93 protein-coding genes, 1 tRNA gene and 1 riboswitch (2 of these 95 cut by a window edge) are annotated in these 115343 nt (G+C 52.9%); of the genes, 65 read left to right on the top strand and 29 right to left on the bottom strand.

What is annotated here, in order from left to right; translation table 11 throughout:
- The 3 genes in view from glmM to lepB are tightly spaced (at most 21 nt apart) and all read left to right on the top strand, a layout consistent with a single transcriptional unit that may run on beyond the window.
- A protein-coding gene (gene glmM / locus BN6471_RS02335; protein WP_066645131.1) for a phosphoglucosamine mutase crosses the window boundary here: on the top strand, positions 1–23 show its final stretch. It extends 1324 nt beyond the left edge of the window; only the last 23 of its 1347 coding nucleotides appear in the window; its start codon lies beyond the left edge, outside the window; the stop codon is at positions 21–23.
- Positions 24–44: 21 nt separating this feature from the next.
- Entirely contained in the window at positions 45–1871 is a 1827-nt protein-coding gene (gene glmS / locus BN6471_RS02330; RefSeq protein ID WP_066645129.1) for a glutamine--fructose-6-phosphate transaminase (isomerizing), read from the top strand.
- Positions 1872–1881: 10 nt separating this feature from the next.
- A complete protein-coding gene (gene lepB / locus BN6471_RS02325) occupies positions 1882–2454 on the top strand; it encodes a signal peptidase I (protein WP_066645127.1) in 573 nt (190 codons plus the stop codon).
- 54 nt (positions 2455–2508) lie between these two features.
- On the opposite strand, the gene BN6471_RS02320 is transcribed toward lepB, so the two are convergent.
- Positions 2509–2997 carry a putative signal transducing protein gene (locus tag BN6471_RS02320; protein WP_066645125.1) on the bottom strand — a complete coding sequence of 163 codons (489 nt, stop codon included), beginning with the start codon at positions 2995–2997 and terminating at the stop codon, positions 2509–2511.
- Positions 2998–3000: 3 nt separating this feature from the next.
- On the bottom strand, positions 3001–5406 hold the full coding sequence (locus BN6471_RS02315) for an HAD-IC family P-type ATPase (RefSeq protein WP_066645123.1): 2406 nt from the start codon (positions 5404–5406) through the stop codon (positions 3001–3003).
- Between the two features lie 179 nt (positions 5407–5585).
- Between BN6471_RS02315 and gcvH the strand changes: the two genes are divergently transcribed.
- Positions 5586–5960: a glycine cleavage system protein GcvH gene (gene gcvH / locus BN6471_RS02310; RefSeq protein WP_066649683.1), complete on the top strand. Its 375-nt coding sequence runs from the start codon at positions 5586–5588 to the stop codon at positions 5958–5960.
- A gap of 93 nt (positions 5961–6053) precedes the next feature.
- Positions 6054–6130, top strand: a tRNA-Val gene (locus BN6471_RS02305).
- A gap of 136 nt (positions 6131–6266) precedes the next feature.
- Here BN6471_RS02305 and BN6471_RS02300 read toward each other — a convergent pair.
- Positions 6267–7907, bottom strand: coding sequence for a LuxR C-terminal-related transcriptional regulator (locus BN6471_RS02300; protein WP_242861824.1), 1641 nt, complete (start codon positions 7905–7907; stop codon positions 6267–6269).
- A gap of 147 nt (positions 7908–8054) precedes the next feature.
- Here BN6471_RS02300 and BN6471_RS02295 point away from each other — a divergent pair, with 147 nt between their 5' ends.
- Positions 8055–14375, top strand: a complete 6321-nt coding sequence (locus BN6471_RS02295; RefSeq protein ID WP_066645122.1) for an InlB B-repeat-containing protein — start codon at positions 8055–8057, stop codon at positions 14373–14375.
- Between the two features lie 122 nt (positions 14376–14497).
- Positions 14498–16534 carry an alkyl/aryl-sulfatase gene (locus BN6471_RS02290; RefSeq protein ID WP_074025746.1) on the top strand — a complete coding sequence of 679 codons (2037 nt, stop codon included), beginning with the start codon at positions 14498–14500 and terminating at the stop codon, positions 16532–16534.
- Between the two features lie 88 nt (positions 16535–16622).
- Here the strand turns inward: BN6471_RS02290 and BN6471_RS02285 are convergent, their stop codons facing one another.
- The 5 genes from BN6471_RS02285 to BN6471_RS02265 all read right to left on the bottom strand — a co-directional run bounded on the left by BN6471_RS02285 (position 16623) and on the right by BN6471_RS02265 (position 20553).
- Entirely contained in the window at positions 16623–17462 is an 840-nt protein-coding gene (locus BN6471_RS02285) for a DUF2182 domain-containing protein (protein ID WP_066645121.1), read from the bottom strand.
- Positions 17463–17489: 27 nt separating this feature from the next.
- A complete protein-coding gene (locus BN6471_RS02280; RefSeq protein ID WP_242861823.1) occupies positions 17490–18182 on the bottom strand; it encodes an ABC transporter ATP-binding protein in 693 nt (230 codons plus the stop codon).
- On the bottom strand, positions 18179–19384 hold the full coding sequence (locus BN6471_RS02275; RefSeq protein WP_066645115.1) for an ABC transporter permease: 1206 nt from the start codon (positions 19382–19384) through the stop codon (positions 18179–18181). Before BN6471_RS02275 ends, BN6471_RS02280 begins: the two co-directional genes overlap by 4 nt.
- Positions 19381–19803 carry a DUF4418 family protein gene (locus tag BN6471_RS02270; RefSeq protein ID WP_066645114.1) on the bottom strand — a complete coding sequence of 141 codons (423 nt, stop codon included), beginning with the start codon at positions 19801–19803 and terminating at the stop codon, positions 19381–19383. Before BN6471_RS02270 ends, BN6471_RS02275 begins: the two co-directional genes overlap by 4 nt.
- 72 nt (positions 19804–19875) lie before the next feature.
- Complete coding sequence (locus BN6471_RS02265; protein WP_066645113.1) at positions 19876–20553, bottom strand: DUF1326 domain-containing protein; 678 nt, start codon at positions 20551–20553, stop codon at positions 19876–19878.
- 796 nt (positions 20554–21349) lie between these two features.
- Between BN6471_RS02265 and BN6471_RS02260 the strand changes: the two genes are divergently transcribed.
- From BN6471_RS02260 to BN6471_RS02215, 10 genes are all read left to right on the top strand, one after another.
- On the top strand, positions 21350–22843 hold the full coding sequence (locus tag BN6471_RS02260; protein ID WP_330384442.1) for a sugar ABC transporter ATP-binding protein: 1494 nt from the start codon (positions 21350–21352) through the stop codon (positions 22841–22843).
- Positions 22844–22862: 19 nt separating this feature from the next.
- Positions 22863–23846 (top strand): ABC transporter permease, encoded by a 984-nt coding sequence (locus BN6471_RS02255; RefSeq protein ID WP_082903281.1) that lies wholly within the window; start codon positions 22863–22865, stop codon positions 23844–23846.
- Positions 23847–23939: 93 nt separating this feature from the next.
- The gene (locus BN6471_RS02250; protein ID WP_066645111.1) at positions 23940–24974 is read left to right on the top strand and encodes a substrate-binding domain-containing protein; all 1035 of its coding nucleotides are present in this window, start codon (positions 23940–23942) and stop codon (positions 24972–24974) included.
- A gap of 325 nt (positions 24975–25299) precedes the next feature.
- Positions 25300–26466 (top strand): Gfo/Idh/MocA family protein, encoded by a 1167-nt coding sequence (locus tag BN6471_RS02245; protein ID WP_066645109.1) that lies wholly within the window; start codon positions 25300–25302, stop codon positions 26464–26466.
- Between the two features lie 219 nt (positions 26467–26685).
- Positions 26686–29160, top strand: coding sequence for a glycyl radical protein (locus BN6471_RS02240; RefSeq protein ID WP_082903280.1), 2475 nt, complete (start codon positions 26686–26688; stop codon positions 29158–29160).
- A 150-nt stretch (positions 29161–29310) separates the two neighbouring features.
- A complete protein-coding gene (locus BN6471_RS02235; RefSeq protein WP_066645107.1) occupies positions 29311–30246 on the top strand; it encodes a glycyl-radical enzyme activating protein in 936 nt (311 codons plus the stop codon).
- Positions 30247–30263: 17 nt separating this feature from the next.
- The gene (locus BN6471_RS02230) at positions 30264–31811 is read left to right on the top strand and encodes an FGGY-family carbohydrate kinase (RefSeq protein WP_066645105.1); all 1548 of its coding nucleotides are present in this window, start codon (positions 30264–30266) and stop codon (positions 31809–31811) included.
- Positions 31812–31896: 85 nt separating this feature from the next.
- Entirely contained in the window at positions 31897–32868 is a 972-nt protein-coding gene (locus tag BN6471_RS02225) for a sugar-binding transcriptional regulator (RefSeq protein WP_066645103.1), read from the top strand.
- Positions 32869–32897: 29 nt separating this feature from the next.
- On the top strand, positions 32898–33551 hold the full coding sequence (locus tag BN6471_RS02220; RefSeq protein WP_147553968.1) for a ribulose-phosphate 3-epimerase: 654 nt from the start codon (positions 32898–32900) through the stop codon (positions 33549–33551).
- Positions 33552–33594: 43 nt separating this feature from the next.
- A complete protein-coding gene (locus BN6471_RS02215; protein WP_066645100.1) occupies positions 33595–34674 on the top strand; it encodes a zinc-dependent alcohol dehydrogenase in 1080 nt (359 codons plus the stop codon).
- 119 nt (positions 34675–34793) lie between these two features.
- Here BN6471_RS02215 and BN6471_RS02210 read toward each other — a convergent pair whose 3' ends face one another.
- A complete protein-coding gene (locus tag BN6471_RS02210; protein ID WP_066645099.1) occupies positions 34794–36275 on the bottom strand; it encodes an L-fucose/L-arabinose isomerase family protein in 1482 nt (493 codons plus the stop codon).
- A 20-nt stretch (positions 36276–36295) separates the two neighbouring features.
- Positions 36296–36919 carry a DUF4867 family protein gene (locus tag BN6471_RS02205; protein ID WP_066645098.1) on the bottom strand — a complete coding sequence of 208 codons (624 nt, stop codon included), beginning with the start codon at positions 36917–36919 and terminating at the stop codon, positions 36296–36298.
- Positions 36920–37214: 295 nt separating this feature from the next.
- On the opposite strand from BN6471_RS02205, the gene BN6471_RS02200 reads away from it, so the two are divergent.
- From BN6471_RS02200 to BN6471_RS02185, 4 genes are all read left to right on the top strand, one after another.
- Positions 37215–38237 (top strand): LacI family DNA-binding transcriptional regulator, encoded by a 1023-nt coding sequence (locus tag BN6471_RS02200; protein WP_066645097.1) that lies wholly within the window; start codon positions 37215–37217, stop codon positions 38235–38237.
- A gap of 236 nt (positions 38238–38473) precedes the next feature.
- Positions 38474–39526, top strand: a complete 1053-nt coding sequence (locus BN6471_RS02195) for a substrate-binding domain-containing protein (protein ID WP_082903279.1) — start codon at positions 38474–38476, stop codon at positions 39524–39526.
- A 179-nt stretch (positions 39527–39705) separates the two neighbouring features.
- Complete coding sequence (locus tag BN6471_RS02190; RefSeq protein ID WP_082903278.1) at positions 39706–42168, top strand: glycyl radical protein; 2463 nt, start codon at positions 39706–39708, stop codon at positions 42166–42168.
- A 63-nt stretch (positions 42169–42231) separates the two neighbouring features.
- Positions 42232–43122 (top strand): glycyl-radical enzyme activating protein, encoded by an 891-nt coding sequence (locus BN6471_RS02185; RefSeq protein ID WP_066645094.1) that lies wholly within the window; start codon positions 42232–42234, stop codon positions 43120–43122.
- Positions 43123–43140: 18 nt separating this feature from the next.
- Here the strand turns inward: BN6471_RS02185 and BN6471_RS02180 are convergent, their stop codons facing one another.
- On the bottom strand, positions 43141–44616 hold the full coding sequence (locus tag BN6471_RS02180) for a sugar ABC transporter ATP-binding protein (protein WP_066645093.1): 1476 nt from the start codon (positions 44614–44616) through the stop codon (positions 43141–43143).
- A complete protein-coding gene (locus tag BN6471_RS02175) occupies positions 44609–45415 on the bottom strand; it encodes a DeoR/GlpR family DNA-binding transcription regulator (RefSeq protein ID WP_066645091.1) in 807 nt (268 codons plus the stop codon). Before BN6471_RS02175 ends, BN6471_RS02180 begins: the two co-directional genes overlap by 8 nt.
- Positions 45416–45762: 347 nt before the next feature.
- Here BN6471_RS02175 and BN6471_RS02170 point away from each other — a divergent pair, with 347 nt between their 5' ends.
- The 12 genes from BN6471_RS02170 (at position 45763) to BN6471_RS02115 (ending at position 61052) form a co-directional block, all read left to right on the top strand.
- Positions 45763–47289 (top strand): sugar ABC transporter ATP-binding protein, encoded by a 1527-nt coding sequence (locus BN6471_RS02170; RefSeq protein WP_066645089.1) that lies wholly within the window; start codon positions 45763–45765, stop codon positions 47287–47289.
- Complete coding sequence (locus BN6471_RS02165) at positions 47286–48284, top strand: ABC transporter permease (RefSeq protein ID WP_066645087.1); 999 nt, start codon at positions 47286–47288, stop codon at positions 48282–48284. Before BN6471_RS02170 ends, BN6471_RS02165 begins: the two co-directional genes overlap by 4 nt.
- 44 nt (positions 48285–48328) lie before the next feature.
- Positions 48329–49396 carry a substrate-binding domain-containing protein gene (locus BN6471_RS02160; protein ID WP_066645084.1) on the top strand — a complete coding sequence of 356 codons (1068 nt, stop codon included), beginning with the start codon at positions 48329–48331 and terminating at the stop codon, positions 49394–49396.
- Between the two features lie 115 nt (positions 49397–49511).
- Complete coding sequence (locus tag BN6471_RS02155; RefSeq protein WP_066645082.1) at positions 49512–51911, top strand: glycyl radical protein; 2400 nt, start codon at positions 49512–49514, stop codon at positions 51909–51911.
- Positions 51912–51931: 20 nt separating this feature from the next.
- A complete protein-coding gene (locus BN6471_RS02150) occupies positions 51932–52849 on the top strand; it encodes a glycyl-radical enzyme activating protein (protein WP_066645080.1) in 918 nt (305 codons plus the stop codon).
- Between the two features lie 20 nt (positions 52850–52869).
- Positions 52870–54621, top strand: a complete 1752-nt coding sequence (locus BN6471_RS02145; protein WP_066645078.1) for an L-fucose isomerase — start codon at positions 52870–52872, stop codon at positions 54619–54621.
- 281 nt (positions 54622–54902) lie between these two features.
- Positions 54903–57395 carry a trypsin-like peptidase domain-containing protein gene (locus tag BN6471_RS02140; protein WP_162270163.1) on the top strand — a complete coding sequence of 831 codons (2493 nt, stop codon included), beginning with the start codon at positions 54903–54905 and terminating at the stop codon, positions 57393–57395.
- Positions 57396–57520: 125 nt separating this feature from the next.
- Positions 57521–58159 carry a TetR/AcrR family transcriptional regulator gene (locus BN6471_RS02135; RefSeq protein WP_066645074.1) on the top strand — a complete coding sequence of 213 codons (639 nt, stop codon included), beginning with the start codon at positions 57521–57523 and terminating at the stop codon, positions 58157–58159.
- Positions 58156–59235, top strand: a complete 1080-nt coding sequence (locus BN6471_RS02130; RefSeq protein ID WP_066645072.1) for a radical SAM/SPASM domain-containing protein — start codon at positions 58156–58158, stop codon at positions 59233–59235. The genes BN6471_RS02135 and BN6471_RS02130 overlap by 4 nt, the downstream gene beginning before the upstream one ends.
- 77 nt (positions 59236–59312) lie before the next feature.
- Positions 59313–59873: a nitroreductase family protein gene (locus BN6471_RS02125; RefSeq protein WP_066649666.1), complete on the top strand. Its 561-nt coding sequence runs from the start codon at positions 59313–59315 to the stop codon at positions 59871–59873.
- 208 nt (positions 59874–60081) lie between these two features.
- A complete protein-coding gene (locus BN6471_RS02120) occupies positions 60082–60294 on the top strand; it encodes a cold-shock protein (protein WP_066645070.1) in 213 nt (70 codons plus the stop codon).
- Between the two features lie 95 nt (positions 60295–60389).
- On the top strand, positions 60390–61052 hold the full coding sequence (locus tag BN6471_RS02115; protein WP_066645068.1) for an HAD family hydrolase: 663 nt from the start codon (positions 60390–60392) through the stop codon (positions 61050–61052).
- Here BN6471_RS02115 and BN6471_RS02110 read toward each other — a convergent pair.
- Positions 61049–61504: a hypothetical protein gene (locus tag BN6471_RS02110; RefSeq protein WP_066645066.1), complete on the bottom strand. Its 456-nt coding sequence runs from the start codon at positions 61502–61504 to the stop codon at positions 61049–61051. The genes BN6471_RS02115 and BN6471_RS02110 overlap by 4 nt on opposite strands.
- A gap of 146 nt (positions 61505–61650) precedes the next feature.
- On the opposite strand from BN6471_RS02110, the gene BN6471_RS02105 reads away from it, so the two are divergent.
- Positions 61651–62676, top strand: coding sequence for an alpha/beta hydrolase (locus BN6471_RS02105; RefSeq protein ID WP_162270162.1), 1026 nt, complete (start codon positions 61651–61653; stop codon positions 62674–62676).
- A gap of 28 nt (positions 62677–62704) precedes the next feature.
- On the opposite strand, the gene BN6471_RS12480 is transcribed toward BN6471_RS02105, so the two are convergent.
- The 4 genes from BN6471_RS12480 to BN6471_RS02090 form a co-directional block, all read right to left on the bottom strand.
- On the bottom strand, positions 62705–62848 hold the full coding sequence (locus BN6471_RS12480) for a FeoB-associated Cys-rich membrane protein (RefSeq protein ID WP_082903275.1): 144 nt from the start codon (positions 62846–62848) through the stop codon (positions 62705–62707).
- Between the two features lie 13 nt (positions 62849–62861).
- Complete coding sequence (feoB, locus tag BN6471_RS02100) at positions 62862–65012, bottom strand: ferrous iron transport protein B (protein WP_066645064.1); 2151 nt, start codon at positions 65010–65012, stop codon at positions 62862–62864.
- A gap of 86 nt (positions 65013–65098) precedes the next feature.
- Positions 65099–65335, bottom strand: coding sequence for a FeoA family protein (locus tag BN6471_RS02095; RefSeq protein WP_066645062.1), 237 nt, complete (start codon positions 65333–65335; stop codon positions 65099–65101).
- 14 nt (positions 65336–65349) lie between these two features.
- A complete protein-coding gene (locus BN6471_RS02090) occupies positions 65350–65574 on the bottom strand; it encodes a FeoA family protein (protein WP_066645060.1) in 225 nt (74 codons plus the stop codon).
- Positions 65575–65773: 199 nt separating this feature from the next.
- On the opposite strand from BN6471_RS02090, the gene BN6471_RS02085 reads away from it, so the two are divergent.
- From BN6471_RS02085 to BN6471_RS02065, 5 genes are all read left to right on the top strand, one after another.
- A complete protein-coding gene (locus tag BN6471_RS02085; protein WP_066645058.1) occupies positions 65774–66142 on the top strand; it encodes a metal-dependent transcriptional regulator in 369 nt (122 codons plus the stop codon).
- 221 nt (positions 66143–66363) lie between these two features.
- On the top strand, positions 66364–67110 hold the full coding sequence (locus tag BN6471_RS02080; protein ID WP_066645053.1) for an ABC transporter ATP-binding protein: 747 nt from the start codon (positions 66364–66366) through the stop codon (positions 67108–67110).
- A 1-nt stretch (position 67111) separates the two neighbouring features.
- Positions 67112–68818, top strand: coding sequence for a COG1361 S-layer family protein (locus tag BN6471_RS02075; RefSeq protein WP_066645051.1), 1707 nt, complete (start codon positions 67112–67114; stop codon positions 68816–68818).
- Positions 68784–70154, top strand: a complete 1371-nt coding sequence (locus BN6471_RS02070; RefSeq protein WP_147553967.1) for an ABC transporter permease — start codon at positions 68784–68786, stop codon at positions 70152–70154. The genes BN6471_RS02075 and BN6471_RS02070 overlap by 35 nt, the downstream gene beginning before the upstream one ends.
- A gap of 129 nt (positions 70155–70283) precedes the next feature.
- Positions 70284–71180, top strand: a complete 897-nt coding sequence (locus BN6471_RS02065; RefSeq protein ID WP_066645044.1) for a helix-turn-helix transcriptional regulator — start codon at positions 70284–70286, stop codon at positions 71178–71180.
- 43 nt (positions 71181–71223) lie between these two features.
- Here the strand turns inward: BN6471_RS02065 and BN6471_RS02060 are convergent, their stop codons facing one another.
- Complete coding sequence (locus BN6471_RS02060; RefSeq protein ID WP_066645043.1) at positions 71224–71742, bottom strand: SLOG family protein; 519 nt, start codon at positions 71740–71742, stop codon at positions 71224–71226.
- Positions 71743–71858: 116 nt separating this feature from the next.
- Here BN6471_RS02060 and BN6471_RS02055 point away from each other — a divergent pair, with 116 nt between their 5' ends.
- Together BN6471_RS02055 and BN6471_RS13285 are read left to right on the top strand one after the other, a co-directional pair.
- A complete protein-coding gene (locus BN6471_RS02055) occupies positions 71859–72065 on the top strand; it encodes a helix-turn-helix domain-containing protein (protein ID WP_066645041.1) in 207 nt (68 codons plus the stop codon).
- 14 nt (positions 72066–72079) lie between these two features.
- The gene (locus tag BN6471_RS13285) at positions 72080–72229 is read left to right on the top strand and encodes a DUF6364 family protein (protein WP_066645039.1); all 150 of its coding nucleotides are present in this window, start codon (positions 72080–72082) and stop codon (positions 72227–72229) included.
- Positions 72230–72262: 33 nt separating this feature from the next.
- Here the strand turns inward: BN6471_RS13285 and BN6471_RS02045 are convergent, their stop codons facing one another.
- The 3 genes from BN6471_RS02045 to mgtA all read right to left on the bottom strand — a co-directional run bounded on the left by BN6471_RS02045 (position 72263) and on the right by mgtA (position 78457).
- Positions 72263–75469, bottom strand: coding sequence for a UvrD-helicase domain-containing protein (locus BN6471_RS02045; protein ID WP_066645038.1), 3207 nt, complete (start codon positions 75467–75469; stop codon positions 72263–72265).
- 4 nt (positions 75470–75473) lie between these two features.
- The gene (locus tag BN6471_RS02040) at positions 75474–75680 is read right to left on the bottom strand and encodes a hypothetical protein (RefSeq protein WP_066645037.1); all 207 of its coding nucleotides are present in this window, start codon (positions 75678–75680) and stop codon (positions 75474–75476) included.
- An 89-nt stretch (positions 75681–75769) separates the two neighbouring features.
- The gene (gene mgtA, locus BN6471_RS02035) at positions 75770–78457 is read right to left on the bottom strand and encodes a magnesium-translocating P-type ATPase (RefSeq protein ID WP_066645036.1); all 2688 of its coding nucleotides are present in this window, start codon (positions 78455–78457) and stop codon (positions 75770–75772) included.
- A 211-nt stretch (positions 78458–78668) separates the two neighbouring features.
- Positions 78669–78825: riboswitch (M-box (ykoK) riboswitch) on the bottom strand.
- 132 nt (positions 78826–78957) lie between these two features.
- Between mgtA and BN6471_RS02030 the strand changes: the two genes are divergently transcribed.
- The 6 genes from BN6471_RS02030 to BN6471_RS02005 all read left to right on the top strand — a co-directional run bounded on the left by BN6471_RS02030 (position 78958) and on the right by BN6471_RS02005 (position 83343).
- The gene (locus BN6471_RS02030; RefSeq protein ID WP_066645035.1) at positions 78958–80121 is read left to right on the top strand and encodes an aminotransferase class I/II-fold pyridoxal phosphate-dependent enzyme; all 1164 of its coding nucleotides are present in this window, start codon (positions 78958–78960) and stop codon (positions 80119–80121) included.
- Positions 80118–80474, top strand: a complete 357-nt coding sequence (locus tag BN6471_RS02025) for an MmcQ/YjbR family DNA-binding protein (protein ID WP_066645034.1) — start codon at positions 80118–80120, stop codon at positions 80472–80474. Before BN6471_RS02030 ends, BN6471_RS02025 begins: the two co-directional genes overlap by 4 nt.
- Before the next feature lie 65 nt (positions 80475–80539).
- On the top strand, positions 80540–81007 hold the full coding sequence (locus tag BN6471_RS02020) for a LytTR family DNA-binding domain-containing protein (RefSeq protein WP_242861822.1): 468 nt from the start codon (positions 80540–80542) through the stop codon (positions 81005–81007).
- Positions 81000–81407, top strand: coding sequence for a DUF3021 family protein (locus BN6471_RS02015; protein ID WP_066645032.1), 408 nt, complete (start codon positions 81000–81002; stop codon positions 81405–81407). Before BN6471_RS02020 ends, BN6471_RS02015 begins: the two co-directional genes overlap by 8 nt.
- Positions 81408–81571: 164 nt before the next feature.
- The gene (locus tag BN6471_RS02010; RefSeq protein ID WP_066645030.1) at positions 81572–82489 is read left to right on the top strand and encodes an ABC transporter ATP-binding protein; all 918 of its coding nucleotides are present in this window, start codon (positions 81572–81574) and stop codon (positions 82487–82489) included.
- 8 nt (positions 82490–82497) lie between these two features.
- Positions 82498–83343, top strand: coding sequence for an ABC transporter permease (locus BN6471_RS02005; RefSeq protein WP_242861821.1), 846 nt, complete (start codon positions 82498–82500; stop codon positions 83341–83343).
- A 57-nt stretch (positions 83344–83400) separates the two neighbouring features.
- Here BN6471_RS02005 and BN6471_RS02000 read toward each other — a convergent pair whose 3' ends face one another.
- Together BN6471_RS02000 and BN6471_RS01995 are read right to left on the bottom strand one after the other, a co-directional pair.
- Positions 83401–83640 carry an acyl carrier protein gene (locus tag BN6471_RS02000; protein ID WP_066645028.1) on the bottom strand — a complete coding sequence of 80 codons (240 nt, stop codon included), beginning with the start codon at positions 83638–83640 and terminating at the stop codon, positions 83401–83403.
- 33 nt (positions 83641–83673) lie between these two features.
- Positions 83674–85137: a carboxylesterase/lipase family protein gene (locus tag BN6471_RS01995; RefSeq protein ID WP_242861865.1), complete on the bottom strand. Its 1464-nt coding sequence runs from the start codon at positions 85135–85137 to the stop codon at positions 83674–83676.
- A gap of 214 nt (positions 85138–85351) precedes the next feature.
- Between BN6471_RS01995 and BN6471_RS01990 the strand changes: the two genes are divergently transcribed.
- Positions 85352–86713: a DUF308 domain-containing protein gene (locus BN6471_RS01990; RefSeq protein ID WP_066645024.1), complete on the top strand. Its 1362-nt coding sequence runs from the start codon at positions 85352–85354 to the stop codon at positions 86711–86713.
- A gap of 52 nt (positions 86714–86765) precedes the next feature.
- On the opposite strand, the gene BN6471_RS01985 is transcribed toward BN6471_RS01990, so the two are convergent.
- Positions 86766–87134: a GntR family transcriptional regulator gene (locus tag BN6471_RS01985; RefSeq protein ID WP_066645022.1), complete on the bottom strand. Its 369-nt coding sequence runs from the start codon at positions 87132–87134 to the stop codon at positions 86766–86768.
- A gap of 242 nt (positions 87135–87376) precedes the next feature.
- Between BN6471_RS01985 and BN6471_RS01980 the strand changes: the two genes are divergently transcribed.
- Positions 87377–89449, top strand: coding sequence for a sodium-translocating pyrophosphatase (locus BN6471_RS01980; RefSeq protein WP_066645019.1), 2073 nt, complete (start codon positions 87377–87379; stop codon positions 89447–89449).
- Positions 89450–89801: 352 nt separating this feature from the next.
- A complete protein-coding gene (locus BN6471_RS01975; protein WP_242861864.1) occupies positions 89802–90254 on the top strand; it encodes a DUF1062 domain-containing protein in 453 nt (150 codons plus the stop codon).
- Between the two features lie 79 nt (positions 90255–90333).
- On the opposite strand, the gene BN6471_RS01970 is transcribed toward BN6471_RS01975, so the two are convergent.
- Positions 90334–91095 (bottom strand): DeoR/GlpR family DNA-binding transcription regulator, encoded by a 762-nt coding sequence (locus BN6471_RS01970; protein WP_066645015.1) that lies wholly within the window; start codon positions 91093–91095, stop codon positions 90334–90336.
- A gap of 386 nt (positions 91096–91481) precedes the next feature.
- Here BN6471_RS01970 and BN6471_RS01965 point away from each other — a divergent pair, with 386 nt between their 5' ends.
- From BN6471_RS01965 to BN6471_RS01935, 7 genes are all read left to right on the top strand, one after another.
- Complete coding sequence (locus BN6471_RS01965; protein WP_066649657.1) at positions 91482–92612, top strand: sugar ABC transporter substrate-binding protein; 1131 nt, start codon at positions 91482–91484, stop codon at positions 92610–92612.
- A 105-nt stretch (positions 92613–92717) separates the two neighbouring features.
- A complete protein-coding gene (locus BN6471_RS01960; protein WP_066645013.1) occupies positions 92718–94229 on the top strand; it encodes a sugar ABC transporter ATP-binding protein in 1512 nt (503 codons plus the stop codon).
- A complete protein-coding gene (locus BN6471_RS01955; protein ID WP_066645011.1) occupies positions 94216–95193 on the top strand; it encodes an ABC transporter permease in 978 nt (325 codons plus the stop codon). The genes BN6471_RS01960 and BN6471_RS01955 overlap by 14 nt, the downstream gene beginning before the upstream one ends.
- 12 nt (positions 95194–95205) lie before the next feature.
- Positions 95206–96153: a sugar phosphate isomerase/epimerase family protein gene (locus BN6471_RS01950; protein WP_066645009.1), complete on the top strand. Its 948-nt coding sequence runs from the start codon at positions 95206–95208 to the stop codon at positions 96151–96153.
- A gap of 212 nt (positions 96154–96365) precedes the next feature.
- Complete coding sequence (locus BN6471_RS01945; protein WP_066645008.1) at positions 96366–101084, top strand: EAL domain-containing protein; 4719 nt, start codon at positions 96366–96368, stop codon at positions 101082–101084.
- Positions 101085–101198: 114 nt separating this feature from the next.
- Positions 101199–102554: a sn-glycerol-1-phosphate dehydrogenase gene (locus tag BN6471_RS01940; protein ID WP_066645007.1), complete on the top strand. Its 1356-nt coding sequence runs from the start codon at positions 101199–101201 to the stop codon at positions 102552–102554.
- Positions 102551–103072, top strand: coding sequence for a nitroreductase family protein (locus BN6471_RS01935; RefSeq protein ID WP_066645005.1), 522 nt, complete (start codon positions 102551–102553; stop codon positions 103070–103072). The genes BN6471_RS01940 and BN6471_RS01935 overlap by 4 nt, the downstream gene beginning before the upstream one ends.
- Before the next feature lie 20 nt (positions 103073–103092).
- Here BN6471_RS01935 and BN6471_RS01930 read toward each other — a convergent pair whose 3' ends face one another.
- The gene (locus BN6471_RS01930) at positions 103093–104040 is read right to left on the bottom strand and encodes a DUF3089 domain-containing protein (protein WP_066645003.1); all 948 of its coding nucleotides are present in this window, start codon (positions 104038–104040) and stop codon (positions 103093–103095) included.
- A gap of 152 nt (positions 104041–104192) precedes the next feature.
- Between BN6471_RS01930 and BN6471_RS01925 the strand changes: the two genes are divergently transcribed.
- From BN6471_RS01925 to BN6471_RS01900, 6 genes are all read left to right on the top strand, one after another.
- Entirely contained in the window at positions 104193–104801 is a 609-nt protein-coding gene (locus BN6471_RS01925; protein ID WP_066645001.1) for a S24 family peptidase, read from the top strand.
- Positions 104802–104820: 19 nt separating this feature from the next.
- Positions 104821–106044 (top strand): DNA polymerase IV, encoded by a 1224-nt coding sequence (gene dinB / locus BN6471_RS01920; protein WP_066644999.1) that lies wholly within the window; start codon positions 104821–104823, stop codon positions 106042–106044.
- Entirely contained in the window at positions 106041–106289 is a 249-nt protein-coding gene (locus BN6471_RS01915; protein ID WP_066644998.1) for a hypothetical protein, read from the top strand. Before dinB ends, BN6471_RS01915 begins: the two co-directional genes overlap by 4 nt.
- A 48-nt stretch (positions 106290–106337) precedes the next feature.
- Positions 106338–108053, top strand: coding sequence for a polysaccharide deacetylase family protein (locus tag BN6471_RS01910; protein ID WP_066644997.1), 1716 nt, complete (start codon positions 106338–106340; stop codon positions 108051–108053).
- Between the two features lie 121 nt (positions 108054–108174).
- Positions 108175–109137, top strand: a complete 963-nt coding sequence (locus BN6471_RS01905) for a polysaccharide deacetylase family protein (RefSeq protein WP_066644995.1) — start codon at positions 108175–108177, stop codon at positions 109135–109137.
- Positions 109138–109224: 87 nt separating this feature from the next.
- Complete coding sequence (locus tag BN6471_RS01900; protein ID WP_066644993.1) at positions 109225–110190, top strand: polysaccharide deacetylase family protein; 966 nt, start codon at positions 109225–109227, stop codon at positions 110188–110190.
- 143 nt (positions 110191–110333) lie between these two features.
- Here the strand turns inward: BN6471_RS01900 and BN6471_RS01895 are convergent, their stop codons facing one another.
- The 3 genes from BN6471_RS01895 to BN6471_RS01885 form a co-directional block, all read right to left on the bottom strand.
- On the bottom strand, positions 110334–113315 hold the full coding sequence (locus tag BN6471_RS01895) for an InlB B-repeat-containing protein (protein ID WP_066644991.1): 2982 nt from the start codon (positions 113313–113315) through the stop codon (positions 110334–110336).
- Positions 113316–113403: 88 nt separating this feature from the next.
- The gene (locus tag BN6471_RS01890; RefSeq protein ID WP_066644989.1) at positions 113404–113631 is read right to left on the bottom strand and encodes a hypothetical protein; all 228 of its coding nucleotides are present in this window, start codon (positions 113629–113631) and stop codon (positions 113404–113406) included.
- Between the two features lie 29 nt (positions 113632–113660).
- Positions 113661–114113, bottom strand: coding sequence for an RrF2 family transcriptional regulator (locus BN6471_RS01885; RefSeq protein ID WP_066644987.1), 453 nt, complete (start codon positions 114111–114113; stop codon positions 113661–113663).
- A 260-nt stretch (positions 114114–114373) separates the two neighbouring features.
- Between BN6471_RS01885 and speD the strand changes: the two genes are divergently transcribed.
- Positions 114374–115126, top strand: a complete 753-nt coding sequence (gene speD, locus BN6471_RS01880) for an adenosylmethionine decarboxylase (RefSeq protein WP_066644985.1) — start codon at positions 114374–114376, stop codon at positions 115124–115126.
- Positions 115107–115343 carry the 5' portion of a polyamine aminopropyltransferase gene (speE, locus tag BN6471_RS01875; protein ID WP_066644983.1) on the top strand. It continues 630 nt past the right edge of the window, so the window shows 237 of its 867 coding nt (coding positions 1–237); it begins with the start codon at positions 115107–115109; its stop codon lies beyond the right edge, outside the window. Before speD ends, speE begins: the two co-directional genes overlap by 20 nt.

The following is a 115343-nucleotide window of genomic DNA, read 5'->3' as shown; positions in this document are numbered from 1 at the left end:
TGATTGAAGCACGCTTGAAATAGGAAAGTGAGAAGATAGGGTATATGTGTGGAATTGTTGGGTATGCAGGCGATAAAAATGTGATCCCGGTACTGATCGGCGGACTGCAAAAGCTGGAATACCGCGGCTATGACAGTGCGGGCGTTGCTTATCTTGATGGCGGGAAGATGAACGTCATCAAGGAAAAAGGTAAACTGGCCGGCCTGGAAAAGCTGGTGAAAGGAAAGTGTGCGGAGCATACGATCGGGATCGGGCATACGCGCTGGGCAACACATGGCGAGCCGAGCTGTGCAAATGCGCATCCGCACATCAATATGGTAGGCGATCTGGCGATCGTGCACAACGGCATCATCGAGAACTACCTGCAATTAAAAGAATCCCTGGAGAGAAAAGGGATACGCTTTGTTTCCCAAACGGACACGGAAGTGATCGTGCACCTGATCCACTATTATCTGAAAGACGACCTCAAAGAAGCGGTGTCTACAGCGATTTCCAAGCTGAAGGGCAGCTATGCGCTGGGCGTGATCAGCGAACGGTTCCCGGATGAGATCGTGGCGGTAAGAAAGGACAGCCCGCTCGTTGTGGGACTGGGGAAAGGCGAGAACCTGATCGCTTCGGATATCCCGGCGATCCTTGAGTATACGCGCGATGTGTATTTCCTCAACAATGGCGAAATCGCGGTCATCAAAAAAGACGGGGTGGAGCTGTTCGACGAGGTGCTGAACCCCATCGCATGCGAACCTTATACCGTGGAATGGGATGTTTCCCAGGCGGAAAAAGCGGGTTATCCGCATTTTATGATCAAGGAGATCGAGGAGCAGCCGCGCGTGCTTGCAGATACGTTGACACCGCGTTTAAAAGACGGGGAAGTGTGTTTTGATGAGGTAGGGCTCACAGACGATGCGCTGAAAAAGATCAAAAAAATCACCATCATCGCTTGCGGGACGGCTTATCATGCCTCCTACGTGGGTAAGTATATCATCGAGCGCTTTGCGCGCGTGCCGGTAGAAGTGGAGATTGCTTCGGAATTCCGCTATAAAAACCCGATTATGAATGGGGACAATTTTGTGATCGTCGTCAGCCAGTCGGGCGAAACGGCGGATACGATCGCCGCGCTGCGTGAAGCGAAAAAGCGCGGGGCATATGTGATGGCGATCGCCAATGTGGTAGGATCCACCGTTGCGCGCGAGGCGGACAGCGTGCTTTATACGCGTGCGGGCATGGAGATCGCGGTGGCGTCCACCAAGGCGTACACGACGCAGCTGATGTGCCTGTACCTCTTTTGCCTGAAGCTTGCTTATGCCAAAGGGAAAATGGCGCCGGAAGAATACCGCGCGAATGTGTCGGGGCTTGCCGCTATCCCGGATAAGGTGGCGGATATCCTGGGTCAAAAGGATTTGCTGCAAAAATTTGCTTATGAACATTTTACGGAAAAAAGTGTTTTTTATATCGGGCGCGGACTGGACTATGCGCTTGCAATGGAAGGGTCGCTCAAATTAAAGGAGATCAGCTATATCCATTCAGAAGCCTATGCCGCAGGCGAACTGAAGCACGGTACCATTGCGCTGATCGAAGAGGGAACGCTCGTCGTGGCGGTATTGACGCAGGGGGATTTGATTGAAAAAGCCCTGAGCAATGTCAAGGAGGTAACGGCACGCGGCGCGGTTGTGCTAGTGATCACGCAGGAAAAATATAAGGATATGGCAAAGGATGTAGCGGATAAGCTGATCGCGATCCCGGATGCGGCGGATTTTGCTGCGACAATGACGGCGATCATCCCCATGCAGATATTTGCCTATTATATGGCGGTGCAGAAGGGATGCGACGTGGACAAGCCGAGAAACCTGGCGAAGAGCGTCACAGTGGAATAAAAGAAAGAATATGGAAGAAAATCGGAGCCGGACACAGAGCCGTGTCAAACGAAATAGAAATGAAGCTAAAGTGAAGAAAAAGGCGATATGGGGCTGGGTGCTGGCGATCGTGATCGCGGTGGCGGCGGCATTTTTGATTCGTGCATTCCTGTTCGAGATCATTATGGTGGACGGCCCATCCATGCAGCCTACGCTGCACACGGACGAGCGTCTGGCGGTGGAGAAGGTGACGCGGTACGGAGGGCTTCCGCAGCGCGGGGAGATCATTATCGTGCATTACCCGGACGGGACGAACCGGAACTATGTGAAGCGTGTCATTGCTCTGCCGGGGGAAACGGTGGAAATCAAAGGCAGTACGGTCTATGTCGATGGACAGGCGCTTGAGGAAGCATACGTCAGCCCGGAGCCGTATCAGGATATGCCTGCCGCAGTCGTGCCGGAAGACAGCGTTTTCGTGATGGGGGATAACCGGGCGAATTCGATGGACAGCAGGATGGTCGGCGCGATCCCGCACGACCAGATCGTCGGGCACGCGATGGCGGTTATTTTTCCTTTCGACGAATGGCGTGGGCTGAATAATTGATCGAAAAGCAAAGAAAAAATGGGATTGCCTGCCGGCAGTCCCGTTTTTGTTTATTTAAACGAAAAACCGGGAAAGCAACCCGATGATCCAAATGACAAATGCACTTCCCAAAGGAATGCCAAAAAAGATAAGAAAAAGCGTCAGTGCCCGCTTGCGTAACCGGCGGGAAGACATATCCTCCTGCGATTCGTCTTCTGGCGTTTCGACAGCCAAAAAATTCTCCAGTATCTCCCGGGCGCGCGAAAGGTCTGCTTGATCCACATAAAGCTTCTTACCGTATACGGAATAACCGGAATAGATGCTGACATAATCCCCGGCAAGCGTTTTAGACCGAGCCAGGACAGGGATACCCTCCTGCTCTAAGATATTGGTGAGGATTTTACTATTAAGGTCGTCCGTGGAATACAGCAGCACCGGATGCATAGCGTGCGGCGTTGGTTCTTCGGGCGGGGCAGGAAGCTGATCTACAAGCCCGCAGCCGCAGTCAGAGCATACGGAATACCCCTCATCATATTCAGCACAGCACTTCGGACAAAAAGGCATGGTCTACACATCCTTTCTTTTGCCGGTTTCCCTTTCTTTCTTCTCCAGGCGATCCATGATTTTTTTCTGCTGTTTTTTCATGAGGACGGAAAACGCTCCCTTGGTGACGATATGCTCGATCCCTTTCATGATGAACGGCATCAGGATGACGTTTACAGCGATCACAACAGTCTGGGGCAGGCTCAGAGGCGAAATATCGAAGAAGCCGCGCAGGAAAATGAGGCAAAGCACAAAGACGCCGATGGAGCTGCCCAATATGATCTTGCGCGCCGTGGTGAACGGCTGGCTCACCTTGACGACGACCCACAGGCCCGCCGCCACCGCAAGCATCATGCACATGGTGGAAACGGAGTCGGGCGAATACTGGAAAACGCCCCCCAAAAGGTCGACCACTAAAATACTGATGACGACGCACAAACCACCGGGAAGTGATTTTTCCAGGATGCTGATGAGAAAATGCTTTTCGATGGGTGCGTAATTTGGCTCCAGGGCAAGGAAAAATGCCGGGAAACCGATATTGACAAAGCTGATCAGCGTAAGCTGGAGCGGCGTGAACGGATAGCTGCTGTCCACCAAAATGAGCGTCATAAGCGCGATCAGAACGGCGTAGACTGTTTTGGTAATGAAAAGCGTGGCTACGCGCTGGATATTGTTGATGACCTTGCGGCCCTCGTTGACGATGGAGGGCATGGTTGCAAAATTAGAATCCAGCAGCACGAGGTTGGAAATATTTTTGGCAGCGTCGCTGCCCGAAGCCATGGCAATACTACAGTCTGATTCCTTGAGAGCCAGTACGTCATTGACGCCGTCGCCCGTCATGGCAACGGTATGATCCTGCCTTTTGAGCGCGGCGATCAGTTCTTTCTTCTGGTTGGGCGTTACGCGCCCGAATACGCTGTATTTCTTAGCCGCCTCGTCGATTTTTTCCGGGGTATCGAGCGTGGTAGCGTCTACAGCATCCGGGTTTTTGACGCCCGCGCGCCGCGCGATGGCGCTTACCGTAACCGGGCTGTCGCCGGATATGATTTTGATATCTACTTTTTGCTGCTCGAAAAATGCCAGCGTTTCCGCCGCATCTGTCCGGATCCGGTCGGCGATCATAATAAAAGCAAGCGGATGCATGCCCTGTGGGACTGCGTTATCCTCTGCAAAATAGTCGCTGTGCGCGAGTACGAGCACCCGGTAACCGTCCTGTGCATACTGATCCGGATCGACGCCTTCAAAAGGTTCCGGAAAAATAAATTCATATGCGCCGAGAAGGTAAGTCCCGCGATCTTCAAAGGCCACGCCGCTGTATTTGCGTGCAGAGGAGAAGGGGATGATATGCTTGACGGCGTAATCAAAGCGCTTGCCGAATTTTTCGCGGATGGCATTCATGGTCGCATTGTCATCGGGCAGCGCCCCGGCCATATTGGCGAGAAGATTGGGAATATCGGCCTTGCGCAGCGGCACGATATCTTCTACCTGCATGCGGCCTTCGGTAATCGTGCCCGTTTTATCAAGGCACAACACGTCTACGCGCGCAAGCGTTTCAATGCAATATAAATCCTGTACCAGCGTGTGTTTGGTGGCCAGGATGACCGCGCTCGCTGCGAGGGAAATACTCGTCAGCAGGATGAGCCCCTCCGGGATCATACCGATCAGCGCACCCACGGTTTTGACGGTATTGTCCGCAATGGGAAGCCCGACGGCCAGCCACTGCTTTAAGAACAGCAAAATACCGATGGGGATGATAATAATGCTGATCACCTTCAGTATTTTATTCAGTGCGCTGCGAAGCTCCGAATGACGCTTTTTCGTGACCTTGGCGTCTGCGGAAATTTTGTTGGCGTAATTGTCCAGCCCAACGTGTTCCACGCGCGCATAGGCATTGCCTGAAACAACGAAGCTGCCCGAATAAAGAAAATCGCCGGGAGATTTGATGATGACGTCAGATTCTCCGGTGATCAGGGATTCGTTGACTTCAAGCGTACCTTCCAAAAGGATACTGTCTGCGCTGATCTGGTTGCCTGTCTTCAGCAGCATGATATCATCTAAGACAAGCTCTGTAACGTTTATGGTGCTTTCCTTGCAATCCCGCACGACCGTCACCTTGGCTGTGACGAGGACGGAGAGCTTATCAAGCGTTTTTTTGGTAGTGAGCTCCTGCACGAGCCCGATGATCAGGTTGCCGCCGACAACGAGAAGGAACACAAGTTCCTTGATGTAGCCGGTCATCACAATGAGTACGGTGAACACCGCGTTTAAAATATTGAAAAACGTCAGGAAGTTATCCTTGAAAATCTGCCGGTAAGTTTTTGTCGTATGCGTATTGTATGCGTTGGTGAGGCCCTGCTCGACACGCGAACGAACCTGCTCCTGGGTCAGCCCGGACTTGCACGGCGACTCGTAGCGCTGGATATCTGCCATAACGTCCCTTTCGATAACAATTATTGTAGTGTTATTATATCATATTTTATGGAGAGTGTATGAAGAAAGGCGAACGATTTCATGACGAAAACATAAAAAATTACGAAATTTGGATTGAAAAGTCGGTTAGTCGTTTATATAAGGGAACAAAGAAGCCCATAGCGGGGGAGATGAGAAAGATGCATGCACCGCAAAATTTAAAATATACGAAAACGCATGAGTGGATCGCTTTTTTAGAGGACGGAAAGGCAAAAATAGGGATCACGGATTATGCGCAGCAGGCGCTGGGCGATATTGTGTATGTGAGCCTGCCACATTCCGGGGAAGAGTATAAGAAAGGCGACATCTTCGCGGATGTAGAATCTGTAAAAATGGAAGCCGAGATATACATGCCGATGGACGGCAGGATCCTGACGGCGAACATGGGTCTTGTACAGCAGCCGCAAAAGGTAAACGAGGACGCATACGGCGCGTGGCTGGTGGAAGTGCGCGGTTTAAAGGACGAAGGCTGGATGAATGCTGACGAATATGGGAAATTTGTAGAAGGGCTTTAAAAAAACGGTTAAAATTAGGAGAGTGGAAATTATCCGCTCTTTTTTTATAAAAACTTTTGCAAGATATTAAAAATGTGATATAATATTTCTCACGGAGGCATAGCTCAGTTGGTCAGAGTACCTGCTTCACATGTAGGGGGTCGCTGGTTCGAGCCCAGCTGTCTCCACCACATCGGTCATATCCGAACCTCTTCCTCTTGAATGAAGTGTTCGGAATGACAATCAGTTTAAGGACAGGCGGTGAGCCTGTCCTTTTTGCGTAAACCCCAATATCAGCATCTTGGAAGAAAGCGTTTGTAAGCAATGCTATTCGATCAGGCCCAGCTCCCGTGCCTTTAAAACCGCGTCCATCGCGTTGTTGACGTCCAGCTTCTTGTAGGCAAGCGACGTGTGCGTTTTGATGGTGGGGATGGAAAGCCCGGTCATTTCGGAAATCTCCGCGTTTTTGTAGCCTTGGGATAAAAGCTCCAGCATATGCTTTTGCTGTCCCGAGAGCTTCACCGGCTTATCCTTTTTGCCAATCCCCGCAATGTAACCAACGTGGCTGCCCGCAAAGCTGTGCGCGGCAAGCATAACCTCGCTTAAGTACGCGCGGGTGAGCGGGCCTTTGTAACCGTTATCGCTCAATTTAGATAATATCCGTTTTAATATGGGAACGACGCCCGCCCCTTCGTCGGCAACCACACGTATGAAACCATACGGCTGTAATACCGCAAGCGTTTCTATAAGCTGGGTTTCGGCTTCCTTTTTGCGGCCAAGCGCCCAGTAAAGCGCCGCGAGGATGGCCCCTGCCTCGCACCTGTCCAGAGGGCGGCTTAAGTTTTCGCCAAACTTCTTCAGGAGCGACAGGTAATGCAACGCGCGCTCGGTATTGCCCGTCGCGATATATGCCCGCGCCGTGGTGAAGTGCTGGAAGGAACGGAAAAACTCGATGTGGTTCGTCTCCGTCACATAATAGCTATTCAGCCATTCGTGCGCGGCGGCTTTGTCGCCGTCCAGCAATTTCAGTTTGGTTTGATAGGCCGTCAGGTTGGGAATGAAGTATTGCGCGCAGGCATCCACAAATGCGCACAGTCCGTCCATCAGGCTCTCCGCTTCTTGCCTGCGCCCAAGCTGCCAGAGTGCGCTGTGCTGGAGTATCATTACGCAGATTCGGCCGTCCGCCTTGCTTTCCCTGGTGAGCAGGGCCATGACGCTTTCGTTTTCGCAAAGCGCCTCATTAAGGTGATTTCTCTCGTACGTAAAGCACGCGAGGATGCCCGGGCGCAGGTATTCCCACTCCGGGCCGAGCAGCGGCGCGAACGTGCCGTCTATTTTGGAAAGTATTTTAGGATCGAGCGCGATCTCCGAATAGTCCCTGTTACTGCGGTGCATATACGGAAGGTTGTGCGTAAAGGACGCGATATTCGTTGCAAGCCCCTCCTGCGTGAATTTTTTCAGCACTTTACCGAATACGGTATATAGCTGCACCTGCTTTTTCAGACTTTTGCGGTAGTCAACATGGAAGGCCAGCATGGCAATGCGCGGCAGGTTGCGCATGATTGCGTCCATGTGGAACGCATATTCTTCGTGGCGGCTGGTGAGGTAATAATACCATGCGTAAAGCACATGCAGCGATGAAGCGCTGGCTACGGTCACGCCCAAAGAGGGTGCGCCGGAAGAAGCAATTATAACAGGGATCGCCCCCGGAGCGGAGGTAGCGATCACCGCGCAGCTTCTTGACGAAACGGGCGCGTTCACCAATGAAATATCCAATACCGTAATCGAAATCACGGGAGAAGCGGCAGCGGACGCTTTCCATCCGTATTTCTGGATACTGATCGTCGTTATCATCGCGGTGGTGGTCATTGTGGTGGTCGTGCTCGTGACAAGGTCAAAGCGCGCCCGGGGCAGAAGAAAATAATTCCGCCGGACAAAGGCATACAAAAAGGGAAGAACAGGCCGCATACCGGAAGGAACTATCCCTTCCGGTATACCTGTTTTGCAGTTTCTTGCAGGCGGTTCCGGAAATATCCGTCTGCAAGAAATTACAGCAGGATAAAAGCAAGCCCCGCGCATGGCGGGGAAGCCGACGATAACATGGGAGGAAAAAGGATGAAAACACGTTTTGGAAAAAAGATCGTTGCGCTGGCAAGCGCGGTGGCGATGGCATTATCGCTGCTGCCTGCGGCGCTGCCCGCCATGGCGGAAAGCGGCGGGCAGGAGTCTGGGAATCAGGACGCGGCAAATGCGCCGCTCGTTGCGCAAAGCGGGACCGCAACGCCCGAAAATGCGCTTGATGATTGGAAGTACAAGGATTTCGGCATCCCGTATTTGCCGTCTTTGCCCGACCGGGAGGCGTTTACATCGGATGAGCAGCCGCTCAAAGGCTTTGAGGGGACGGCCATGTCCCGGCTTTTCGTGGGCTATATGAACAAAAGCAAAGCGCAGCAGGGCAGTTATGCCGTGTTTGACACCATGCCCGCCCGCAGCGCGCAGGGGGCGACCATCAGCGGCAGCGGCGCTGCGGGATACCTTGACGCTTCGCCCGTGAGCGCTCCCGCGGAATACGCCTCCCTCCGGGTGGACAACTCCAAATACCGTACGCTCAATACCGTTTCCCTCGATATGGGAACGAACGCGGACGGGTCGGGCGGCATCCCCCCGGTGATCTGCGAGGCTGTACTGCTGACGGGCAGGGAGAAGGGCGTCGCTAACGCCAAGAATACAAGCTGGCTGGGCGTGGTCACGCTGGTGAAAAAAGGAAACGGCTATGTTCCCCAAAGCACAAGTTATACAAAGCTGGCAAATTCAAATACCAGGATCGGCGAAATCGACGTACGCGCCGCGCAGGGGCTGAACGCCGTCTGCGCGGGCGATTACGACGGCGACGGGATAGACGAGCTGGCGGTGTATGTGCCGCGGTTTGATAATCCCTATATCCAGGTTTACGACATCGGGATAAACGGAGACATCGCAGAGGGCTCCCGCATTCCGCTTAACGATCTGCACACGGACAACGATTGGGCGCAATACAACTTTGCTTTTTCCGGCTGGAACCTGCCAATCGTAAACCTTGGCACCTCCGGCCTTGCGCGCGCAGACGGGGGCACCAGAGACCACCTTGTGGTGAGCGCGTGCCTTCCGCGCAGCGACGCGGAGTCTTATAAAGGGCACAGCCAGCTTCCCGCGCTCGCCGTTTACGAACAGGACGGAAGCGCCATGAAGCGCCTGTTCTTCGACCATCTCGATTACGGCGATTATTATATGCGCTTTCCCGCAACCGTGGAGGCGGATGTGAACGGCAACGGAACCGGCGAGCTTGTGGTCGCCGGATACGCGGATACATGGACGGATACGAAAAAACAAAAGCTAAAAGACCATCCGTTCCAGAAGTACTGCGTCAACCTGCTTACCTGGGACAAAGACGCGGATGCCTACCGCATGGCCTATACCAAACCCATGGAATACACGCCCACGGGCAGCGTAAAAAAGGCAATGGCAGCGGACAGCGCTTATGCCATGAGCGAGCCGGTCGCGCTTACGGCAGCCGCTTTAAGCGAGGAGACGGATAACGACTACCTGCTGCTCGAGGGCGCGGTGCTGTCGTTTTCCGCGACTAACAACGCACAGAAAGCAGACGGCGAGCAGATGCAGCTTGCGGGCGGAAAACTGACAGGGACATTTGAGATGAGGATGAATCCCCAGACGGTCACGGTGAGTCACGCGGTTTCCGGCCGTTTTGCCGCAGACCACGCGGGCAGCGAGCAGATCGCGCTTGTGTGGAACGACAATTATTCCCGGCCCGGCGCTGTCGTGGACGGCAGCATCACCTGGCTGTGGATGGAAAACAACGTCGTGACGCAGCACGATACCAACACCCAATACCTGAAAACACGCTCCGCAAGCAGGAACGGCACATTCCTTTCCCTTGCGCGGGTGGAGGATACGGAGCACCGCGCCAACTACAAATATATGGAAAAAAGCTATGGCTGGAGCGCGCCGGACGCGCTCATGGCCCTGCCCGCAGCCCCTTACTGGAAGGAACTTCCCTACGAGAACGGCGTGGGAGACGTTACGTTCTCGGTCAGCAATACCTACGAGCTCCCGCCCCCGGCAGGAGAAAGCATGAACTATTCGGTGGGCTCAACGGGCTCGCTCACCGCCATGGCGGGTGCGGGCGCGTTGGGCAGCGAGGCCCTGGCGGGCTTTTCGACCGACCTGAACGGCACGCTGGCAGCCAGCGGCGAGCTGCGGGACAGGCTCTCCAACCGCAACACCCAGACCTTCAGAGTACCGGTGGATGAAAACCATGTGCTGGTGTATGCCACGCCCATCGTGACCTATAAGTACAAGGTATGGCTCCCAGCTTTCCGGGTGACGGAGGAGACCGCTAAAAAATACAAGGAGCTGGCAAACAGCGACACGCTGAAAAACGAGAACGGAACCGTCTACGATGTCGGCGACACCGTGCCCGCGGGCTGGTACAGCTACAACATCCACGTGCCCTATTCGCCCACGTATTCGCTCATCCCCATGGATCAATACAACGAGGCGTACAAAAGGCACAACCTGGGCACGGACAAGCTCGATATGAGCGCCTACGACTTTACCGTGGGCGACCCAAGTACCTATCAGCGCGGTTTTTCCGATATCGCGCATTATGACAGCGCGGAAAACATGGTTTCCTCCCCCAAAAACATCGCCACGGGCGGCGCGGACAGCCAAATCGATTTCCCAGGCGCCGCGGGGATCGAATGGGACGGAACGGTGGGCATCCAGGTCTCCGACTCCGTACAGGCTGGGATAACCGGGCAGGTACAGTTTCTCGGCAGCGAAAAAACAGGGTTGTCCGGTGGATTCGCCGAAAGCCGGGGTGCAAACATAAATATGCGCGCAGGCTTTAACTTTTCCATTGGCACGGGCGCGTCCATTAACCCCCTGCCCACGGGTTACGGCGATTACGGCTACCAGACCACAATGGGCGTGTGGCCGTGCGTGGGGCAGGGCGCGCTGCTCACCACCGGCTTTATCGTAGCGCCCAAAGCGGACGCTCCGCCCAAACCGCCGGAAAACCCGTACGTATACGAAACGGGGATGCAAACTAACGGCAAGGCGTTCCTGGTGCTGGCGTGGAATGAGCCCACCGCCTCCGATACCCGCCTTGCGAGCGAGTACGAAGTGTTTTATAAAAACACGGGTGCGTCGCCCAGTGACTACCAGACGGTCGGCAAGGTAGAAGCCATGAAGCAGAACTTTATGACCGTCACCGGCCTCATGCCGGGCACGACCTACGATTTCGCGTTCAAGGCCCTGCCCCTTAACGGGCAAAACGGCGGGCTTTCTAGCCCGCTGACCGCCACCACGGCCAAGGCCGCCACGCTGCACGTCGATCCCACAACGCCGGCGGATTATTATGCAACACCGAACCCCCAGGGGACTATTGACTGCAACCTTACTGTGAAAGCATCAGAATCGGATGGGGGCAATTTGATTGAATACAGGTGGCAAAAATACGAGGTAAGCGAAGGCTACATTGGCGAATGGGTAGACTTGGGCATAGACACAGATACCTGCTACGAAAGGCTATCGTCTGGGGACGACGGAGCCAAATACCGCTGCGTGGTTTCCTCGCGTGTCGACAAACATTTTCAGTACAGCGCCGAGACACAAACAGTGATCTCTCGCGTGGCAACCGTGCATGTGGGGGCCGACCCACGCTTCTCCGTGGCCCTTTCGGCGAAGTCGGCGGACGGTGCCGAGCTGCCACGGGAACGCGGCGGTGCGTACTTCCTGCGCTCCGGCGGGAAGGTGACGCTTAAAGCGGAAGTGACCAAGAAGAACGTAACAGACATCAGCGACGGAACCTTATCCCTGTTCTGCCGCAAGGACGGGGGTGCGGAAACGTTGATCGCAAGCGGCCTAACGCCTGCGAACGGCATTGTGACGCACGAATGGACGCCCTCGGAGTCCGGCGGGTACGATCTGGTTGCGGTCTATACAGGAACAGGCAGCTCTTTTATAAGCGGCGCACCGGAAAATACGCCCGCCGAGCCGACGGCTGGGCCTACCACTTCGCCCACGCAAACGCCGGATGAAACACCCACGCCAACTGCGACGCCGACGGAGCAGCCGACGCTGACGCCTGACCCGCCAGTTGAGCCTGCGGACGAAAACACCGCAGGCCCTGCCAGCCTTCATGAACCGGGGATAGAGCCGCTGGCGCTGACCGCTGCGGAGGACGCGGCTGAACCAACAACGGCGGCCACATTGGCTGAGCCATCGGCAACCGCAACACCGGAGGCTACGGCAGCACCGGCGGAGGCTCCTGCGCCCACCCAAACGAGAACGGCGTCGCCTCAACCAACAGAGACTACTTCTACCGTCCCAACGCCAACCGCAGCGGTTGGACCTGCACAGCTCACCGAAGCGGCAGGCAGTGCCCGCAGCGCAGCGAACATCGCTGTGTCGGCTCCCATCGCCATACATGTGGGCCTGATCAGAGACGAGGGGTATCTCGTTCGCTACGAGCTGAACGGCGGCACGAACAGCGCGGCCAACCCGAACGCCATCGGCAGGAATGCCGCCCCGACTGCGCTTGCGGATCCCACGCGGGTGGGCGCGACGTTTGACGGCTGGTATGACGACGCGGCATTTAAGCAAAAAATTGAGTACGTCGATCCCATGCGCATCGCGCAAAAGCTGGCAGGCGGCAGCGGGCCGTATGTGCTGTACGCAAAGTGGACGGCGACGGAGTATGATATTACGTATGACCTGGACGGCGGGACCAACCACCCGGATAACCCGGACAAGTACACGCTGCTGGACGGCGCTATCCTGCGCGAGCCGGAGAAAGCGGGCTACCGCTTCATGGGCTGGTATTTTGAGAGCAGTAGTCCCAGCGCCGATGTGGACAAGACAAAATCCGTCTATTCCCTGCCGCTCCTTGACAAAAAGGGCGACTGGGTGGACGCGGATGTGACCCTGCGCGCAAAGTGGGAGGCCATAGAATACCCCATCACCTATCACACGCCTTTCGCGGACGGCAAGGGCAGCAACCCCGACACCTATACCGTAGAGGATACTGTGATGCTGAATAATGTGGATTACACGGGCAAGCCGATCGAATTCAAAGGCTGGTATACGGACGCGGAATATACGACCCAAATTACGCAGATCGCGGCGGGAACCACCGGTCCCCTCTCCCTGTACGCCAAGCCCGGATTTAAGAACGCTATGCTCCATTTCCAGCCGCTCGGCGGCGAATACAGCGGCGACAACCCGTATATCGCAGCTAAGGATACGGATGTCCCCTTGAGCTCCGCAACCCGCCAGGGGTTTGACTTCTCCCTTTGGTGCGGGCAGGCAAAGACCGTGAACGGCGAGGTGGTGGCGGACGATAGCGACGTGAGCCAAAACTACGCCGCGGGCGAATCCTATCATCTCAATCCGGCGAAGTCGCTGCACACACTGTACGCTGCGTGGACGCCCGCAGCCGGGCAGGTGGAGCTCCATTGGCTCGACCCGTTGGACGATGAGGAGGTCTACCAGAACTACGGCGTCAAGGGGCAAAAGATCGCCGATCCGGGCGTTACGCCCGATCACTACGGCTATGCGTTCGACGGTAAGTGGTACAGGGATAAAGCGCTCACCCAGCAATGGAATTTTGGGAGCGATACGGTTCCCACAAACCTCACAGGCGGCGGCTTTACGCTGTACGCGGGGCTGCGGGAGATGTATTACAATGTCTCCTTTGAGCCGAACGGCGGTACCGCCGTCCCTGCGCAGCGGGTGCAGGAAGGCAAAACGGTGGCAAAACCTGCCGATCCGGCGCTGCAAGACAAAATGTTCCTCGGCTGGTACGAGGACGATGCGCTGACCATCCCCTATGATTTTGCCAGCGAGGTGCAGTCGGACCTTACATTGTACGCCAAATGGCGCCCACGCGGGCCGGTGAAGCCCGCTCCCGGCGACAGCAAAATCCTCGGCATCGAAGACGGCAAAACGTACGCCCACGGCAGTACGTTTGAATTCACGGCGGTTGGTGCGGGTATGGACAACGACCATCCCATCGAGGGCGACGAAAGGCATGTACCCAAAAGCTGGTCGGTCAACCCGTCCGGCACGTGGAGCGGGCCGCCCTACACCGCCTCGTTTGAAACGAAAGATATGGCGATGGGCGCGCATACCCTCACTGTGACCTTTGCACTGGAGCGGTATGAAAGCGGCGCATGGAAGGATACGAACGACACGGTACAGGCGCAGGTCACATTCACGCTTGCCGAGAATGCGTCGGAATCAACGCATACCCCCACACCCGGCGGTGGTGCGAAGACGGGCGACGAGACCCTGCCTGTTTGGATTTGGCTCGCAATCGCGGCGGCTGCCGCGGTATGCCTTGTTTTCCTGGGAAGAAAGCTGTTGAAAAGACAGTAAGACTCTTTACCGGACGGGAAAGAGCGCCGCGCGAGCCTGTGAAACCCGCCTGCCGTCTTGACAAGTGCGGATGTGCTTGCAATACTGAAAGTGAAGAAAAGAGAAAGCGTGGAAAAAGCCATATGAAAAAAACCTGTTTTGTGTTGATTACCGCATTGCTTTTGTTCGGCATAACGGCCTGCGGGGCGCAGCCTCAGCAGGGAGAAATCGCGAATGAAACGTCCGTTCCGCCTGTGCAGCCGTCGCAGGCGGAACAGGAAAGCGTGAAGGTATCGGACGTGTCCGCCAAACAGCCGACCGAACAGACGGTTGCCGCAAACGAAGAGGTTTACGCCCTGCTCGATTTTTCCGACGAACGGGAAAAGGAGTGTGCGCAGAAAGGGCTTCTTGCCGCGCCGGACGCACTGGAAATCAAGGATGAAAACGGCAAAATCGTGTGGAGCCAGACGGCGTACGCATTCCTCGAGGGAGACGCGCCGGACACGGCGAACCCCAGCCTGTGGCGCAACGCGCAGTTAAACCACATCTACGGCTTGTTTGAGGTAACGGACGGCGTCTACCAGGTGCGCGGGTACGACATGACCAACATCACGTTTATCAAAGGCGACACCGGCTGGATCGTGTTCGACCCGCTGATGAGCACAGAATGTTCTGCTGCGGCGCTTGCCTTGGTAAACGAAACGCTGGGCAAACGGCCTGTTACCGGCATCGTCATGAGCCATCCGCATGTGGATCACTACGGCGGGATCAAGGGAATCGTGTCGGAGGAAGATGTTGTGGAACGCAACATTCCCATCATCGTGCCGGAGGGCTTTCACGAGCACGCGGTGAGCGAGAATGTATACGCGGGCAACGCCATGGGCAGGCGCGCGGGCTATCAGTACGGCACCATCCTGGAGCCGGGGGAAGCGGGCTCCCTTTCCATCGGCATCGGCATGGGGCAATCAAAGGGCACAGTCTCCTATATCGTGCCCAACGACGAGATCACCAAAACGGGCGAGACGCGCACAGTGGACGGGGTGAAGATGGAATTTCAGATGACCCCGGGCACCGAGGCTCCGGCGGAAATGAACACGTGGTTCCCGCAGAAAAATGCGCTGTGGCTGGCGGAAAACTGCACGGGTACGCTGCACAACCTGTATACGCTGCGGGGGGCACAGGTGCGCGACGGCAGCGCCTGGGCCGGGTACATCATGGAGGCGGCTGCGCGCTACGGCGATGAGGTGCAGGTGGTGTTCCAGTCGCACAACTGGCCGCACTGGGGCAACGATATCATCGGCGAATACATGGAAAATACGGCAGCCATGTACAAGTTCATCAACGACCAGACGTTGCTGTATATCAACCAGGGCTATACCTCGGATGAGATTTCAAACATGATTGAATTGCCGGCGGCGCTGGAACAGAATTGGTATACGCGGCAGTATTACGGAACGGTGGCGCATAACGCGAAAGCGGTCTACCAGAAATACATGGGCTGGTACGACGCGAATCCCGTGAATTTAAATCCGCTTTCGCCTTCGGACAGCGCCAAAAAATACGTGGAGTACATGGGAGACACAAACGAGGTGCTGAAAAAAGCCAAAGAGGATTTTGCAAGCGGCGAATACCAGTGGGTGGCGGAAATCACGAACGTGCTGGTGTTTGCCGATCCGGGAAACGAGCAGGCGCGGTATTTGTGCGCGGACGCGCTCGAGCAGCTTGCCTACCGGGCGGAATCGGGCACATGGCGCAACGTCTATCTTTCGGGCGCAAAGGAGCTGCGCGAGGGTACGACAAACGACCTGGCCAAAAAAGCAACGGGCAGCGCCGACCTGCAGATGGCCATGACGCCGGAAATGATGCTGGCCCAGATGGGGATATTGCTTGACGCGAACGCTGCTCAAGATTTGAACCTTACCATCAACTTTGATATCACGGACGGGGAGCCGTATCTCGTGACGGTCAAAAACGGCGTGCTGCTCTACCAAAAAGGCACACGGGCGGACGACGCGGACGCGACGCTCACGCTGCCGCGGTCGGCGATGTTTTCGATCCTCGCCAAAGACGAAACAAAACAAAAACAGAATATCACGGTCGAAGGAGACGGGGATATTCTGCAAAAGCTGACGGAACATATGGTGTCCTACGAGTTCTTCTTCAATATCGTGGAGCCGTAATGCGGTAAGAAATTGACGATTTGCCTATGTCCGGTACAGGCAGGCGTCTCCTAACCGGCGATTGCGCGATAAGAGAATGGCCAAATTTTTATAATGCAAGTAAGAAGCCGCCCATAATACAGAGGATCGCACCTGCCACAATCAGGAGCCAACCGACGATTTTGCTTAGTAAGGTTCCGAATTTTGCATTTTTTTCAAAGAACATGATCAGCGTAAACAGCCCCATCCAAAAGAGGTTCATCATCCCCAGGGGGAAGAGCACGACCATAAGCGCCCAGCAGCAGCCGATGCATTCCATGCCGTGTTTCATGCCCATCAGAAGCGCGCCGGAGCCGCCTGCTTTCCAGTTATGCAGTACAAAGGCGAGCGGATGCTGGCACCCGCGCATACAGGCGTTTTTGAGCGGGCTTAGCTGGTAAACGCCCGCGACCAGGAAAATGACGGCTACGCCGATGAGCGTGTGCGTCCAACTGGTAAAGCAGCCGCCGATCAAGGCGATGATTCCTTCCCCGACCAGCCAGCAGACTACGCCGAACAGCGCCCACAAAAGGACGTAGCCGAGGATGAACAGGTAAGTAGGGGAGTTGCCGAAGCCTTGCGCGCGGCGGCGTTTACTGATCGTATCGAAAGCGAAGATCATCGGTACCGCCGTGGGCAGCATCATGCCGATACACATGACGATCCACATCGGCACAAACATCGAAAAAGGCGGCATTGTGGGAGAATAGGCGGCTGCAGCCAGCCGCTCTGCCATTTGCGCATCCATTTCCGGATCGGCCGCGCCCGTCATGTCCATAGACATACCGTCCATACCGCTTGAGCTGGCATTGACGGCAGTATAGATCCATGCGCATACCGTTAAGGCAATGATAACGATGAGCACGATGGCCTGCTGTTTGTTGAGATGAAATTTTTTTGCCTGTTCCATGAAAATCCCTTTTTATCCTTTGATTGCTTATTTCTGATAGTCCTGTATCGAAGCTTCGGAAAGATTCCCGCCGGACATGCGGAACACGCGGTTGCCGTAGCCCACGTTATCAAGCTCGTGCGTAGCCATTAATATGGTGCTGCCTTCGGCACGGATTTCCGTGAAAAGCTCCATCACCTCGCGCGTGGTATCCTCGTCGATATCCGCCGTGGGTTCGTCCGCGAGCAGCAAAAGAGGTTCATTTATCAGCGCGCGCGCAATGGCGACGCGTTTCATTTCACCGCCGGAAAGCTGGGATGGATAGCTGCCTCCCCGTCCCTTAAGGCCGACTTTCCCGAGCAGCATTTCCGCCCGCGCCGCGCCGTCGCCCTCGCGTTTGTGTAAGAAATAAGGCAGGCGGACATTATCAAGGGCGGTCAAATTTGCAAGAAGGCTCAGGCCCTGCGGGATATACCCGAGGCTGGTGTTGCGGACATACGCCATTTGCTTTTCATCCTCTGTCCAGAATTCTTTTCCATTCAATAGGATGCGGCCGGACGTGGGGTGCAAAAGTCCGGCGATCATATTGAGGAGCGTGGATTTTCCACTGCCGGATTTTCCGATGATACTGACAAAGTCGCCCGCCTCAACGGAAAAGCCGGCTTTGTTTACGGCTGTAAAAAAATTTTTTTCGCCCCGGCTGTATTTTCTGGTGACCTGCTCACATTTCAGTAACATCATTCATTCTCCCTTATCGTGAAATATGTATCCGTCTTGCTTAGGCGGACTGCCGAATAGAGGCAGGAAAGCGGCCCGATGAGAACGGAGATGCCCGCGCTTATAAGCAGGTTTACCAGGACGGAGCCTGCGCCGGGCGTCAGGTAAGGAAGGCCCATGGACGTCGCGATGAGCGTTTGGAACGGAAACAGGATGAGGCACGCTGCAAGCAGGCCGCATGCCGTTCCGATCGCTGCGGTAATGAGCGACTCACAGAGGATGACGCCTGCGATCTTGCCCCGGGTGGCGCCTAGCGCGCCCAAAAGGGCAAATTCTTTTTTGCGTTCGTTGAAGGTAATGGAGAACACGAACAACAACACGAGTACAGCGACCACCCACAGGAGGATCGTGATGGCGAGTGTAAGGCTACTGGTATCTAAAAGCTCGCCTGCGATATTACGCATGAAATCGTCGGATATCACCACATCTGTGTGAGGGAAACGGTCGATGATTTCGTCTGCGACCTGCGTGGCGTCCGCATCCGCGTCAAGGCGGATCAAAATGGACGATACCAGTCCCTCGCCGCTGCCGGCGGGGTGCACAGCCTTTTCGCCGGACAGGTCGATCATATGCTGCGCCGTATCTGTGGTCATAAAGATGGAAGAGTCAAAGCCCATACCTGTCTCCGCCAGCTTCGCGGCTACCTGAAACGGCTGGCCGTAGAAATACACCTCGTCTCCCGGCTCGGCGAGCACAAGGCTGCCGACTACCACCTGGCCGCTGCCAAGGGGCTCGGACAGGGTATTGGTCATCCAGGGCGCGATCGTGAAATCGGTAGCCGGGTCATAGCCGATCAGCTGTACGGGTACCGTGCAGCAGGCGGCGTTCAGGGAAGCGATAAAAAGCTGGGGAGAGGTCTGCGCCACACCGTCGATTGAGGAAAGGCCGTCTATTATACCGTCTTCCAGATAAAAGGTACTGGGTTCGCTGCGTAAAAGGGAATTTTGCAGGTCTGTGCCGCTGCCTCGCGGTACGACCATCAGGTCGGCGCCGATCCGTCCGGACATGCTTTCGATCCCGCTTTTCAGGCTTTGTGTCAGTATACTGCCGCAAAAAAGGGCAAAAGCAAAGACGGCGACAATGATTGCGAGCCCCATGGTACGCATGGGTTTGCGCCGGACATTTGCAAAAGCCAGCGCAGCGCCGGTCAGCCGTTTTACTTTCATTGACCGGTACCCGCCTTTTTGATCCCGGCGAACACCTGCGCTACGCCGCACACGATGATCAATACACAAACCACGATGATTCCGGGCTGCGTGCCCATATGGCAAGGCATGGTCGCGTTTTTACAGACGCCGATAAAGCTGGTTGACATTAAGACTGTTACCAGCGCGAGCGCGAGGGATTGCAAGCCTAAAACAATACAAGCCTGTGCCTTGCGGAAGAAAAGGGAAAGTACGCCTGAGAAAATAATCAGGACTCCGGCCGCCGTGGTAAAAAGCCCCGTATAGTGGCAGGCCATGGGTACGGCGTTACCGTTTGCAAGCTCCAACGTTTTATCGCATACGGGCAGGATGAACTGTACGGTCAATATGAGCAATATACCCAAAACAAGCGTAATGATTCCAAATACGTTTTTTTTCATGGAGAACACCTCTGGTTTGATTTCAGCAGGATGGTAAGCCCCGCCGATCCGAGGCTTACCGTCCTTCACGCTTTATTTTTCGCAGCGGTCATATTTGATGCCGATCGGGGACTCGGGAACCCATACATACCGGCCGTAAAAAGCGTTGCGGCCCGTATTGTTCATGACCTTCATGTTGTCTGTATAGCGCACGTCCGTACCATAAGACTGCGTGATCACATAAGCGATGTCGCTGGCATTTTCGTATACGATCGGCATATTGTCGTGCTGGCCGATCTTTGCCTTGATCTTGACCTTCATGATCCCGGGGATTTCCGCTTCACGTCCGTAAATGTCCGGGCGCTCATAGCTGATGTCCACCAGCTTGACGCCATAACCTTCTTCCGTATGCTCTGCCATCCCGGCAGTAGGGCCGCCGGCCTGCCCGGTTACGATCGTCGTCAGCGCCGCCTGCTGCTCGGGCGTTTTCGCGTCGATGTAATAGGCGGTCGTCCAGTTTTTCAGGCACATTTCACGTGGGGTGGAAAAGGCAACGACAAATTTGCATCCGTCCAGGATAACGTCCTCATAATGCCCCTTATCGATAATGAAGCTCAAAAGGACGTCGCAGGGAAGATAGTCGGGCAGGATCGTGTTGTGCGCCTGCGCGCTGATGAGGCACGGACAGCTCACATCGCAGCTGCAGCTCTCGATGTACTCGCCGTCCAGCTTCCAGTCCGGCCATTGTGTTTTGTTTTTTTCTTTACTCATTTCTGGTTCTCCTTTCGGTAGTTCAAGATAAATTTAAAGGTATCGATCCCCGCCCGCAGCAAGCGGAAGGCGTATCGCGATGTATTGAAAAAGATTTCATTTTAATTTTTTATTGCAATTGTATGCGTTCTCTGGTAGAATACTTCTAAACACGTGTAAAATAATTTTTAACACGTGTGCAGCAATGGGCTGGAAAAACGCCTTTTTTCCCGGTAACACATGGATCCTTACGTGCTACCAGCAGTCAGTGTGATCGGGATTTCCAAGATAAGGGATGTAAAAGGCCATGATACCTTTGCTGCAAAACATAAGACCGGCCGTTGATGACCGCGCTTTACCTCCTATACTAGCATCGCGGCAAACCTCTGTCAACGGGTAAGCGGAACAACCAGTGATTATCAAGAATATGGAAACTTGGTGAAATGCCCATGAATAAAGGGTTTTTGAAGAAATGTAGCCGAAAAGAAAAAATGACAAATGACATTTTTAATCAAAATATTGACAAATGCCTTATTCGGCGTTATGATAGCTGTAAAGTTGACGGAACCAAGACATCCATTTTTTGAGAACTTAACCTAATCGAAAAAGCCAGGAGAGAAATTTAAGACGACTTGATCTTTTCAGATGAAAATGCATGTGATCGATCTGTTATTGAAAAATAAGTACACGTGTTAAATTATGTAATATGGCGAATTGTTACATCTGTTAAAACAAAAGATTTGAGAAAAAACAATTCGTAACAGATAAAGATTTCCAAGAAACAGGGTACCAAAAAAACAGAAAAGGAGTGTTATGAGTGAGCAGTCAAGGGCATTTACTGGAGATGAAAAATATCTGCAAAACTTTTCCGGGCGTCAAAGCGCTTGATCGTGTTTCCTTTGAATTGGAGGAAGGCGAAGTGCACGCGCTGATGGGGGAGAATGGCGCAGGGAAATCCACACTGATGAAGATCCTGACGGGAACCTATAAACAGGACGTCGGCGACGTCGTTTATAAGGGCGAGGTGCTTGAAAAACGCGATGAAAGGCTAACGCTTTCCAAGGGGATCGCGATCATTCATCAGGAGCTCTCTTACGTCCCCTACCTGACCATTGCCGAAAATATGTTTCTCGGCAGGGAAATCGTAAGACACGGCGTCCTGCAGCAAAAGGAAATGAATGTAAAAGCAGCGGAATGGCTCAAAAATGTGGGCGTCGGCCTAAACCCCAAGCGTACGATGAACAGCCTGATGGTGTCTGAACAGCAGATGGTGGAAATCGCGAAGGCGGTTTCTTACGATGCGAGCGTGATCGTCATGGATGAACCGACTTCGGCAATTACGGATCGGGAAGTGGAAAACCTGTTCCGTGTGATCAATGAGCTTAAGGCAAAGGGAGTCGCGATCATCTACATATCGCATAAGATGGATGAGATCCTTAAAATCAGCGACCGCGTGACCGTGTTCCGCGACGGATGCCTCGTAGATACGTTCAATGCGTGCGACGTGGATATCGACCAGATCGTCGTAGCTATGGTCGGCCGTAAGCTGACGGACGTATTTCCAAAACGTGATACGCAGGCGGGTGAGGAAATGCTGCGCGTGGAAGGACTGACGAGAAAGGGTGTGTTTGAAAACGTTTCGTTTTCTGTGCGGCGCGGTGAAGTGGTCGGCTTTGCGGGACTGATGGGTGCGGGCAGGACGGAAACGATGCGCTGTATTTATGGACTCGATAAGCTCGATAGCGGCAAGGTATTCATAAAGGGGAAGGAAACCACCATCCGTACCCCAAAAGACGCGATCGCAAGCGGGATCGGACTTGTAAACGAAGACCGCAAGGGCGTGGGCCTCGTGCTTCCGCTTTCTGTCAAGCACAACCTGACGCTTTCCAACGTCAATAAGTATTTTAAGTCGCCTATCATCAATCAAAAAAAGGAGAATGAACTGGCGGATAAGCAAATCGAAGACCTTACCATTAAAACGCCGACGAGGAACCAGGCTGTGGGAAACCTCTCCGGCGGGAACCAGCAAAAGGTTGTTTTGGGAAAGATCCTGCTGGACGAATCGGATATCCTCATCATGGACGAACCGACAAGGGGTATCGATATCGGCGCGAAGGCAGAAATATACCAGCTTATTAATGGTCTTGCCCAGCAGGGAAAAGCGGTGATCGTCGTCTCGTCGGAAATGCCGGAGCTAATCGGGCTTTCCGATCGTGTGATCGTCATGCATGAAGGTAAAATCAGAGGCGAGATCAACCAAAGAGAAGAAATAAAACAGGAAAAAATTATGGAGTATGTATTAGCTCAATAAACTGGGGGAGGAAAAAAAGATGGTTAGTAAAAGTAATTCGCTGGAATCAGGCAGGGGGATGACGGCGGGAGAAATTTTCAGAAAGTATGGTATTGTATTGGCGCTTATTATTTTGATTATCGCCCTTACGATCGCGACAAATAAATTTTTCACGCCCAACAATCTCATTACGATCCTGACGCAGACGTCCATCAATGCGTTGCTGGCGATCGGCGTAACGTTTGTTATCCTGACAGGCGGTATCGATCTTTCGGTTGGCTCGGTACTGGCGGTGTCCGGCGTGGTGTTCGCCATGTTTGCGCAGGTGGACGATAATGGCGTCATGATGTACCCGGCTTTGGTCGCGGTCATTATGGGGATTCTGGTAGGGCTTGCTTTCGGCGTGTTCAATGGCGTTATCGTGGCAAAAGCAAAGGTTGCCCCGTTTATCGTGACGCTAGGAACGCTTACGATCGCGCGCGGCACGGCACTGCTCTTATCAAACGGCCGGCCGGTATCGAATATGGCGCCGACCTTTAAAGCGTTCGGCAGCGGCACGCTGGGCGGAATTCCATATCTCGTTATTGTAATGATTATCGTAGCGGTTATCGCCATGTTTGTCCTTTCAAAGACCAAGTTTGGCCGTTACGTGTATGCGGTTGGCGGCAACGAGGAAGCGGCGCGCGCTTCCGGTATCCCTGCTTCCAACATCAAAATGACAACTTATATCATTTCCGGCCTGATCTGCGGTATCGCAGGCGTGCTGCAATCCTGTCGTATCGTTGTCGGCCAGCCAAACATCGGACAAGGATATGAACTGGACGCGATCTCCGCTGTTGTGATCGGCGGTACGGCGCTTTCGGGCGGCGTTGGCAAAATGTGGGGAACAATCGTCGGCGCGTTTATCATCGGCGTCTTAAACAACGGCCTTGACCTTTTGGGCGTATCCTCTTATTGGCAGCAGGTAATCAGCGGCGCGATCATTATTGCTGCAGTTCTGCTTGACCGCACTGATAAAAAATAAAGGCGTAACCACTGTTTATAAAGTTGCGGGGCGTAAACGTTTCGCGATGTTAATGAATAAGTAATAAAAAACAAGGGTATTTAGGAGGAAAACATGAAAAAAGTATTAGTAGTTGTACTGGCACTCGTGCTTGTGGTAACAGCGTTTGCAGGTTGCTCGCAGGCGCCGGCAGAATCTTCGGCACCGGCAGAGTCTTCGGCGCCGGCGGAATCCGCAAGCGCGGAAGCTTCGCAGGCGGTGGAATCCGCAAGCGCGGCGGCAGGCAAAGACCCGAGCGAGATGTCGTTTGGATATCTTGTTCAGACACAGACGACGGAGTTCATGCTTAGCATTGCTGAAGGCATTCAGACCCGTTGTGACGAACTGGGAATTTCGCTGACGGTAAACGATGCGGACGGCGACCCGTCCACGCAGATTTCACAGTGCGAATCCATGATCGCTCAACAGATGGATGCGATCATTGTAACGCCGGTCGACGCGCAGGCTTGTGTACCGATCATTGAAAAGTGCAATGCTGCCGGCATCCCGGTTATCGGCGTTTGCACAACGTTCGAGGGAGACCTCCAGCCTGATGCATTCGTTGGTTCCGACGATAACCAGTCTGCCGAGCTCGCGGTAACGGCCCTTGCAGACGCGATCGGCGGCAAAGGCAAAATCGGTATGATCCGCGGTATCGCAGGCCAGTCTTCCGAAGTGATCCGCGGCGACGCGGCGAAGAAGCTGCTCGAAGAAAAATATCCGGACATCGAGATCATTGTTGAGGATATCGGAAACTGGTCACGTGACGAAGCGATGACGATCATGGAAAACTGGCTCAATACCTATGGGGAAGAATTGGCAGGCGTATTTGCCCAGAATGACGAGATGGCCATCGGCGCTTGCAACGCAATCGAGAACGCCGGCATGACAGGCAAGATCCAGGTAACGGGTATCGACCTTGTAGATGATGCAAAAGAATATCTGGCTGACGGCAGGCTGGCTGCGGACGTATTCCAGGATGGCTATGGCCAGGGCTACCAGTCCGTTGATGTTGCCCTTGCACTGATCAACGGCGAGCAGGTTGAAAAAGAGACATGGATTCCCTTTGAACTCGTGACAAAGGATAACATGGACGAATACTTCAACTGAGAAAAAGTAGTAGAATAAGAATTTAAGAAACTGGAAAAACTGTTTTATTACTTAGAATTAACATGAAAGAAGATAATCTCTTAGTATAACCTTATATTAAGAAAGGCTTTTGATTGTGTTTGTACCGGCCGCTGAAAAGCGGCCGGGTACAATAATTGATCAGGGACTTTGAAGTCCGGCATAACTCTCTTACATCCAATATGAAAAAAAGAATAACCGGTAAAAGGAAGCAGCCGCAGTGGAGCAAGCTTGTGTTTTTGTACACAAAAATACCGGAATGAATAGAAAAGTTTTCAATAACCAGCAAATAAAAAGGAGAAATGAAATGGAAACAGTAAAAGTAGGAGTCGTAGGTTGCGGCAATATTTCGGACATTTATTTCGAGAACATTGCCAAATTTGAAAATATCGAGGTATATGCATGTGCAGACCTGATGATCGACCGGGCAAAAGAGCGCGGCGAGCAGTATGGATGCAAGGCGATGAGCGTAGAAGAGATCATGGCAGACCCGCAGGTAGAGGTCATCCTCAATTTGACGATCCCGGCTGCGCATTACGATGTGGATATGCAGGCTCTTATGGCAGGAAAGCACGTATACAGCGAAAAGCCCCTGGCGATTACGCGGGAGCAAGGCAAGGAAATCCTGGAGACAGCGAAGAAAAGGGGGCTGCTCGTAGGTTGTGCGCCGGATACGTTTTTAGGCGGACGCCTGCAGACCATGAGCAAGCTTTTAGACGACGGCTGGATCGGTAAACCGATTGCCGCAACGGCGTTCATGACGACATTCGGCCATGAAACATGGCATCCGAGCCCTGAATTTTATTACAAGGAAGGCGCAGGCCCGCTTTTTGATATGGGGCCGTATTACCTGACGGCGCTGGTTGCCCTTTTGGGGCCGGCAAAACGTATCAGCGGCGCTACGGCAACGACGTATAAACAGAGAATGATCACCAGCCAGCCGCTGGCAGGCAAGGTTATCGACGTGGAGGTACCTACGCATGTGAGCGGAACCATTGAGTTTGAAAACGGTGCGATCGCCACCATGATCATGAGCTTTGATATGTGGGACAACAACCTGCCGCGCTTCGAGATCTATGGTACGGAAGGCACGATGAGCCAGACGGATCCCGATCCGCTTGCCGGGCCGGACATTTTCCATGGCGAAACCAAGCTGCGCAGGAAAGACGCTTCCGACTGGGTAGATACGCCTGTGCCGCTCCCGAGGCTCGAGGAGGCGACGCCGTGGTCGGTCATCCCGCCCTGTTTTGATTACATGGAAAACAGCCGCGGCCTCGGCCTTTCCGACATGGCCCGCGCGATCCGCAAGGGCGGGGATTTCCGTGCGAATGGGGAAATGGCATACCATGTGCTGGAAATGATGCACGGTTTCTATGATTCTGCGGAATCCGGAACGTATTACGAGATGAAGAGCACGTGCAAGCGGCCGTCGACGATGCCTGTAAACCTGCCAAAATGGTCGATGGGAGATTGACCGGCCCGCAGGATATGGATATTTGGCAAAAAACGATAAAGAGAAATTGCCATATGACAATAAAAATTTAAAAAATAGCAATTGACATAATGGATATTCGATGTTATGATAAGCGCAGAAACATAGCAGTATGCATTTCTATATTTTAGGTACACGTGTTAAATAAATTGCCGGGCGAGAGACCGGCCGTGTATTCAAGGATTACAGGAGGAATGGATCATGAAATATTATGAGGAGCAAGGACAGACAGACACCAAACATGAATTTTTGGGACGTCCTGTTGTGCGCAGCAAAAGGATAAACGACCTGCGCGACCTGCTGATCGATGCAACGCCGCAGATATGCTCGGATAGGGCAAAGCTTTTGACGCAGGCATACCAGACATACCAATCTGAACCGACTGTCTTAAAGCGTGCAAAGGCCTTCAGGCATATTCTCGAAAACATGCGGATCAGCATACTTCCGGGGGAGCTTATCGTAGGCAGCCTCGGCGTTAAACTGAGGTGCGCGCCGATCTTTCCTGAATTCGGGATGGACTGGGTCATCGAAGAACTGGACGGCAATCCGGTACGGCCGGAGCAGCGTCCGGGCGACCGTTACCTGATCGACGAAGAGGATGAAAAGGTACTGCGGGAAATCCACAGCTTCTGGCATGGGAACGACCATGAATCGCGGTGCAAGGCGATGCTGCCAAAGGAAACGGAGATCGGCAAGAAGATCGGCGTTACGGATTCCTACTGGCTGATGATCGGCGGCGACGGACACCTGACGGTAGACCTCAAAAGCGTTGCCGATAAGGGGCTTAAGGACGTGATCGCCCGTGCGCAAAAGCGCCTTGCACAGCTCGACCTTTCCGAGCCGGATGCGATCGAACAAAAACCGTTTTTGGAATCCGTCGTCATCACCTGCGAAGCGGTCATAGCTTTTGCTCACCGTTATGCACAGCTGGCGGTGGAAATGGCAAAAACGGAAAAGGACGCGCAGCGTAAAAAAGAACTGATGAAGATCGCGGAAGTATGCCAGAACGTACCGGAAAACCCGGCGAGGGATTTCCACGAGGCGGCGCAGTCGCTGTGGTTCATCAATTTGACGATGCAGATCGAGAACAACGGCCACTCCATCTCGTTCGGCCGTTACGACCAGACGATGATCGATATCTACAAAAAGGACGTGGAAGCGGGCAATATCGAATACGACGACGCGCTCGAAATCATCGAATGCGTATTCCTGAAGATGTTCCAGCTCCAGAAAATCACTTGCTGGGACAATACAAAGGCTTTCAGCGGATACCAGCTGTTCCAGAACTTTACGGTGGGCGGACAGGATATCAACGGAAAGGACAGCGCCAACGAAGTATCGTTCCTCGTGCTCAATGCACAGGCGGCGATCGCGCTCAATACGCCGTCCATCTCCCTGCGTTACCACAACCGCATCAATGAGAGGCTGCTGTACGCGTCTTTCGACGTGGTTCGGATCGGCGGCGGACAGCCGGCCATGTACAGCGATGAAGTTTATATTCCGGCGCTTGTTAACAGGGGAATCCCGTGGGAGGACGCCGTCAACTATTCCATCGTAGGCTGCGTGGAAGCGATCGTCGAAGGAAAGCAGACAGGCCGCCCAAACGGCGCAGGCTTCATCAACCTCGGCAAAATCCTCGAACTTTCGCTTTACAACGGGAAAGACCCGAATACGGACATCTGCATGTGCGAAGGCACGGGAACGCTGTCTGATTTCAAAAATTATGAAGAACTGTACGAAGCGTTCAAGACGCAGGCAAGATATTATTTCAAGCAGCAGATCATGACGGATAACATCATCGACCAGTGCACGGAGCTGGGGATCGCCGATCCGTACGTTTCTTCGCTGGTGCACGATTGCATCGAGCGCGGCAAGGTCATGAAAGCCGGCGGCGCGATCTACGATTACTGCGGGCCGCTTTATGTAGGCGTTGCCAATGTCGGAAACTCACTCGCGGCGATCAAGAAGGTCGTTTTCGACGACAAGAAGATTACGGCAGAGCAGCTTATGCACGCGCTGGAAACAAACTACGAAGATATGACGACAAAGCCCACGGGCGCGGAAATCCAGAAAATGATGCTGGATGCCCCTAAATACGGGAACGACGACGATTATGTAGACGATATCATGGTGGATTATTTCCGCTTCATCTGCGAGGAGACGGCGAAATACCACACGACAAGATATGGCCGCGGCCCCATCGGCGGCACATGGCAGCCGTCCACCAGCTCGGTTTCTTCCAACGTACCGTTCGGCTCCTTTGTGGGCGCGACGCCGGACGGAAGAAAAGCGGGCGACGCGCTTGCGGATACTTCTTCGCCGATGCACGGCACGGATACCAACGGGATCACGTCGTCCTTAAAATCGGTAGGCAAGCTGCCGACAGTTCTCGTATCCGGCGGACAGCTTCTGAACGTAAAGGTTATGCCGGCGTCCTTAGAGCCCGGACCGAACCTCAAGAAGCTGGTAGACGTTGTACGCACATATTTCAGCGACTATAAGGGAATGCATGTACAGATCAACTGCGTATCGGCGGATACGCTCAAGGCGGCGCAGGACAATCCGTCCGAATACAAAGACCTGATGGTGCGTGTGGCAGGATACAGCGCATTGTTTACGCCGCTTGACAAGGCGTTGCAGGACGACATCATCGAACGTACGGAGCACGCGGTCTGACTGAGGACAACAATATAAAAATAAAAGCAGGAATGTGCGATTTGACGCCGATGCTTTGCGAACGAAAGAGCAGGCTCGGCGTGCAAATCGGCAGCCCTGTGGATCATACGAAGAATTGCAGCAAAAATTTTCAGGTCAGAGGTATGCATCATGTTTTGGAGCGATAAGGTAGAACAGGAAACAAAAGGGAACGTTTTTAACGTGGAACATTATCATGTCCATGATGGTGAAGGGATTCGGACGAATGTATTTTTAAAGGGTTGCAACCTTTGGTGCCCCTGGTGTTGCAACCCCGAATCCCAGGTTTGCACGCCGCAGCTGGTCATTCACAATAACCTTTGCACAAAATGCGGTTACTGCTGCGTTACATTGTGTCCGCAGGATGCGATCACGCAAAAAGAAGACGGAACCATCGCCATCGACAAGGAAAAATGTACATTATGCGGGAAATGCGTAGAGATGTGCCCTAATTCCGCGCGCGAGCTGTATGGCAAGGAAATGAGCGTAGCGGAAGTAATCAAGGAAGTGGAAAAGGACAGCGCGTATTATAAAAATTCCGGCGGCGGCATGACGATCTCCGGCGGGGAACCGTGTATGCAGCCGGTCTTTGCAAGCGAACTGGCACAAGCTGCCCGCAGGCGGTATATCGATGTCGCTATGGAAACGGCAGGCGCCGTATCGTTTGAAACGTTGTGGCAAATCGCGCAGTATGTGGACGAGATCCTGATGGACGTAAAATTCACAAATGAGGAGCAGTTCAAGACCATCTCGAACGTACCGCTTTCCGTGATCAAGGAAAACTTAAGGAAGCTGCGCGAGCATGGGAAATATGTGAAAATGCGCTGCCCGATTATACCGACGCTCAACGACAACGACGAGCATATCGGCAATTTGATTAAGTGGGCGAAAGAGCTCGATATCAAGGACGTAGACTTGCTGCCCTTCCACCAGCTTGGAAAATATAAATATGATTCGCTTGATTATGACTATGCATTGGGCGAATTCAAGGATATGGATAAAAAGATCGTGGAAAAGATGAAAGACCGCATGGTTAAGGCGGGCATCAACGCCTGCATTGGCGGCTGATGCGCCGGGGAAGACAGATGAGCAGGACGGAATGTGTACTCGGAATCGATATGGGAACAAGCAGCGTCAAAGTAGGTCTCTTTGACTTGCAGGGACAGCCGGTTGCTTTTGCGGATGCTTCTTATCCGCTCTATACGCCAAAATCCGGTTGGGCCGAGCAAAAGACGGACGAATGGTGGAGCGCGATTTGTACTGCTACCAGGGCGGTCATGGAAAAAAGCGGTATAACGCCGGACAGTATTCGTGGCATGAGCGTCGATACGACATGCTGCACCGTGCTCATGGCAGATGGGCACATGAACATCCTGGGCCCTGCGATTATGTGGATGGATGTGCGCGCGTCGGCGCAGGCAAAGAGAATAACGGCAACAGGAAACGACGCGCTCAAATATAACGGCTATGGCAATGTATCGGCGGAATCCATGCCGGCAAAGGCGCTGTGGCTGAAGGAAAATGAAAACGAGCTGTATGCAAAGGCGGAGCACGTTTTTGAATGCGTGGACTGGCTGATGTATAAGCTCACCGGCGAGCTTGTGGCAAGCATCGACACAACATCCCCGCGCTGGTACTACAACAGGGCGGAAGGCGGCTGGCCGGTTTCCCTTTACGAAGAGATCGGGCTTGCGGACGTACTGGGGAAGTTTCCGGATGCTGTCCTTGATCTGGGCGTCAAGGTCGGCGCCCTGCAAAAACAGGCGGCGCAGGAGCTGGGGCTTGCAGAAGGAATCCCCGTCGGCGAAGGCGGTGCGGATGCGTTTGTCGGCATGCTGGGATTAAACGTCGTATCTCCCGGCAGTATTGCGATGATCACCGGCACCTCGCACCTGCACCTCGGACTTACGGATAAGGAAATGCACGCGCAGGGCATGTGGGGCTCGTATCCGGACGCAGTAGTTCCCGGGCTGCAGCTCATCGAAGGCGGGCAAACATCCACCGGCGCCATCGTAAACTGGTTTCAATCAGGTTACTGCGGCGATATTGCAAGGGCGGCGAAGGAGCAGGGAAAAAGCGTTTACGATCTCTTAAACGAAGGAGCGTCCAAACTGCCGGCCGGTGCGGAGGGCCTGCTTGCCCTCGATTACTTCCAGGGCAACCGCACGCCGCATGCAGACCCGGATGTCCGCGGTATGTTTTATGGCCTGTCCTTAAGGCACACGCCGTATCACCTGTACCGGGCGATTCTGGAATCTATCTGCTATGGGACGGAACTGATTATGGACGTGTTCCGCAAAGGCGGCATGCAGCCGGAGGGAATCTATATTTCCGGCGGCGCAGTCAAAAGCGAACTATGGACGCAGATGCACGCGGACGTATGCAATTTGCCGATCTATATTCCGAAGGTGACGGAAGGCCCGTGTCTCGGATCGGCGATCCTCGGCGCGGTTGCGGCCGGCGTATACGATAAGATCGAAACGGCGGCAAACAGCATGGTAACGATCGAAAGAAAGATCAAGCCGGATCAAACGAGGCATGAGGAATACCTGTTTTACTACAATAAATATGCAGAGTTCTATGAATTAGCGAAGGGATGGATGCATAGCTTGACAATGCACGGTTGCCCCTGACATATTCCATGGAGGAATTTTTGCAAAATTTCTATGGAACCGCTGTCATGTACCGCAGATGCAAAACAAGTTATGAACGCAGACTATGGTAAAAGCACAGAAATTGACTGCGCAGCGCAGGCTGATGGTACGCATCGCCAAGATGTATTATTACGACAATATGTCCCAGCAGGCGATCGCCGACGTACTGGAAGTATCGAGGTCTAATGTGTCACGCCTGCTGCGCATGTCCCGGGAAATGGACATCGTGGATATCAGGATCAACGACGCTTCCCTGAAATCGATTGAGATCAGTGAAAAGCTCAAGGACATGTTTGCCCTCAAGCAAATGATCGTTGTGCCGTCGAACCACGACCCAAATATCAATCTTTCCAACATCGGCGTGACGGCGGCGCGGTATTTGGAAAAGCAATTAAAGGACGATATGAAGGTCGGAGTATCGTGGGGCCTGAGCGTATACCAAACGATATTCCGCTTTACACCGGTCGTCCGCGCCAATATTGACGTTGTGCAGCTTATGGGCGGGACTGCCTGGGATGATTCGTATATGTACGGCGTACAGCTGATCTTAAGCTTTGCGGACAAGGTCGGAGGCAGCGCCAAAATGCTGCATTCCCCGCTGACGGTGAAGACAAGGCAGGTACACGACCTGTTGATGCAGGAGGACGATATCCTGCGCCATTTTGAAATGGCCAGGAAGCTTGATATCGCGGTGATCGGTATTGGGAGCAACTTTGCGGATGTAAGCTCTATGGTACATTCCAATTACATCACCAAGAAGGAATCGGAGCAGCTTTGGAACAGCGGCATCAAATGCCATATCTGCGGCAGGCATATCGATATGGACGGCAGGAGGGCAGGAATCGAATATAACGACAGGGTCATCGGTATCGAGCTTAATGATTTAAGGAAGATCGGGAACGTCATTGCGATTGCAGGCGGAAAACATAAGGTCGCCCCGATAGCGGCCGCCTTGCGCGGCGGATATATCGATACGCTGGTCACGGATGAAGAAACGGCGATCCTTGTTGAACGGGAGGTGACGGGACGGCGATAGAAAGACCAAAGCGAAAGGAGAGGACAGCTTTGTCAATACTGTCTGCATCGATTTTAGGTTGTAATGCAATGTTTTTGGGGGAAAGTATAGAAGAGGCCGAAGAGGCCGGCGCCGATTTTGTCCATGTGGATATCATGGATGGGGTATATGTCAAAAATATCGCATTTGGCCCAAAAACAGTGAGCGATATCAAAAGTTTTTCCGATACGAAGGTGGAAGTGCATTTAGAGCTCCACAACCCGGAAAACTACGTGGAAATGTTTGACCAGGCCGGGGCGGACGCGCTCGTATTCCAGTTGGGGACAACGGCAAATCCGATCCGCCTGTTAAAGGAAATACGAACAAGGGGAATGATGGCCGGGATAGCGCTTAATCCGGCAGACCCATGGGAAAATTTGAAGCACCTTACAGATTATGCGGATTATATCATCATGATGGGCGTCGAACCCGGCTTTGGCAACCAGGTCTTTGAGGAAAGCGTTTACCAAAAGGTCGGGGAGTTAAAAGAATTTTTCGTTTCAACCAGAAGGGATATCCCAATAGGGGCGGACGGCTCGGTGGATTTGGAACGTGCACATAAGCTCAAAGCCCTTGGCGCAGATTGGTTTATCGTAGGTTCCGCAATATTCAGTGCGGGCAGCCGCAAAGACCAGATTGCAAAATTCAGAACGATTATAGGTTAAAAAATATTCAAAAAAAGTAAATCAAAGCAAAGGAAAGGTGAAAATGATGAGTAAAATGAAAGCCAGTGTATTTTATGAACCCTTTAAGATGCAAATGGAGGAAGTGGACATCCCTGAAATCGCGGCCAATGAAGTCCTTGTAAAGGTAAAAGCGGTGGGAATCTGCGGCTCAGACCTCGAGTATTATTACGGCGGCAGTCCGCTAACCACGCCGGACGGCAAAGGGCCGCTGATCCTGGGGCACGAGACGGCTGGGATCGTGGAAGACCCGGGCGAAATCGGCGCTTCCATGGGCCTGAAAAAAGGCGACGAGGTCGTTGTGAACCCGGTGGCTCCGTGCTTTGCCTGCAAACCGTGCCTGCACGGGCATTACAACGAGTGCGACAACGTCAAGGTTTATGGCGTAGGCGAGAATGGCGCGTTTGCAGAATATGTGAAGGCTGCGGCGACCAACGTTTATAAGATCCCGGAAGGCATGTCGCTTGAGATGGGCGCGCTTGCAGAGCCCATGGCCTGCGCAAGCTACGGCATCAAAAAGCTCGATATCCAGCAGGGCGATACGGCTATCGTATTCGGCTGCGGCACAATCGGCCTCATCGACGTACAGCTTGCGCACATGAACGGGGCAGGGCAGGTGATCGCGGTCGACGTAGTGGATTATAACCTCGAAAAAGCGCTTGAGATGGGCGCGCTGCATGCGTTCAATACGCTTGATCAGGATTCCAAATATTACACGGCGGATTTGGCGCAAAGTATCCGCGATATCAACAACGGCCGCCTTGCGGACAGGGCGATCCTGCCCACGGGCGCAATGAGCGCATGGCAGCAGGCGCTGGAAGTGACGGCCCCGTGCTCCACGATCGTATACTTCGGACTGCCGTCCAAGGCGGACGCAGTGTTGCAGGTTCCGGCGTTGGACGCGATCTATAACGACAGGAACATCAAGTTCTCGTGGCTGGCTCCGCTCGTTTGGGACAACGTATTCACCGCGCTTGCAAACGGCCGTGTCAAGCTGGATTCGCTGATTACGCACCGTTTTGCGCTTGACGATATCGAAGAAGGCATCAAATTCATGCGGGAATCCAAGGAAAAGAAGATTAAGGGCATCATGGTAATCGACTAAAATATACAATGCAAAAACACCGTCTTTCTTTCGGAGACGGTGTTTTTGCGTGTGTTTCAGGAGAGAGCATTGCGCTGGTCATGAGGCCAGTCCCATATAATAAGGAAGGAAGGTTACCATCAATCAAAGGGGTTTTCAGTGGGGTAGAGCATGCCCTGCGGCTGGTTAAAGGCAATATCTTTAACGCCAAGGTATCTGAAAATCGTGTGCAGCGCCCGCCCACAGTGGGCAAAAGCAACCGCGCCATGATGGGGATAATGCTTTTCGATCAGCACATGGCGGTAAAACCGTCCCATCTGGGGGATGGCGAAAATACCGATCCCGCCAAAGCTGCGCGTCGCTACAGGCAAGACCTCGCCCTGCGCGATGTAAGAAGTAAGCTGGGCGTCCGCCGTGCTCTGCAGGCGGAAAAACGTGATCTTGCCGGGGGCAATATCGCCTTCCAGCGTGCCGCGCGTAAAGTCAGGCTCGCCGCCGTCTTCCAACAGGCGGTTTTGGATAAGCTGGTATTTGACCGCGCCCTGCGAAAGCTTGCACATCGGCGTGTTGCCACAGTGGAAGCCCATGAACGTGTCATGTAATGTATAATCATATTTGCCTTTGATTTCCGCTTCATAAAGGTCGGCAGGCACGCTGTTGTTGATGTCGAGCAGCGTTACCGCGTCTTGTGTTACGCATGCGCCGATATATTCGGAAAGCGCGCCGTAAATATCTACTTCACAGGCCACCGGGTATCCCTGCGAAGCAAGGCGGCTGTTGACGTAGCACGGTTCAAAACCGAATTCCTCAGGGAATGCGGGCCAGCATTTATTGGCAAACACGATATAATCGCGCGCGCCCTTGTTTTGCTCCGCCCAGTCCTTGAGCGTGAGCTCGTACTGAGCCATGCGGGGCAGCAGGTCGGGATAGGTATTGCCCATACCAAGTTCGGCGGCCATATCTGCGGCAACCTCGGCGATCCGCGGGTCGCCTTTGTGCGCGTGGTAGGCGACGAGCAGGTCAAGTTCGGAATTTTCCTGTATTTCCACGCCAATATCATACAAGGGCTTGATCGGCGCGTTGCATGCAAAAAAGTCCTGCGGACGCGGCCCAAAGGTGATGATTTTCAAATGGGAAAGCCCGATGAGCGTGCGCGCAACGGGGACAAAGTCCGCGATCATTTGCGCGACCTCCTGCGCTGTGCCGACAGGGTAAGAGGGGATAACCGCCGGAATCTTACGCAGCGCCAGGTTGTAAGAGCAGTTGAGCATACCGCAGTAAGCGTCTCCGCGCCCGCCTAACAGGTCGTTCCCCGATTCTTCGGCTGCGGCGGCGTACATGACCGGCCCGTCGAAACGCTGTGCGATCAGCGTTTCCGGCGTCTCCGGCCCGAAATTCCCTAAAAATACGACGAGGGCGTTGCAGCCAGCAGCCTTTACTTCCTCGACCGCCTTTAGCATATCGGTTTCGTTCTCTACGGTCGTTTTCGCTTCATAGATGTGCATGCCTTTCTCTTCGCATGCCTGCCGTACGGCAGCGCGCCGGCGCTCGGAAAGCGAAATGACAAAGCAGTCGCGGCTTACGGCGATCAGGCCAAGCTTTACTTCCGGGATATTGTTCATTTTGGGATCCTCCATTTTTTTTATATAGTAAGGTTGCGGCCAATTAGCCCCAAAAAAGCGCCGTCTTTGTCAAGACCGCTTTGCGGATGGGCGATCAGCCATTTGTTTTGCGCGAATAAGAGTCGATCTTCTCCCTGCGTGCCCGCCGGGCTTTCGAGCGGCAGGTTGGTGCCTGCGGGGAGCACGACGATACAGCGGAATTTTTGCCCGCCCTGCGCGCAGGGGGCGTAATGCAGCGTAGTGGCATAAAGCTCTACCGCCGTTCCCTGCGGAACGAGAAACGCTTCCATGCGGGCGGTATCATAGGTATTGTCTGGCCGGTTGAGGTCCTGCTCCATACCCAGCAGGAGGACAAGGTCGCTGCACGCGATATTGATTTCACTGCTCCGGTGGTATTCCACGGCGTTCAGCGTATCGTTTTTGCCGTTACAGTAACCGATCTGTATCGGCATCCCGCCAAAAACGGAATTTTGAAGCTGCTGCCCTTCTGTGGATGCATCCGGCCCGAAAGCGCTTGGTTCATAGACGACGCCGTCAGGAAGGGGCGTTTCTTCCATCGCGCGCATAAGTTGCGGATAGGCGCAGGCGCTTAAGACCCTGCCGTACTTTCCAAAAGACGGCGAAGAAACCGATTGGATATCCATATCATTTTACTCCCGTAATACCAGCCTTGGCAGGTGCGCATTTTAAACTATGTGCACGAGCACATTTATAAATTAAACATAACACCGTTTTGATGCTTTGTCAAATAATTTGCAACAAAAAATACAAGAAAAAATAGCAGCGTTGAAAAATGCTATTTAATCGCGTAATCATAGAAAAATATGCACATTTGGCCAGATGGCGGTGGAAAATGGATTGACGAAAAAGGGGGATGGCAGTATGATGGGAAGAAAGCAATGTGCATGGGCACAAAAAAAACCACGAGAAAGGATACCTATGTCGGCAACGATCAAGCAAATAGCGGAATTGGCCGGTGTTTCGCGGGGAACCGTGGACAGGGTTCTCAATAACAGGGGAAAGGTAAAGTCGGCGACAGAGGAGAAGGTACGCGCTGTTGCACGGCAGCTCGGCTACAAACCGAATCTGGCGGGAAAAGCGCTTGCCGTGCGTAAAAAAGCGCCGGTGATCGGCGTAATCGTTTCTTCGGAGGAGAACCCTTTTTTTGACGAAGTCCTGCGCGGGGTCGCAAGGGCGGAAGAGGAGCTTAAGGATTACGGCGTGCGCGTGTTGCTCATACAAATGAAGGGCTACGACGTCGTGCGGCAGCTTGAACTGATCATGGAAATAAAGGATCGGGTCAGCGCGCTTATCCTAAACCCGATCAACGATCGTAGGATCGCAAAGCTTTTAAGCGAAATGCAGGAAAGCGGGATCGGCATCGTCGCCATGAACAACGATATTGAAAATTGCGAGCGGCTGTGTTATGTGGGGTGCGATTATGTGCGCGGCGGAAATGCCGCCTGCGGCATGATGGGGCTTCTGACCGGCGGGCAGGCCAGGGTGGGCGTCTTGCTCGGCTCCAAAAAGATACTGGGACATAACCAGCGCGTAGAGGGTTTTCGCGCGGTGATGCGGGAGAGGTATCCGCAGATGGAAATAGTAGATATGGCGGAAACGAACGACGACGACGTGGTCGCGTTTGAGGCCGCGCGGCAGATGCTATGTGCGCATCCGCAAATAACGGCGCTGTTCGTGGCGGCAGCCGGAACGTACGGCGTATGCAGCGCGGTGGAATCGCTGGGGAAGGCTGGAGAAATTACCATTGTGTGTGTTGACGCAATCCCGTCCACCGTCGAAATGATGAAAAAGGGATTGATCAAAGCGACGATCTGCCAGCAGCCGTTTACACAGGGAAATAAATCCGTACATATTGCGTTTGACTATGTGGTGAGCGGCATGAAGCCGTACAAAGAGCGGTTTATTGTCAAAAACGAAATCAAAATCCTGGAAAACCTGTGATTTGGATTATGTGACAAAGTAAAGATAGTTTGCCTGTTTACGCCCGCGAGAATCCGGGCGCTTTTTTATTTGAAAATTCTGGGAATTTTTCATGAAAAAGCGGGCAAATTAAAGCATTTTAATCTATAATATATCTATTGACAAATAAAACAAAATATAATACAGTATAAACAGAGCGTGTTTAACACGTGTTAACAAGCGGCGCGTTCTTTGTATGCTGTAGGAAAAGGGGAAACATGAGGAAGACGCAACGGATGTCTCTGGAAGAGATATCGAAAAAAATCAATATTTCCAGGACCACATTATACAAAGTCATCAATAATAAAGGATATGTGAAGGATTCCACAAAAAAAATCGTGGAAGACGCCTTGAAAAAATATAAATACATCCCAAATCTGAATGCGAGGGACCTTGCGCGGCATCGCCGCCATACGATCGGCTATGTCGGCATGGACTACAGCGCCTCATACTTTTTCACGATGATGAAATGGGGGCTCAAGCGGGCGACGGATGAATTCGGGGACAACGGCCTTGATATTGTGATTGCGGAATCCAGCCACCGGAACCCGGAAAAGCAGGTCGAGGATATTGACAGGATGCTCAAGGAAGGGATCCGGGATTTTATTATCTCGGTTGCCGACGCGGATGTGATACATGAAAAGATACAGGAATTGCGGGAAATGGGGTGTAACATCGTCTACCTAAGCCGCTATGCGGATGAAGAAAACCGCGTCTTTGTGGGGGTGGATTATTACCAGAGCGGCGTTTTGGCTGCGGAAATGATGGGTAAGATGTTGCCGGACGGCGGCAAGGTGCAGATCATGGTCAGCAATACGCTCGAGCATGATATTTATGTCAGAATGCGCTGCGATGGGTTTACAGACGAGATCAAAAAGTATAAAAATATCGAAGTTCTTCCGGTCAAGCAGGAAGTGAATACGGAGCAGGAAGCCACGGAATATACCAGGTACCTATTGGAACAGTATAAAGATTTGAAAGGGATATTCGATATCACCTATAAGACCGATACTGTGGCGGACACGTTGATCAAAAGCGGCAAGCAGGACAAGATCAGGCTGGTGGGGTTCGACCTGTATGAGAAGATCGCGCCATACATCAGGAATTCGGCAGTGGATGTGATGATATCGCAGGATTTGCCCGGACAGGCTTATCTGGCGGCAAAGCTGCTGTTCAACCACATATGCTACAACCGGGCGTTTGAAAAAAACAACTATTACTCCAGGCTGGACGTCATTGTTGCCTCAAACCTCGAATATTTTGAGTATTAAAACAACTGTATAAAAAAGAGATTTGGGCACTGATGTTAAAATAGATATGTTGTCGGCACTTTTTATTTAACACGTGATAAAAACGTGGAGAGGCGGCCGGCGGCTATCTGTGTTTTGTATACGGTTTTTTAAGCGCAGTCAACACAAAGACGATAGAATAACATAAAAGGAGAAAAATCATGAAGGATGTAATGCAGCAGTGCCTTGCGCTGCTCGATGACAAGATTAAGCTCACGCCACGCGTAAAAGACTTAAGGGAGATATTTTTCTCGCGCGATTTATCGGTATGTCCGGAGCGGGCTGTACTGATTACAAAGTCCTACCAGGAGACGGAAGGACAGCCGATGGTTGTCAGGCGCGCAAAGGCGCTCGATAAGATCCTGTCCGAAATGACGATCTATGTCAAGGACGGCGATCTGTTGGTGGGAAACATGGCGTCCGTACCCCGCGGCGCGCCCGTATTTCCGGAGTTTGCGGTGGACTGGGGGGAAAACGAGCTGAACGGGGATCCGTATTTCTTTGACAAACGCCCGGGCGACGCCTACCAGATCACGGAAGAAGCCAAGGAGATATTGCTGCGCGACGTAATTCCCTACTGGAAGGGAAAGACGCATGAAGACAGGGTGAAATCCCTGCTGCCGGAAGATACCAGGGTAGCTTGTAAGGAAGTCAAGGCAATCGACGAGGACTGGGTCATGGTGAGTGGGGACGGCCATACCATTCCCGACTACCAGAAGGTCATTCGCATAGGGCTTGAGGGCGTGATCGCGCAGGCGCAGCAGAAATTGGATTCCCTCGACATTTCGGATCCGGACGACCTGCAAAAGCGGCCGTTCCTTGAAGCGGTCATCATTGCGAATAAAGCGGTGCTTAAGTTTGCGGCGCGGTATGCCGCCAAGCTGAAGGAAATGGCAGCAAATGAAAAAGACGTACAGCGCAAGGCGGAGCTTAATGAGATGGCGCGTATTTGTGGGACGGTTCCGGCGGAACCGGCGACCACCTTCTACGAAGCGGTGCAGTCCATGTTTTTTGTGAATATTCCGGTGCAGGTGGAAAGCAACGGCCATTCGATCTCTTTTGGACGTGTAGACCAATACTTGTATCCGTTTTTCAAGAAGGATATCGGGGAAGGGCGGCTGACGGTCGAAAAGGCTTATGAAATTATGTGCTGCATGTGGCTGAAGGTAACCGAATTTTCCAAGCTGCGCCCGTGGGCGGACACAGTCGCTTTCGTGGGCAATCCGCTGTTCCAGAACCTGACCATCGGCGGACAGACATTTAACGGACAAGACGCGGTGAACGAGCTTTCCTACCTCGCGCTCGCATGTACAAAAAAACTGTCCATGATCCAGCCTTCCCTGACGGTACGCGTATTCAATGGTACGCCTGACCGCTTTATCCGCGAGGCGGTGAAGGTGGTACGCAAGGTGGGAAGCCTGCCTGCATTCTTTAACGACGAGGTCATCATTCCATCCATGCTCAACATCGGATATTCGTATGAGGACGCCGTGGACTACGGTATGGTGGGGTGTGTGGAGCAGGCGCCGCAAGGCAAGATCGGCGGGCGCTTCGGCGCGGGTTTCCCGAATTTTGCCAAGTGGGTGGAACTGGCATTAAACGGCGGCAAGGATCCGCGCAGCGGTATCACCTGCTGCGCGCAGGACAAGGATCTCACAACCTTTGAATCGTTCGATGAAGTAATGGAGGCATTTTATGCGCAGCTCCGGTATTTCCTGAAGCACCATGTAACGGCGGGCAACGTAGTCGACCTTTCATGGGGAGAGATGACGCCCAATCCGTTCCTGTCGTCCATGATCGAGGGCTGCATCGAGCGCGGCAAGGAGATCAAGGAAGGCGGCGCAAAATACGATTTCACGGGCGGACAGAACGTAGGTATGATCTCCGCTGCCAACGCGCTCGCAACCGTGAAGAAGATGGTGTTCGATGAGAAGCTTCTTAGCGCGCAGCAATTAAAGCACGCGCTGGATACGAACTTCGAGGACCAGGCGACGCAGCCGTCTGGTGAAGTGATCCGCCAGATGCTGCTCAATGCGGACAGCAAGTTCGGCAATGACAACGACGAACCGGATCGGATCGCAGCTGACATCATGCGGTATTTCTCGGAGCACGAGATGCAATACAAAAATACGCGTTATGGGAAGGGGCCGATCGGCGGGTTCTTTATCCCGTCCACCGCGACCGTATCGGCGCACGTGGGCGCAGGCGAATTCGTGGGCGCGACGGCAGACGGCCGCAAAGCGGGCGAACCGGTCACGGAAGGTACGTCGGCGTACCGCTCGACAGACCGCAAAGGTCCGACGGCGCTGATGAACTCGTATTCCAAGCTTCCCAGCGTGCTGATGCCCGGCGGACAGCTGTTTAACCTGAAAATTACGCCTACCTCGGTACAGACGGAGGAAGGTCTCGATCATTGGGTGGCGCTCATCCGTACGTTGTTTGAAAAGAAAGGGATGCAGATCCAGTTTAATATCGTCTCGGCGGCGACGTTACATCAGGCGCAGGACGCACCCGATAACTACCGCGACCTGATTGTGCGCGTGGCTGGCTTCAGCAGTTATTTTGTAAGCTTGTGCCCGCAGGTGCAGGAAGACATTATTGCAAGGACGGAGCACGTCCTGTAAAAAATAAGGGGAGGAAAAGCGGCGCTGCGGAAAAAGCCTCGGCGCCGCTTTTTTCAAAATGGTATGAGTGATCGAGCAAAAGTATTCAATATACAGCGTTTCAGTACCCACGATGGACCGGGCATCCGCACGGTCGTATTTTTAAAAGGGTGTCCTTTGCGCTGTGAGTGGTGCTCCAATCCGGAATCACAGCCGCTTACAGCAAGTATCTTTTTCCATGAGGAAAAATGTATCGGCTGTGGGATGTGTGCCGCGGTATGTCCCCAAAAAATCGGCGTAGGCATGCAGGGCCGCGATAAACGGTGCGTTCATTGCGGCCTGTGCGCAAAAGCGTGCCCGGCGCAGGCGCTGGAGCTGATGGGGGAAGAGATGAGCATTCCAGAGATTATGGCGGAAATCGACAGCGACGCAAGTTATTACCGCAATTCGGGCGGCGGCGTTACCATTTCCGGCGGGGAAGCGTTGATGCATCCGGACTTTGTATGCGAGCTGGCGGACGCGGTAAAGGGAGCGGGCTATCACCTGGCGCTGGAAACGACGGGCTTTGCCAACTGGTTTATCGCCAACCGGGTATTCCGGAAGTTTGATTTACTGCTCTATGACATCAAGCACATGGACGATGAAAAGCATAAAAAATATACGGGCGTATCTAATAAACTGATTTTGGAGAACGCACGGAAAGCGGCAAAGGCCGGATACCCGATGATTTTCCGGGTGCCGCTTTTGGGCGGGGTCAACGCCGGCGAGGAGAATATCACGGAGCTGCGGGATTTTGCGCAGGAGTGCGGCGTCAAAGAAGTCCATTTCCTTCCGTACCACGCGCTGGGGGAATCCAAGTACCGGCAGCTGGGCGGGGAATATACCTGCACGGCTTACAGGCCGGAGCAGGAGGACATCGACAGGCTTGCCGGGATACTGGAAGCCGGCGGGATATCCGTAAAAGTCGGCGGCTGAATGAAAAAGGCGGGCATGTTATAATGCGCGGAAAACCTCTTCGTAATCCGTATGGGATGTATCCTGGTCTGAAATGAACGTCCCGTCTTTGAGTATCATGATCCGGTCGCACATGCCGATTAATTCTTCAATGTCTGAACTGATGAGGATGATTCCGGCCTTTTTACGGAGGGCGTCACCGATGATATTGTAAAGGTCGGTTTTGGATGGGATATCGACGTTACGCATCGGGTCATCCAGGATCAATACCCTGCAATCGGATAAGAACCAGCGGAGCAGCAGCAATTTCTGCTGGTTGCCGCCGCTTAAAACCTTTGGAGTAAGGCAGCCCTGGCCGGGGAAAAGATGGAATTCCCTGGCGTGGGAACAGAACTGCTTGTTCCGGGCGGCGTCGTCGATCCAGAAGTGTTTTTGGTTCCGGAAGAGATACGCGTTGTTCAACAAGGATAAATTATCAAACAAGCCGTCCTCCATACGGTCTTCCGTAATGTATGCAATGCCCATTTCTATCGCGCGCTGGGGAGAGGTGATGCTGGCCGGCAGACGGTCGACGAATATCTGGCCGGAGCTGATTTTCTGCATACCGAAAAGACTGCGCGCAAGCGTGGTCTTCCCGGAACCGGTAAGGCCGGCGATCCCAATGATTTCACCCTCCTGCAGGGAGAAATTGATATCGTGGAGCAAATTTTCCACCGACAGGTCTTCTACGGCAAGCAATTCTTTTCCTTTTTGTATCGAAAATTTAGGATAGCGGTTGATGTAATGCTTTCCGGACATGAGATGCAAAAGCTGCAGGTAGTTGATGGTATCGGAATTCAACTGCCCTGTTAAAGTACCGTCTTTGATGATCAGGATCTCGTCAGCGATTTGCAGGACATCATTGATTTTTTGCGAAATGAAAAGGATGGAAGTCCCCAGCCGCTTGATCTCTTTGATCACCTGGAAAAAATTCTCCTGTTCCGTAACCGTCATAGAGGCAGTGGGCTCGTCTAACACAAGAAGCGACGGGCGCTGCGAGATTGCTTTGGCAATCTGTACAATGCGCTTTTGCGCCAGGTTCAACTGGGCAACGAGGGTTTGCGGACAAATGTCCGAACAGAGGGAGGAAAGCAATGCCCGGGCCCTTTGCATCTGCTCCGTATGGCTGATCCAAAAACGCTTGCCCATGCCAAGCGCAGTTTCTACGCAAAAAATATTTTCCGCAACGGAAAAATTGTCGAACAAATGCACATCCTGTTCGACGACGGCAATGCCGTGGCGCAGTGCCTGCGAGGGGGATTTAAAACGGACTGGCTTTCCGTTTACGCAAATAACGCCCGCATACTCGTCATCGCATCCGGATAATAGATTGGCGATCGTTGATTTGCCGGCGCCGTTTTCCCCGACCAATGCCAGCACCATCCCCGAAGGGAGCTCAAAGCTTACGTTGCTTAAGATCTGCTGTGCACCGATCGATTTGGAAATGCGTTCCAGCTTGATGATGGCTTCACTCACCTACAAGCGCTCCTTTATAGATATCGAACGTCGTATAAAGCTTAATATCGTGGTCAAAATAATATTTTTTATAATTTTCGGGAACATTCTGGCTGGAAACAATACAGCGGAATTGGTCGATGGGACCAAGCGCGGAAAAGGACATGCAATTGAATTTTGAACCGTCGCATACTGCGACCGTACGGGAAGAAGCAGAAAAAATGCTTTGTGTGATGGTCGCTTTATTTGTGTTGGAAACACTGTAGCCATTTTCCATGGAAACGCCGTCTACCTCGACAAAGGCGGTGTTCACATGGAAATCGCGCAGGTTATCCAAGGTGACCTGCCCCATGGTCTGAAGGTTGGCGAAATCGATATTGCCGCCGAGGAAAATAACCTCTTTGTCGTAGCCGATCCGCGAAAACTGGAGGACAACGCCGATATCATTGGTAAGCACCTGGATATTGCGTTTTTTTTCCAAATGGCGGGCGATGAAACGCCCGGTCACCCCCGGCCCGATAAAAAGGGTATCGTTGTCCTTTACAAGGAAGGAACAAATCTTACCGATTGTATCCAGCTCTTCATAGTTATCAAAAGAGGAAAGCATGGGGATCTCAAAGTCTGCTTCCTCTTCCGCCGTTTCGTTTAAAATGGCGCCGCCGTGCGAACGGACGAGGTAGCCTTCGTTTTCCAGCTTTTCCAAATCGCGGCGGATCGTTACCTCGGATACACCCAGCAGGCTGCTGAGTGTAGAAACATCAGCGCGTTTCTTTTCTGATAATATTTTTTTGATTCTGTTAATTCTTTCTGCGCCGAACACAGGGTATCCTCCAAAAGGGCAAATTTTTAATCTTTATTTGCCTCTTATTATAGCGCTTACACCGTTAAAATTGCAAGAAGTATTCGGAAAACAAATCATACAAAAAGAAAACATGTTGCTTTTATGAACGAATTTGTGCGAATTAAAGTTAAAATGAAAATAAACATGCAAAATAATTCATAAAAGTATTGACATGCATAAAAAAACGATCTAGAATTGATTTAACTTAAAAAATTCGTTTCCAAGATCGTAACAAATCAATGCTTTTCATTAAAAAACGAAAATAATCAATCTAAAACGATCAAATCGAATAGGATATTACTTTTCAGAATAGCGAGGTGGGATGAGTGAAAGAGGATGTCATTTTGAGCGTGAAAGGGATAACCAAACTTTTTCCTGGAACAAAGGCATTATCCGGTGTCGACCTGGAAGTGCACGAAGGCGAGATCTGTGCGCTGATGGGAGAAAACGGCGCCGGGAAATCTACCCTGATGAACATTATTACCGGTTTGTTTGAACCCAATGAAGGGGAAATGTATTTCCGCGGCAGGAAGGTACGATACAAAAGTACGATGGAAGCGCAGAAGGACGGGATCGGGATCGTCCACCAGGAATTGTCGCTGTGCCAGCATATTACCGTGGCCGAAAATATTTTTATGGGCAGGCTGCCGGTAGGGAAAAGGACACGCCTTGTCGATTTCAAGCAGCTTAACAGGATGGCCGCAGAGAAACTGGAAATGTTTGGCGGAGGGATCAACCCGGCGGCGGTCACCAGTTCCTTAAATATCGCCCAGCAGCAGCTCGTGGAGATCAGCAAAGCGCTGGCCTTTGACTGCCGCCTGCTCATTTTGGACGAACCGACATCGTCCCTTACGGAAAAAGAGATCGAGTCCCTGTTCCATATTATACGGGGTCTGAAAAAGCAGGGGATCAGCATCATATATATCAGCCACCGTATCAGCGAGGTGTTTGAGATCTGCGACAGCATCACCGTTTTGCGGGACGGCCACCGCGTTAAAACTTGTATGGTCGCCGATACGACGCAAAAGGACGTGATCACCAGCATGGTGGGAAGGGAAATATCCAGCCTTTATCCGCCCAAAGCGAAAACGGCGGGAGAGCCTGTCCTCGAAGTGAAGGGGCTCAACCGGGCAGGGGCCTTTGTGGATATCTCTTTTGAGGTGCGCAGGGGGGAAGTGCTGGGGTTCGCGGGCTTGATCGGCTCCGGCAGGACGGAAGTAGCACGGGCGGTGTGCGGCGTAGATAAAAAAGACAGCGGCGAGATCCTGTTTGAAGGGAAGCCGTTCTCAGCCAATACCTATGGAGATGCCATCAAGCAGGGCATCTGTTATATGACGGAGGATCGCAAAGAGCAGGGGTTGTTCCTTGATATGGATATCCAGAACAATATTTCATCAACGGGGATACAGCAAGTCTCGGATGGTATTTTTATCCAGAGCCAAAAACAAAAAGCCCTTGCAGACCAATATATCGATACGCTCAATATCAAGACGTACGGGGCAAAGCAAGTGGTCAACAATTTGAGCGGCGGCAACCAGCAAAAAGTCATGATCGGAAAATGGCTTGCGATTGCCCCCAAGGTTATTTTCATGGATGAGCCGACCCGCGGCGTCGATGTGGGGGCCAAGTCGGAGATCCATGGGATCCTGCGCAACCTTGCAAGCCAAGGGGTAGCTGTGGTGGTGATATCGTCGGAGCTGCCGGAGATCGTAGGGATGTGCGACAGGGTGCTGGTGATGAAGGAAGGCGTCATCACCGGGGAAGTCACCGAAAAGAGCATCAATGAAAAAGATATTATTATGCTGGCTTCCAATGAACAAACACAGCAAAAAGCAGAGGTGGTAGAAAGATGAAAGAGGTAGCAAAAGGAAAAAAGAGGAACTGGTTTTTAAGGCTGCTGGACATCAGGGAAACGATGGTATTATTGATCATCATCATCATATCGGTACTGCTCTCCCTGGCCAGTCCGTTTTTCTTAACGGCAGACAACCTGCGCACAACCGCTATTGGGTTATCGGCGGACGGCATCATTGTCATCGGCATGACGATCGCCCTGATATCAGGCGGATTCGATTTATCGGTCGGCTCCATGGTCGGGCTTTCGGGCGCTATTGTGGCGGCAATGTTTGTTTCGGGCATCAATATTTGGATGGGAGTCATTGTAGCCATCGTTATCTGCGGGGCGCTGGGGCTTGTCAGCGGACTGTTTATCGGAAAAGTGGGGATCAACCCTTTTATTATCACACTGGCCATGATGAGCATCGCGCGCGGATGCGCCTATGTGATCACCTCGGGTTCCCCGATCTCATTAAAAAACGCCTCGGAAAGCTTTCTTTCGCTGGGACGCGGGGAAGTGCTCGGGATCCCGGTCATGGTCATTATTTTTATTGCCTTTGTTGTGGTAGGGGATATCCTGCTTCGCAAATCTTCCCCGCTCCGTAAAGTCTTTTATACCGGAAGCAATGAAAAGGCGGCGATCCTCTCCGGCATCAATACAAAAAGGGTAAAGGTGCTCGTATACTTTTCCAGCGCACTTTTAGCAGCGTTTGCCGGCGTTCTTTCGCTGGCACGGTTTGGGGTCGCGACACCGACCTCGGGGGATGGCACGGAGATGCGCGTGATTTCGGCAGCGATCATCGGCGGAACCAGCTTGAACGGTGGGGAAGGATCGGTCTTTGGCGCTGTACTGGGCATCATATTGCTGAATATCATCAGCAACGCGTTGGTACTTCTCAAAATCTCGGTCTATTGGCAGGAGCTGATCAGCGGGCTGATCCTGCTGCTGGCAGTGACGATAGATTTCATCAACCATAAACGGAAAGCGAGCCACCTGGTGGTGGCGGAATAAGAGAATTTGAAGTTTTCTATGCCCTGGAAAAGAAGGAGGAAGTTATGAAAAAGAATTGGATGAAGATGTTGGGTGTTGTACTTACGGTATGCCTGTGCGCATGTATGCTGCTGGCCGGCTGCCAGAGCACGCCCGCGGCAGCGGGTGCGGAAGGAAGTGCGGCAGGAGGGGACGCAGGCGGGAGCGTGCTGCAGGCCGACCCGCAAAAGGAATATTATATGGTCACGTTCGTTTCGGGCATCGATTTCTGGAAACAGTGTTATGCGGGGTTTGAAGACGGGGCCGCGCTTTACGGCGCGACAACGGTATATGACGGCGCGCCGGAATATGATATCAATAAAGCGATCACTGTTTTAGAGCAGGTCATTGCCAAAAAGCCGGCCGGGATCGCAGTTACCTGTATGAACCCCGACGCCTATATCGAACCGATCAACAAGGCGATCGAGGCAGGTATCCCCGTCGTCACATTTGATTCGGACGCACCCGACAGCGGGCGCTACACCAATTTATCGACCAAGAATTATGAAGGCGGCGTAGCGGCAGCGGAATATATGGCGGAACTGTTGGGTGGAAAGGGCGAGGTCGCCATTGTCGCGACGGTAGGACAGCTCAATATCGAAGAACGTGCGAACGGGTTCCGCGAAACAATCGAATCCAAATATCCTGATATCAAGATCGTACAGGAAGTGGACGGGGAAACACAGGAAGAGGTAGCGGCACAGGTCACGGCCTCCCTGATCCAGTCCAACCCGAATGTAAACGGGATCTATACTGCGAATGCAAACATGGGCGTAGGCGCCGCGACGGCGATCAAGGAAAGCGGCAAAGCGGGCGACATCAAGCTGATCAGCTTTGACGTGGATCAATCGCTGCTCGACCTGATGGAAGAGGGCTCGATCAACGGGCTGATCGCACAGAGCAGTTGGAACATGGGTTTTTGGGCATTCCAGTTCCTGTATATGGCGGATAACGCACCGCTCAATCCGACCCCCGGCTGGCAGGAGAGCGGGGCAAGCCCGCTGCCGGCATATGTAGATACGGGCGTCAGCGTGGTAACGCCGGAAAATATGCAGCCTTATCTGGATGAATACGCAAAGGCGGCAGAGGGCTAAACAAAGCAGGGTGGCGCGGGCCGGGGTATCCCGGCCCGCCAAAAAAACAGCCGGCGTACATGCGCCGGCCTGGGGCATAGAACGATTTGGTAAAACACCGGTTTGAGGTAATGATATGAAAACGTTGGATGAAAAGGAAGTAGCGCTGGAACGGGAATATGGATGCACGGACAGGATCGGAAGGATGCGGGAAAAAATTGCTTCCGTCACGCCGTATGTCAGCGCACAGCGCGCATTGATCGTAACGCAGGCTTACCAGGAATTCGAGAGCGAGCCGATCTGTATCAAGCGGGCAAAAACACTCAAACGGATATTGGAGAACCTCCATGTATGGATCGCGGATGACGAGCTGATCGTGGGGCAGATGGCAGAGCATTTACGCAGCGCGCAGGTTTTTCCTGAAATGGGAATATTCTGGCTGGAAGAGGAAATGGATGAATTTGAAACGAGGGCGCAGGATAAATTCATCGTGCCGGATCCGGTGAAAAAAGACTTGCAGGGGATCTTTGGGTATTGGCGCGGAAAAACATTATATGATTACATGCTGAAACGCGTGCCCAAGGAAACGCTGAACCTGAACTATATGCCGCATTCGGTATTGAACGGAAGATACCATTTGTACAATGGCCTGGGGCATATTGCGCAGGATTTTGCAAAAGTCCTCCGCATCGGTTTTAGCGGGATCAAGGAAGAGGCGCAGGATGTGCTAGGCAGTATGGATCTTGCACAGCCGGGCGCGAATAAAAAAAGGCTGTTCATGGAATCTGTGATAATATCGTGTGATGCGGCGGTCTTGTTTGCACACCGTTACGCGGACGAAGCCTTCCGTATGGCGGGCAGGGAACAGGATCCGAAACGCAGGAAGGAATTGCTGCGTATTTCGGAAATATGCCGTAAGGTACCGCAGCATCCGGCTGAAACCTTCTGGGAAGCGCTCCAGGCGATCTGGTTTGTACAGCTGATCACACAGATCGAGACGGAGGGCGTGTCCATTTCCCCGGGCAGGCTGGACCAGTATGTCTATCCTTATTACTTATGTTCGCGGGATAATGGGCTGGATGGAAACCTGCAGGAGGTACTGGAAGCCTTCTGGCTGAAGTTTACGGAAATGGTCAAGCTTTACGATAAGCATACTGCGGCGACGAATGCGTCGTTCCCCATGGGGCAGAACATGGTAGCGGGCGGCGTCAACAAATATGGACGGGATGTGACCAACGAGCTTTCTTACATGATGCTGGATGCACAGCTCCACCTGCGCCTGCCGCAGCCAAATTTCGGTGTGCGCATCCATTCGGCTACGCCGCCAAAATTCCTGCGTGCCGTGGCACGGACGATACGCGACGCAAATACGATGCCGCAGCTCGACAATGACGAAGTCTATATCCCGTCGCTTATGGAACGGGGCGTTCCGCTTGAAGTGGCGCGGGAGTACTGCATTGAGGGGTGCAATGAGCCCGGCCTTCCCGGCAAGCTGCACGGCAGGGGCTTTGGCGGGTTTATCAACCAAACCAAATGCCTGGAGCTCGCACTCAACGATGGGAAATGTATGATCACAGGCATGCAGATGGGCCCGCAGACCGGAGAGATGACGGAAACGACAGGCTTTGCGGACATTATGGAGGCCTATACAAAGCAGGTGCAATATTTTGTACACCAGAATGCCATTATGCAGAATGTGGCGGACGCCGGCCATGCAGAACTCATGCCCGTGCCTTTCCTTTCGGCGACTATGGATGTGCTTAAGACAGCGAAGGATATCACGGACGGAGGATGTGAATTCAATTTTACCGGGCCCAATGTCGTGGGGATCGGGACTACCGGGAATTCGCTGGCTGCCATCAAACAGGCGGTCTATGAAAAACACACGGTTACACTGCCGGAACTGCTGAAGGCCATGAAAGAAAACTTTAAGGGCTATGAAGCGCTGCGCAAAGAGCTTTTAGCCGCGCCGAAATGGTGTAACGACGAAGATTATGTGGACGAACTGACGAGCGACGCGCTCAATGTGGTAGCCGACGCTTTGCGTACCGTAAAAAATGAACGCGGCGGCCCCTATCTTTTGTCCTGCATCCCGATGTCCTCTGTTTTGCCTATGGGAAAAGATGTGGGGGCCACGGCAGACGGCAGGCAGGCGTACGCGTCGCTTTCGGATTCTGTGGGGTCACAGCCGGGGACAGACCTGGAGGGGCCTACGGCAGCCATCAAATCGGTGGGGAAATTGAACAATATCGAGATGGGAAACGGCCTGATCTTCAATATGCGTATCGATCCGTATGCCATCCAAAAGGAACGGATCGCGGCTTTCGAGGGCCTGATCCGGACGTTTGTCAGAATGAAATGCATGCAGATACAATTCAATATCGTCAGCAGCCAGGTACTGCGCAAGGCGCAGGAGCAACCGGATAAATACCGGGGCCTCGCCGTGCGGGTGACAGGCTACAGCGCTTTCTTCGTGGATCTTTCACACGAAGTACAGGAAGAGATCATCAAACGCAACGAACACGTTTTTTCCTGACCGGCCGGAGGGAAGCGCGCATGGAACAGGTATATGTCAGGGAAATACGGCGGTTTTCCACTTATGACGGGCCGGGAGCCAGGAGCGTGATCCATCTGAAAGGGTGCTTCATGCGGTGCAAATGGTGTTCCAGCCCGGCGACTTGGCAAAGGGATCCGGAAATATTGATCCATACGGCGAAGTGCATCCGGTGCGGCGCCTGTGCAGATACCTGCCGGACGGGCGCCCTTACCATACAAGGCGACGGCGCCCGATACGACCGCAAAAAGTGTGAGCGGTGCTGGGCGTGTGTGAAGGTATGCCGGCAGGCCGCGGTGGAAAAAACAGGGAAGATCATGACGGCAGAAGAGGCCGCGGGGCAGCTATTGAAAGACCAGATGTTTTATGAAGAAACAGGCGGCGGGATCACGGTATCGGGCGGGGAACCGCTTATGCATCCGCAGTTTGTGTGTGCATTGCTGGAGATCCTGGGGGAAAACGGGGTGCATACAGCTATTGAAACGACCGCGAACTTAAGCTGGGAGAAGATAAAACCGGCGGTGGGAATGGCCGGCCTGCTGATGGTGGATATCAAGCACATGGACAGCGATATCCACGAAAGACTGACGGGGAGCCCCAACCGGCTCGTGCTCGAAAACCTTGGGAAAATCAAGGATATGGAAAAAGATATATGGATCGGTTACCCATGTATACCAGGGATGAATGACGAACAGGCGAACAGGGAAGCGATGGCCTGTTTTATGAATAGGCTCGGCCTTAAAAAGCTGCGGGTATTCCCTTACCACAGGCTGGGAATAGCGGAATACCGGGGGATGGGGCTGCTTGAGCACATCGCGCCGCTTGAGAGCATACCTTATTGCAGCGAAGAAATGCTCGCAGAAATCAGGAAGGATTTTCGGGGCTGCGGGATCGAGGCGGAGATCATAGGAATGGAATAACGGAAACAAGAGGTGAGAAAATGGTGAAAATTGGAATCAGGCCGGTAAATGACGGCCGTGAACAGGGCGTAAGGGAAAGTACGGATCAACAGGCGATGGAAATGGCGCAAGCGGTTGCGAAGCTGCTGTCCTCACAGGTGAAAGACCGGCATGGCAAGGCTGTGGAATGTGTGATCGCCGACTGGACGATCGGCGGGTTTGCGGAAGCGGCCGCTTGCCGCAAAAAATTTGAACTGGCAGGAGTGGAAGCCTCGATCACGGTCGCTCCGTGCTGGTGCTATCCGGGGGAAACGATGGATCTGCAAAGGGATATCCCCAAAGCCGTATGGGGCTTTAACGGAAGCGAAGGCCCGGGAGCCGCATATGCCGCGGCGTTATGCGGCGGACATATGCAAAAAGGGGATCCGATCTTCAATATTTACGGGCATCATATCCAGGACATGGCAGACCGTGCGATCCCTGCGGATGTACAGGAAAAACTGATCCGCTTTGCACGGTGCGCCTGTGCCGTGGCGCAAATGAAGGGCAAGGCGTATTTATCGGTCGGCACTGTGAGTATGGGGACGGCGGGCAGTGTGGCAGATGAGGATTTTTTTGAAAAGTTTCTCGGGATGCACTGTGAATATAAGGATATGTCGGAAGTGATCCGCCGTATCGAACATGATGTGCTGGACACAGGAGAATGTGCCCGGGCCTTTGAATGGGTCAAGAAAAATTGCCGGGAAGGCGAGGATGTCAACGAACACCCGCGTACATCCGGGCAAAAGGATGAAAATTGGCTTGATGGGATCAAAATGTCGATGATCCTGCGGGATATGATGGAGGGGAGCGAATACTTAAGGCAAAACGGTTTCAATGAAGAAGGGCTGGGAAACAACGCGATCATGGCTTCTTTCCAGGGGCAGCGGCAATGGACGGATTTTCGCACAAGCGCAAATTTTATGGAAACGATCTTAAATGGGAGCTTTGACTGGAACGGTATCCGCCATCCGTATGTAGTGGCGACGGAAGGGGATTGCATGAATGGGACGGCGATGCTCTTCGGGCATCTGCTGTCACAGACGGCTCCCATGTTCAGCGATGTGCGGACTTATTGGAGCCCGGAATCTGTCAAACGGGTAACGGGCAAGGAGCTGACCGGGCACGCGGCAAACGGCTTGATCCACCTGATCAACTCAGGCACGACCGCACTGGATGCTACAGGGGAGCAACAAAAGGATGGGAAGCCGGCAATGAAGCCGTTTTGGGAAATTACGGAAGAAGAAGCGCAGAAATGCCTTGATGCTACGACCTGGCACGCCGACATGCTGGGATTTTTCCGCGGGGGAGGATTTTCTTCCCACTTTGTTTCACGCGGCGGCATGCCCCTTACCATGATACGCTTAAACCGCGTAGCGGGGCTGGGGCCTGTGTTGCAGTTTGTGGAGGGGTATTCGTGCGAGCTGGAACCGGATGTGCACCGGATCCTGGACCAGCGGACCTGCCCGACCTGGCCGACGACCTGGTTTGCTCCCATTGTTGCAGACCAATATGCATGCAAGAGCGTGTACGACGTGATGGCGAACTGGGGAGCCAATCACGGCGCGATCGTTTATGGACATATCGGTGCGGAGCTCATTACGCTGGCTTCCATGCTGCGTATCCCTGTCAATATGCATAATGTGGATGAACGCAGGCTGCAGAGGCCGAGCGCATGGGCGTTTTTCGGCATGAATGACCCGGAAGGCGCGGATTTCCGGGCATGCCGGAATTTTGGGCCGCGATATCGTTAACCAGGAACGGCACGGTCAATCATACCAAAGAAAAGAACAAGGTTGGCCTCCTCCTTGTTCTTTTCTTTGCGGTTCTTTTTGCCTATCCGCTTGCAAAGTGAATTTCCATATGCTACCATATTTATAACAAGATAAATCCTTTTTCGTTATGTATTATATATCCTCGAGGTATCCTTATGAAGCAAAAACGTATGTACAGAAAAATATGTGGTTTTGTCTGTTTCCTTGTCGTTTTGGCCATAGCGTCAACGGCTTTTGCCGCAGGAGCCCCGCAGGAGGTTTTGGATGCAAGGACAGGCGTAGCCAAGGTCGTTTGCGAATATCTGGGCGATGATGGCGGCGTGGCCGTTGGTTCCGGGTTTGCGGTGGGAGACAGCGATTATGTTGATTTTATCGTGACGAACTATCATGTTGTGGAAGGGGAACCTTACGAGATCACTGTCGTAACGGACAGTAATTTGAAAACAAAGGCTACTGTATACGCGACGCGCCCTTCCTCTGATTTGGCGATTTTGCAATTGGAGCGGCCGATCGATGAAATGAAGCCGCTTCGTCTTTACACGGGCGATATGGAAAACAATATTGGTACGGAAGTGTATGCGCTTGGTTTTCCGGCAGCCGCGGATTATGTCTTTGACGAAGCGGATACGTTCAGTGAGCAGGTCAGCATTACCTCGGGCATTGTCAGTTCCGTCAAGCCGGTTTCATGGATCACGGATTCGTCCAAAAGCGTACAAACTTATCAAATCGATGTTCCGATCAGCGGCGGCAATTCCGGCGGCCCTCTTTTGAACGCCAACGGAGAGGTGATCGGTATCACTTCGTTTGGGATAGGACTGGAAGCAAAGATCCTGATGGCTGCCGAAAATATCAATGGGGCGATCAGTAGCTTGGAGTTGAAATATTTTCTGGATGATCAGGAAATTGGATATTTTCATGACGAAGCTTTTCCTGTCTGGATCCCCGTTGTAATGGTTGTTGCAGCGGCGGCATTGATCGTGGTTGTATTTTTATGGATAAAGAGGAAAAAGAGGGGTATGGGGACAATGAAGAAAAAGGGTAAGGGAAATGAATTGACTTTAAAGAGCTATCTGGAGACGGCGTATACGCCGTTTGACTTTGATCACGCAATGCGCTTATTGGCTCCGGTGGCTTATCAGTTGGCCCAGTCGCATGCCCAAATGCAATGGTATGGGAGCGTTTCGCCTGAAAATATTTTGATCGACCCGGGTACCGGATCGACACAACTGAAAGAATTGCCCGCTGCCTCCTCCGGCAGTAGCAATGTCGTAATCAGCCCGGGCTATTCACCGCTGGAAAAATATCGCAGCGATATAACGGATGGCGGATATACCGATGTCTTCGGCTTTGCTGCCGTGTTGTACCGTCTTTTGTTCCGTGCAGACCCGCCGGAAATATTTTCCCGTATGCAAAATGACCAAACGGTGGTCAATAATATCAATTCGCTGCCGGTCTATGACCAATACAAACAGGCGTTTATAAAGAGTTTGAATCCAGACCCGCGCGAACGGTTCCAGAACATGGGGGAAATGATCAACGCGTTGTCGATTGCGCCGCCGGTCGCCCAACAGCCGGCAGCGGCAGGGCAGGAAGCGGCTGCCGGGGCGGAAAAACCCAAAAAGGGCGGAAAAAAACTTTTGTGGCTGATCCCCGTAGGGGCAGTCGCTGCCGTGGCGATCCTATGCGGTGTCCTGTTTACCCAAAATGCGAACGTGATCAAGGCTGCTGAAAAATTGCTGGAACAGGAGCGCTATGCGCAGGCGACGCAGAAATATGATACGGCATACTTCCTTTCCGAAGCGGATCAGGCAAATTATACACTGGGGCAGGCCGGAGCGGCATTCCAAAACGAGGAATACGAAAAAGCGCTGGAATACATGGAGACAGCAGCGCAAGGCGAGCAGGCGGATAAGCTGAAAAAAGATATTGTGATCGCATACAGCGATGAATTATATTTGGACGAAAAAACGGAAGAAGCGATCGATATCTTAACGCCCTATGCGGGTGATGAAGATGTTGACGAAGAGATTGCTTATTTAACATATGGAGAAGCAGGATGGCAATTTGAAAATGATAGGGATGAGGAAGGCTATGCATGGCTTAAGCGGGTGCCTGACACCCAAATAGCCAGGGACAGAGGCAAGAATTGGGTAGAGGAATGGACGGACACTTGGTATACGCAGGCGGGAGATTACGAGAAAACGATAGGGATATTGCAGCATATGCCTTTCCAGGAAGAAAAATACGTGATTACCGCTATCGATAAAGTTGTGCTGAGCGAAGCCGCTTATGCAATGGACAACTTGGATTATGCACGTGCATCTGAATTATATGCTTTGCTGTCGGATGATGAAGAATATGCGGGATTTTCGGAAAGCGCAATGGTTTTGGAACTTTTTAAAAAGGGCGAATTTGGCGAAATGAGACCGATCCTTCAACAATTGACCGAGCAAGGGATCGATGAAGCTAAAGATATGCTACGGATGATTAACTCCGAAGATTATTTGTTTCCGCTGATGTTGGGAAATTGGAACAACGATACATATTATTATAATTCGACAGAGGACGGATGGACGACAAATCTGCCGCAGGGATCAGATGCTTCCTATATAGAAATAAAGGATGGGAAGCTGCGGTTCATGAGTAGTAATAACGAGCTGGTCATTGCTTATGAAGTGTGGAAACTCACGCAATATGAGCTTGTATTGAAAAATAATGAATCAGGAGAAACCTACGAGTTGGAACTGGATTAAATGTTGTTTTTTCAAAAGATCCTTGAAAGGGTTTATTCTTTCAAGGATCTTTTTATTGGTTTGGCTTGACAGGCTAGCGTTCGCTAGCTATACTAAAGCTAGTGAACGCTAGCTTCGGAGGGAAAATGGAAAAACGGAATACAAAACAAGCCATTTTGGAAGAAGCCCTTAATTTATTTTCGGTCAACGGATACGACGGCGTGTCGGTCAGGGACATTGCCAATGCCGTAGGGATCAAGGACAGCTCGCTCTACAAACACTATAAGAGCAAGCAGGAGATATTCAAAACGCTTCTCGACGGTATGAACCAGCGCTTTGAAGAAACGGTGGCCTTCTATCAATTGCCGCAGGGAGAGATCGAGCAGGTCTATCAGCAGTATGGGGAGAACAACCTGGTATGGCTGAAAAAGGCGGTAGAGGCAATGTTCCTGTTTTTTATGGATGACGCGTATGCAAAGAAATTCATCCACCTCCTGATGATCGAGCAGTATAAGAACAACGAAGCGGCAAAGCTGTTCGAGGAATGGCTCATCAGTGGGGCGATAACCTTCCAGTCGTCCTTGTTTGAACGGTTGATGGAGGAAGGTTACTTCCGTAAAGCAGACCCGGTCGCCACGGCAACACAGTTTTATGGGCCGATCTTGCTGCTTTTGTTGATGTACGATTCCAAGCCGGAAAAGCATGACGAGGCATTGCGGCTGCTTGACTGCCACATAGAAGAATTCGCCTCACACTACCATATTTCACACGGAGAGAATATATGAATTTAAACCAATATATGAACGAAGGCATCTCCCAGCTTGTCAAAACGGCAGGCAGGTTTTATCTCAACAACCCCAAAGGCCTTGCCTTTTTGATGAAAACCGCTCCGGAGATCAAACGGAGTGCAAAACAGCGCGAAAGGAAGGAACGGGCAGGACTGCACGTCCCGCCGTTTTTGATCGCGAGCGTGACTTCGCAGTGTAACCTGCACTGTACGGGCTGTTATTCCCGCGCGTCCGGCGCGTGTACGGATGCGGTAAACGGCAATGTCGATTTGAGCGGACAGGAATGGGAAAACCTTTTTATGCAGGCGTCGGAGCTGGGCGTATCGTTCATCATACTCGCGGGGGGAGAGCCGCTGATGCGCAGGGACGTGATACGGGCGGCCGCGGGTTTTCCAAATATGGTGTTTCCGGTCTTTACCAATGGTATGCTCATCGACGAAACGTACCTTGCGCTTTTTGAGCGCCATCGCAACTTGATCCCTGTATTCAGTATCGAAGGGGACGAAAAGGCAACGGATCAAAGGCGGGGGCCGGGCGCTTACAGGACGGTGGCAGGCGTTATGCGTCATTTGCAGAAAAGGAAAATGCTATTTGGCACCTCCGTCACAGTGACGAAGGAAAATATGGAAAAGGTGACGCAGGATAGCTTTGTGGAAGGTTTGCGCAACAGAGGGTGCGGCGTGCTTTTTTATGTGGAATACGTGCCGGTACAGCCGGGAACAGAGCGCCTGATGCTGGATGAGGGAGATGTCAAAAAAATGCAGGAGATGACCCGGACACTGCGGGGACAGTTTGCGGATATGGTCGTGGTATCGTTTCCGGGCGATGAAGAGGAGACGGGCGGATGCCTTGCATCCGGACACGGCTTTTTCCATATCAACGCCGCGGGCGGAGCGGAGCCGTGCCCGTTTGCGCCCTATTCGCTGATCGATTTGAAAGAAGGTCGCCTGGAAGACGCGCTGCGTTCAGGATTTTTTATGGAACTGCGGGACCTTACGGCCCGCGTGGGACACAATGGAGGCTGTACGCTCTTTGCCCATAATGAAGAGGTGGCGGCGCTGGCGGGAAGGTGAAGCGGGAGGATTCCGTTTCAAAAAACATAGGATTTGGTATAATTAAGAAGAAAAATTATTTTGGAAAGGACACGGATATGGAATTTTTTGAACTCATAAAGGTAAGGGAAAGCTGCCGCAAGTATGCAGACAAGGCGGTGGAGCGGGAGAAGATCACAAAAATATTGGAGGCGGCAAGGCTTGCGCCCAGCGGATGCAACAGCCAGCCGTGGCATTTTACGGTGCTGGATGAGCCGCAGGAAATGGATGCGCTGCGCGATATGGTCATCAACGGCGCGGAAGACGGGACGTCAAAGCTGAACACCTTTGTCAAATCAGCCCGGGCGTTCATTGTGATCAGCGAGGAAAAGGCCAAGCTTTTTCCCATGCCGGAAAAGAAATACGGCTCGCAGCATTTTGCGCAAATGGACGTAGGGCAGGCGGCCGCGTACTTGACGCTCGCTGCTGCCGACCTGGGTCTCGGCGCCTGCCTGATCGGTATGTTCCAGGACAGTGAGGTGGCAAGGCTGGTTGGGGCGCCGCAGGAGAGCACGGTACGGTTGGTCGTCGCGATCGGATATCCGGCGGAAGAAGGCAAGCCGCCGCGTAAAAAAGACAGGAAGGATTTTAGCGAGATCGTAACCGAACACCACCGCTAGAAAAAACAGGCGGAATTTGGTACGATTTTATCTATATCTAGCACTGGACAAGCGATTTTAAACATGTTAAAATAAAAAGGTAATTTAGAGCACGAATTGATTTTACATATTTGAGAATCATTTGTTCCTTTAAATGATCATCAGGTATGTATTTTTTCATTCTGAGATCTCTGTTACACATATTTTTATTTTTTTGGGAGGTACCGGAATGAATAATGGTACAGTAAAATGGTTCAATGCAGAAAAAGGGTTTGGATTTATCACGAATGACGAGAGCGGCGAAGATGTATTCGTACATTTCTCTGCGATTCAGGCAGATGGCTATAAGTCCTTGCAGGAAGGCCAGAAGGTTACTTTCGACATGGAGCAGGATACGCGTGACAGCAGCAAGATGAGAGCAGTCAACGTTTGCCCTATGTAACCGACCTGATCTGACATGAAACGAAAAGAAGCATCCGGGAGTCCGGATGCTTTTTTTGTGGTATAATAAAGGAAACGGGCAAAAGGAGTTTGGCAGTGATAAAAGCGGTTATTTTTGATTTGGACGGCACGTTGCTCGACACGCTCGCCTCCCTTGTAAAAACGGGAAACCAGATGCTTTCCGACCTCGGGCTCGAGGAGCAGGCAAGCGATCAATACCGGTACTTTGTGGGCGATGGGATGATCACGCTGGTCAAACGGGCGCTGATCGCGGCCGGAGATAAACAGCTGGCGCATTTTGAAGAAGGCGCGCGGCTGTTTCGGGCATATTTTGAGAAATGGTGCAGCTTCGATGTAAAACCGTATGACGGGATCGTGGATTTGCTCGCCGGACTGCGGGAAAGGCACATCAAGACGGCGGTGCTTTCCAATAAACCGCATGCGCAGACGCTGGAGGTGATCGGCGGGTATTTTGGCGATACGATGTTCGATGTCGTACGCGGCCAGATGGACAGCGTACCCAAAAAGCCGGATCCGGCAGGCGCGGATATCATTGTACGGGAGTTTGGCGTGGCGCCGGAAGAATGTCTTTATGTTGGTGATACGGATGTGGACATGAAGACGGGACGCGCGGCGGGGCTTTATACGGTAGGCGTGCTGTGGGGCTTTCGCACGGAAGGCGAGCTGCGGGAGAATGGGGCCATGGCCATCGCATCGCAGCCGGCAGAGATCTTAAAACTGGCGGCGGAGGTGCGCTAAAGCTCCTCGATATTGAACGGATCGAAGGACAGCGTATAATTCTTATATTGGGTACGCTGGCCATAGATGCTGGAATAGACGTCGAGGCCGCGCCGGAAAAACGGCTCGGATATTTCCAGGAAGTCGCAGAATTCGTCCCGCAGGCGGATGCCGCGGCGAAAGGCGGAGACGAGCTTTTCCAAAGGCATGACCTTCAGGGTAGCCCAGCGGTCGGCAAGGTACTCGAATCGGCGCTGCAGCTCGGGTTCCAGCTCCAAAAGGTTGACAGGGCAGGTGTACTGGTGTCCCAGCTCATGTGCCTTAACGGAATTCCTTTCTGCGGTGTCCTTAAGTTTATTGCTCAAGATGATGGTATCGTCCACTGTGAGTGCGTTGAAATCGTTTTTGAAAGCGCAGGTTTTCAATGTGACCCCAATATTCTTGATTTCTTCATCCAATAAATCGTTCAGCATATGTTTATCCCCTCGACTATGATTATAGCACCCGGGGCTGTCGAATCTTGTCGCTCTTTGTAGGCATTTTGAAGAATTTGAAAATTATTCCAGTGTGTGTAATGCCTGATGGGATAGAGGTAATACAGCGGAAGGAAAGCGGTAGAATGGAACATAACAGCGCCGTGAAATTTCTGAGATGGCTTGGTAAAATGATCTTTATGGGCACAGGCTTTGTGATATTGTTTGTGTACTATTATTTTGCATCGCCCGAAAGGGCGGCGTGGTATGTTAAGGCGATGTTTTCCGACAGCGGTTACAGCAATCCCAAGGATTTTGATCGTTATGTGGAACATGCGGAAATTTTTACGGATATCGATTACGAGTCGGCTTTTTTGGGCGGCAAGCTGGATATCATACGGCCGAAGGCAAGGCGGGAAAAGCTGCCGGTTGTCTTTTGGATGCACGGCGGGGCATACGTGGGCGGCGATAAGAAGGACACGGAACCTTTTTGCATCTGTCTGGCAGACAGGGGATATGTGGTGGTGAACCTGAATTATGCCCTGGCCCCGGAGGAGCACTATCCCGCGCCGCTGCTGCAAATCGGCGAGGCCTACCGCTATATTGAAAAGCATGCACAGGACTACCTGATCGACATGGACAATGTATATTTTGGCGGCGATTCAGCCGGGGCGCAGATCATGTCCGTGTTTTTAAACGCGGAGACATGCGGGCCGTATGCCGAAAAGGTAGGGATCCCGCAGGTGGTGGAAAGAAAAGAATCGATACGCGGGGCGCTCCTGTTTTGCGGGCCGTACGATATGCAAAAGCTGGCGGACATCGATGCGCCTGTCATTGGCTTTATGCTGCGGCGCGCGGCGTGTTCTTACATGAATGATAAAAAATGGCACGACTCTGAGGCGGGCCGGTTGAACTCCTTGACAGACAAGGTCACTTCGCATTTCCCGCCCACGTTTTTGACGGATGGAAACACGGGCTCCTTTGAGGGGGACGCGAGGAGCATGGAGAACGCACTGCGCAGCGCGGGCGTAGAAGTGGAAAGCGCATTTTATCCGCGCAAAGAAAAGATTTTGATGCATGAGTACCAGTTCAACCTGTCGGAAAAACATGCGCAGCAGACCTTTGACGCAGCGGTCGCGTTTCTTGAAAGGACAACAAAAAAGGCCCGGTAAAATAAATACCGTGCCTTTTTTCTTAGCGTTATTTGGAGCAATGGCGCGCGCCGGGACAGCTGCCGCATGAGCCGCAAAAGCTGCATCCGCCGCGCTTGCGGCTGCAAAACGCCCGTACAACTACGAAAATAATAGCTGCGGCGATCAGGCCGCCGATGATAATATCTGCCATAAGATCACTTCCTTTAATTTCTGGCTTCTACAGAGAACGCCCTCTCATTTTTTATTTTGGGCTGGTAGCCCTTGCGCGCCATGAGCCAAATGATGAGCGCAATAAGCGCAATCGCTATTATGGTGCCGACGTTGAAAGCGGTACCGAGGAACATGACGCTTCCCAACTGGAAGATGATGAACGCGATCACATAGGCGAGCAGTGTCTGGTAGCAGACCGCTGCCCATGTCCATTTTGCGCTGTTCATTTCGCGGCTGATCGCACCGATCGCTGCGAAGCACGGAGCACACAGCAGGTTGAACGCCATGAACGAGAATGCGCTGACTGTGGTGAAGGTCGCGGCAACGCTTGTAAGGAGCGCCCCGGTTTCTTCTGTCGCCTCCATCAGGCCGTGCAGGACGCCCATCGTGCCGACCACGTTTTCCTTGGCCACAAGTCCGGTGATGGTAGCCACCGAGGACTGCCAGTCGCCAAAGCCGAGCGGTGCGAAGACCGGGGCGATGAAAGTACCGATGGCGGCAAGCATACTGTCACCCGTATCCACCATCTCAAAGCTGGTGTTGAAGTTGCTCAGCAGCCAGATTACGACTGCCGAAACGAAGATGATGGTACCCGCCTTGATGATAAACGATTTTGCGCGTTCCCACATGTGCATGAGCACGCCTTTGGCCGCGGGGACACGGTATTGCGGAAGTTCCATGACAAAGGGAGCGGGTTCGCCTGCGAACGGTTTGAGTTTCTTCAAGATAATGCCCGAGACGACCACCATGCCGATCCCCAGGAAATAGGCGCAGGGCGCGAGCCACCACGAATTTTCGGGGAACAGCGCGCCCGCGATGAGCGCGATGATGGGGAGCTTGGCGCTGCAAGGGACGAACGTTGTCGTCATGATCGTCATGCGCCGGTCGCTCTCGTTTTCGATGGTGCGGCTGGCCATGATGCCGGGTACGCCGCAGCCCGAAGCAACGAGCAGCGGGATGAACGATTTACCCGAAAGGCCGAATTTACGAAAGATACGATCCATGATGAACGCGACACGCGCCATGTAACCGCAATCTTCCAGCAGTGCAAGCAATAAAAACAGTATGAGCATCTGCGGGACAAAGCCGATGACGGCTCCCACGCCGCCGATGATACCGTCCACGACAAGGCTCAAGACCCAGTCGGAAGCACCGATAGCCGTAAGGCCGCTTGTAGCCCAGTCCGTGATGTAGGTACCGAACAGCGTATCGTTCGTCCAGTCGGTAACGAGTGTACCGACCGTACTCACAGCGATGAAGTAAACAAGGAACATCACGCCGATAAAGATCGGGATCGCTGCCACACGGTTGGTGACCACGCGGTCGATCTTATCGGAGATCGTCAATGTATTTGCACGCTTCCTGACACATTCACGTATCAGTTTTTGGATGTACGCATAGCGCTCGCCGGTGATGATGCTTTCGCTGTCATCGTCAAACTCATTCTCGCACTGTGTGACGATATCTTCGATGTACTGCCGTGTTTCCGGGGGCAGGCGAAAAGATTCCCATACTTTTTCATCCCGCTCGAACAGCTTTACGCTGTACCAGCGAAGCGTTTCAGGCGCGACCATCCCTTCGATGGTATGCCCGATGGAGGAGAGGGCGTCCTCGACTGCCGAAGTAAATTTATGCAGGACAGGCTGCGTTTTTACCGTGCCGGATACGCTGGCTGCCGTCCTGATCAGCTCGTTTAGCCCCGTCGCCTTGAGGGCGGAAGTTTCCACCACCGGGCAGCCGAGTTTTTCGCTTAGCTTTTTAATGTCGATCTTATCGCCCGTTTTTTTGACGACGTCCATCATGTTGAGGGCGATCACAACGGGGATGCCCGTTTCTAAAAGCTGCGTGGTCAGGTATAAGTTGCGTTCGATGTTGGTTGCGTCTACGATATCGACGATGACGTCCGGATGTTCCTTGAGCAGATAATTGCGCGCAACGACCTCTTCCAGGGTATAAGGAGATAATGAATAAATACCGGGCAGGTCTGTTATGATGATATCCTTATGGCCCTTGAGTTTTCCTTCCTTCTTTTCCACTGTTACACCCGGCCAGTTGCCCACATATTGTGAGGCGCCGGTCAGTTCGTTGAACATTGTGGTTTTCCCGCAGTTGGGATTGCCTGCGAGAGCAAATTTGATTCCCATTTTCCGCTTCCTCCGATCAGCAGTTAGTTGTAGCTAACTAATTTTCATAAAATATGCAGGGCGCATATGTACGCTGCCCTGCTGGCTTAGTCTACGAATATAGTTTCCGCATCCGCTTTGCGGATGGAAAGCTCGTAGCCCCGGACTGTGATTTCTACAGGGTCGCCGAGAGGGGCGACTTTGCGGACAAAGACAGGGGTACCCTTCGTGATGCCCATGTCCATGATGCGGCGTTTGACCGCGCCGCCGCCGGTGAGCTTTTTGACAGTCACTGTCTCACCGCATTTGGTGTTTCGCAATGTCTTTGCATACGCTTCGTTCATTTCGGACTCCTTTCTTAGGATGCCTGCTGCTCGATCATGATCCGATTGGCCATGCTTTTGCTGATGGCAATGCGCGCATCCTTCACGCTGACGATCATGTTGCCGCCCATTTCCGAGATCACAGTTACGTTCTCCCCTTCAACAAATCCGAGGTTGCCAAGAAAGCGGCGGACGTCGTCTTTGCCGTTGATCTTGCAGATAAAACTCTTGACGCCTGTGCGTGCCATTGTGAGAGGCATAATAAACAGTCACTCCTTTCTATTGTTAGCAAAAGCTAACATGTGTACAAATATATAGGTTAGCGAGAGCTAACCAAATAACACTTTTGAGTTTACTACCGCTAACTGGATTTGTCAATGACTTTTGGGAAATTTATGTTATAATCAATGCAAAAGGGTTTACCTTCGATATACGAAACGGTTACGGAAAGGGTTTGGCATGGATTTAAGGGAATCGGGCGAAAATTATCTGGAAGCAATTTTGGTACTGCAGCAAAAAACCGGCGTAGTACATTCGATAGATGTGGCAAATTATCTTAATGTGACCAAGCCCAGTGTCAGCCGTGCGATGGGCATTTTAAAGGACGCGGATTATATCTGGGTGGAAAAAGGCGGCCAGCTCCACCTGACGGAGGCCGGAAAAAAAATTGCCGAGAGCATTTACGAGCGCCACCGCCTGTTGACCGAATATCTGGTGCATTTGGGCGTGGACGAACAGACGGCGGCCAGCGATGCATGCCGGATCGAGCACGTGATCAGCGAGCAGAGTTTCCAGAAAATCAAGGAGCATGCGGGCGGGAAAAAATAATTTTGCCGCGCTTCTTTGTACGATACAATTGCGATACAATCCCCCTATATTATTTTCCATGAAGTATTCATCATATCGCAGGTGCTTTTGTGATATAATGAAAAAGATGATATGTGGGGATAGCCATAACTTTTTAAACACAGGGTTCCCGTGTATCTTCGGGGCTCTTTTTTTATCCACTTCAAAAATATCTGAATATATGATCCGTATGGAGGTAAGGCGTGGAGCCGATCATCGCAGCAAGAAACCTGAAAAAAATTTACCGGATGGGAAATGCAAAGATCCATGCGCTCGACGGCGTGGATATCAACATCATGCCCGGCGAGATTTGTGCGATCGTGGGTACTTCGGGAAGCGGCAAATCGACGCTTCTTTCGCTGCTCGCGGGGCTGGAGCATCCGACCTCCGGTAAGATATTCATCAAAAAGAAACCAACCTATAAAATGAATGAAAAGGAACTGGTGGACTTCAGGTTGCAGCACATCGGCTTTGTTTTCCAGTCCTTTAACCTGATGCCCACCATGAGTGCAGCGGAAAATGTGGCGCTGCCGCTGATGTTCCGCGGCGTCAGCCGTCAAAAGAGGCTCAAAGCGGCCAAAAAGCTGTTGGTCGAAATGGGGCTGAAACAGCAGCTCAATAATTTGCCCAACCAGTTGTCGGGAGGGCAGCAGCAGCGCGTTTCCATCGCGCGTGCGATCATCGCACAACCGGAGATCATTTTCGCGGATGAGCCGACAGGCAACCTCGACTCCGTGACCGCGACGCAGATCATGGACATCATGTGCGATGCGGCAAAAAAGCGCGGCGCAACGCTGCTTTTCGTGACGCACGATCCGGAAAAGGCGGAATATGCGGACCAGATCATCCACATCATCGACGGAAAAGTGGCGAAGCGGGAAGTCCGCAGCGAACAAATAGACGCAAAAACCATCATAGAGGCAGAATTAGGAACGCAAGGAGAGAATTGAGATGAAGAAACGGATTGTAGTATTTGCAGTTGTGATCATGCTTGCGCTGGGGTGCGCGGCCGCGCCGGCGATGGCGGCGGTGCCCGAGAGCGACAGGGGAACTGCGCTGCGCATCGACAACCAGACGCAGTATATGGGGATGGATTCGACCTATCAGGGCGGGTACAGCCCGACGGTCGAGGATAACAAGGCGCACATCATCCTGCCCCTTATTGCAAGCAGCGGCTCACAGCAGGTGAAGGCAGGGGAACCGGTCAATGTGTCGGTCAACCTGGGCGATCCGCAAAAAGCGCCCTTTGTGTTCAACAACTATAATGAAAAGGTTACGCTGCAAAACAACAAGTTGGCGGATGGGACGACAAATACGGCGCAATCGTATCTGGTGAACCTGAACCTGCCGCTTACGGAAAACCGCGTCAACGGGAATTATCCGGTGGTGATTACCGCGAAATACCCCATCGCGGACGGAACGATCAAGATGCAGGAATTCACTGTGTTTGTAAAGATCACGGACGGGCAGGATCCTGCCGGCCCGGGCACCGAGCCGACGACCGAGCCGACGGAGCCTGTCGCGCCTGAAGAGCCGGGCGGCGGCGGAGGCACAGGCGGAGGCGGCGGCACGGGAGGCCCGACCTCGCAGCCCAAAGTCATCATCAGCAATTACCAGATCAGCCCCGACCCGGTGAACGCAGGAGAAAAGTTCAATGTAACGGTAACGCTGGAAAACACCAGCAAATCGGTGACAGTGAAAAATATCACGGTGACCTTCAAGAGCCAGACGACAGACCTGATGCCGGGAGACAACACCAACACGGCTTATATTGAAAAGATCGCGCCTAAAAAAACGGCGGACTTTACGTTCAGCATGTCTGCGCGCGCGGACGCCAAGGCAGGCCCGCAGAAGATCGATATCGCGATCGCCTATGAGGACAACCAGGCGGCGCAGCTGACCGCGGCGGATGAGATCAGCGTAGAGGTGCACCAGAAGATCCGCCTCGAATATGACCCGCCGAAGTTCCCGTCGCAGGTGTATATGGGAGATACGACCTCCGCGAGCCTGAACCTTTATAACAAAGGGAAAAATACGTTATATAATGTAACGGTGACGCTCGACGTTCCGGGCCTCACGCCTGAATCCAGCGCTTTCCTGGGCAATATGGAATCCGGGACGGCAAAGACGGCGGATATCTATGCTTCCGTTGCGGCAGACCCGGGCGCGGGGATGGACGGGATGGATGGAGCCATGGAAGGCCCGGCAGACGGCGGCGCTGCGGCCTATGACGAAAAAGTGGCTGCGGAAGGCATGGCTGTAATCGGCGGTGCGGATGCGCCCACGGATATTGTTGTATCGGAAGAAGGCGAACAGATCGGCGGCGGGCTTTCGCCTGAGGTAGGCGGCAGCGATGCCGGAATGGTGCAGGCAGGCCCGGTGGAAGGAAATTTCGTCGTTACCTATGAGGACGAATACGGCGAAGAATATGAGATCAAAGTACCCGTCTCGACGGAGCTGGTGCCCATGCCCGATTATGGCGGCGGCATGGAGCCGGGTGAGGAAGTGCCGGAAGAGTCTGCGGGTTTCCCGTGGTGGGGATGGCTGGCCATTGCGGGCGGTGCGGCTGCGGTGGTGATCGTGGTCGTCGTAAATAAGAAAAAGAAGAAACGCGCGCGGGAGCTTGAGGAGGAAATGGACGACGATGACGTTCTTTGATATTGTCTTGCTTGCGGCCTCCAACCTGTGGCGGCGCAAGATGCGAACCATATTGACGGTTCTCGGCGTGATCATCGGTACGGCATGTATCGTGATTATGGTGGCGCTGGGGCTGGGCAATCTGGAACAATTTAACGAGAGCATCATGCAGAGTACCGACCTGACGCAGATCGAGATATCGCCGATGGGGTCTTCTGACAACGCCAAGCTGACGGATGCGAAGCTAAACCAGATACGCGCGATCCCCGGGGTGAAAAGTGCGACAGGCGTGATGTATATCCCGTCGTATATGGCGATCGGCAAGTACCGGGCGGATACGAGCGTGATGGCGGTCGACCCCAAGAGCATGGATTTCAAATTCATGGAAGGAAGCGTGTTTGGGGAAAACACGAACATCGAGCTGGTGGTCGGCGCGAACGCGTGCCAGTATTTTTCCGACCCGAACGACCAGGGCGGGATGTACGGCGGCATGGTGATGATGGGCGGCGGCGTAGCGATGGCCAGTTCTGAGATGGACATGCAAATCCCGCAGGGGCCGGACATCGACTGGCTTGCTTCGGGTGTGAAATATTACCCGGGCAGCGGTTACTTGATCGAAAACCCCGACCCGACGACGCCCGACCAGCCAAAGCCCAAGGAATACCGCGCAAAGATCACCGGAATCCTTGAGCAGGCGGACAACCAGGAAAGCTACAATATCTATATGAGCATCCCGGCGGCAAACAAGCTCATCCGTGAGAACCGTAAGCTGATGGACCAGCAGGGCGTAAAAGAGGGACAGTACACGCAAGGGTATGTGAACGCAGTGGATGTGGACTCTGTCGCGGAGGTGCTGCAGGCCGTAAAGGACATGGGATTCCAGGCGTACAGCCCGACGGAATGGATCACGCAGATGCAGGAAGAACAGGCGCGCCAGCAGTCGCAGTTGATCGCCATCGGCCTCATATCGCTGCTCGTTTCCGCAATCGGTATCGCGAACACCATGCTGGCAAGCATTCTGGAACGCAGCCGCGAAATCGGCGTGATGAAGGTTTTGGGACTGGGTATCAGCAAGATCAACCTGATGTTTTTGGTGGAAGCGGCGATGATCGGGCTTTTGGGCGGCCTCATTGGCCTTGGGATCAGCTATGTATTTGGGGCCATCGCCAATTTCGGCGGCGGGGAGATCAGCTTCCTCGGCATGTATTTCCAAAACGGCGTACAGCTTTCCATCCCCTGGTGGCTCGCACTGGGCGCGGTGGCGATCGCTGTAGGCGTTGGGATCGTATCGGGCATTTATCCGGCGCGCAAAGCGACAAAGATGAGTCCATTGGAAGCGATCAGGAGCTCGAATTAAGGGAAGGCAGATCCTAAGGAAGCATGGCTAAGCGCCCGGTAAAATGTGCCGGGCGCTTGTTTTTTGTAAGTGATATCAAAACAAGGGCGGCTTTCCTGTAGTATCCTGAAACAGGAAGGAGGAGGCAGCATGTACGAATGGGATGAAGCGGTGCAAAAAATGATAAACTGGGTGGAAGAAAACCTGACGCAGCAGCCGGCGCTGCTGAAGATGTCGCGCGAGGTCGGCTATTCGCCGGGGTATTGCTCCAGCCAGTTCCACGCGGTCACGGGCAGGACTCTGAAAAATTATATTGCGGCAAGAAGGCTGTGCCGTGCGGCCTTTGACGTAAGGGACACGGACAAGCGTATCCTTGATATCGCACTGGAATACGGCTTTTCCTCGCAGCAGGCTTTTACGCGGGCGTTTGCATGCGCATATGGATGTACGCCAGCTGCCTACCGCAGAGCGCCGAGGCCCATCCCCATCGCGGTCAAAAAAGAAGTCCTCTTTCCGGAATATTACGAAGGACAAGGAGAAAAGGCAATGAATCAAACTGTTTTAACGAAACCGGGCGTGAGCGTCGAGTATATCCCGCCGCACAAATACATTGGGATTTGGGACGACAGCGTGCAGGAGTATTGCGATTTTTGGGAAAAGCACGATTGCGACGAGGTGTGCGGGATCATCGAGAGCATGTCGCACGTGATGCACCCGGCATGCCCGGCGCACACGGCGGGCTGGTACCAAAAGGACGGCAAGCGGGGCTATTTTTATGGACTGGGCGTGAAGGACGATTACGACGGGGAAGTACCGGACGGGTTTGAAATAAAATCCTTTCCGGGCAGCTATTACCTGGTGTTTTCGCATCCGCCGTTCGACTTTATGAAGGATTGCGGCGAAGTCGTAAACCGTGTCGACGAGCTGGCGTGGAACTTCGATCCTGCACAAAAGGGTTTTATGTGGAATGAACGGGATTGCCAGGCATACCAGAGGATGCTCCCGGAAACGGCAGGATACCAGATTCTGCGCCCGGTAAAAAAGTAACAGGAGATAGGAAAAGCCCCCGGCCGCAGACAGCCGGGGGCTTTTAGGCCTGCAAGGCTAAGGCGGGGTCAATGCATGTGACGGACAGCCCTTGCTCTTTGGCATATTTTACGGTATATCCCGTTCCGCCGCCGGATGTACCGTCGTACAAAGCAAGCAGGAAAGAGGAATGGTCTACCATGAAGCGGTTACGTTTCAGATAACAGCCGTCCGTATAATTGTCCTGTAACAAGATTTTTTGATTGGCACAGAAAAGAATTTTTTCGTATTGCAAGCATGCGGATGAAGACCAGCCTTTTGTCTGGAATTTGTGCGGTAATACGCATACCAGCCGCAAAGGAAGCTGGACGACTTCGCGCATCTCAAGCAACAGGGAAGCGAACAGCATGTCCGCGCCGAGCGCCATACCGCATAGGAAGGTATCGCATTTATCCTGCAAGGATTTTTGAAGGACCTCATGCATGAAGTGCCTTTTCAGGCGAGTGCATGCAGCCTCGTCCTGCAGGAGGGGCAGCTTGTGCGTACGGGGGCCGGTAAAACAGCAGGTAGTTTCCTTGTTCATAGTGATCTCCTACAATTTCTCAACAATATCATGTGATCATTATATAATGCATTAGTCTATATGTAAACATAAGTTATCCAATAAGATATAACAAAGTCTTATTGGAGGAAATAGAAATGCTGAAATTAAGAGTGCTGGAGTTGCTTGATCAAAACCAGATGACGAAATATGCGCTTTACAAACAACTGGGAATGAGCTATCAAAATTTTAGTAGGATGGTAAACAACCAGACGAAATCAATTCGATATGAAATGATCGAAACGCTGTGCGTCATATTCAAGTGTACGCCCAATGAGCTTTTTGAATATGATTTTAATAAATAAAACGAGGGCAGGTTATGGGTGTCGAAAAGAAAGTATTAAGTATTCGATTAGATGAAGAAATGATTGAGGAGTTGCGCGTTAGCGCAAAAAAGGAAAATCGTACTTTGTCGAATTTGATCGAGACGATACTAAAGGATTATCTTAAGCGAAAGTCGAGTCAATAAAACCCTGTTTGTGGTGGCAAGCAGGGTTATTTTTTAGAAAAATCCGAGCTGTTTTGCGGTGTTTTTTTTGTGCGCGAAGGCCGGCGCCTCGACCATGCTTTGCCTGGGAAGTCCGTTTAAAAATGGCGACGGCTCCTGTTTATCCGCCAGCAGGATGAGCTCATCCTGGGCACGCGTCAAACCAACGTAAAACAGCCTGCGTTCTTCCTCTAAATCACTTTCATGCTTTTCGGTGCGCAAAGGGATGCTGCCCTCGTTTAAACCGCATAAAAACACCGCCGGGAATTCAAGCCCTTTGGATGCGTGCAGCGTCATCAGCGTGACCGCGTCTGACGTATAGGCATGATGGCCGCTGCGGCGCACGTCGCCTTCCTTGCCCAGCGTGAGGTTTTTAAGGAATTCATCCATGCGTTCGTGCAGCACGGCCATACCCAGCAGCCGCTCCATGGGTTGGGGCAGCTCGCCCGGCATATACTGGCTGATCCACATGGAAACTAATTTTTCTGGCGTTTCCTTCTTGACGAGAGGAGCAAAGGCCTCGATGGCATCCGCCGTTTGGGCTTCACCCAATTCGCGCAGTAAACCGGCGAGGATGGCAACGGATTGTTTTCCCGCTTCGTATTTTTCCAAGACAGCTTGCATGGATGCGGGCGGGACGCTTGCCGATTTGAGATATGTCGCCAGCGAAACGCAATCCTTTGGGTTGCACAAAAAACGGAAAAACGCTAAAGCGCCCATCACCCGGCGGTCGGAAAGGCTTAAATCCCTGCCGGCCACCACATAGGGAACGCCCTCCTTTTTCAGGCATTCCTCGATGATCTCCGACTGGCGGTGCGTGCGGTACAAGACCGCGATATCGCCAAGGCCGTATTGCGCGTCCGTATGCTTTTTGGATTTGGCATGCGCAGCCAGCATATCCACCCCGCCTACCATGCGGTTGATCTCTTTTGCGAGGAACAGCGCCTCGGAAAAAGGGGAGTCCGCCGTGAGCAGCCGCACGGCAGCGCCGCTTTCCCGCTTTGCCTCTAAAATTTTTTCGTTGCGCCCTATAGCGTGGAGCGCACAATCGACGATTTGGGGCGTGGAGCGGTAATTATCCTTTAAACGGATTTCGCATACAGGGTCAAGATCGTCTTGCAGGCGCGAAAAACAGTGCGCGTCGCTGCCGCGAAAACCGTAAATGGACTGGTCGGGATCGCCGATCACAAAAAGGTTCCCCCGGGCGTTCCATGCGCGGATCAGGCGGTATTGCACAGGGTTAATGTCCTGGAATTCGTCCACCAACAACTGGGAAAAGCGGGGCAGGAAAGCCTGCGCTTTCGTGTCGCCGCCCTCAAATTTAGCGAGCGTATCCAATAAAATGTCATCGAAATCCACAACGTTCAGCTGCTTGAGCCGGGCGCAATACGCGTCGTATACTACGGGCGGCACGTCGCCGTTCCCGCCGTTTTTGGTCAGCGAAATCCCAAAGAGCGCCTCGCGCGGGCGCATGCTGCAGTTACATGCCTTCAGGACGTCGGAAAGCACACTTTGCGCTTCTTCCTGCCCCAGGACGGTAACGTTTTTCTGCCATGCGGACAGCATATCGAGACAGATGGAATGGAAGGTGCCGATATGCATGGCTTTCACGATCTTTTTGTCGTGGAAATATTCGCCCAAGCGCTCGCGCATTTCCGCGGCGGCTTTGTTGGTGAAGGTCACGGCAGTGATTGCCGATGGATCGACGCCACATTCCTCGATGAGGTAAGCGATACGGCATATGAGCGTGCGCGTTTTTCCTGTCCCCGGGCCTGCAAGCACGGCGACCACAGGCCTTGCGGAGGAAGCCGCCAGCCACTGTTCGTCGTTCAAACCATATGGGTGGGAAGGCGCAGCTGCATCTATCCGGCCGTCAACGGGTACGCCGCCAGCCGTTTTAAGCGCTGCGGGTACGGAAGAACCGTCCTGCTTGACAGGCTTTTCCTGTGCGCCGAACAGGCTCAGTTGCCCCGCGAATAAGCTGCGCTCGTCTTTATTCATCACCAGGATTTTGCCGTATTCGCCGTCATAGCCGGGATGGATCTCCACTTCGCCGCTCCGAAGCCGCCGGATCCCTTCGGCGATGAACGGATCGGACGCCGTTTTAATATCCTCGATCGGCGCTTCGCGCAGGATATACAATTCCGGGCCGAGCTTGTGCAGGATATCCATATATTGCGCTTTGACTTTTTTGCTGGCGGTCGTCATGCCCATGGAAGCTGCGATGACCTCGGGCAAAGGAACGATGCTCTCGAAATGCCGGGCCTTTTCCGGTTGGAACCCGGCCTCCCGGTCGGCCAGCTCGACGACACGGTGGTAAACGCCTACCGTGATCCTGCGTCCGCACACGGGGCATTTTCCCCCTGCGGCGATCGTTTCCTCGGGCGTTAAACACACCTTACAGTTGCGGTGGCCGTCGTTATGGTATTTTCCTTCTTCGGGAAAAAATTCGAGCGTGCCGTAAAATTCGTCCGTACCCGGGTCTGCGAGGGCGCGGGCAACCGCAGGATAAGCAAGCTCCGTATTGAAAAGGTTTGCTTCGCGCGCGAGGTTCGCGGGGGAGTGTGCGTCGGAATTGGACACCATCGTGAAGCGGTCGAGCGCGGACAGCCGCCAGTTCATGGGCGGGTCGGAAGAAAGTCCCGTTTCCAGCGCGTGGATGTACGGCGTCAAATCTTCAAAACATTCCTCGATCGTATCGAAGCCGGAATAAGCGCCGAACAGCGAAAAATGCGGCGTCCAGATGTGCGCCGGGATGAAAACCGCCTCCGGGCAGGTATCGAGCGTGATCTCCAGAAGGTCGCGGCTGTCAAGGCCTAAAATAGGCCGCCCGTCCGAATGGAGGTTGCCGACCAGCTCTAAGCGGTGCGCAAGGGCTTCTCCTGCTTCCAGCGAGGGAAGGAGGATCACATTATGTACCTTACGGACTTTGCCGTTCTTTTTATAGATCGAACTGATCTCGCCGGAGATGACAAAACGGGGCGCGGCGGCGCCGCCCACTGCCTCCACAATGCGGAAATCGTCCTTTAAGCGATAAAGGCCGTCCTCCGCAGGAATCAATTTTTCGTTGAGCTCCCCGCGCCAGGCAGGGTGCGTAAAGTCGCCCGTGCCGAGGAGGTCGATCCCCTTGCGGCGCGCCCACAAATCGAGGTATTCGGGCATACATTCCTTGCTGGTCGCCCGCGAATATTTTGAGTGGATATGCAGGTCTGCAATGAACATAAGGCTACTCCTGTTCCCCTTCTTCCCGCGGAACAAAATGATCGCATTTGTGCTTCTCGCCTGTGAGCATGTCCGGGTCGATATCGCCGTAAACTTGGCACGAACGCATTTCCGGCATGCCCGGCGCGAACGTCAGCACGCCGTAGTGGATGCAGTTGAAGCAAAGCACGTTTTCCTCATTGATATAATTTTGTTTGATGACCAGTCCCATATTTGTGTGCGCTCCTTGATTGATTTACTTCCATTATACCGCGTTTTACTTAGAACACAAGAAACGGGATGTAAACAATTGCGCCGTATTTAGAGCAATTCACCATAGCGCCGTACGAACTTCTTTTTGAGCAGGGTGACCAGAAGCATATAGGCGGCGATGGTTACGGCAAGCATCAGGAAATAAACGCCGGGAAGCGCTGCCATGCCCAGCTCGCGCCCGACGATGGTATAGGGGATCACCGTACCGAAGGCGATGCCGATGCTGGTTAAAAGGGAGACCTGCCACGACGCGCGGCTTCTTAAAAACGGCGTATGCGGCGTACGGATCATGTGGATGACGAGCGTTTGCGTCCACAGGGATTCCACGAACCAGCCCGCGTGGAATAATGCCACAAAGCTTTCCTGTGCGCCCTCGCCAAGCGTATGGTATGCCCCGCCGATGACGAGCGGGCAGATGACGAAATACATCAGCAGGTAGGTCGTAATATCGAAAACCGAGCTCGTCGGCCCGATCCAGACCATGAACTTACTGACGGACGACGCATCCCATTTGCGCGGCGCTTTGAGGTAATCTGCGTCCACATTATCCCACGGCATGGCAAGGCAAGAGATGTCGTAAATCAGGTTCAAAAGCAATATTTGCACGGGCGTCATGGGCAAAAAGGGCAGAAACGCACTGGCCGCAAGGACGGAAAACATGTTGCCGAAATTGGAGCTGGCCGTCATCTTGATGTATTTGATGATGTTGGCATAGGTCTTGCGTCCCTCGACCACGCCTTCCTCCAGCACCATCAGGTCTTTTTCCATCAGGATGATGTTGGCGGATTCTTTGGCGATGTCCACTGCCGTATCGACAGAGATGCCTACGTCCGCCTCCTTCATGGCGGCGGCGTCGTTGATCCCGTCGCCTAAAAAACCCACGGTATGGCCCTTTGTACGCAGGGCAGACACGATACGCGCCTTTTGGCCGGGAGAAAGCTTCGCGAACACATGCGTACCCTCCACAACCTTAAGAAGGGCATGCTCGTCCATCGCTTCCACATCCGCGCCGAGCAAGATATGCTCTGCAGGAATACCGACCTTGCGGCAGATGTATTTTGTCACCGCGTCATTGTCGCCGGTCAATACCTTTACGTCCACGCCGTATTCCAGCAAGGCTTTGAGCGCCTTTTGCGTGCTTTCTTTGGGGGGATCGAGAAACGCAAGGTAACCGATCAGTACCATGCCTGATTCGTCGGCGACGGAAAACGCGCCCGCCGGTGACGGGTTGGTTTTGTGCGCGATGCCAAGGACGCGCATCCCGTTGGCGTTGTACGTTTCCACGGTCTTTAGGATTTCCTCCCTGACTTCGTCCGTGATGATTTCCACCTTGCCCTGGTATTCCGCATATGTGCTCACGGCGAGCATTTCCTCGACCGCCCCTTTGGTAATGAGCTGTGTTTTCCCGTTTTTGTCCGCTACGACCACGCTCATGCGCCGGCGGTTGAAGTCAAAGGGGATCTCGTCTACCTTCCGGTAGTTTTGGATGAGCTCCGACATACCCTGTTCCTGCGCATGATCCATGACGGCGACATCCATCAGGTTGCGAAGGCCGGTCTGGTGGTAGCTGTTCAAAAACGCATGCCGCAGGACGCGCTCGTCCTCGTTGCCGTGGATATCCAGCGAATATTCCAGTACGACCTTATCCTGTGTGAGCGTACCTGTTTTGTCCGTGCAAAGCACATCCATGGCGCCGAAGTTCTGGATGGCGTGCAAATCCTTAACGATTACCTTTTTTTTCGACATCGCCACCGCGCCCTTGGCAAGGTTGGCGGAGACGATCATGGGCAGCATTTCGGGCGTCAGTCCCACCGCCACGGAAATGGCGAACAAAAAGGCCTGCATCCAGTCGCCTTTGGTAAAACCATTCAAAAACAGTACGACGGGAACCATGACCAGCATAAAGCGGATGAGGATCCACGAAACGGAATTCACTCCTTTTTCAAAGCTGGTTTTGGGCTTTTTTTCCGTGATCTGGCGCGCTAAGGAGCCGAACAGGGTATCGTCGCCCACAGCGATCACAATGGCGGTGGCGCTGCCGCTTACCACGTTGCTGCCCATGAAGGCGAGGTTGTTTTTATCGAGCACGCTCGGGTCGTCGTTTTTGACCGCGCGGCCGAATTTTTCGACCGGCTCGCTTTCGCCCGTGAGGGAGGACTGGCTGACGAACAGGTCTTTGACCTGCAGGATACGCACGTCGGCAGGGATCATGTCGCCCGCCGCAAGGCGGATGACGTCGCCGGTGACGACCTCGTCCAAGGGGATCTCCATCTCCTTTCCCCCGCGGATGACGGCGGTGGTGGTCTCCACCATTTCGGACAGCTTTTCGGCCGACCTTTCCGAACGCGTTTCCTGTACGAATTGGAGCGTACCGCTGACGATGACCATGGAAAGCACGATCACAACGGACAGGATGTCCTGGTCGCCCGGCTCCGCAAACATGAAATCCGTAAGGAAAGAGATCACGGCAAGCACGATGAGCACGAGGGTGAATGGGTTGATAAATGCGCGGACGAGCCGCTTTGGCAGGGAATCGCCCTTGCCGTAGGTAATACGGTTCTCACCAAACTGGTCGCGCATTTTTTTTACGTCGCTGCCTGCGTAACCTTCGTATGTGTTGTGGTAAATGTCAAGGACGCTGTCCTGGCTTTTCCTGGATGCCTGGAGCAGCCTGCTGTTGGCCCTTGATGCTGCAGCAGTTTCTGAAACAGCGTTGTTTTTTAAAATCTTGTTCATTGGCCTTACCTCCTTGCTGGAGCATATTCCCCATTAGAGTTTCAGACCCGGAGAAACGGGAAACAGCCCGCACCGGGTTTACGCTGCATACTTCGATCTGTTTCCACGTTCCTCACCTCCCTTGCGCAGGACGTTGCCCGCAAGTCCCAAATAAAAAACCCCATTCAAACTTGAACGGGGAATATACCTCAAAACAAAACACGCAATAAATTTTGCATTACCGTTCAAGCTTCAGCATCGCAGGGCGATGAAATTGCATTAGTTTATGCCTTGGTTTCGACATAAACTGCTGACCCTCTCATAGTGTCTCCACTACTTTGCGGCAGCAATCCGTATCCCTGCGGTAACCTCACCTACCGAAATATTCTTTTACGGGATTCAGTATAAGGGATGATCCACGATCCGTCAACCCTGAAATCCTGAGTTGTTTGTTGTAAACAAACCCCGTTTGCGGTAAGATATCTATATATTATATCTAAACACAAAGGCAGGAGCGGAACATGAAATTTGCAAACAAAATGAAGGTTTTCGATATGAATATCTTTTCCAAGCTGGAGGAAAAGAAGGCCGAGCTTATGCAGGCGGGCAGGGAGGTTATCAACCTTTCCGTGGGTACGCCGGATTTCAAGCCGGACGACCACGTGATCGAGGCGTTAAAAGAGGCGGCGGGCGTGGCGGACAATTTTAAGTATTCACTGGCCGACCTGCCGGAGCTGATCGACGCGGTGACCGCGTGGTACAAAAGGCGCTACGGGGTGGCGCTTCAGGCGGAGCAGGTGATGTCCGTTTACGGTACGCAGGAGGGCATGGCGCATGTGGCGCTGCCGATCTGCAACCCGGGCGACCTTGTGATCGCGCCCGACCCGTGTTACCCGGTGTTCATGTTCGGGCCGCGCATGGCGGAGGCGGAAATCTATTATACGCCGCTCAAAAAAGAAAATAATTTCCTGGTGGACTTTGACAGCATTCCGCAGGACGTGGCGCGGCGCGCGAAAATGATCGTCGTTTCGTACCCCAACAACCCGGTGACCGTGAAAGCGGATTATGCGTTTTATGAAAGGCTGGTCGCGTGGGCAAAAAAGTACGACGTGATCGTGGTACACGACAACGCCTATTCCGAGCTCGTGATGGACGGGGAGCCGGGCATGTCATTTTTGGCGGTGCCCGGGGCGATGGATGTGGGCATTGAGTTCAATTCGCTTTCCAAGTCCTACAACCTGACGGGGCTGCGTATTTCGTTTGCCATGGGCAACCATGAGATCATCCGCAACTTCCGATGCCTGCGTTCGCAGATCGATTATGGGATTTCCTTTCCCGTGCAAAAGGCGGCGATCGCTGCCTTAAACGGCCCGCAGGATATATTGGAACGCAACCGCAGGGGGTACCGCGAGCGCAGGGATGCGCTGTGCGGCGGACTGAGGGCGATTGGATGGGACGTGCCGGATTCGCCGGGGACGATGTTCGTATGGGCGCCGCTGCCCAAGGGCTATACGAAATCGTGGGACTTTGTACTGGAGCTGATGGATAAGACGGGCGTGATTTGCGTGCCGGGGGAAAGCTTTGGCCCGGCGGGCGAGGGGTTTGTGCGCTTTGCGCTGGTGGCGGATGTGCCTACCATGCAAAAAGCCGTCGCGCTGATCAAGGAAAGCGGGATCATCCAATGAAATACGAATGGATGGACGCTTATTGCCTGGAAAAGAAAGGCGTAACGAAAGACTACCAGCCCGCGTGGGAAGCAACACGGTATTTTGTGGGCGGGAAAATGTTCGCCATGCAGGGCGGCGACAAAACAGGTCGTCCCATTTTCACGATGAAACTGGAACCGTCGTTCAACGACTTGTTAAGACAGCAATATGAAGAGGTCGTTCCGGGATATTATTCCAACAAGATGCACTGGAGCTCGCTGTATCTCGACGGGAATGTGCCGGACGAGGCGGTGAGGGAGATGCTCGACCGTTCTTACCTGGCGGGGATCGCCGCACTGCCCAAAAAATTGCAAAGGGAGATCGTGGAATAAGCAAACAGGGCCTTGCAGTGCTTTGCGGGGCATGCTGCGCTTCATGTGGAAATGATCGGGAGGGAGTGGAAGCGTTGAAGCTTTTGATCGACCAGTCGCCGGAAAATGAAGAGGTGGAGATCACCATTAAATGCGGAATGATCGATCCTGCGCTGGAAGCGCTCATCGCACAGATCAGGCTGTATTCTTTTTCTGTCGCTGCGAAAAAGGACGGCCGGATTTATACCATCGGCCTAAGCGATATCTACTATTTTGAATCCATCGACAACCGCACCTTTTTGTATACGGAGCACGAAGTATATGAATGTGAACTAAAGCTCTATGAGCTGGAACGGCAGCTGACGAAAACGGATTTTGTCCGCGTGAGCAAATCGTGTATTTTAAACGTCAGGGTGTTAAAAAGCGTGCGCGCGCTGCTGAACGGGAAAATGGAAGCGGAGCTTGACAATGGGGAAAAGGTGATCATCAACCGCCACTATGTAGAAGACCTCAAGCGGAAATTGGGGCTTGCCGGAGGTAAGCAGGATGTCTAAATTGAAATTCTATATCACTATGAATTGCGTATCGTTTACAATCCTGGTACTCATTTATACGGTGCTGTGCGTTTTTGGCATGTCGGCCGTCAACGAGGCGGCGATCCTGATTTTGTTTTTGATGACGACGTGTATCGCGGCAGCTATCTTTTTTACGGATAAGATTCCTGTCAATTCCGCCGCGCTTCGGATCGTCATAGACCTTGCGGTCATTATGGCGGTTGTATTTGGTATAGGCGGACCGATGGGCTTTATTCCCCTGGAGCCGGGTTATGTGCTGGTCGTGCTGGCGATGATCTTAGCTGTGTATTTTGCAACATTCGCTGTGCTGGTCATTAAAAACAAGGCGGATGCGGAGGACATCAACCAAAAGATCCACGAGTTGAAGAAGGAAAAGTAAACAATAATAAAAGAATGGGAGCGCGGAGGAAAAGAACGCCCGGCGGGCGTTCTTTTTGCATTTCACTATACGAAAAATGCACCTTGCCGAAAAACGCTTGCAAGGGCTTTTCTCAGATGATATTTTAAAACGGCAATCAAAAGAAAGGGCAAAAATATAATTATATGGATAAAATCATTGAGGTGAAAGGGCTTAAAAAATCATTTGGCGACCTGTGTGCGGTAGATGGGATCGGTTTCTATGTGGAAAAAGGTTCGTTATTTGCTTTTCTGGGGCCGAATGGTGCGGGAAAATCGACGACCATCGATATGATTTCCACGCAGTTGAAGCCGGACGGCGGCAGCGCTGTGTTGAACGGATATGCGCTCGGCAAGGACGACGAGCAGATCCGCAGGAAGATCGGTATCGTATTTCAGGACAGCGTATTAGACCCGCTGTTGACGGTAAAGGAAAACCTGTTTTTGCGCGGCAGCCTGTACGGCATGCCGAAGGAAACATTGAAAAACGCGGTATTTACCGCGGCGCATACGGCGGACGTGATGGACTTTTATGACAGGCCTTATGGGAAGCTGTCCGGCGGCCAGCGGCGGCGGGCGGATATTGCGCGGGCGCTCGTCAATACGCCGGAGATATTGTTTTTGGACGAACCGACGACCGGGCTCGACCCGCAGACGCGGCATAAGGTTTGGGATACGATCTCCAGGCTGCAAAAGGAACGCAGCATGACGATCTTTTTGACCACGCATTATATGGAAGAAGCGGCGCGCGCGGATTATATCACGATCATGGATCATGGGAAGATACTCGCGAAGGGTACGCCGGCAGAACTGAAAGAACAATACACAAAGGATGTGCTCAAAATGACGCCCAAGGACGAAGAGGCGCTCGTGCAATGCCTGCAAGGCAGCGGGATCGCTTTTGAAAAGACAGGCGGCGACTTTATCGTGCGCTTAGGGCATACCATTGACGCCGTGGACATCGTGAACCGGTGCCGCGCATCGATATCCGGCCTGGAGGTGCGGCGGGGGACAATGGATGATGTTTTTTTGAACATCACGGGCGATAAAGTGAGGGATGTATGATGCTTGCAATGATGAGACGGAATTTAAAGGTGTTTTTCAGGGATAAGGGCGCGGTGTTTTATTCCCTGCTCGCGGTCATTATCGTGATCGCGCTCTATGCGGTGTTCTTAGGGGATACGATCACCGGCGGCATGGAGGATATCGAAGGGATCGACTTTTTGATGAACAGCTGGATCATCTCCGGCATCCTCGCTGTGATCTCTGTGACGTCCACGCTGGGCGCGTTTGGCGTGATGGTGGAGGACAGGGCGAAAAAGATCATGAAAGATTTTACGGTCTCGCCCATAAAACGAGGAAGCCTTGCGGGCGGGTATGTCCTTTCCTCTTACTGCGTAGGGGTGATCATGAGCATGGCCGCACTGGTGATCGGGGAAGTTTATATCGTCGTGTCGGGCGGGGAACTGCTCTCCGCTGAAAATATGGCAAGGGCAGTAGGCGGCATCCTGCTCTCCGTGCTTTCCTCCGGCTCCATCGTATTTTTTATCGTATCTTTTTTCCACAGCCAAAACGCATTCGCAACGGCAAGCACGGTAGTGGGTACCCTGATCGGCTTTTTGACGGGCGTCTACATCCCGGTCGGGACGCTGCCGGATGCGGTGGGCAGTATCATCAAGGTGTTCCCGGTTTCCTATTCCGCATCGTATTTCCGTACGGTCATGATGGAGCAGCCGTCCGCTGTGTCGTTTGACGGGGCGCCGGTCTCTTTGGTACAGGATTTCAACCGGGAGCTGGGCGTCAATTTCCAGTTCGGGGACCATACGACAACGCTTTTGACATGCATAACCGTCATGATCATAACGGCAGCGGTATTTTTCGCGCTTTCGCTGGCCGTGGTGTCAAAGAAAAGAAAATAACGAAAAAAAGCCGCCTGTAAAAACGGCTTTCATAACTGATAGTCAATTGGTTTCCGACTATTTTTGCGGTTGCTTTTCGGACAGGTAATCCACTACATCCTGTACGGTATCGAAAAGCTTGAGATCCCGATCCGGGATGGAGATATCGAATTCCCTTTCAAAACTGGATACGGTGTCCATCAGGCTGAATGAATCGAGCTCCAAATCGCGGATCAGGTGCTTGTCCGGCGTAATGCCGCCTTCATCGACGGGGGAGTTTTCCGCAAGAAGCTTTTGTACCGTTACAAAGTTGACCATAAGAGACCCTTTCTGATTCAGGAAACTTTACCATTAACCAATATGCACGGCATTTAAACCGCGCAGGCTCTGGCGTTTGAATTCACTCTTATCGTACTCTTTTTCAATCTCCGGGTCAACCATGGGAATCACGGAAAAATATTTATCGTAGCATTTGGCGGGCGTATCGATCCCGCAGCATTCCTGCCAACCGAGCTTCTCGCCTTTGGCAAAGGAAACGAAATCTTGCTGTATTTCCCGGGAAACGCGCCGCGTCGTCTTGATTGAGGGGAGAAGGAACATCCATTTATAGTGCCCTGCATGGTAATTGCCGAACACGAACGGGATATCGCACGAATGGCATGCCCGCAGAGCCACGGCTTTCATGGCAGGGGTCTCATAATCAAAGCGGTACATCCATGTATTGGCGTATTGGTTGTAGACCTCCGCATACCAGACGCTCGCCATGCGGAACACGCGGTCTGTGAGCATCATGGATTCCGCGCGTTTTCCGTAACGGCGGTAAGCGGCCTTTAAGCGGGCCTTGACCTCTTCTTTTTCCTGATCGATGTTGCGCCGGAGTATTTTACTGATATCCAGCACCTTGGATAAAACTTTGATGCACAGGAAGGACATTTCCTCCTTGGTCGTACCGATCAGGATGGGGATATCCCTGGCCGCGCCCTGGGCCGCAGCGGGAATGGGATATTCGGGCACGAGGCCGCCGTCCACCTCGATCATGAAGGTGCCGTCCCCGAGGCCGCAGTGTGAAGCGAATTTGCGCTGCTTGGCAACGAGCGTGCGTACGTCCATGGCCTTTAGTTCCCGTGCGCTTTTGATGCCCATGAATTTGAGGAATTTGCGCGCAACCTCCTGGTATTGAGCCTTGGTGTAGAGCAGCGACGGCCCGCCGCTCATCATGATGACCTTGGAAACATATTTGCGCGCTGCCGGCATAACGGGCAGCACGGAAGCCGCGATCGCCCCGGCAGATTGCCCCAAAACCGTAATGTTATGGGGATCGCCGCCAAAGGCGGCAATGTTCTCATGCACCCACGAAAGCGCCATGACGATGTCCGAAAGTCCGCAGTTTGGGGAAAATTCCTCGCCTAAAAAAGAAAAATCCAGAAAACCGAGCGCGCCCAGGCGGTAATTGATGGTCACAACGACAACGTCTCCGTTTTTTGCGAGGTTCGTGCCGTTATACTCCGGGTCGCTCCCGGTACCGGCGCAAAACGATCCGCCGTGGATGTAGAAAAACACGGGACGTTCTTTTTGGTCTGTGCCGGGCGTCCAGATATTGAGCGTCAGGCAGTCTTCCGAAGATGATCTATATTTTTTCGTTTGCGGACAGGCCGCGCCAAAAGAGGAAGCGTCGAGGACGCCCTCCCAGCTTTCGGCTTTTTGCGCAGGCATGAAGCGCAAGCTGCCGACGGGCGGCTTTGCATAGGGAACGCCCCTGTAAGACAGGATATCCCCTTCTTTCAGTCCTGCGATCGTACCGTTTTTGGTTTTCACATTATTCAAAGTCGATCCATCCTTTTGTTTGTGTATGGTTTTCATCATTATACTACCGAAAAGGCGAAAATAAACAAAATAGGGACAAGCTTTGCAAAAATTTAATATTTGGCCATACGCTTTGTTTTTCATGAAGGTTTTGTTATTATGGAAGGGGAAAGGGTTTCAAAACCAGTGTGGGGGAATAAGAATATACCAGCGGAAAGGGCGGCCGATGAACAAACTGAAAATCGTTTTTACTGTGATCGCTTCTTCCATATTACTTGCGGGCGGGATATTCCTGGCCGTATATCCGGTGGAGATCATCGGCATTTTTGCACGTGCTTTAGGGATATTGCTTACGGCCTTCGGCAGCCTGGGCATCATCTTTTTCATTTTTACGCGCGATAACCGGCCCAATATCACGGCCCAGACGCTTGCCCTTGGTATCGTTTCGCTTGCCTGCGGGGTCGTGCTGCTGGCATGGCCGGGCATCATTGACCAAGCCGTACGCATCACGATGCTGGTATGGCTGTTTTTTACGGGCGGCGTCCAGCTTCTCGTTTCCTATTCTTATTACCTGAACGCACAGCGCCGCTGGGGATTGTCGCTTTTGTGGGGCGGACTCCTGATGGCAGGATTCGTTGTCGTCCTGACCTCGCAGGATCTGTGGGTATTTATGCTTTCCACCTTTATTGCCGCCTATTGCATCCTTTTAGGGCTGGCGGGATTGCTGCGGCTGGTGCTGATTGTCAACCAGAAGAACAAAAAACGCAAGGCCATTCCCTTGCCGTTCTGGATGGAGGTATTCCTGCCAAAGGCGACGCTTGCATGGATCAAATCTACGCTTGACGGGGAAAATGAAGAAAAGGGCGAGGAGGACGGCAGCGTCGTAACGAGCGGCCGGGTCAAAGAAGGCGCAACGGACGTTGAAATATTGATCCATATGTCTGACCTGGGAACGAACGCGCTGGGGCATGTGGACGTCGCAATAGACGGACAAGTGTTTTCCTACGGGAATTACGACCACGATAAAGATCATATCCATTTGTTCGGCCTTTTCTGGGATGGCGTATTTGCCATTTGCGAACGGGAAAAGTACATCCGTTTTTCGCTGGACAGCGCACGGAAAACGATCATCGGCTACCAGCTTGCGCTTTCCCTGGAAGATGAGCAGCGCCTGAAAGACAATATTGCGGATTTTTTGCAGGATTGCGTGCCGTGGAAGCCGGAAGAACCGCGTAAAAATGGGTATGCGAACGCGCTTTTAAAGCAGGGTGCGCAGCTTTTTAAAGTGGCCAAGGGAAAATACAGGACGTATTTCATGCTCAATACCAACTGCGCGCTTCTGCTGGAAGATTTCCTGGAGGGGACGAGCATCCCCAAGGCGCGCGTATTTGGCGGCATCATGACGCCCGGTTCGCTTTTATCCATGTTTGAAAACGAGCTGAAACGACCGGGAAGCCCGGTCAAGGAGCGCACGCTTTATTTGAGCGACAGGATGGCGTCCGTCAACCGCAAAAGAAGGCCCCAAAAAGCGCTTGCGGAACTGGAAGAATGTATTGCGTGTGAAAGGGAAAACCAGGGAAAAAAATAAGCCGCCCCTCTCACAGGATACGAGCAGGTACGGCTTTTTGCTTATAACCGCGTCAGTTGGAGGAATAGGCGTCGTCGACGATGGCAAAGATCTCGTCGATCCACAGGCCGGAATCACGCGCCTCCCTCGTGGCCTTGACGAACATTTCACGTATTTCGTTTTTCCGCATATCCTTGATCTGTGCGGCGTTGTCCGCGACAAAATCGCCTTTTCCGGCAACGGAATACAAAAAACCGTCCTTTTCTAAGATCGCATAGGATTTTTGTACCGTGTTGGGATTGATCCCCAGCTGCTTTGCCAGCTTGCGTACGGAAGGGATCTGTTCGTGCGGGCGGATCTTGCCCATCATGATGAGCGTTTTAAAGCCTTGCACGATCTGTTCGTAGATCGCCTGTTTGGATGCCTTATCCAGCCGGATCATGACGAAACCCTCCCCTTTTAGCAGCTTAGTGTATGAAACGTATTAGTACAATTTTATTGTATTTTATTGACTGGGCGCTGTCAAGCGAAAAAGTTTATAAAAAGAAAGGAAAAATGAACGAAATTCCTTTGCTTTTCAGGGGGAACGTATTATAATGAAAATTGGTTGGGATCAGTTCTGGAATTTTTTCGCGTTGACTTTTATGAACATATATATATTATCTTTACAGGAGGAGAGAACCAATGGACATTATGTTTTGGGCTCTTATCGGGGCCGTCATTGCGCTCGTCTTTGCTGCGGTCACGGCAGTACGCGTAATGAAAAAAAGCGAAGGCAGCGAAAAAGTGAAAAAAATCGCTGCCGCAATCAGGAAGGGGGCAAACGCCTACCTAAAACGCCAGTACAAAACAGTCGCTATCTTTTTTGTCATCGTTACGGTCGTATTGGCAATTTTGGCGGCAACCGGCTTCATGTCCTTCTTCGTGCCGATCGCCTTTATCGTAGGCGGTGTGTTCTCCGCCCTGGCGGGCTTCATCGGTATGAAGATCGCCACGGCAGCCAACTCCCGCACGGTAAACGGTGCGACAAAGAGCCTGAATTCTGCTCTGCGCGTTTCGTTCTCGTCGGGTGCGGTCATGGGTATGACGGTAGTCGGTTTAGGGCTTTTGTACCTCACGATCTGGTATTTTATCCTCAACTCGTATTACGCGGGGGATACCGCACAGATCGCAAGTAACATGCTGATGTTCGGCATGGGCGCTTCGTGTATGGCGCTGTTTGCACGCGTGGGCGGCGGTATTTTCACGAAGGCTGCCGACGTAGGGGCAGACCTTGTCGGTAAAGTGGAAGCGGGCATCCCGGAAGACGATCCGAGAAACCCTGCGACCATCGCTGACAACGTGGGCGACAACGTGGGCGACGTTGCCGGTATGGGCGCAGACCTCTACGAATCCTATGTAGGTTCCATCATTTCGGCGGGAGCTCTGGCGATCGCGGCCGGGCTTGGCGGCGGCGGACTGGCTCTCCCGATGATCCTTGCGGCGGTCGGTATCGTTGCAAGCGTGATCGGCAGCTTCTTTGTAAAAACAAAGGAAAACGCTTCCCAGAAGAACCTGCTTTCCGCGCTGCATAAGGGCGTGTATATCGCGGCGGCGATCGTTGCGGTTGCGGGTTATTTTGTGGTAACGGGCATCCTCGGCGCAGATCATGTCGGCGTATATGTGGCGATCCTTTCCGGCCTTGTGGCGGGTATCGTCATTGGCTACTATACGGAATACGTTACATCCGACCACTTCAAACCCACAAAGGATCTGGCGGACTCCACGGTAACAGGTCCTGCGACCACGATCATCAGCGGTTTCGCGCTGGGCATGAAATCCACGGCGATCCCGGTCATCACGGTCGTTGCCAGCGTATTGATCAGCTACTTTGCTTCGGGCGGCACGCTTAACGGCGGTACGTTTGAAGTAGGCCTTTATGGCGTGGCGATCTCGGCGGTCGGTATGCTTTCCACGCTAGGCATCACACTTGCGACAGACGCATACGGCCCGGTGGCGGACAATGCGGGCGGCCTTGCGGAAATGAGCGGACAGGATCCGGTCGTACGCGAACGTACAGATGCCCTCGATTCCCTTGGGAACACGACAGCTGCAACGGGCAAAGGCTTTGCTATCGGCTCCGCGGCGCTGACAGCGCTCGCACTGATCGCTGCATTTGCAGACCAGTGCCAGATTGATATGTCGGCATTGAGCATCCTTGACCCGACGGTATTGATGGGACTGCTGATCGGCGCGATGCTGCCGTTCCTGTTCTCGTCCATGACGATGAGCGCGGTGGGCAAAGCGGCGATGAAGATCGTTGTCGAGGTGCGCAGGCAGTTTAAGGAGATCAAAGGGATCATGACGGGCGAAGGCGAGCCGGATTATGAATCGTGCGTGGATATCTGCACGAAGGGCGCGCTGCACCTGATGCTCGCCCCGGCGATCCTCGGCTTCGTGGCTCCGATCATCGTTGGCCTGATCTTAGGCGCGAACGGCGTTGTCGGCATGCTCGCGGGCGCTACGGCCTCCGGCTTTGTACTCGCTGTCATGATGTCCAATTCCGGCGGCGCGTGGGATAACGCTAAGAAATATATCGAGGGCGGCGCACACGGCGGCAAGGGGTCAGAAGCCCATAAAGCTGCTGTGGTAGGCGATACGGTAGGCGATCCGTTCAAGGATACGTCCGGCCCGTCGCTCAATATCCTCATCAAACTGATGTCTATGGTAGCGGTCGTGTTCGCTGCCGTCATCATGCAGTACGGGATCTTGCAGTAGTTTTTATTGCAAACGATCAAGGACGCCCGGTTTTGCCGGGCGTCTTTTTTTTGACACCGGCCCGCGGAAATGCTAGAATGGGGAACATACGATTTTGAAAGGGGAACAGTCCAATGGTAATTGCCTAACCGTTATTGTGACGAAGGATCATCGCCGCGGCAGGTGGCTAAACCTGGCCGCGCTTTTTTGTTGTGGAGGTCTTTTCATGAAAAGAATCATGATCGACTGTACTCCGCCTGTTTGCAGCTTCCTTTTTGCTGAAAATACAAACAGGAAGGATACGGTATATGAAAACAATCATTTGGGAGGTGAAAGTTTTTTCGCCGCCTGAAGCAATACGCTATTGCAAAAAATGCGGCAGGAAAACGAGGCACCGGTCAACCGGGCGGTTCAGGGTCAATGGAACCTGGCCGTTTGCTCGCGCGTGAGTACCAAAAGCATGGGCAGGGAGCGGCTGAAACGGTTTATGGAAAACGACGGCAGCCTTGCGCGAGCATGCGCTATGGACGTCCGGCTTTTGAAAAAAAGCGGCGCAGAGGTCGTACCGCCGGATTATGAGATCTTTGGAGAAACGGCAGGAACGGCGCATGGGATGAAGATCAGGATCGTGTGCAGGGAACCGTTCAGGCCAAAGGTGTCGAAGATACTCCGGGAAAAGCTGTCCCTCTCCAAAAAGGATTTTGACGGGTTGGTACAAAACGGCAGGATCCGCATGGAAAACGGCGGGGATGTCTGTCGGAGCAGGCTGGAGGAAGAAACGACCGTACTGCTGGAAACGGTGCACTCCCAAAAACAAAAGCAATAGAATATAAAAAAACGGCTGACGCTTCTGGAGTCAGCCATTTTTTTATGATGTTCGATGTTGAATCGCACACAAACGCACACTAGTCGGCTAGGATCACCTGTGGGCCGCGCTGTTCGAGCGCGCCTTTGACATCGTCGGAAAGACCGCGGTCTGTGACGATGTGGTTGATCCTGCGGAGCGTCGCGACTTGTGCAAAGGCGGAATCATCGATATCGTCGCTCCTGATCATTACGATATTGCGCTTGGCGCAGTCGAGGGCGGTGGCCTTCAAATGCGCTGCAGTCTCGTTCTTGACGGTCAATCCGTAGGCGGTGTCCAGCTTTTCACCGTTGATGAGCGCCACGTCAAAATTATATTTGCGGATAAAAGCGATCGTAGAACTGCTCGCGAAGCCGTAAATATCCTCCTGGTAGGAGCCGGGGGCCATGATCAGCTCGACCTTGGAAAAGGTACGCAGGATATTGGCCGCCGCAAGGGAATTTGTCATGACGGTCAGGCGCAGGTTCTTGATGCCGTGTACAATGCCGGTTGTCATGTCGCCGCTGTCTAAAAATACGGAATCACCAGACTTTAAAAGCTTTCCGGCGGCAATGCCGATCTTGCGTGCATTGTCGTTGAGCTGGGAAACATCCGGTGATACACTGGTGCCGGATGGAATATCGCGGTTTAAATATGCACCGCCGTATGTAGTTGTCAGGATTCCCTGTTTTTCATAAATGGCGAGGTCACGGCGGATCGTCATGGGGGAAACGTCAAAATGCTGGGACAGTTCGCTGACATCGACTGTTTCATTTTCCATCAGAATATTATAGATTTTTAAGCGCCGCTCGGATGAATTCATAAGAATACGCTTTCCACACAGTATGAGTGTTGTTGTTTCTTTGATACAAGAATCAAGTACAGTATAGCGTTGTTGCGGCGATTATTCAAGCTTTTGGAAAATAATAGAATTAAAAAGAACAAAAAAACACAAAAATAATAAATTTAGGATTGATTTATGTTTTTTCTTGTGCTATTATGAAACCATAAAAAGATGGTCAATGAAATTCACCATAAATAATCGACATGAAGATAAACAACTGATTGAAACTCTACTTTAAATATATCCTACTACAAACAACAGAAAAATTCACTATAAAAATAAAATTTTTTCGGTTCCAATAAAAAAGAAAAGGAGGAATAGTATGGATGCACCCTTTTTTAGGGAAGTCCATACGAAAAAAGAAGATGAAAAAGAAAATTGTAGGTCTGATGCTCGCGGTATTAATGGTGTTTGCTGTCTTTGCGGGATGTGCGGCGCCGGCGGAGGAATCCGTGACGCCGGCATCATCGGAAAGCGACGGCGAAAAAGCATCCGCGGAGCCGACGGCTTCGCAGGAGGCCCCGGCAAGTGCAGAAGGAGAAGCAAAGGCGGACGGCAGCGGCCTGACGTTTGCCTTTATCGTACCGGGGCTGGATGCAAACTGGTATGTGGAGATCGCGGACAGTTTCAAGTACGCGGCAGAGGAGGTCGGTGCGGAGGTCATGATCCTGCCGTCCGATTATGACGTAGACAAGGAAGTGGCGAATATCGACCTGTGCGTAACCGAGCAGGTGGACGGCCTGTGCATGTTCTCCTTTAACGAAAACGGCGCGGCGCTGGCGGCCAAGAAGATGCAGGAAGCGGGTATTCCGCTGATCGTTCCGGACAGCGTGGGACAGGCGCTCAACAAGGGCGCCGACCTCGCGGCATGCGTGGACTTCGACTGGGAAGAAATGGGCCACATGTACGCAGACTGGATGGCGGAGAACACGACGGGGGATTACGTCATCATCACAGGAAACTTTGAGCACTATCCGTGCATCTATGTCAATAAAGGCATGGAAGACCGCTCCAAAGAGCTGGGGAAAAACAACCTGATCGATATCCGCGACGCGGATTACAACCCGGACAAAGCGGCAGCGGCGGCAGAAGACCTGATCAACGGCGGCCTTGAGTTCGAGACGATCTTCGTCATGCAGGAAGAGATGGCGGCGGCGGTCGTACGCGTACTTAAAAATGCGGGCAAGCTCAACAATCCTTATAAGGTCATTTCCCAAAACGGACAGGAAATGGGCATCGAGATGATCAAAAGCGGCGATATGCAGATGACGATCTCAAGCTCGCCTGGGCTGGAAGGCTATATCTGTTTCCGTATGCTCTACAGCCAGCAGCAGGGAAAGATCGATTATAAGAATGAACAGAAGATGGTTCCGATCACGGCGGTGACGCAGGCGGATACGGAAAATATTGACCCGAAGGTCATTATTCCGTGGCACAGGGATCCGATCTTCAAAGAGCTGACAGCGGAATTTTTCCCGGAACTGATGTGGTATTGATCCAAAAAAAGCAAGGTAACAGGAGACAGGGAGAGAGGCGCATGCCCCAAAAGGGCATGCGCCCATCCCCCGTAAAAAGGACTCTGAAGACGGGAGTTTTGTGGTATGACATACGGGAAACAGATTTTAGAACTGACAAACATAACCAAAAGCTATTCGGGCGTTACCGTACTGCGTAACATGGATTTTGCCCTGCATGAAGGCGAGGTGCATTGTATCGTCGGCGAAAACGGCGCGGGGAAATCCACCTTTATCAAAATATTATCCGGGGCGATCACGCCGGATTACGGGGATATCCTCCTGTTTGGACAAAAACGCGAATACAGTAATCCGCAGATACCCATAGAACTGGGGATCTCCACCATTTACCAGGATTCCGACCTGATCGATACCTTGACCGTGGCGGACAATATCTTTTTGGGCGGGGAAGTCGCGAAGGGCGGCGTCGTCAACAAAAAGGAGCAGGAGGAAATCACGCAGGCATTGCTTGACGACCTGCGCATGACCATCAAGGCGGATACGCTGGTAGAGGACATCTCCCCCGCACAAAAGCAGATGCTGCAGATTGCCAAAGCGCTCCAGCGTAAGGCGCGGGTCATTATCATGGACGAACCGACGGCCTCGCTGGGGGAGGAGGAATCGGGCATGTTGCTTGCGACGGTGAAACGGCTGGCGAAAGAAGGCATCGGTATCATATATATTTCGCATTACTTAGAAGAGGTCTTTGAGCTGGCCGATACGATCACCGTCATCAAGGATGGGAATGTAACGGGCTGCTATGAAGCGTCCAAGGTCACGAACGAAGAAATTATCGCCGCAATGGTAGGCAGGGAAGCGTCGCTGTTTTTTAAGCGCGAACGCGTGGACATCGGGGAAGAATACTTAAAGGTAGAAAGGATATCGCGGATGCCCGCGGTGCATGAGATCAGTTTTTCCGTGCGCCGGGGCGAGATTTTCGGCATCGGCGGGCTGGTCGGTTCGGGACGTACGGAGCTGATGCACCTTTTGTACGGCGTGGCTAAAAAGCAGACGGGGCGTATTTTGATCGACGGAAAGGAAGCCAGCATCAAATCGCCACGCGACGCGATCGCAAACGGCATTTGCATGCTGGGCGAAGACCGCAAGGGCGACGGTATGTTTTTGCAACGCAGTATCAAGGAGAATATCTGTATTGTCCGCAATGAAAACAAGGTATTTTTGAATTTGAAGGAAGACAAACGTGCGACTGAAGAAATGGTCAAAAAACTGAACCTCAAGACAACGGGCATCGACCAGGATATCGAGCGGCTGTCGGGAGGGAACCAGCAAAAAAGTATTCTGGCGCGCTGGCTCTTGTCGGATTGTAATATCATCATCTTCGATGAACCCACAAAGGGCGTGGATATCGGCGCGCGCGAAGAGATATATAAACTGATGGTTCAACTGGCCCGGCAGGGCAAAGCGATCCTGATGGTGTCGTCGGATATGCCGGAGATCCTTTCGATGAGCGACCGGATCGGTATTCTGCGCGAAGGGGAACTGGTCAGTATCATATCTCCGGAAAACCTGACGGAGGAAAAACTGATGGGGATGTATCTGGGGATTGCACAGGAGGAAAGCCAAAATGAAAGACAATAGCAGGGCATTACTACAGAAAAACGCGACGCTGAGGAAGGTGGTCAGCTCGCAGTCTTTTTACCTGATCCTGATCATACTGGCGATCGGGATCGTGACAACGGTGATCAATCCAAAATTTGTTTCGATCGATAATATCAAGGGCGTGCTGTCCCAGGTATCGACGCTGGGGCTGATCTCGGCAGGCGTGACGGTATTGATCATATCCGGTAACTTCGATATTTCTATCGGCGCGATCGTGGGCTTTGCAAGCACGATGATGTGCCTGTCCATCGACAGGGGCGCGCCGGACGGCGTGGCTATGCTCGTAGGGCTGGGCGTTGCGGTAGGCTGCTCGGCTTTAAACGGCGCGCTGTCCGTACTGTTCAAAGCGCCGTCGTTCATCATTACCCTCGCGACGACAAGCATCTACACGGGACTTTGCCTGACGATCACGGGCGGAGGCAACGTGACGATATTCAACCGCATGGAATATTTTGCGGGGACGTATTTGTTTAACGCGATCCCGCTGCTGTTCGTCATCAGCCTGATCGGTTATCTGGCGATCCACTTCCTGTTAAAGCATACGCAGTTCGGACGGCGCGTGTTCGCGATCGGCAACAACACGCAGGCGGCATACCTTGCGGGGATCAAGGTCAACTGGAATAAGATCAAGTTCTTTATCACCAGCGGTATCATGACGGGTATCGCGGTCATCATGCTGGTATCGCGACTGGGGGCGGCGCAGGCTTCGACGGGCGCGGGCATGGAGCTGCAGGCGATCGGCGCGGTCATCATCGGCGGCGCGCCCATCAACGGCGGCAAGGGAAACATGCTGGGAACGTTCTGCGGCGTGCTTTTGACGGGCATCATCTTCAATGCGCTCAATCTTTTGAAAGTAAGCCCATATTTGCAGCAGATATCCTTTGGCGTACTGATCATCGTTTCCATTGCCATCAGCTCTATGCGCCTGCGGGTATCAAAATAAGGGGGATTCGTTATGAAACTGCAAAGACTGGAAGAGATCAACCGGAAGATCAAATATGACTTTGACAAATTAAAGGCGGAACATCCGGAACGCCTGCAAAAGAGGATGAACCTCTCGTTTAGTACATGGGTATTTGGACTGGAAGAATTGGAGGAATCGGTGGAGCGGCTGGCACGCTTCCAAGTGCCGTATATCGAGCTGGGAGGCAACTACGGCGGCAAGGATATCGGCTACCAGGCAGACCTTGCCGGGACAAAGGCGATCCTTGAAAAATACGGGATCAAATGTTCGGGGATCTGCGGTTTCTTCTCGGATTCCAATACGCTGTCCACCAATAACAATTTTGTACGGCAGACCGCGCGCGAATATATCATCGAGGAAGTAAAGTTCTGCAAGGAGGTTGGCGGGGAATATATGCTTGTCGTACCCGGTACGGTGGGCAGGAGCGAACCGTATGACACATCGGATTATGCACGCAGTGTAAGTACATTGCGGTCGGTGGCGGATGTCTTTGTGGAATATGGCGTCAAATGTGCGATCGAACCCATCAATTCGGCGGAGGTAGCCATGTGCTCGACGATCAAGAGCGCGCAGCAGTATATCGCGGATGTCGGGCATCCGGGCGTGCAGCACATCAACGGCGATATTTTCCACATGCTGTGCGGGGAGCGGCATATCTCTGAAGCGATCCTCGCGGCGGGCGAGCGGCTTGTGAACCTGCACATCGAGGATACCAACCGCCTGCCGCTCGGCAACGGCATGATGGATGTGGATACGATCATCCGTGCGCTTTATGTGATGGGCTACAACAGGGACGGCAGGTTTGTGACGGGAGAGCCGCTTGGAGCGGGCAGGAATTCCTACGCCATTATGTATGGACAGCACAGCGCGCAGGCAAAGGACAAACAGGTCGCAGATACGCTGTATTTTCAGGAACGCGAAGAGGAACTGCTGAAATAACTTTCCTCAATAAAATAGTGGGAAAACGATTTTTACCGTGAATACCACAAGCGGGAAACCGGTATTGCAAACAGAAAGCAAGCCGGTTTTCTGTTTTACCAGAAAAATTCTCCGGGGATTGTTTTGCGCATGGTGAAAAGGTATAATGGAAAAAAGTAATGGCCATAACGTGTTGTTGCAAAAACAATACTAATTAAGACAGGTATATTATTATGCGGGAAGCGAATGAACTGGAATACATCAAACAACTGAATGGCAACTTGGGTATGCTGGAAGCCTATGTGTGCGACCAGAAGCCGCTTGATGCAGTTATCGAACACTTTATGGCGTTTGTAAAGGGGTATATTTCCTTGCGGGGCATGGCGCTTTTGCGTTTCAACAGGCAGGGACAGGTCAAGGAATACGCTGCCTGCCGCGACGGAAAGGTTTTTGTATCGAAGGATCACAGGGAATTCCCGGTTTTTCAAATACCGGACTGGCCGGGCTTGCTGGGCAGCGAAGAAGGGATCGAACGCTTCAAACGGGAATCAGCCGTGGTGCTCGGGGAAGCGGTCGAGGATTTTTTGGCGGTGAAGCCGGTTTTTGCGGATGGTTTTCTGATGGGGGTCATCATTGCCGAAAAGGCAGGACTGTGGACAAAAAAAGACAATGATATACTGGGTTCCCTGGCCTTTACAGTGCGGATCGCTTTTTCCAATAAAGAAAAGAACGAAAGCCAGGCGGAGCAGACATGGGTCTTTAACCAGTTGATGGACAATGTCCGCATGGGCGTTCTGATCACGGATCCGCAGACGGATCGTATCCTTTTTGCCAACAATGTGATCAGGGAAACTTACGGGCTGGAAGAACCGGAAGGTGAAATATGCTGGAAGGTATTGCAGGAAGGGAAAAAGGAGAGGTGCGAATTTTGCCCGATCCCGCAGCTTGAAACAAGCAAACAACCGAATCCTTCCTGTGTTTGGGAGGACGACAGTTCGGCAGCCGGGAAAGTCTTTGAATGCTGCGATAGCCTGGTGCCGTGGATGGACGGACGCATCGTACATCTCCAGCAGTCGACCGATATCACAAATTCCAAAAAATTGAAAAGGGCCGCAAGCATCGACGAACTGACGGGGATCAGGAACCGGCGTGCGGGAAAAGAGGTAATGAAGGCGGCAATCGAACAGGCACGCCGGCAAAATGAAACGATCACGGTCTGCCTGTATGATATCAATTTTTTAAAGTTGGTAAACGATACCTATGGCCATACCGAAGGCGATAAACTCCTGGTGCGTATTTCAAAAGCGGTTGAGGATGCGCTCGATCCGGAGAATTTCTCTTTCCGTATGAGCGGCGATGAATTTGTCGTCCTATTCCGGCATTGCAACGAACGGGCGGCAGACCGCGTGATGCGCAGGATATTGGAACAGCTGGCCCTGACCGTGAAACGGGAGCAGCTGCCCTATGAACTTAGCTTTTGTTATGGACTGGTGGAACTTCCGCCCTCCGACCAAAGGCAGATACCTGAAATCGTCGCGGACGCGGACGAGATCATGTACCAGAAAAAACGTGCCTACCACACCGGACGGATTAAAAAGGCAGATATCGATTCCTTTGCCTACGATAAAGAGCATCTGTATGAAGCGCTGACGGACAGCACCAACGATTATATCTATTTGTGTAACATGCAGACCAACCTGTTCCGTTTTCCGCCGGCGATGGTGGAGGAATTCGGTTTGCCGGGAGAAGTGATCTACGATACCGTACCGGTCTGGGGAGCGCTGATCCATAAAGACCAGCGGGAGGCGTTTTTCCAAAACATGCAGGACTTAGCGGATGGACTCACGGATATCCACGACCTTGTTTATCGCGTCAAAAACCGTAACGGGCAATGGGTGTGGGTGCATTGCAGGGGTAAGGTGACGCGTGACGAAAGCGGCAATGCCCAGCTCTTTGCGGGCATCATCACGAAACTCCACAGCGACGAAATACCCAAAGAAATGGGCGATGGGGAGGCTGCTTTGCGGGGGAAGGGCGAAACGCTGAACCCGGCGTATGAATACCTGCTCAATGGAAGTTATACGGAGATCTATGAAGGGGATCTGATCAACGACACGTTGAATCTTATTTTGCAGAACAAGGATATCTTAAAGATCCTTGACAGCAGCGGAAGCTACCGCAACGACAACGCGGATTACACAAAAAAGGCCGTGCATCCGGACGATGCCTTTTTGCACGACAGGCTGTATGACGCCGCTGTGCTGACCAGCCGTTTTGATGCGGGGGAAAAGGAAGTCATCGGGGAATACAGGAGGCTGGGGACAGATGGGGAATACCACTGGATCATCGCGACGATCCTGCCGGCGGGGATCTGGGACAGGGACAACCATAAAGTCCTGGTGCTGATCAAGGACATCACAAAATCCCGCAGGCAGCAGGAGGAACGCAAAAAGCAGGAAAACCGGGCATACAGCCTGTTTCGGCAGTCGTGCGATATGGTGGCGGAGATCGACCTTGTAACAGAAGAATGCGCCTATATCGTATATAAAGGAAAGGATATGGGCAATGACCCTCCGAAAGGCAGCTATAAAACGATGCTTGAGGCACACCTCGGCCATATTGGGGAAGAGGCGGAAAAGGAACGGATCAAGTCCCTGCTCGCGGTAGATTCCCTGCGCCGGATGGCGCATGGAGACCGGCGCTTCAAGACCGTCCAGCTCTGTATAAAAGACCAAAAGGAACAAACCAAATGGTATGAGCTCAGCGTGTTTGTCGAAGAGGGGGAGCACCCGGTGGCCGTTCTTGCGGAGCGCGATATCACGCAGCAAAAAGAGGATGAGCATAAAAAGAACATAGTTGAGCAATACGATTCCGCACTGCGGAATATTTACGATGAATTATATGAGATGAATGTCACAAAGAATACATACAAAGCTGTTTACCATACGCCGGGCAAGTATGTGATCCCGGCGGAGGGCGGTGTTTTGACGGAGGGCGTGGCCGAAGTCGCAGGCAATATGATCCATCCGGAAGACAGGGAGCGGTTTTTACAGTTTTTTGAGCTGGAGAAAGTGCGCAGGGAGTTCTCGTCCGGGGCGGAAAGCAGGATCGGGGAGTTCCGCAAACTGCTGCAAAATGGGGAATACCGCTGGGCGTCGCTGACCGTACTGCCGGTCAAGCGGAGCCAAGGGGATGATGAGATATTCCTCTGTTTCATTATGGACATCGACGAAAAGAAAAGATCGGACGATGTGCTGGAACAAAATAAGGAGCTGCGCAAACAGCAGCTGGCGGATGAGCGTTACCGCATCGTCTTAGAGCAGACGGGGACGATCGTCTTTGAATGGAACACAAAGACAAAAGAACGTTATATTCCTTGCAAATTGGCGGAAACGCTTGCTGGGGATTATGGCGACCTCAAAAGCCGGGACGTTTTGCTGGCGTGGCTGGAGGATGGCGTAGTCCATCCGGGCGATGTCCCGGCGCTGGAAAAGTTCATACAGGAGATCAGGAAGGGCAGTCCGTATTTGGAAGTGGTGCTGCGCCTGAAAAGCAAGGCAGGAGAGTACCGCTGGTACAAGGTGGCGCAAACGCATATTCTGGACGAACAGGGAAATGTTGAACGCGTATTAGGAACTTTGAACGATGTGGACGAAGTGACGAAGTCACAGGAAGCGCTCAAATACCGTGCAGAATTCGATATGCTCACAGGTATTTACAACATCCAGGAATTCTATGCGCGTACCCGCAAGCTTTTGCATGCGAACGCGGATAAGAAATACGCGGTCATCCGCATGGATATCCATCGCTTTAAATATATCAACGACCTTTACGGTATGGAGGAAGGGGATAAGCTGCTGCAATTCATTGCGGCGATGCTCCGGGAAAAGATGGGAGTACAGGACGCATATGGCCGCCTGGGCGGCGATATCTTCTGCATGTGCGTCGCCTATGAAGACCGGCGGGAGATCAGGGAGCTTTCGGAGGAGCTGTCAAGGGCGCTTGAAAGCTATAAGCTTGGGTACCGCATCATACCCTACTTTGGGATATGCATCGTGGACGACAGGGATACGCCGGTAAGCATACTCTGCGACTGGGCGCAGCTGGCCTTGAAAACGGTCAAGGGAAGTACGCTTTCACATATCGCATTTTATGACGACAAGCTGCGTGCGCGGCAGATCGACGAGCGGAAAATCGAAGACGAAATGGAAGCGGCGCTTGAAAAAGGACAATTTGTCGTTTACCTACAGCCCAAGCACGATATCCGTACGTCGCGGATCGTGGGGGCGGAAGCGCTGGCTCGCTGGAACCATCCCAAGGAAGGGATGATCGGCCCGGAGCGTTTTATCCCCCTTTTTGAGACGAATGGGTTTGTGATCCGCCTGGACGAATATATCTGGGAGGAGACCTTTAAAAGCATGCGTGCATGGCTGGATAAAGGCTACCGAGAGGTGCCTGTATCCGTCAACGTATCGCGGCTGCATATCTTCAACCGCAATTTCAAGGAGAAGATCATCGCACTGACGGAGAAATACGGGATCCCCAAAAGGATGGTCGAGCTGGAGCTGACGGAAAGCACGTTCATCGAAAATCCGGACGAGCTTTATGAGAAGATGAACAAGCTGCGGCAGGCAGGCTTTCGTTTTTCGATGGATGATTTCGGGTCGGGGTATTCCTCGCTCAATATGCTGAAAAACGCTATGGTCAATACGATCAAGCTGGATCGGGAGTTTTTAAACGAAACGGTCGCTACGGCAAAGGGAAAGACGGTGATCCGTTACACGGTGGCCATGGCAAACACGCTCGACCTACATGTGATCCCGGAGGGCGTGGAAACGAAGGAACAGGCGGATTTCCTGATGGGCGTAGGCTGTGAGATCGCGCAGGGGTTCTATTTTTCAAGGCCCATGCCGGTGAGCGAATTTGAAAAGTTGCTCATGGCAGAAGGGTAAATAAACAGGAAAATTGATAAGAAAGCCGTACCGTAACAGGCGCGGCTTTTTTGATTGCAATCTTTTTAAAATCCCCCTATAATGCAAAGGGAAAGAATTTAGGAGGAAAAGCGGATGCGTGACTGGGAAAAGTATTTGAACCGGGACATTGCGTGCGAATGCCACAGGACGCACCGGTGTGGGATCGACCGGATCGTGATCGGCGAAGGCGCCCTTTTGGAATTGCCGGCAATGATACGCGAAGGCGGCTATAAGAACATATGTATGGTTGCGGATGCCAACACGTATGCGGCTGCGGGGAAACAGGCGGAGGCCCTGCTTGCAGGCAGCGGTATCTTGTGTACAAAGGCCGTTTTCCCGGAGGCGGAACTGATTCCTGACGAACATGCGCTGGGCGTGCTGCTGGCAGGGCTTCCGGACGGTTGCGACCTGATGGTGTGCGTCGGATCCGGGACGCTGGGCGACCTGTGTAAATTTGTGAGCCACAAGCTCCATATCGACTATTTCATGGTTGCGACAGCGCCATCGATGGACGGGTACGCCTCCAATGTCGCGCCGCTGATCGTTAAGGATACAAAAACGACATACGAAGTGGGGCGGCCCAAAGCGATCATAGGGGATGTAAATATCCTTGCCCGGGCGCCGATGGAAATGATACGCGCCGGGATCGGCGATATGCTGGGAAAATATGTGTGCCTTGCCGATTGGCGGGTGGCGCATATCGTCACAGGGGAATATGCCTGCGGTTTTGTGGAAAATATGATGCGGGAATGTGTGGACGTGGTAAAACAAGCGATGGACGGCGCGAACAGGCGCGAAAAAGGGGCGATCGCCGCTGTAATGGAGGGGCTCGTGCTTTCGGGCATCACCATGAGCTACGTCGGCAACTCGCGTCCGGCCTCGGGCAGCGAGCACCATCTTTCGCATTTTTGGGAAATGATGCTCCTGCAGCAGGGCAAGCCGGATGCGCTCCACGGGTTGAAGGTAGCGGTCGGTACGGTAATCAGTTTAAAATTGTATGAATTGCTTAAAAATAATAAAGAGGCTTTTTTAAAACCAGGGGATCGCGTTCTTTCGCAGGAAAAGTGGGAAGGGGAGATCCGCCGCGTCTATGGGCCGGCGGCGCCGGAAGTGATCCGCCTGGAACGGGAGATGCGCAAAAACGCGCTGGAACAGGTGGAGGAAAGGCGGAAAGCGGTTGCCGCGCACTGGGACGAGATTATGCGCGTAGCAAAAAGCCTGCCCTCTGCGGAAGAAATGGCGGACATCTTAAACGGGATCGGCGCGCCGTATCTGCCCTGCCAGATCGGTGTCGACGAACAGATGGCCAGGGATGGAATCATATATGCGAAGGAACTGCGCAACCGTTATGGGCTGCTGCAGTTGTTGTTTGACGGGGGGATTGCACAAGGGATGGCAGGAGATGCCATGGGATTTTTAAAGCAGCTTAATAAGGAGAGGCAGACATGAGAAACGATATGCTTGATGTGATCAAAACACGGCGCTCGATCCGCAAATACCGTCCGGAACAAATCAGGGACGAAGAGCTCGACGCAGTTCTGGAAGCGGGAACATATGCGCCCAGCGGCAAAGGAAAACAGGTGGCGACGATCGTTGCGGTACAGGATGAAAAGACGCGTGCAGATTTAGCGCGTATGAACGCGCAGGTGCTGGGAAAAGATATCGACCCCTACTATGCGCCGCCGACCATTGTACTGGTTTTTGCGGACACTGCCCGCCCGACGTATGTGCAGGATGCGAGCTGCGTGCTGGAGAACATGCTGCTGGCTGCGCACGCACTGGGGCTTGGATCGTGCTGGATCAACCGGGAACGGGAAATGTTTGAGACGGAAGAAGGAAAAGCGCTGATGAAGCGCTGGGGCCTTGGCGAAACGCTTGCCGGCGTGGGTGCGATCTCGCTTGGATATGCGGATGGGGAGCAACCCAAAGCGGCCAAACGAAAGGAAGGCTATATCATAAAGGTATGAAAATGAAAAAAGCTCCCTTATTATAAGGGAGCTTTTTTGATGGATTCAAAATAATGATCGATGCGGTTTTTCACGCTGGATTCGAGGTTCTTGTAAAACAGCGCGATGTCCAGCATGTGCAGCGAGCCGCGGTTCATGAGGAATTTTTTGAAGATCCATTTTGCTTTATACAGGCGGTAGGCCGCGTCGTCGTCGATCACGAGTACGCCGCGCCCCTCGTCGATATAAGCGCCCGTATAATGAGGGGCTTCAAAGCGGAAGCGTTTGCCGAAATCAAACAGTACTGCGCCTTCATTGAGTTCTTTGCCCGCATAGGCTCCGTCGTGCCGCCAGTTTAAAGGATTCACGCACACGGAATCGGGACGGAGGAAGCGCATGAGCGGGACGTTGGCAGCAGTCGTATTATAAGAAACGATCGTTCCCAGGTCGTCGCCGGACTGTGCAAGCCGCAGGTGCGGATAGCGCTTGAAGTCGCGCCGCGTCAGTGAAAAGCCGATCAGGTATGCGGCGACCAGTTTTTCCTGCAGGGCAGGATCGGTAAACTCCTTGCGCATCAGCTGCAGCAGCATGGCGCTGCCCTGGCTGTGCCCTGCCAAAATAAACGGCCTGCCGTTGTTGTAGTGTTCCAGATAATAGGTGAAGGCGTCGTATACGTCGGCGTAGGGCATACGCTCTGCGCGCATGACCTCGTCCAGCGGCATTTTGAAACTTTCCAGGCCGAGCTGGCGGTAATACGGCGCATAAAAATTGCAGTGCCGGGCAAAAAGCTGTCCCTGCCAGGCGCACATGCCCTTGGCGATCCACTTATAGATGGGGTTGACCATGCCCATATGGTGGCGCTTTTTCCGGAAAGGATGCGCGTAAATGGTCGGATAGACAAAAAATACATCCACCGGCTTTTGTTCGTCCTTTTTCCCGGGCAGGAACGCCCATAAACTTTTACGCGAATAATCCATACACCCTGCCATCAATCTTATATCATCCTGCTTATACTATCATACCGAGGGGGCCTTTTCAAACAAAAATGCTTAAAAGAAATATTTAATATTAAAAGTGTTGCTTTGGAGCAATAAAAGAGGTAAGATAAAAGCAAGATAGGAGAACCGGGAAAGGAGAAAATATGAACGAAGAACTGACATCGCTGCTGCGCAGGGCCATAGGGGAAAGGACGCTCAACGGTTTTTGCGCGGAAGCGGGCATCAACGCGGGGAACCTCTCGCGCGTGCTGCATGGGCAGAAGGTGAGTGCGGACGTATTGCTGCGCATCGCGGAATATGCGCATAACGGCGTACGACTGCAGGATCTTTTTTATGCTGCGGGATATTTGCAGGAACAGCCGCAGGGCGCGCGCATCCCCATTTATGGCACGACGGCAGCGGGATTGCCCATCGCGGCCTATGAAGAAGTCGACGGCTATGTAGACATGAACGGGCTGCCCGGTTCGCCGGAGGATTATTTCGCGCTGCGCGTACGCGGTACATCCATGGATGCGGCGGCGATCCCCGACGGGAGTACGGTGATCGTGCACAGGCAGCAGACGCTTGCGGATGGCGAGATCGGCGTATTCCTGGTGGAAGGGGAAGCGACGGTCAAAAAGCTGTCCCGTTTTAAAGACCATATCCTGCTGATGCCCATGAGCACCGATGCAACGCACCAGCCGCAGATCTATGACAGGAATACCAAGCTCGAAATATTGGGCAAGGTAAAAAAAGCTATCGTCGACCTGTAGGAAGACCGTAGGAATAGAAATGGAACGGGTCATCCTGCATGTGGATATGAATAATTTTTATGCCAGCGTGGAATGCCTCTTAAATCCGGCCCTGCGCGGGCACGCTGTGGCTGTGTGCGGGGATGAGGAAAAGCGGCACGGCATCATCCTGGCAAAAAACCAGCGGGCAAAAAAGGCAGGGGTCAGGACGGCGGAGCCTATTTGGCAGGCGCGGCAGAAATGCCCGGGACTGGTGTGCGTAAAAGCACGTCACGATATCTACGTGAAATTTTCCCAAAAGGCGCGGCAGATTTTTTTGCGCTACAGCGGGCGGATGGAGCCTTTTGGGCTGGACGAAGCATGGCTCGACGTTTCGGGCAGGGACGTGGACGCGGCCCGCGGGAAAGAGATCGGCGACGATATCCGCGCGGCGATCCGCCGCGAGCTGGGGATCACGGCCTCGGTGGGCGTGAGCTACAACAAGATTTTTGCCAAGCTGGGCTCCGACCAGGGCGGCCCGGATACGACAAGCGTCATCACCTTTGAAAATTTCCGGGAGAGGGTATGGCCGCTTTCGGCGCGCGAGTTGCTGTATGTGGGGCGGAGCACCGAAAAGAAGCTTGAGCGGTGCAGCATACGCACGATCGGCGACATCGCCCGCAGCGACAAGCAGTATTTGAAAAAGCTGCTGGGCAAATGGGGGCTGATGCTGTGGAGTTATGCAAACGGATACGACGCGGCGCCCGTTGCCCGTGCGGACGAACGCCGGGAGATCAAGTCCATCGGCAACAGCACGACCACGCCTCGGGATCTTGTGAGCTTAAAGGACGTGCGGCAGGTGCTTTTGACGCTGTGCGAAAATGTAGCCAAACGGCTGAAGAAATATCATGTGATGGGTACGTGCGTGCAGATCGCCGTGCGCTCGAACAAACTTGAAAGGATGACGCGGCAGCAGACGCTTGCCTATCCGACGGATTTATCGAACGAGCTGGCGGCAGCGGCCTGTACGCTGTTCCGGAAAAACTATTCGCTCGACGTACCGGTGCGCAGCATCGGCGTGCGCGCGACAGGGCTTGTCGATATGCGCGAGCGCCAGCTCGACTTATTCATCGATGAGAAAAGGATACGCGCGGAATGCGCGGTGGAGAAGATCAGGGAACGGTTTGGAAACGATTCGCTTTTGCGCGCAAGCGTATTGCGGGAGAGAGATTTGGCAGAATTGGAGGAAGGGAAACGGAGCATTTTCCCGAACAGCAGGTTATGAAAAAGCGGTATATTGACGTTGTGGCAAAATTTACGAAGGAAGGGACGATCCGCCCGGTGGCGATGATCTCCGAATGGGGCACGGAATACGAGATCTCGCGGGTAACGCGTGTGGTGCCCGCGGCGAGCCTGAAGAGCGGCGGACTCGGTATGCGCTATACGTGTTACATCGGCACGCGCATGTTCTACCTGTACCTGGAGGACGGGCAAAAGTGGTTTTTGGAGGCGGCGAACCAGACGGCGTAGCGTGAAAATCAAAAATATGGTATACTGGCAGCAGAAAAGAGGATATGTATGAGAAATACGGCGAGAAAAACGATTGCTTTTCTGTGTGCAGCGGCGCTGGTGCTGCCGTTTTTGTTTGCGTGCTCGAACCGGGGCGGTGCGCAGGAAGGATACAAGGACGCAGAAACGCTGCGGACGGAATTTACTTCCGCTGCCAAAGGCAGGCAGGTCGAAAAGGCGGATGGCGTAACGACAAAAAATATATTGGAAACAGAAGGAAACACATTGGTTTCTGTAGATTATCCCGCGCTTGACGCATCGCCCGCTATCACGGCGGAGCTGGAAGCGTTTGTAAACGATGCGGTCAGCGCGTTTCGTGCAGGGGCGGAAGCGGCGCACGCACAGGAGGGAAACGCGGACAAGGTGTTTTCCATGAGCATGACCTACAAGCCCTACCGGACAGATGGTGGAATATTCAGTGTAAAATTCACGCAGGACACGGATATTGGCGGCGAAGACAACAAGGTAAATTATGTGGACGGTTTTACCTATGACCTTGCGACAGGCGCCAGGATGGGGCTTACCGATGTATTTGACAGCGGTCAGAACTATTTGGGTACGATTTCAAAGACGGCGGCCGATTACCTGTTGCGCAACGAGATACTGCGCAAGAGCATGGACGAGGATATGTTTGCGCAGGGAACAGCCGCAAAAGAGGAAAACTACAGTAATTTTGTGGTGGCGGACGATAAGGTCATGTTTATTTTCAATAAAAACACGATCGCGCCGCCGCAGGCAGGTACACTGGAAGTGAGCATCCCTTTAACGGAGCTTGACGCGCTCTTAAAGCCGGAAAGTAAGCAGCTGATCTACGGCGTGGACGGCGCGCCGGCAGGGATGGTTCCAAGCACGCTGTCTTCTTCTGATATGCAGCAGGCGAGCTCGGAATATGCGGATTTCAAGACGAGCCTGCCGCAGCTGCAGATCGAGGGGAATTTTATGCCGCCCAGAAGCCTTGAGGGGATCGATCCGTTCCATGATAAGGTGGTGGCGCTGACATTCGACGACGGGCCGCACGAAACGCTCACGCCCCAATTGCTAGATATCCTCAAGGAAAATGGTGTGACAGCGACTTTCTTTGTCGTAGGAACCAACGTGGAAAAATATCCGGAACTGGTGAAGCGGGCCTACGAGGAAGGCAACGACATCGGCACGCACAGTTGGAACCATCCGGAAAATAAGGTGTGGAAAAATTTGTCCGTGGGCGATAAGCTGGAGCAATACCGTAAAGCGAACGACGCCATTGAAGCGGCGACGGGTCTCCGGTCAATGATCGACCGCCCGCCGGGAGGAACGATGACGGAGAGCGAAGCCAAATCCCTCGGCAGGGAACAGGTCATCTGGTCGATGGATCCTAAGGATTGGGTACCGGACAACCGCGACCCGGAAACGATCTATGCGAATGTGATCGAAGGAGGGGAAGGGTCGAATTCCAAGGAAGCGGAAGGCTATGTTGCGGACGGCGGCGTGATCCTTTCGCACGACATCCATGCGACGACGGTGGAAGCCTACGACCGCATCATCAAGGAACTGAAAAACCAGGGTTATAAATTTGTGACCATCACGCAAATGATGCAGATCGCGGAGATCCGCGGCGGCGAGATCAAATACAAATTTTATGACGCGCCGACGGCCGGGGAAAGCGAAACGGGCAAGGCCGGGGACCAGCAGGCATCCTCCGGGCCGGACGCGTCCGCAAGCCCTTCCAGGGAAGGATCGGAATAAATAATAACGGTAAAAGCTCCGGCATGCCCGGAGCTTTTTATTGGAAAGTTTGCAACTTGGATACATATCGTATTATAATGGGAAACCAGAGGGAATCATACTGTAATGGAAAGGTAATAGAATGAAACGGACAGGAAAATTGATTTGTATCATACTTGCGGCTGTGCTTTGCGTCGTATGCGCCTGCGGCTGCGGCATGATCGCAGGAGAGAAAACGGCGGCGGCCGCGACGACGATCACGTCGGGGGAAGACGAGGTCGTACCGGAAGAAACACAGGCAGCTGCGCCGGAACAGAGCGCTGCCCCTGAGCCGGCTGCAACGGCGACGCCGGAGCCCACACAGCAGGCAGTCACGGAGATCAAACAGCTGCAGCCCAAAAGCGATAAGTTCATGCAGCCCAAAAGCCTTGAGGGAATCGATCCGTTAAACGACAAGGTGATCGCGCTCACGTTCGATGATGGGCCCAATCCCGTGAAAACACCGGAGCTGCTCGATATATTGGAAGAAAATGACGTCGTGGCTACGTTCTTTGTGGTAGGAAACCTGGTCGAGCAATTCCCGGACGTGGTCAAGCGCGCCTATGAGGACGGCAATGAGATTGCCACGCACAGCTATACCCATCCGGAGGCGGCCGAATGGAAGGGCCTTTCGGTGGAGGGACAGCTCGCGCAGTATACGCAGGCAAACGATGCGATCGAGGCCGCGACAGGCTTAAGGACGCTTTTTGACCGTCCGCCGGGCGGCAATACGCCGGAAGAAAAAGCGGAACAGATCGGCAGGGAGCAGATCCTCTGGTCGGTCGACCCGGAGGACTGGAAATATAAAGACGCGGACACAGTGTACGAACATGTCATGAACGGATGGAACGGCGGCGTGGTGCAGGATGGAGCGGTCGTCTTGTCGCACGAGATCTACCAGTCCACGGTGGACGCTTATGGGAGGATCATCCCGGAGCTCAAGGAAAAGGGCTATAAATTTGTGACGATTTCGCAGATGATGCAGATCGCGGAGATCAGGGGCGGGGAACTGACCTATCTGTTCCGCAGCGCGCCCACCGCAAAAGCTGCGGCTGAATCCGAATAAAAAAGCATCCATGGGTTTACAAGCCCAAACGGGTTATATTATACTGTATACAATGGTAGTCAGATATTTGCCCGAAAGGAAACGAGGATGAACACAAAAATAAAATGGATCAGCATGGTAATGGCAGGCGTGATGTGCATTGCCCTGATTACAGGCTGCGGGCTGGCAGGCGGCGGGGAACCGTCGGCAGTCCCGACGACGATCACCTCCAGCCAGGATGCTGTAGTGCCGGACGAATCCGCTCCGGCGGAACCGACCCCGACGGCGACGCCGGAACCGACGCCTTCCCCTACGGCGGTCGTATCGACGAATTTAAAGCAATTGCAGGCCAAGGAAGGATATATGCCGCCGAAAAGCCTCGATGGGATCGACCCGTTAAACGACAAGGTCGTAGCGCTGACCTTTGACGACGGCCCGGGGCCGCATACGGAAAAATTGCTGGATATTTTGAAAGACAACGACGTGGTGGCTACGTTTTTCGTGGTCGGCACGAATGTGGCGGAGTATCCGGATATCGTGAAGCGCGAATACGAAGAAGGCCACGAGATCGGTACGCACAGCTGGAACCACAAGGATCTGAAAACGATTTCGCTCGACCAGATCATGCAGGATCAATACGGCAAGGCAAACGATGCCATTGAAGCGGCTACGGGCCTTCGGGCCCTCATCGACCGTCCGCCGTATGGTTCTATGACAGAGGAACTGGCAGAGCAGATCGGCAGGGAACAGATACTATGGTCGGTGGATCCGCGTGACTGGGACGCAAAGGGCGGTTATAAGAACCCTGACAGCGTTTACGACCGCGTGGTGAACGGCAGCGACGACGGCGGGTATCTAAAAGACGGCGGTATTGTGCTTTCCCATGACATCCACGAAACAACGGTGGATGCTTACGACAAGATCATCAAGGCGCTAAAGGACGAGGGCTATAAATTCGTTACCGTGACGCAGATGATGCAGATCGCGGAGATACGGGGCAAGGATATCCAGTACCGTTTCGCAAACGCACCGACGGCAGTGGAGGCAGCCAAACCTTCGGAGAGTGCGGAATAATATGGTGATATATACGATAAAAAAGAGCATGGAAGTTTCCATGCTCTTTTTTTGCGCCCCTTTGTCAAAAAAGGGGCGGCTATGAGGATAGGAACGGAGGAAGCGGATTGGGGGCGCTTCTCCGTTCCATGAGGTTGGGGGCTTTAGTTATCCTGCCTGCGCAGGAACTTGAGCGATGCAACCGCCAGTACTGCCGCCGCAGCAGCGATAATCAGCCACATGGTGGGGACCATGCTGTTATCGCCTGTTTTCGGCGTATCGGACGAGGAGGTCGCCGTTGTACCCGTAGTACCTGTCGTATCCGTAGTACCTGCCGTACCAGTGACAGGTTCCCACTTCGCATACAGGGTACGGCTTTCGTTCACGTCGTAGTAGTCAAAGAACCAATAGTTGATACATGCGCTCTCCTGGTACCAGCCGCGGAAGGTATAGCCTTCGCGCACCGGCGGCGCCGGAGCCGTGATCCGCGATCCGGGAACGATGTCCGTGACCGGGCCTACCGCACTGCCGCCCTGCGAATCGAAGGTTACCGTAAACAGGGTCTGGGCTACAGGCTGCCAGCGCGCATACAGCGTTTTATCGCCGTTGATCGTGTCCCTGTCAAAATCCCAGCAAGGCTCTGCCGGGTCGCATGTGCAGTTGGGCACATGGTGCCAGCCGTCAAACGTATGTCCGGCCCTCGCGGGAGATCCCGGAGCAGTGACTTTGGAACCCGACTCGATATTGTGGATCGAATCCACCGCGCTGCCGCCCTGCGAATCGAAATCAAGCGTATACAGGGTGATCGGCATGGGTCCTTCGTTCCACTGTGCGTAAAGCTCAAGGTTTGCATCGATCGTAAAAGCCTGGCCAACGGTGTAGGGAGTGCCCGTTCCATTGGCGGCTGTATTCCAGCCGGCAAATGCCGCATTGGTTTTACCCATTGTGCCCGGGCCTGCAATCGTCGCTGTATCCTCGTCGTTATAAGTTTCCTGTGCGGGAACAACACCGATGTCGCTGCCGTTTCCGTAGTAGGTGACCGTATACGTCGTGGGAACGGCATCGGCCCAGTGTGCATACAGCGTCTGGTCTGTCGCGCCCACGCTTCCCGTTACTTGATTGCCGCCTGTCGGCGCATCATACCAACCGTCAAAGATTTTCGCGCCGTTGGTCGGCAGGTCGCTTGTGAGTACCGATACGCTGCCGCCCGGATCCGCCACAAGAAAGTAACCCGTGGATGCGGTATCGTCCGCATAATATTTCGAGCCGTCGTACGTGAGGGAAGTAAGGCCGCTCCACGCACCGCCGTTTGCATCGAACTTCACAAACTTGATTTCCATCGCGCCTGCGTCGGAATTGCTGCTGTCGCGCGTGAATCCGCGGGCGTCTTTCCCATAGACGGGCGAGCCCGCCGTATTGTCGGCAAACCCTGTTACGCCGTCGTCCGGAAGGATCGTGACTGTGGCCAGGGCCGAGGTATAACCTGAGCCCGCCTTTCCTGCAGAACCGTACTGTGTATTGTTTGCGCGCGGCTGCGGACTGGTTCCGAACACTGCATCCGCCGTAACGGCCGCATCAACCGCCGTTCCGTTGTCATAACCCACGTTGCCGCCAAGATCGGTGCCGTCCGTGATGTCGATATTGCGCGATGCATAGTTATTGCCGCCGTTTCCGCCGTTACCCACAAAAATATTGTTCTGGAACGTCGCCGTGGGACGCACCGCCGCGTTCGCGGAGTCGATATGCGCGCCTACCGCCGCGCCCGCTCCGTGCTTGCTCGCGTAGTTCGGCGCTGTGTTGCCGATGAACGTGTTATTCGTAAAATGACCGACCACGTCCAGGGAAAGCTGCACGACACCGCCGCTGTCCGCTACGGAAAGGAGATACTTGCTCGCCTTGTTCCCATAGAACGTATTGTGCATAACATTGGCCACGACCATGTCGTTGCGGCCCTCAAAGAACAGGGCGCTGCCGTCGTCCTGCGCCGTGTTGTTGACAAAGGTATTGTTATTTACCGTGATATCGCACATGACGGAGGAGCTGTTGTTGTAAACGCCGATCGCACCGCCGTCGCTGCTCGCGTTCTTACCGCTCACACCGTTGCCGTCAAAATAGCTGTAGCTGATGTTGGCCGTGCCGCCGAACTGGTAAAATCCCAGCGCGCCGCCATAGCGCGAAGCCTTGTTGTCCTTAAAATAAGAACGCGTAATGTTGATCGTGCGTCCCGTTCCGCCATAGGAAACGATCGCGCCCTGGATATAGCCGCCGTCCAGCGCGGAAGCGCTGTTGACAAAGCTGGAGTCCTCAACCGTAAGGTTCGTGGGGCTCAAAATCGCGCTGCCGTGGCCGCCCAAATTGTTGCGTACATTTTCAAACAGCGTATTTTTGACGAGCGCATTGCCGCCGCCCGCAAGGCCGGTGCCGTTGATGTCGCTGAACGTACAGTCGTCAATGGTGACCGTGCCGCTGCTGCCTACAACAGCGGTTCCTGTCATGTTTTTGAGCGTACTGCCCGTAACGTCGAGGGTGCCTGCGCCGCCGCGGATCCCTGCGCCGCCGCGGATCCCTGCGCCGTTGGTGACGCCGTCAAACGTCGTATCCGTAACGGTTGCGTTCCCGCTCCCCGCAGTGACCGCCGTCGCCGCAATGCCCTTAAATGTAGAACCTGCAATATCGAGCGTGCCGCTTCCGGCGATGCCGTTTGTCGCTGTGTCCACCGTCACATTGCGCACCGTGGCGTTTGCGCCGGAGGTGGCGATCGCCGTCCCGCTGATGTTTTGCAGTGTTACATTATCCAGCGTAAACGCGCTTCGTGTAAAGGAAAGCATGCCGCCGCTGCCGCCGGTTCCGTCAAGCGTCATGTCCTTAAGAATAATACTGCCCGAGCCGGTATTATTGAACGTAAACGCTTTTGCTCCTGCCGGGGAGGTAAACGTTTGCCCTCCGCCATCGATGACCACACTGTTACTGTGTGTGATATTCATCGTAAGCGCCGCGGGCATAATGCCTGCGAGACTGGGGTCTATGTGGATGATCTTGCCATCTACTTCCGCCTGTTCGACAGATTCCTTGAAATCGTCCCAGGAGGTGACCGTTACTTCCGCACCGGGCACGAGCATCATGGGCATGATATCGAGTTCTGTCAATAAGCTTTCCCCATCCACGGCAGTGCCGGCACTGGCCGAAGGCGAGGGAGAAGCGGACGGATCGGCACTGGCAGCCGGCCCTGCAACGTCATCCTGCGTGCCGGACGCGGATGGGGATGGCTCCGGCGACAGGGTCGGTTCCCCGGTGGGGGAATCGGGGGGGTTCTTCTTCTGTTTCTGTGGTTGTGGATTCTGTCTGGGACAAGTCTGTTGGATTGACGTCGGCAGCTTCCTCCGCAAACGCAGGGGATACGGCCATGGCGAGTACGAACAGTATTGCCACAATCAACGTCAAAAGCCTGGTTCTATTCTTCACTCAATTTTTCTCCTTCATTTTTCAAAATTTTATCGAAGTGCGTTCGCGTCCGCTGTGGATCGCGATCGGGCAGTTTTGGTTTCTTCACAAAGGTCAGAGATATGCCTGGTTTTCAATTCATCGACCATTCCCTGCTGGAACGATTCAAAAAATTTGTGCACGAGGCAATAATCCGTCGCGCCGCGGCTGCAAAAGCCGTCATGCTCCAAACAGCGGTTGATGATGATCTCGCCTTCGATGACCCTGACGACATCATAAAGCGATATCTGCTCGGCGCGCTTTGCGAGCTGGTAACCGCCGTTACAGCCCTGTACCGATTTTAAAAGCCCGGCCTGTTTCAGATAGCCGGTCACCTTCATAAAGTATAGATAGCTGATCCCCAGCTTTTCCGAAAGGTCTGCCGCTGTGGAAAGCTGGTTGTTGTGTTCGTGCAAATAACATAAGATGCGGATTGCGTAATCTGTCGCACGTTGAAATCTCATGGTACGATCCTCCTGTCGTTTTCACTATTCCATTTCTGACCCCGTTGGTATTTTTTCGTGAAATACCCTGTCCAAAAATTCGCTTGTATTTAGTATAAACGGCCTGAACGTGTGAAGATGGATGGAAAAGCTGAAAGCACGCACGATGTGTGACAAATGTGTGAAACAACGAAAAAGGTGTCCGCGTCCCAAACAACAGGTTTTAATTTGGGGGGAATTGGTGCTATAATAAAAAGAAAACGCGCGGAGGATCGACCGCTTTGCAGAAGCTGAAATTATACGGGTTCAACAACCTGACGAAAACGCTGAGCTTTAATATATATGACATTTGCTATGCAAACACGGCAAAAGACAGGCAGAGTTATATCGAATACATTGACGAATATTATAATTCGGAGCGATTGACGCGGATATTGCGGGATGTTGCGCAGGATATCGGCGCACATGTCTTAAATATTGCGGAACAGGATTACGACCCGCAGGGCGCATCGGTCACCATGCTGATCGCCGAAGAAGAGTTTCCGCATAAAAAGAGCGTAGTGGGGCACCTCGATAAGAGCCACCTCACGGTGCATACCTATCCGGAAAGCCACCCGCAAAACGGGGTGTGCACGTTCCGCGTGGATATCGACGTTTCGACGTGCGGAGAGATCTCGCCCCTAAAGACCCTCGATATGCTGATCGGGAGCTTCGATTCGGACATCATCACCATGGATTACCGCGTGCGCGGGTTTACGCGTACGGAAGAGGGACAGAAGATATTTATGGATCACGATATCATGTCGATCCAGGATTTTATTTCGGAGAAGATCCTTAAGCGGTATAAGACATATGATGTAAACCTTTACGAGGAGCGTGTGTTCCACACGAGCATGATGCTCAAGGAATACGATTTGGACAATTACCTTTTCAACCTGGATGCGGACGGCCTGAACGAAAAGACAAAAAAGAGGATCGAGCGCAATTTGGAGCGGGAGATGAAGGAGATATTTTATGGCAGAAATTTTGAATGACGGATGGTTTTTTGAGTATTTTACGGACAACGCGAAGTTCGGTATCAAAATAAAAGAGCATCTTGTCAATACCGAAAGTGAATTCCAGAAGATCGATTTTTACGAGTCCTATGAATATGGACGCTTTTTTACGCTGGACGGCTTTATCATGCTGACGGAACGCGATGAATTTATCTATCATGAAATGCTCGTACACGTACCGATGGCGGTACGTCCG

The organism is Christensenella timonensis (assembly GCF_900087015.1).
Classification (GTDB): Bacteria; Bacillota; Clostridia; order Christensenellales; family Christensenellaceae; genus Christensenella; species Christensenella timonensis.
Note: the sequence above shows the minus strand (reverse complement) of the source record. Positions and strands in the feature narration are given on the sequence as shown.

Bases quoted from the DNA above. Each gene is read 5' to 3' on its own strand.
- BN6471_RS01935 (WP_066645005.1), top strand. From the start codon at position 102,551: ATGAGAAACGATATGCTTGATGTGATCAAAACACGGCGCTCGATCCGC.
- BN6471_RS02060 (WP_066645043.1), bottom strand. From the start codon at position 71,742: ATGAACAAGGAAACTACCTGCTGTTTTACCGGCCCCCGTACGCACAAG.
- BN6471_RS01985 (WP_066645022.1), bottom strand. From the start codon at position 87,134: ATGATCCGGCTGGATAAGGCATCCAAACAGGCGATCTACGAACAGATC.
- BN6471_RS01885 (WP_066644987.1), bottom strand. From the start codon at position 114,113: ATGAGATTTCAACGTGCGACAGATTACGCAATCCGCATCTTATGTTAT.
- BN6471_RS02210 (WP_066645099.1), bottom strand. From the start codon at position 36,275: ATGAACAATATCCCGGAAGTAAAGCTTGGCCTGATCGCCGTAAGCCGC.
- BN6471_RS02200 (WP_066645097.1), top strand. From the start codon at position 37,215: ATGTCGGCAACGATCAAGCAAATAGCGGAATTGGCCGGTGTTTCGCGG.
- BN6471_RS02315 (WP_066645123.1), bottom strand. From the start codon at position 5,406: ATGGCAGATATCCAGCGCTACGAGTCGCCGTGCAAGTCCGGGCTGACC.
- BN6471_RS02245 (WP_066645109.1), top strand. From the start codon at position 25,300: ATGGAAACAGTAAAAGTAGGAGTCGTAGGTTGCGGCAATATTTCGGAC.
- BN6471_RS02155 (WP_066645082.1), top strand. From the start codon at position 49,512: ATGAAAACGTTGGATGAAAAGGAAGTAGCGCTGGAACGGGAATATGGA.
- BN6471_RS02090 (WP_066645060.1), bottom strand. From the start codon at position 65,574: ATGCCTCTCACAATGGCACGCACAGGCGTCAAGAGTTTTATCTGCAAG.
- BN6471_RS01900 (WP_066644993.1), top strand. From the start codon at position 109,225: ATGAACACAAAAATAAAATGGATCAGCATGGTAATGGCAGGCGTGATG.
- BN6471_RS02295 (WP_066645122.1), top strand. From the start codon at position 8,055: ATGAAAACACGTTTTGGAAAAAAGATCGTTGCGCTGGCAAGCGCGGTG.
- BN6471_RS02105 (WP_162270162.1), top strand. From the start codon at position 61,651: ATGGAACATAACAGCGCCGTGAAATTTCTGAGATGGCTTGGTAAAATG.
- BN6471_RS01990 (WP_066645024.1), top strand. From the start codon at position 85,352: ATGAACAAACTGAAAATCGTTTTTACTGTGATCGCTTCTTCCATATTA.
- BN6471_RS02190 (WP_082903278.1), top strand. From the start codon at position 39,706: ATGAAGGATGTAATGCAGCAGTGCCTTGCGCTGCTCGATGACAAGATT.
- BN6471_RS01940 (WP_066645007.1), top strand. From the start codon at position 101,199: ATGCGTGACTGGGAAAAGTATTTGAACCGGGACATTGCGTGCGAATGC.
- BN6471_RS02185 (WP_066645094.1), top strand. From the start codon at position 42,232: ATGAGTGATCGAGCAAAAGTATTCAATATACAGCGTTTCAGTACCCAC.
- BN6471_RS02145 (WP_066645078.1), top strand. From the start codon at position 52,870: ATGGTGAAAATTGGAATCAGGCCGGTAAATGACGGCCGTGAACAGGGC.
- BN6471_RS02045 (WP_066645038.1), bottom strand. From the start codon at position 75,469: ATGTTCATTGCAGACCTGCATATCCACTCAAAATATTCGCGGGCGACC.
- BN6471_RS02120 (WP_066645070.1), top strand. From the start codon at position 60,082: ATGAATAATGGTACAGTAAAATGGTTCAATGCAGAAAAAGGGTTTGGA.
- BN6471_RS02030 (WP_066645035.1), top strand. From the start codon at position 78,958: ATGAAATTTGCAAACAAAATGAAGGTTTTCGATATGAATATCTTTTCC.
- glmS (WP_066645129.1), top strand. From the start codon at position 45: ATGTGTGGAATTGTTGGGTATGCAGGCGATAAAAATGTGATCCCGGTA.
- BN6471_RS02240 (WP_082903280.1), top strand. From the start codon at position 26,686: ATGAAATATTATGAGGAGCAAGGACAGACAGACACCAAACATGAATTT.
- BN6471_RS02095 (WP_066645062.1), bottom strand. From the start codon at position 65,335: ATGAACGAAGCGTATGCAAAGACATTGCGAAACACCAAATGCGGTGAG.
- BN6471_RS01975 (WP_242861864.1), top strand. From the start codon at position 89,802: ATGCGGCAGGAAAACGAGGCACCGGTCAACCGGGCGGTTCAGGGTCAA.
- BN6471_RS02165 (WP_066645087.1), top strand. From the start codon at position 47,286: ATGAAAGAGGTAGCAAAAGGAAAAAAGAGGAACTGGTTTTTAAGGCTG.
- BN6471_RS02290 (WP_074025746.1), top strand. From the start codon at position 14,498: ATGAAAAAAACCTGTTTTGTGTTGATTACCGCATTGCTTTTGTTCGGC.
- BN6471_RS01925 (WP_066645001.1), top strand. From the start codon at position 104,193: ATGAACGAAGAACTGACATCGCTGCTGCGCAGGGCCATAGGGGAAAGG.
- BN6471_RS02195 (WP_082903279.1), top strand. From the start codon at position 38,474: ATGAGGAAGACGCAACGGATGTCTCTGGAAGAGATATCGAAAAAAATC.
- BN6471_RS02235 (WP_066645107.1), top strand. From the start codon at position 29,311: ATGTTTTGGAGCGATAAGGTAGAACAGGAAACAAAAGGGAACGTTTTT.
- BN6471_RS01910 (WP_066644997.1), top strand. From the start codon at position 106,338: ATGAGAAATACGGCGAGAAAAACGATTGCTTTTCTGTGTGCAGCGGCG.
- mgtA (WP_066645036.1), bottom strand. From the start codon at position 78,457: ATGAACAAGATTTTAAAAAACAACGCTGTTTCAGAAACTGCTGCAGCA.
- BN6471_RS02275 (WP_066645115.1), bottom strand. From the start codon at position 19,384: ATGAAAGTAAAACGGCTGACCGGCGCTGCGCTGGCTTTTGCAAATGTC.
- BN6471_RS02320 (WP_066645125.1), bottom strand. From the start codon at position 2,997: ATGCCTTTTTGTCCGAAGTGCTGTGCTGAATATGATGAGGGGTATTCC.
- BN6471_RS01970 (WP_066645015.1), bottom strand. From the start codon at position 91,095: ATGAATTCATCCGAGCGGCGCTTAAAAATCTATAATATTCTGATGGAA.
- BN6471_RS02225 (WP_066645103.1), top strand. From the start codon at position 31,897: ATGGTAAAAGCACAGAAATTGACTGCGCAGCGCAGGCTGATGGTACGC.
- BN6471_RS02075 (WP_066645051.1), top strand. From the start codon at position 67,112: ATGAAGAAACGGATTGTAGTATTTGCAGTTGTGATCATGCTTGCGCTG.
- BN6471_RS02025 (WP_066645034.1), top strand. From the start codon at position 80,118: ATGAAATACGAATGGATGGACGCTTATTGCCTGGAAAAGAAAGGCGTA.
- BN6471_RS02040 (WP_066645037.1), bottom strand. From the start codon at position 75,680: ATGGGACTGGTCATCAAACAAAATTATATCAATGAGGAAAACGTGCTT.
- BN6471_RS02125 (WP_066649666.1), top strand. From the start codon at position 59,313: ATGGAATTTTTTGAACTCATAAAGGTAAGGGAAAGCTGCCGCAAGTAT.
- BN6471_RS02215 (WP_066645100.1), top strand. From the start codon at position 33,595: ATGATGAGTAAAATGAAAGCCAGTGTATTTTATGAACCCTTTAAGATG.
- BN6471_RS02015 (WP_066645032.1), top strand. From the start codon at position 81,000: ATGTCTAAATTGAAATTCTATATCACTATGAATTGCGTATCGTTTACA.
- BN6471_RS02250 (WP_066645111.1), top strand. From the start codon at position 23,940: ATGAAAAAAGTATTAGTAGTTGTACTGGCACTCGTGCTTGTGGTAACA.
- BN6471_RS01930 (WP_066645003.1), bottom strand. From the start codon at position 104,040: ATGGCAGGGTGTATGGATTATTCGCGTAAAAGTTTATGGGCGTTCCTG.
- BN6471_RS01980 (WP_066645019.1), top strand. From the start codon at position 87,377: ATGGACATTATGTTTTGGGCTCTTATCGGGGCCGTCATTGCGCTCGTC.
- BN6471_RS02130 (WP_066645072.1), top strand. From the start codon at position 58,156: ATGAATTTAAACCAATATATGAACGAAGGCATCTCCCAGCTTGTCAAA.
- BN6471_RS12480 (WP_082903275.1), bottom strand. From the start codon at position 62,848: ATGGCAGATATTATCATCGGCGGCCTGATCGCCGCAGCTATTATTTTC.
- BN6471_RS01960 (WP_066645013.1), top strand. From the start codon at position 92,718: ATGACATACGGGAAACAGATTTTAGAACTGACAAACATAACCAAAAGC.
- BN6471_RS01955 (WP_066645011.1), top strand. From the start codon at position 94,216: ATGAAAGACAATAGCAGGGCATTACTACAGAAAAACGCGACGCTGAGG.
- BN6471_RS02280 (WP_242861823.1), bottom strand. From the start codon at position 18,182: ATGATGTTACTGAAATGTGAGCAGGTCACCAGAAAATACAGCCGGGGC.
- BN6471_RS01905 (WP_066644995.1), top strand. From the start codon at position 108,175: ATGAAACGGACAGGAAAATTGATTTGTATCATACTTGCGGCTGTGCTT.
- lepB (WP_066645127.1), top strand. From the start codon at position 1,882: ATGGAAGAAAATCGGAGCCGGACACAGAGCCGTGTCAAACGAAATAGA.
- BN6471_RS02005 (WP_242861821.1), top strand. From the start codon at position 82,498: ATGATGAGACGGAATTTAAAGGTGTTTTTCAGGGATAAGGGCGCGGTG.
- BN6471_RS02000 (WP_066645028.1), bottom strand. From the start codon at position 83,640: ATGGTCAACTTTGTAACGGTACAAAAGCTTCTTGCGGAAAACTCCCCC.
- BN6471_RS02110 (WP_066645066.1), bottom strand. From the start codon at position 61,504: ATGCTGAACGATTTATTGGATGAAGAAATCAAGAATATTGGGGTCACA.
- BN6471_RS02255 (WP_082903281.1), top strand. From the start codon at position 22,863: ATGGTTAGTAAAAGTAATTCGCTGGAATCAGGCAGGGGGATGACGGCG.
- BN6471_RS13285 (WP_066645039.1), top strand. From the start codon at position 72,080: ATGGGTGTCGAAAAGAAAGTATTAAGTATTCGATTAGATGAAGAAATG.
- BN6471_RS02065 (WP_066645044.1), top strand. From the start codon at position 70,284: ATGTACGAATGGGATGAAGCGGTGCAAAAAATGATAAACTGGGTGGAA.
- BN6471_RS01965 (WP_066649657.1), top strand. From the start codon at position 91,482: ATGAAAAAGAAAATTGTAGGTCTGATGCTCGCGGTATTAATGGTGTTT.
- BN6471_RS02300 (WP_242861824.1), bottom strand. From the start codon at position 7,907: ATGCGGCCTGTTCTTCCCTTTTTGTATGCCTTTGTCCGGCGGAATTAT.
- BN6471_RS02055 (WP_066645041.1), top strand. From the start codon at position 71,859: ATGCTGAAATTAAGAGTGCTGGAGTTGCTTGATCAAAACCAGATGACG.
- BN6471_RS01915 (WP_066644998.1), top strand. From the start codon at position 106,041: ATGAAAAAGCGGTATATTGACGTTGTGGCAAAATTTACGAAGGAAGGG.
- BN6471_RS02010 (WP_066645030.1), top strand. From the start codon at position 81,572: ATGGATAAAATCATTGAGGTGAAAGGGCTTAAAAAATCATTTGGCGAC.
- BN6471_RS01945 (WP_066645008.1), top strand. From the start codon at position 96,366: ATGCGGGAAGCGAATGAACTGGAATACATCAAACAACTGAATGGCAAC.
- gcvH (WP_066649683.1), top strand. From the start codon at position 5,586: ATGCATGCACCGCAAAATTTAAAATATACGAAAACGCATGAGTGGATC.
- BN6471_RS02135 (WP_066645074.1), top strand. From the start codon at position 57,521: ATGGAAAAACGGAATACAAAACAAGCCATTTTGGAAGAAGCCCTTAAT.
- feoB (WP_066645064.1), bottom strand. From the start codon at position 65,012: ATGGGAATCAAATTTGCTCTCGCAGGCAATCCCAACTGCGGGAAAACC.
- dinB (WP_066644999.1), top strand. From the start codon at position 104,821: ATGGAACGGGTCATCCTGCATGTGGATATGAATAATTTTTATGCCAGC.
- BN6471_RS02150 (WP_066645080.1), top strand. From the start codon at position 51,932: ATGGAACAGGTATATGTCAGGGAAATACGGCGGTTTTCCACTTATGAC.
- BN6471_RS02085 (WP_066645058.1), top strand. From the start codon at position 65,774: ATGGATTTAAGGGAATCGGGCGAAAATTATCTGGAAGCAATTTTGGTA.
- BN6471_RS02230 (WP_066645105.1), top strand. From the start codon at position 30,264: ATGAGCAGGACGGAATGTGTACTCGGAATCGATATGGGAACAAGCAGC.
- BN6471_RS01950 (WP_066645009.1), top strand. From the start codon at position 95,206: ATGAAACTGCAAAGACTGGAAGAGATCAACCGGAAGATCAAATATGAC.
- BN6471_RS02265 (WP_066645113.1), bottom strand. From the start codon at position 20,553: ATGAGTAAAGAAAAAAACAAAACACAATGGCCGGACTGGAAGCTGGAC.
- BN6471_RS02285 (WP_066645121.1), bottom strand. From the start codon at position 17,462: ATGGAACAGGCAAAAAAATTTCATCTCAACAAACAGCAGGCCATCGTG.
- BN6471_RS02160 (WP_066645084.1), top strand. From the start codon at position 48,329: ATGAAAAAGAATTGGATGAAGATGTTGGGTGTTGTACTTACGGTATGC.
- BN6471_RS02205 (WP_066645098.1), bottom strand. From the start codon at position 36,919: ATGGATATCCAATCGGTTTCTTCGCCGTCTTTTGGAAAGTACGGCAGG.
- BN6471_RS02270 (WP_066645114.1), bottom strand. From the start codon at position 19,803: ATGAAAAAAAACGTATTTGGAATCATTACGCTTGTTTTGGGTATATTG.